The 113,953-nt window shown below is 54.4% G+C and carries 113 protein-coding genes, 1 tRNA gene, 1 rRNA gene, 1 riboswitch and 1 other annotated feature; of the genes, 67 read left to right on the top strand and 48 right to left on the bottom strand.

The genetic code is table 11. The features are described 5' to 3' along the window. The first annotated feature begins 8 nt into the window (after positions 1–8). The 16 genes from rrf (at position 9) to P0G09_RS05725 (ending at position 13,143) form a co-directional block, all read left to right on the top strand. Positions 9–125, top strand: a 5S ribosomal RNA gene (gene rrf, locus P0G09_RS05650). 148 nt (positions 126–273) lie between these two features. Then, a complete protein-coding gene (locus P0G09_RS05655) occupies positions 274–744 on the top strand; it encodes an LURP-one-related family protein (protein ID WP_005935115.1) in 471 nt (156 codons plus the stop codon). Positions 745–863: 119 nt separating this feature from the next. After that, on the top strand, positions 864–1,382 hold the full coding sequence (locus tag P0G09_RS05660; RefSeq protein ID WP_275252178.1) for a GNAT family N-acetyltransferase: 519 nt from the start codon (positions 864–866) through the stop codon (positions 1,380–1,382). 66 nt (positions 1,383–1,448) lie between these two features. After that, positions 1,449–2,312 (top strand): TraX family protein, encoded by an 864-nt coding sequence (locus P0G09_RS05665; RefSeq protein ID WP_275252179.1) that lies wholly within the window; start codon positions 1,449–1,451, stop codon positions 2,310–2,312. Between the two features lie 4 nt (positions 2,313–2,316). After that, positions 2,317–2,997 (top strand): response regulator transcription factor, encoded by a 681-nt coding sequence (locus P0G09_RS05670; protein ID WP_215696639.1) that lies wholly within the window; start codon positions 2,317–2,319, stop codon positions 2,995–2,997. Continuing rightward, complete coding sequence (locus P0G09_RS05675) at positions 2,979–3,920, top strand: histidine kinase dimerization/phospho-acceptor domain-containing protein (protein ID WP_275252180.1); 942 nt, start codon at positions 2,979–2,981, stop codon at positions 3,918–3,920. The genes P0G09_RS05670 and P0G09_RS05675 overlap by 19 nt, the downstream gene beginning before the upstream one ends. A gap of 275 nt (positions 3,921–4,195) precedes the next feature. Continuing rightward, on the top strand, positions 4,196–5,017 hold the full coding sequence (locus P0G09_RS05680) for a hypothetical protein (protein ID WP_275252182.1): 822 nt from the start codon (positions 4,196–4,198) through the stop codon (positions 5,015–5,017). A 103-nt stretch (positions 5,018–5,120) separates the two neighbouring features. Then, positions 5,121–5,915, top strand: coding sequence for an NAD(P)-binding domain-containing protein (locus P0G09_RS05685; RefSeq protein WP_154276862.1), 795 nt, complete (start codon positions 5,121–5,123; stop codon positions 5,913–5,915). After that, the gene (locus P0G09_RS05690; protein ID WP_097771569.1) at positions 5,912–6,502 is read left to right on the top strand and encodes a dipicolinate synthase subunit B; all 591 of its coding nucleotides are present in this window, start codon (positions 5,912–5,914) and stop codon (positions 6,500–6,502) included. The genes P0G09_RS05685 and P0G09_RS05690 overlap by 4 nt, the downstream gene beginning before the upstream one ends. 70 nt (positions 6,503–6,572) lie before the next feature. Continuing rightward, positions 6,573–7,892 carry a serine hydrolase gene (locus P0G09_RS05695; protein WP_156071422.1) on the top strand — a complete coding sequence of 440 codons (1,320 nt, stop codon included), beginning with the start codon at positions 6,573–6,575 and terminating at the stop codon, positions 7,890–7,892. A 144-nt stretch (positions 7,893–8,036) separates the two neighbouring features. Further along, on the top strand, positions 8,037–8,603 hold the full coding sequence (rfbC, locus tag P0G09_RS05700; RefSeq protein ID WP_005935131.1) for a dTDP-4-dehydrorhamnose 3,5-epimerase: 567 nt from the start codon (positions 8,037–8,039) through the stop codon (positions 8,601–8,603). A 6-nt stretch (positions 8,604–8,609) separates the two neighbouring features. Further along, complete coding sequence (locus tag P0G09_RS05705) at positions 8,610–9,419, top strand: ABC transporter permease (protein WP_223384331.1); 810 nt, start codon at positions 8,610–8,612, stop codon at positions 9,417–9,419. Positions 9,420–9,432: 13 nt separating this feature from the next. Beyond that, positions 9,433–10,176: an ABC transporter ATP-binding protein gene (locus P0G09_RS05710; RefSeq protein ID WP_005935135.1), complete on the top strand. Its 744-nt coding sequence runs from the start codon at positions 9,433–9,435 to the stop codon at positions 10,174–10,176. Positions 10,177–10,179: 3 nt separating this feature from the next. Beyond that, positions 10,180–12,069, top strand: a complete 1,890-nt coding sequence (locus P0G09_RS05715) for a glycosyltransferase family 2 protein (RefSeq protein WP_156059987.1) — start codon at positions 10,180–10,182, stop codon at positions 12,067–12,069. Beyond that, positions 12,066–12,602, top strand: coding sequence for a DUF5662 family protein (locus P0G09_RS05720; RefSeq protein ID WP_097773294.1), 537 nt, complete (start codon positions 12,066–12,068; stop codon positions 12,600–12,602). Before P0G09_RS05715 ends, P0G09_RS05720 begins: the two co-directional genes overlap by 4 nt. A 22-nt stretch (positions 12,603–12,624) precedes the next feature. After that, complete coding sequence (locus tag P0G09_RS05725) at positions 12,625–13,143, top strand: hypothetical protein (RefSeq protein WP_207697897.1); 519 nt, start codon at positions 12,625–12,627, stop codon at positions 13,141–13,143. Between the two features lie 100 nt (positions 13,144–13,243). Here P0G09_RS05725 and P0G09_RS05730 read toward each other — a convergent pair whose 3' ends face one another. After that, the gene (locus P0G09_RS05730) at positions 13,244–13,369 is read right to left on the bottom strand and encodes a hypothetical protein (RefSeq protein WP_005935143.1); all 126 of its coding nucleotides are present in this window, start codon (positions 13,367–13,369) and stop codon (positions 13,244–13,246) included. A gap of 345 nt (positions 13,370–13,714) precedes the next feature. Between P0G09_RS05730 and rsxC the strand changes: the two genes are divergently transcribed. The 13 genes from rsxC to P0G09_RS05795 all read left to right on the top strand — a co-directional run bounded on the left by rsxC (position 13,715) and on the right by P0G09_RS05795 (position 27,116). Next, on the top strand, positions 13,715–15,037 hold the full coding sequence (gene rsxC / locus P0G09_RS05735; protein ID WP_223384326.1) for an electron transport complex subunit RsxC: 1,323 nt from the start codon (positions 13,715–13,717) through the stop codon (positions 15,035–15,037). After that, on the top strand, positions 15,037–15,996 hold the full coding sequence (locus P0G09_RS05740) for an RnfABCDGE type electron transport complex subunit D (protein WP_005935147.1): 960 nt from the start codon (positions 15,037–15,039) through the stop codon (positions 15,994–15,996). The genes rsxC and P0G09_RS05740 overlap by 1 nt, the downstream gene beginning before the upstream one ends. Further along, entirely contained in the window at positions 15,993–16,541 is a 549-nt protein-coding gene (locus P0G09_RS05745; RefSeq protein WP_005935149.1) for an FMN-binding protein, read from the top strand. Before P0G09_RS05740 ends, P0G09_RS05745 begins: the two co-directional genes overlap by 4 nt. 16 nt (positions 16,542–16,557) lie before the next feature. Further along, positions 16,558–17,223 (top strand): electron transport complex subunit E, encoded by a 666-nt coding sequence (locus P0G09_RS05750; RefSeq protein ID WP_005935151.1) that lies wholly within the window; start codon positions 16,558–16,560, stop codon positions 17,221–17,223. Position 17,224: 1 nt separating this feature from the next. Continuing rightward, positions 17,225–17,857: an RnfABCDGE type electron transport complex subunit A gene (locus tag P0G09_RS05755; RefSeq protein WP_275252183.1), complete on the top strand. Its 633-nt coding sequence runs from the start codon at positions 17,225–17,227 to the stop codon at positions 17,855–17,857. 15 nt (positions 17,858–17,872) lie between these two features. Further along, positions 17,873–18,790 (top strand): RnfABCDGE type electron transport complex subunit B, encoded by a 918-nt coding sequence (locus P0G09_RS05760; protein WP_005935155.1) that lies wholly within the window; start codon positions 17,873–17,875, stop codon positions 18,788–18,790. Between the two features lie 635 nt (positions 18,791–19,425). Next, the gene (locus P0G09_RS05765) at positions 19,426–22,536 is read left to right on the top strand and encodes an InlB B-repeat-containing protein (RefSeq protein ID WP_275252184.1); all 3,111 of its coding nucleotides are present in this window, start codon (positions 19,426–19,428) and stop codon (positions 22,534–22,536) included. Positions 22,537–22,550: 14 nt separating this feature from the next. Further along, a complete protein-coding gene (locus P0G09_RS05770) occupies positions 22,551–22,961 on the top strand; it encodes a hypothetical protein (protein ID WP_275252185.1) in 411 nt (136 codons plus the stop codon). Further along, positions 22,942–23,496 carry a signal peptidase I gene (gene lepB / locus P0G09_RS05775; protein ID WP_275252186.1) on the top strand — a complete coding sequence of 185 codons (555 nt, stop codon included), beginning with the start codon at positions 22,942–22,944 and terminating at the stop codon, positions 23,494–23,496. Before P0G09_RS05770 ends, lepB begins: the two co-directional genes overlap by 20 nt. A gap of 103 nt (positions 23,497–23,599) precedes the next feature. Then, the gene (locus tag P0G09_RS05780) at positions 23,600–24,760 is read left to right on the top strand and encodes a hypothetical protein (RefSeq protein ID WP_275252187.1); all 1,161 of its coding nucleotides are present in this window, start codon (positions 23,600–23,602) and stop codon (positions 24,758–24,760) included. A gap of 233 nt (positions 24,761–24,993) precedes the next feature. Beyond that, positions 24,994–25,743 (top strand): class B sortase, encoded by a 750-nt coding sequence (gene srtB, locus P0G09_RS05785; RefSeq protein ID WP_252249680.1) that lies wholly within the window; start codon positions 24,994–24,996, stop codon positions 25,741–25,743. 13 nt (positions 25,744–25,756) lie between these two features. Further along, on the top strand, positions 25,757–26,536 hold the full coding sequence (locus P0G09_RS05790; RefSeq protein ID WP_275252188.1) for an FctA domain-containing protein: 780 nt from the start codon (positions 25,757–25,759) through the stop codon (positions 26,534–26,536). Next, on the top strand, positions 26,529–27,116 hold the full coding sequence (locus P0G09_RS05795; protein WP_156060171.1) for a sortase: 588 nt from the start codon (positions 26,529–26,531) through the stop codon (positions 27,114–27,116). The genes P0G09_RS05790 and P0G09_RS05795 overlap by 8 nt, the downstream gene beginning before the upstream one ends. 175 nt (positions 27,117–27,291) lie before the next feature. On the opposite strand, the gene P0G09_RS05800 is transcribed toward P0G09_RS05795, so the two are convergent. The 3 genes from P0G09_RS05800 to P0G09_RS05810 all read right to left on the bottom strand — a co-directional run bounded on the left by P0G09_RS05800 (position 27,292) and on the right by P0G09_RS05810 (position 29,938). After that, positions 27,292–28,191 (bottom strand): DegV family protein, encoded by a 900-nt coding sequence (locus P0G09_RS05800; RefSeq protein ID WP_097771586.1) that lies wholly within the window; start codon positions 28,189–28,191, stop codon positions 27,292–27,294. A gap of 42 nt (positions 28,192–28,233) precedes the next feature. Further along, on the bottom strand, positions 28,234–29,529 hold the full coding sequence (locus P0G09_RS05805) for an adenylosuccinate synthase (RefSeq protein WP_156060172.1): 1,296 nt from the start codon (positions 29,527–29,529) through the stop codon (positions 28,234–28,236). Between the two features lie 205 nt (positions 29,530–29,734). Beyond that, positions 29,735–29,938 carry a DUF896 domain-containing protein gene (locus tag P0G09_RS05810; RefSeq protein WP_005935179.1) on the bottom strand — a complete coding sequence of 68 codons (204 nt, stop codon included), beginning with the start codon at positions 29,936–29,938 and terminating at the stop codon, positions 29,735–29,737. A 122-nt stretch (positions 29,939–30,060) separates the two neighbouring features. Here P0G09_RS05810 and P0G09_RS05815 point away from each other — a divergent pair, with 122 nt between their 5' ends. Further along, positions 30,061–30,681, top strand: coding sequence for an epoxyqueuosine reductase QueH (locus tag P0G09_RS05815; protein WP_097773305.1), 621 nt, complete (start codon positions 30,061–30,063; stop codon positions 30,679–30,681). 70 nt (positions 30,682–30,751) lie between these two features. On the opposite strand, the gene P0G09_RS05820 is transcribed toward P0G09_RS05815, so the two are convergent. Continuing rightward, complete coding sequence (locus P0G09_RS05820; protein ID WP_275252189.1) at positions 30,752–31,882, bottom strand: MFS transporter; 1,131 nt, start codon at positions 31,880–31,882, stop codon at positions 30,752–30,754. Positions 31,883–32,150: 268 nt separating this feature from the next. Here P0G09_RS05820 and P0G09_RS05825 point away from each other — a divergent pair, with 268 nt between their 5' ends. From P0G09_RS05825 to P0G09_RS05835, 3 genes are read left to right on the top strand one after another with little or no spacing between them, the layout of a single operon-like run. Then, positions 32,151–32,627, top strand: a complete 477-nt coding sequence (locus P0G09_RS05825; protein ID WP_154276915.1) for a MarR family winged helix-turn-helix transcriptional regulator — start codon at positions 32,151–32,153, stop codon at positions 32,625–32,627. Between the two features lie 34 nt (positions 32,628–32,661). Next, positions 32,662–34,413: an ABC transporter ATP-binding protein gene (locus tag P0G09_RS05830; RefSeq protein ID WP_275252190.1), complete on the top strand. Its 1,752-nt coding sequence runs from the start codon at positions 32,662–32,664 to the stop codon at positions 34,411–34,413. Further along, positions 34,413–36,335 (top strand): ABC transporter ATP-binding protein, encoded by a 1,923-nt coding sequence (locus P0G09_RS05835; RefSeq protein ID WP_275252191.1) that lies wholly within the window; start codon positions 34,413–34,415, stop codon positions 36,333–36,335. The genes P0G09_RS05830 and P0G09_RS05835 overlap by 1 nt, the downstream gene beginning before the upstream one ends. A gap of 408 nt (positions 36,336–36,743) precedes the next feature. On the opposite strand, the gene P0G09_RS05840 is transcribed toward P0G09_RS05835, so the two are convergent. Continuing rightward, positions 36,744–37,601 carry a PfkB family carbohydrate kinase gene (locus tag P0G09_RS05840; RefSeq protein ID WP_275252192.1) on the bottom strand — a complete coding sequence of 286 codons (858 nt, stop codon included), beginning with the start codon at positions 37,599–37,601 and terminating at the stop codon, positions 36,744–36,746. A 294-nt stretch (positions 37,602–37,895) separates the two neighbouring features. On the opposite strand from P0G09_RS05840, the gene P0G09_RS05845 reads away from it, so the two are divergent. The 3 genes from P0G09_RS05845 to P0G09_RS05855 all read left to right on the top strand — a co-directional run bounded on the left by P0G09_RS05845 (position 37,896) and on the right by P0G09_RS05855 (position 41,632). Continuing rightward, a complete protein-coding gene (locus P0G09_RS05845) occupies positions 37,896–39,443 on the top strand; it encodes an alkaline phosphatase (protein WP_275252193.1) in 1,548 nt (515 codons plus the stop codon). A gap of 167 nt (positions 39,444–39,610) precedes the next feature. Beyond that, positions 39,611–39,707, top strand: a riboswitch (THF riboswitch). Positions 39,708–39,854: 147 nt separating this feature from the next. Further along, complete coding sequence (locus P0G09_RS05850; protein WP_005935200.1) at positions 39,855–40,364, top strand: folate family ECF transporter S component; 510 nt, start codon at positions 39,855–39,857, stop codon at positions 40,362–40,364. After that, on the top strand, positions 40,361–41,632 hold the full coding sequence (locus tag P0G09_RS05855) for a folylpolyglutamate synthase/dihydrofolate synthase family protein (RefSeq protein ID WP_275252194.1): 1,272 nt from the start codon (positions 40,361–40,363) through the stop codon (positions 41,630–41,632). Before P0G09_RS05850 ends, P0G09_RS05855 begins: the two co-directional genes overlap by 4 nt. 154 nt (positions 41,633–41,786) lie before the next feature. Here the strand turns inward: P0G09_RS05855 and fba are convergent, their stop codons facing one another. Beyond that, on the bottom strand, positions 41,787–42,650 hold the full coding sequence (fba, locus tag P0G09_RS05860; RefSeq protein ID WP_097771599.1) for a class II fructose-1,6-bisphosphate aldolase: 864 nt from the start codon (positions 42,648–42,650) through the stop codon (positions 41,787–41,789). Positions 42,651–43,215: 565 nt separating this feature from the next. Between fba and rlmB the strand changes: the two genes are divergently transcribed. The 12 genes from rlmB (at position 43,216) to P0G09_RS05920 (ending at position 59,007) form a co-directional block, all read left to right on the top strand. Next, complete coding sequence (rlmB, locus tag P0G09_RS05865; protein WP_275252195.1) at positions 43,216–44,019, top strand: 23S rRNA (guanosine(2251)-2'-O)-methyltransferase RlmB; 804 nt, start codon at positions 43,216–43,218, stop codon at positions 44,017–44,019. A gap of 45 nt (positions 44,020–44,064) precedes the next feature. Beyond that, positions 44,065–46,680 carry a cell envelope biogenesis protein OmpA gene (locus P0G09_RS05870; RefSeq protein WP_275252196.1) on the top strand — a complete coding sequence of 872 codons (2,616 nt, stop codon included), beginning with the start codon at positions 44,065–44,067 and terminating at the stop codon, positions 46,678–46,680. Positions 46,681–46,937: 257 nt separating this feature from the next. After that, positions 46,938–47,924 (top strand): Ig-like domain-containing protein, encoded by a 987-nt coding sequence (locus P0G09_RS05875; protein ID WP_035394831.1) that lies wholly within the window; start codon positions 46,938–46,940, stop codon positions 47,922–47,924. A gap of 417 nt (positions 47,925–48,341) precedes the next feature. After that, complete coding sequence (locus tag P0G09_RS05880; protein WP_249257446.1) at positions 48,342–48,974, top strand: helix-turn-helix transcriptional regulator; 633 nt, start codon at positions 48,342–48,344, stop codon at positions 48,972–48,974. Between the two features lie 127 nt (positions 48,975–49,101). Next, complete coding sequence (locus tag P0G09_RS05885) at positions 49,102–50,163, top strand: SseB family protein (RefSeq protein ID WP_275252197.1); 1,062 nt, start codon at positions 49,102–49,104, stop codon at positions 50,161–50,163. Between the two features lie 97 nt (positions 50,164–50,260). Further along, positions 50,261–52,063, top strand: a complete 1,803-nt coding sequence (gene dnaK / locus P0G09_RS05890) for a molecular chaperone DnaK (RefSeq protein ID WP_097773320.1) — start codon at positions 50,261–50,263, stop codon at positions 52,061–52,063. A gap of 81 nt (positions 52,064–52,144) precedes the next feature. Further along, positions 52,145–52,404, top strand: a binding site (T-box leader). A 113-nt stretch (positions 52,405–52,517) separates the two neighbouring features. Then, a complete protein-coding gene (locus tag P0G09_RS05895; protein ID WP_275252198.1) occupies positions 52,518–53,444 on the top strand; it encodes a MetQ/NlpA family ABC transporter substrate-binding protein in 927 nt (308 codons plus the stop codon). 150 nt (positions 53,445–53,594) lie between these two features. Beyond that, positions 53,595–54,608 carry an ATP-binding cassette domain-containing protein gene (locus P0G09_RS05900; RefSeq protein ID WP_097771606.1) on the top strand — a complete coding sequence of 338 codons (1,014 nt, stop codon included), beginning with the start codon at positions 53,595–53,597 and terminating at the stop codon, positions 54,606–54,608. After that, positions 54,605–55,261 carry a methionine ABC transporter permease gene (locus P0G09_RS05905; protein ID WP_154276926.1) on the top strand — a complete coding sequence of 219 codons (657 nt, stop codon included), beginning with the start codon at positions 54,605–54,607 and terminating at the stop codon, positions 55,259–55,261. Before P0G09_RS05900 ends, P0G09_RS05905 begins: the two co-directional genes overlap by 4 nt. A gap of 197 nt (positions 55,262–55,458) precedes the next feature. Further along, positions 55,459–56,733 carry an O-acetylhomoserine aminocarboxypropyltransferase/cysteine synthase family protein gene (locus tag P0G09_RS05910; RefSeq protein ID WP_097773321.1) on the top strand — a complete coding sequence of 425 codons (1,275 nt, stop codon included), beginning with the start codon at positions 55,459–55,461 and terminating at the stop codon, positions 56,731–56,733. 186 nt (positions 56,734–56,919) lie between these two features. Further along, positions 56,920–57,858, top strand: a complete 939-nt coding sequence (metA, locus tag P0G09_RS05915; protein ID WP_117477148.1) for a homoserine O-succinyltransferase — start codon at positions 56,920–56,922, stop codon at positions 57,856–57,858. A 117-nt stretch (positions 57,859–57,975) separates the two neighbouring features. Then, positions 57,976–59,007, top strand: coding sequence for a P1 family peptidase (locus tag P0G09_RS05920; RefSeq protein ID WP_097771671.1), 1,032 nt, complete (start codon positions 57,976–57,978; stop codon positions 59,005–59,007). A gap of 79 nt (positions 59,008–59,086) precedes the next feature. Here P0G09_RS05920 and P0G09_RS05925 read toward each other — a convergent pair whose 3' ends face one another. From P0G09_RS05925 to P0G09_RS05935, 3 genes are read right to left on the bottom strand one after another with little or no spacing between them, the layout of a single operon-like run. Further along, positions 59,087–59,962: a LysR family transcriptional regulator gene (locus tag P0G09_RS05925; RefSeq protein ID WP_098924336.1), complete on the bottom strand. Its 876-nt coding sequence runs from the start codon at positions 59,960–59,962 to the stop codon at positions 59,087–59,089. An 11-nt stretch (positions 59,963–59,973) separates the two neighbouring features. Continuing rightward, positions 59,974–60,666 carry a tRNA (N6-threonylcarbamoyladenosine(37)-N6)-methyltransferase TrmO gene (gene tsaA / locus P0G09_RS05930; RefSeq protein WP_275252199.1) on the bottom strand — a complete coding sequence of 231 codons (693 nt, stop codon included), beginning with the start codon at positions 60,664–60,666 and terminating at the stop codon, positions 59,974–59,976. A gap of 1 nt (position 60,667) precedes the next feature. Then, the gene (locus tag P0G09_RS05935) at positions 60,668–61,288 is read right to left on the bottom strand and encodes a LexA family transcriptional regulator (protein WP_005935252.1); all 621 of its coding nucleotides are present in this window, start codon (positions 61,286–61,288) and stop codon (positions 60,668–60,670) included. A 183-nt stretch (positions 61,289–61,471) separates the two neighbouring features. On the opposite strand from P0G09_RS05935, the gene P0G09_RS05940 reads away from it, so the two are divergent. Both P0G09_RS05940 and P0G09_RS05945 read left to right on the top strand, forming a co-directional pair. Further along, on the top strand, positions 61,472–61,711 hold the full coding sequence (locus P0G09_RS05940; protein ID WP_099357280.1) for a helix-turn-helix transcriptional regulator: 240 nt from the start codon (positions 61,472–61,474) through the stop codon (positions 61,709–61,711). Beyond that, positions 61,711–62,004, top strand: a complete 294-nt coding sequence (locus P0G09_RS05945) for a hypothetical protein (protein ID WP_005935258.1) — start codon at positions 61,711–61,713, stop codon at positions 62,002–62,004. The genes P0G09_RS05940 and P0G09_RS05945 overlap by 1 nt, the downstream gene beginning before the upstream one ends. A gap of 39 nt (positions 62,005–62,043) precedes the next feature. On the opposite strand, the gene P0G09_RS05950 is transcribed toward P0G09_RS05945, so the two are convergent. Next, entirely contained in the window at positions 62,044–62,208 is a 165-nt protein-coding gene (locus P0G09_RS05950; protein ID WP_275252200.1) for a FeoB-associated Cys-rich membrane protein, read from the bottom strand. Between the two features lie 158 nt (positions 62,209–62,366). Between P0G09_RS05950 and P0G09_RS05955 the strand changes: the two genes are divergently transcribed. The 8 genes from P0G09_RS05955 to P0G09_RS05990 all read left to right on the top strand — a co-directional run bounded on the left by P0G09_RS05955 (position 62,367) and on the right by P0G09_RS05990 (position 71,981). After that, positions 62,367–62,443 (top strand) — tRNA-Val (locus P0G09_RS05955). A 431-nt stretch (positions 62,444–62,874) separates the two neighbouring features. Then, complete coding sequence (locus P0G09_RS05960) at positions 62,875–63,219, top strand: hypothetical protein (protein ID WP_242852757.1); 345 nt, start codon at positions 62,875–62,877, stop codon at positions 63,217–63,219. Positions 63,220–63,441: 222 nt separating this feature from the next. Further along, positions 63,442–63,954, top strand: coding sequence for a hypothetical protein (locus tag P0G09_RS05965; protein WP_275252201.1), 513 nt, complete (start codon positions 63,442–63,444; stop codon positions 63,952–63,954). 16 nt (positions 63,955–63,970) lie between these two features. Continuing rightward, complete coding sequence (locus tag P0G09_RS05970) at positions 63,971–64,216, top strand: hypothetical protein (RefSeq protein WP_275252202.1); 246 nt, start codon at positions 63,971–63,973, stop codon at positions 64,214–64,216. 367 nt (positions 64,217–64,583) lie between these two features. Next, the gene (locus P0G09_RS05975; protein ID WP_275252203.1) at positions 64,584–65,723 is read left to right on the top strand and encodes an XRE family transcriptional regulator; all 1,140 of its coding nucleotides are present in this window, start codon (positions 64,584–64,586) and stop codon (positions 65,721–65,723) included. A 369-nt stretch (positions 65,724–66,092) separates the two neighbouring features. After that, on the top strand, positions 66,093–70,559 hold the full coding sequence (locus P0G09_RS05980; protein WP_275252204.1) for a hypothetical protein: 4,467 nt from the start codon (positions 66,093–66,095) through the stop codon (positions 70,557–70,559). Between the two features lie 104 nt (positions 70,560–70,663). Then, positions 70,664–71,341, top strand: coding sequence for a DUF3990 domain-containing protein (locus P0G09_RS05985; RefSeq protein ID WP_275252205.1), 678 nt, complete (start codon positions 70,664–70,666; stop codon positions 71,339–71,341). Continuing rightward, a complete protein-coding gene (locus P0G09_RS05990) occupies positions 71,322–71,981 on the top strand; it encodes a helix-turn-helix transcriptional regulator (protein ID WP_275252206.1) in 660 nt (219 codons plus the stop codon). The genes P0G09_RS05985 and P0G09_RS05990 overlap by 20 nt, the downstream gene beginning before the upstream one ends. A 273-nt stretch (positions 71,982–72,254) precedes the next feature. On the opposite strand, the gene P0G09_RS05995 is transcribed toward P0G09_RS05990, so the two are convergent. From P0G09_RS05995 to P0G09_RS06025, 7 genes are all read right to left on the bottom strand, one after another. Continuing rightward, the gene (locus P0G09_RS05995; protein ID WP_242982830.1) at positions 72,255–72,785 is read right to left on the bottom strand and encodes a hypothetical protein; all 531 of its coding nucleotides are present in this window, start codon (positions 72,783–72,785) and stop codon (positions 72,255–72,257) included. Further along, the gene (locus tag P0G09_RS06000) at positions 72,751–73,854 is read right to left on the bottom strand and encodes an ATP-binding protein (protein WP_112115943.1); all 1,104 of its coding nucleotides are present in this window, start codon (positions 73,852–73,854) and stop codon (positions 72,751–72,753) included. Before P0G09_RS06000 ends, P0G09_RS05995 begins: the two co-directional genes overlap by 35 nt. 304 nt (positions 73,855–74,158) lie before the next feature. Further along, a complete protein-coding gene (locus P0G09_RS06005) occupies positions 74,159–75,193 on the bottom strand; it encodes a tyrosine-type recombinase/integrase (RefSeq protein ID WP_275252207.1) in 1,035 nt (344 codons plus the stop codon). Between the two features lie 312 nt (positions 75,194–75,505). After that, the gene (locus P0G09_RS06010) at positions 75,506–75,742 is read right to left on the bottom strand and encodes a hypothetical protein (RefSeq protein WP_112115941.1); all 237 of its coding nucleotides are present in this window, start codon (positions 75,740–75,742) and stop codon (positions 75,506–75,508) included. Between the two features lie 90 nt (positions 75,743–75,832). Next, entirely contained in the window at positions 75,833–76,120 is a 288-nt protein-coding gene (locus tag P0G09_RS06015) for a hypothetical protein (RefSeq protein ID WP_275252208.1), read from the bottom strand. Positions 76,121–76,139: 19 nt separating this feature from the next. Beyond that, entirely contained in the window at positions 76,140–77,300 is a 1,161-nt protein-coding gene (locus P0G09_RS06020) for an ATP-binding protein (protein WP_275252209.1), read from the bottom strand. Continuing rightward, a complete protein-coding gene (locus tag P0G09_RS06025; RefSeq protein WP_275252210.1) occupies positions 77,260–78,969 on the bottom strand; it encodes a hypothetical protein in 1,710 nt (569 codons plus the stop codon). The genes P0G09_RS06020 and P0G09_RS06025 overlap by 41 nt, the downstream gene beginning before the upstream one ends. A 401-nt stretch (positions 78,970–79,370) precedes the next feature. Between P0G09_RS06025 and P0G09_RS06030 the strand changes: the two genes are divergently transcribed. The 5 genes from P0G09_RS06030 to P0G09_RS06050 all read left to right on the top strand — a co-directional run bounded on the left by P0G09_RS06030 (position 79,371) and on the right by P0G09_RS06050 (position 83,935). After that, positions 79,371–80,951 (top strand): hypothetical protein, encoded by a 1,581-nt coding sequence (locus P0G09_RS06030; RefSeq protein WP_275252211.1) that lies wholly within the window; start codon positions 79,371–79,373, stop codon positions 80,949–80,951. 302 nt (positions 80,952–81,253) lie between these two features. Continuing rightward, positions 81,254–81,451 (top strand): helix-turn-helix domain-containing protein, encoded by a 198-nt coding sequence (locus P0G09_RS06035; RefSeq protein WP_112115936.1) that lies wholly within the window; start codon positions 81,254–81,256, stop codon positions 81,449–81,451. Between the two features lie 349 nt (positions 81,452–81,800). Continuing rightward, entirely contained in the window at positions 81,801–82,040 is a 240-nt protein-coding gene (locus tag P0G09_RS06040) for an antitoxin (protein WP_215675153.1), read from the top strand. Continuing rightward, positions 82,015–82,662, top strand: coding sequence for a relaxase/mobilization nuclease domain-containing protein (locus P0G09_RS06045; protein ID WP_275252212.1), 648 nt, complete (start codon positions 82,015–82,017; stop codon positions 82,660–82,662). Before P0G09_RS06040 ends, P0G09_RS06045 begins: the two co-directional genes overlap by 26 nt. A gap of 16 nt (positions 82,663–82,678) precedes the next feature. Continuing rightward, positions 82,679–83,935, top strand: coding sequence for an AAA family ATPase (locus tag P0G09_RS06050; RefSeq protein WP_275252213.1), 1,257 nt, complete (start codon positions 82,679–82,681; stop codon positions 83,933–83,935). 78 nt (positions 83,936–84,013) lie between these two features. On the opposite strand, the gene P0G09_RS06055 is transcribed toward P0G09_RS06050, so the two are convergent. Beyond that, positions 84,014–84,355, bottom strand: a complete 342-nt coding sequence (locus P0G09_RS06055; protein ID WP_275252214.1) for a helix-turn-helix domain-containing protein — start codon at positions 84,353–84,355, stop codon at positions 84,014–84,016. A 253-nt stretch (positions 84,356–84,608) separates the two neighbouring features. Between P0G09_RS06055 and P0G09_RS06060 the strand changes: the two genes are divergently transcribed. Genes P0G09_RS06060 through P0G09_RS06070 form a run of 3 tightly spaced genes read left to right on the top strand, consistent with a single transcriptional unit; the run spans position 84,609 to position 87,047 of the window. Continuing rightward, on the top strand, positions 84,609–85,616 hold the full coding sequence (locus tag P0G09_RS06060) for a WYL domain-containing protein (RefSeq protein ID WP_275252215.1): 1,008 nt from the start codon (positions 84,609–84,611) through the stop codon (positions 85,614–85,616). Between the two features lie 12 nt (positions 85,617–85,628). Beyond that, a complete protein-coding gene (locus P0G09_RS06065) occupies positions 85,629–85,874 on the top strand; it encodes a hypothetical protein (RefSeq protein WP_275252216.1) in 246 nt (81 codons plus the stop codon). Positions 85,875–85,886: 12 nt separating this feature from the next. Continuing rightward, positions 85,887–87,047, top strand: a complete 1,161-nt coding sequence (locus P0G09_RS06070; RefSeq protein ID WP_275252217.1) for a hypothetical protein — start codon at positions 85,887–85,889, stop codon at positions 87,045–87,047. 48 nt (positions 87,048–87,095) lie between these two features. On the opposite strand, the gene P0G09_RS06075 is transcribed toward P0G09_RS06070, so the two are convergent. From P0G09_RS06075 to P0G09_RS06100, 6 genes are all read right to left on the bottom strand, one after another. After that, positions 87,096–88,775 (bottom strand): recombinase family protein, encoded by a 1,680-nt coding sequence (locus tag P0G09_RS06075; RefSeq protein WP_217296186.1) that lies wholly within the window; start codon positions 88,773–88,775, stop codon positions 87,096–87,098. 116 nt (positions 88,776–88,891) lie between these two features. After that, positions 88,892–89,158: a DUF6870 family protein gene (locus tag P0G09_RS06080; RefSeq protein ID WP_217296187.1), complete on the bottom strand. Its 267-nt coding sequence runs from the start codon at positions 89,156–89,158 to the stop codon at positions 88,892–88,894. Positions 89,159–89,590: 432 nt separating this feature from the next. Next, positions 89,591–90,001 carry a sigma-70 family RNA polymerase sigma factor gene (locus P0G09_RS06085; RefSeq protein WP_217296188.1) on the bottom strand — a complete coding sequence of 137 codons (411 nt, stop codon included), beginning with the start codon at positions 89,999–90,001 and terminating at the stop codon, positions 89,591–89,593. A gap of 432 nt (positions 90,002–90,433) precedes the next feature. Beyond that, entirely contained in the window at positions 90,434–91,420 is a 987-nt protein-coding gene (locus P0G09_RS06090; RefSeq protein WP_215663637.1) for a hypothetical protein, read from the bottom strand. Positions 91,421–91,437: 17 nt separating this feature from the next. Beyond that, a complete protein-coding gene (locus tag P0G09_RS06095) occupies positions 91,438–92,850 on the bottom strand; it encodes a HAMP domain-containing sensor histidine kinase (protein WP_217296189.1) in 1,413 nt (470 codons plus the stop codon). Beyond that, positions 92,834–93,505, bottom strand: coding sequence for a response regulator transcription factor (locus P0G09_RS06100; RefSeq protein ID WP_195522534.1), 672 nt, complete (start codon positions 93,503–93,505; stop codon positions 92,834–92,836). Before P0G09_RS06100 ends, P0G09_RS06095 begins: the two co-directional genes overlap by 17 nt. A gap of 199 nt (positions 93,506–93,704) precedes the next feature. Between P0G09_RS06100 and P0G09_RS06105 the strand changes: the two genes are divergently transcribed. Then, entirely contained in the window at positions 93,705–94,061 is a 357-nt protein-coding gene (locus P0G09_RS06105) for a helix-turn-helix transcriptional regulator (protein WP_025579572.1), read from the top strand. A gap of 204 nt (positions 94,062–94,265) precedes the next feature. Here the strand turns inward: P0G09_RS06105 and P0G09_RS06110 are convergent, their stop codons facing one another. From P0G09_RS06110 to P0G09_RS06220, 23 genes are all read right to left on the bottom strand, one after another. Then, the gene (locus tag P0G09_RS06110) at positions 94,266–95,612 is read right to left on the bottom strand and encodes a relaxase/mobilization nuclease domain-containing protein (protein WP_217296386.1); all 1,347 of its coding nucleotides are present in this window, start codon (positions 95,610–95,612) and stop codon (positions 94,266–94,268) included. Between the two features lie 165 nt (positions 95,613–95,777). After that, complete coding sequence (gene ltrA, locus P0G09_RS06115) at positions 95,778–97,061, bottom strand: group II intron reverse transcriptase/maturase (RefSeq protein ID WP_118504789.1); 1,284 nt, start codon at positions 97,059–97,061, stop codon at positions 95,778–95,780. Positions 97,062–97,615: 554 nt separating this feature from the next. Beyond that, positions 97,616–97,903, bottom strand: a complete 288-nt coding sequence (locus P0G09_RS06120; protein ID WP_205488807.1) for a CD1845 family protein — start codon at positions 97,901–97,903, stop codon at positions 97,616–97,618. 163 nt (positions 97,904–98,066) lie between these two features. Further along, complete coding sequence (locus P0G09_RS06125) at positions 98,067–98,414, bottom strand: plasmid mobilization relaxosome protein MobC (RefSeq protein ID WP_148355534.1); 348 nt, start codon at positions 98,412–98,414, stop codon at positions 98,067–98,069. Next, the gene (locus P0G09_RS06130) at positions 98,411–98,581 is read right to left on the bottom strand and encodes a DUF4316 domain-containing protein (RefSeq protein WP_005933602.1); all 171 of its coding nucleotides are present in this window, start codon (positions 98,579–98,581) and stop codon (positions 98,411–98,413) included. Before P0G09_RS06130 ends, P0G09_RS06125 begins: the two co-directional genes overlap by 4 nt. A 10-nt stretch (positions 98,582–98,591) precedes the next feature. Then, a complete protein-coding gene (locus P0G09_RS06135; RefSeq protein ID WP_057572720.1) occupies positions 98,592–99,191 on the bottom strand; it encodes a hypothetical protein in 600 nt (199 codons plus the stop codon). Between the two features lie 162 nt (positions 99,192–99,353). Further along, positions 99,354–99,722: a cysteine-rich VLP domain-containing protein gene (locus P0G09_RS06140; protein WP_005933611.1), complete on the bottom strand. Its 369-nt coding sequence runs from the start codon at positions 99,720–99,722 to the stop codon at positions 99,354–99,356. Between the two features lie 4 nt (positions 99,723–99,726). Then, complete coding sequence (locus tag P0G09_RS06145; RefSeq protein WP_275252218.1) at positions 99,727–99,903, bottom strand: hypothetical protein; 177 nt, start codon at positions 99,901–99,903, stop codon at positions 99,727–99,729. Next, positions 99,900–100,640, bottom strand: coding sequence for a DUF4366 domain-containing protein (locus tag P0G09_RS06150; RefSeq protein WP_217296190.1), 741 nt, complete (start codon positions 100,638–100,640; stop codon positions 99,900–99,902). The genes P0G09_RS06145 and P0G09_RS06150 overlap by 4 nt, the downstream gene beginning before the upstream one ends. Positions 100,641–100,642: 2 nt before the next feature. Beyond that, positions 100,643–100,897, bottom strand: coding sequence for a DUF4315 family protein (locus P0G09_RS06155; RefSeq protein WP_217296191.1), 255 nt, complete (start codon positions 100,895–100,897; stop codon positions 100,643–100,645). Positions 100,898–100,910: 13 nt separating this feature from the next. Further along, positions 100,911–102,614, bottom strand: a complete 1,704-nt coding sequence (locus P0G09_RS06160) for a C40 family peptidase (protein ID WP_217296192.1) — start codon at positions 102,612–102,614, stop codon at positions 100,911–100,913. Continuing rightward, positions 102,595–104,865, bottom strand: a complete 2,271-nt coding sequence (locus tag P0G09_RS06165) for a DUF87 domain-containing protein (protein WP_254281777.1) — start codon at positions 104,863–104,865, stop codon at positions 102,595–102,597. The genes P0G09_RS06160 and P0G09_RS06165 overlap by 20 nt, the downstream gene beginning before the upstream one ends. A 46-nt stretch (positions 104,866–104,911) precedes the next feature. Next, entirely contained in the window at positions 104,912–105,307 is a 396-nt protein-coding gene (locus P0G09_RS06170) for a PrgI family protein (protein WP_015560022.1), read from the bottom strand. Beyond that, positions 105,295–105,894, bottom strand: a complete 600-nt coding sequence (locus P0G09_RS06175; protein ID WP_217296194.1) for an MT-A70 family methyltransferase — start codon at positions 105,892–105,894, stop codon at positions 105,295–105,297. Before P0G09_RS06175 ends, P0G09_RS06170 begins: the two co-directional genes overlap by 13 nt. Further along, positions 105,891–106,685: a site-specific DNA-methyltransferase gene (locus P0G09_RS06180; RefSeq protein ID WP_005933631.1), complete on the bottom strand. Its 795-nt coding sequence runs from the start codon at positions 106,683–106,685 to the stop codon at positions 105,891–105,893. The genes P0G09_RS06175 and P0G09_RS06180 overlap by 4 nt, the downstream gene beginning before the upstream one ends. Beyond that, positions 106,675–107,223, bottom strand: coding sequence for a septation protein SpoVG family protein (locus tag P0G09_RS06185; RefSeq protein WP_195556687.1), 549 nt, complete (start codon positions 107,221–107,223; stop codon positions 106,675–106,677). The genes P0G09_RS06180 and P0G09_RS06185 overlap by 11 nt, the downstream gene beginning before the upstream one ends. Positions 107,224–107,276: 53 nt before the next feature. Then, the gene (locus tag P0G09_RS06190; RefSeq protein WP_054328111.1) at positions 107,277–108,143 is read right to left on the bottom strand and encodes a CD0415/CD1112 family protein; all 867 of its coding nucleotides are present in this window, start codon (positions 108,141–108,143) and stop codon (positions 107,277–107,279) included. A gap of 9 nt (positions 108,144–108,152) precedes the next feature. After that, complete coding sequence (locus P0G09_RS06195) at positions 108,153–108,365, bottom strand: Maff2 family protein (RefSeq protein WP_014080814.1); 213 nt, start codon at positions 108,363–108,365, stop codon at positions 108,153–108,155. A gap of 98 nt (positions 108,366–108,463) precedes the next feature. Then, entirely contained in the window at positions 108,464–110,317 is a 1,854-nt protein-coding gene (locus tag P0G09_RS06200; RefSeq protein ID WP_217296195.1) for a type IV secretory system conjugative DNA transfer family protein, read from the bottom strand. Continuing rightward, positions 110,304–110,699 carry a PcfB family protein gene (locus tag P0G09_RS06205; RefSeq protein ID WP_217296196.1) on the bottom strand — a complete coding sequence of 132 codons (396 nt, stop codon included), beginning with the start codon at positions 110,697–110,699 and terminating at the stop codon, positions 110,304–110,306. The genes P0G09_RS06200 and P0G09_RS06205 overlap by 14 nt, the downstream gene beginning before the upstream one ends. A gap of 127 nt (positions 110,700–110,826) precedes the next feature. Next, complete coding sequence (locus tag P0G09_RS06210; protein WP_217296197.1) at positions 110,827–111,540, bottom strand: antirestriction protein ArdA; 714 nt, start codon at positions 111,538–111,540, stop codon at positions 110,827–110,829. Then, positions 111,540–111,881: a hypothetical protein gene (locus tag P0G09_RS06215; RefSeq protein WP_015560029.1), complete on the bottom strand. Its 342-nt coding sequence runs from the start codon at positions 111,879–111,881 to the stop codon at positions 111,540–111,542. The genes P0G09_RS06210 and P0G09_RS06215 overlap by 1 nt, the downstream gene beginning before the upstream one ends. Before the next feature lie 285 nt (positions 111,882–112,166). Then, positions 112,167–113,618, bottom strand: a complete 1,452-nt coding sequence (locus P0G09_RS06220; RefSeq protein ID WP_195522545.1) for a ParB/RepB/Spo0J family partition protein — start codon at positions 113,616–113,618, stop codon at positions 112,167–112,169. Positions 113,619–113,953: the final 335 nt, after the last annotated feature.

Below are 113,953 nucleotides of genomic sequence, written 5' to 3' on the forward strand. Positions count from 1 at the left end.
TCATATTGGTCGGTGACGATGACGGTGAGGTTCCACCTGTTCCCATTCCGAACACAGAAGTTAAGCTCACTCGTGCCCAAGATAGTTCGCTGGAAACGGCGCGTGAAAATAGGTAGTCGCCGACTTACATGAAACCCCTGAGGAAGAAATTCCTTGGGGGTTTGTTGTTTGAAAAAAATTTTGTAGCTTCTGCCTTAAAACCCGTCCCTGAATCGTATATGGGATAAGCATGTATTCCGTTTGCGGTGAAATCGCAAAAAGAGGAGGGGCAGGATGAAGCTTCTATTCAAACAACGGATGTTTTCGTGGTTCGACAGCTACGATATCTATGATGAAAACGAGAACACGGTCTATGTGGTAAAAGGGCAGCTCTCGTGGGGGCACTGCCTGAAAATCTTCGACACGGAAGAGAACGAGCTTGGTACTGTCAAGCAGGAGGTGCTGACCTGGCTGCCCAAGTTTGAACTCTATGAGGGCGAAAATTATATCGGCTGCCTCGAAAAGGAACTGGGCTGGTTCAAGCCCAAGTATAACATCGATTTCAATGGCTGGCATGTGGAGGGAGATTTCCCTGGGTGGGATTACACCATTACAAAGCCGGTGGGAGAGACAGTCGCAACGGTTTCCAAAGAGCTGCTGCAATGGACAGACACCTATGTGCTGGATATCGTTGACCCGGCAGACGCGCTCCATGTGCTGATGTTCGTGCTGGCCATCGATGCTGAAAAGTGTTCTGCAAAATGAAATTGAATTGGCCCGGCTGTGTGGGAGTGCCCGCATGGCCGGGCTTTTTACATTGCGCAGGTCGGAAAACAGTGGTATCATTAAAAAGTACGATAGAACCTGAAAATAACGAGGTACAAATGGAAGTGTTTGAAATCGAGACAGAGCGTCTGCAGCTGCGGCAGTTCCGGGTGGAGGACGCGCAGGACGTATTTGCGATTTTCTCGGATGAGCAGACCACGCTGGATTGCGGCGGTTATCATGCCTTTGATGCAATGGATGAGGAATATGACCGTCTGATGCAGAAATTTGCGGGACAGACCCGTTACAGCGTTGTCCGCAAGGCAGATGGGCGTGTGATCGGCGTGATCTCGCTGATGGATGCCGAGCGTGCCGTGCCCGGCTGGGAGCTGGGCATTGAGATGGCCCCGGATGTCCGGCGGCAGGGCTATGCCCGGGAAGCGCTGGCGGCTGTGATTCAGGCGTTCTTCGAGAAAACGGATACGGTGCTTTTCACGGGTGGGCATTATGCCTATAACACCATCTCCGGGGAGCTGCTGAAAATGCTGGGCTTTGCCTATGAGGGCATCGAACACAAGGCCATGCGCCATGCAGAGCGCGGCCCCACGGATCTGGTGTGCTATTATCTGGAAAAATAAGTTCTCCCTCAGAATTCCTACAGATTTCCCTGTTACAATGATAGCATCATCGAAAGGGGAATTTGTATGCTGACAAAATTGAAAAACGGGCTGGACGGTACCCAGCTCAAGACCATTGCACTGGCGCTGATGGTGCTGGATCACATTCATTATTTCTTTGAATTCACCGGCTGCATCCCAACGGTGTTCAGTATGCTGGGGCGGCTCAGCGCACCGCTGTTTCTGTTCTGCACGGTGGAGGGCTTTGCCCACACCCATGACCGCAGGCGGTATTTTATCCGCATCTGGGGTATCGGAACGGCCATGGCGGCGCTGGAATTTTTTATGATCTACGCCAAAGCCTTCCGGCGCGGGGATGGCTTCTACCCGCTGAACGCTATTTTTCAGGATCTGATGCTGCTGTGCATCGTCTGGCAGGGCATCGACTGGCTGCGGGAAAAGAAATTTGCAAAAGGCATAGCTGCCATTGCCGCCGTTTTGTGCTGGCCGTTTGTGATAATGGCGTTCCTGAGCGCTTTCCCCCAGATCCAGCAGATGCCGTGGGCTTCCACGGTGGTGGCGTTTGTCATCACCAGCCCGCTGCCCCTGTGGACCAGCATCACGGACGGCAGCTGGAGCTTTTTGCTGGGCGGTGCGCTGCTGTATGCATTGCGTGGACGGCGCAAAGTGCAGCTGACGGTATGGGCACTGGTGATTTTCCTGTGTGATTTTGTGCTGACCTTCGGGATGGCTTGCCGGCAGGAGGGCTTTGTCTGGACCCAGATGTTCACCAACAACTACGAGTGGTTCGGGGTGGCGGCGGTGCTGCTGATGCTGCTGTACAACGGGCAGCGTGGCAGCGGACACAAGCAGCTGTTCTACTGGTTCTACCCCGCCCATGTGTATCTGCTGTATGGGGCATCCTGCCTTGTTTATAACGCTTTGAGGTGATCTTGTGGCAAATATTCTGGCAGTGGATGACAATATAGAACTCTGCAAGCTGATCCGCACTGCCTTGGAGCGGGACGGCCACCGGGTGGAAACGCGGCTCTCCGGCGCGGAGCTTACCGAACAACTCTGCCATTGGGCGGACTGCATCCTGCTGGATGTGATGATGCCCGGGGAGGATGGCTTTGCCGTCTGCCGCCGCATCCGGGGCCTGACCGATGCCCCCATTCTGTTTCTGACGGCCCGGACAGACGAAGCGTCTGTTCTGGAGGGGCTGGGCATCGGGGCAGACGACTTTTTGTCCAAGCCCTTCCGGGTGGCAGAGCTGCGGGCGCGGGTGGCGGCGCATCTGCGGCGGCAGAACCGCACCCCGGTGCATCGGTTGGTGCGCGGCGGGGTCAGTTTTGACCTGTCCGCGCGGGAGGCGGCGGTGGGAGAAACTCCTCTGCCGCTGACCCGCTCCGAGTATGCCATCTGTGAGTATCTGGCGCTGCACGCTGGGCAGACCTTTACCAAGGAGCAAATTTACGAAGCGGTTTTTGGTATTGACGGCACTGCGGACGACACAGCCGTGACACAGCACATCAAAAATATCCGGGCAAAGCTGCGGGCGGCGGGCGTGCCGGAGCCGGAAAAGCTGCTCAATACCGTATGGGGTGTGGGATATCAATGGAAAAACGAGGGCTGATCTCCCTGCGGGGTGTACTGCTGCGATATCTGGTGCAGACCGTTTTTTGCTGTGTGCTGGCGCTGCTGTTGTGGTTTGCGGCGCTGATGTGCGTCATCAACAGTGGGCTGGCGCTCCCGGCCAATCAGGCCGCGCAGGCCTGCCAGAAGGCTGCACAGGACGTTTTGCCGGGCATGACTGCCGCCACCTTTGATGAGACCCAGCTGGACTCCTTGTGCCGTTACGCCCTGTTTGCCGCGCCGGACAGCAGCGAGGTGCTGGCCACCAATATGGATGCAGGGCACTTGCAGCGGGCAATGGAGAACCGGCAGGGGAAAACCCGCTGGCATTTTGGATACACACAGTATTATATGACATCAAAATTGCAGGACGGAACGGTCTGTCTGCTGCAATTTGACTATGCCGTGCCCTACGCCGCCCCTGCGCTGCGGGGAAAGCTGCCAGATGTGCAGACGGTGCACTGCATTCTGGGCATTCTGCTGCTGGTGGGAGCGGTGGTGTGGAGCACCCACCGCTCCAGAAAGTTTCTGGCCCGGGAGACGGCCCGCCTGACCGAGGTCTCCCGGCAGGTGGCTGAGAAAAAGGGCGTGGAAGAGATCGATTTTTCCGGGGCGCAGGTGCGGGAATACGCCGAGACACTGGCTGCCCTGCAGACCATGGGGCAGGAGCTGACGGCCAGCCTGCAGGCCCAATGGAAAATGGAGCAGCAGCAGCGGGAGCAGATCATCCAGCTTTCCCATGAGCTCAAAACGCCGCTGGCCGTCATTGAGGGCAACGCCGACCTGCTGGCCGAGGACAAGGCCCTGACCCCGGAGCAGCGGGAACAGGTGGAGGCCATCCTGCGGGGCACCGAGCAGACCCGGACCTATCTGCTCAAGATCCGTGCTCAGGTGCAGACACCGCTGAAGTATAAGCGGCCCTGAGCAGACCCGAATGATGAAAAAGGAAGCCGCCCGGCTGTGTGGGAACGCCCGCATGGCCGGGCATTTTGCATTGCATGAGCAGGGAAACCGTGGTATCATAAAAAACGATAGGGTCTGAAAATAGAGGGAAAAATGAACACTTACGGCCATTCGTTCGTCTATCCAAAAAAGAGAGGGGAAAAACAATGAATTTTGAAGAGACAGAAGTCCTTTACAATGTTTACCGCGGAATTCTGCGGAACAATCGGAGCTTTCAACCGGGAAAGAGCACGGCGGTGGAATATCGCATGGACTGCCCGGAGTATGCCGACCTCCTGAAAAAGTATCCCTTTGAGAAAATTGCAGGAAAAGGCACGGACCTGCAGCGGGCAATTCGGGTGCTGAAATACCTCTCGCCTAAGCTGACGCACAGCCCGTGGTACGACGGCCATGTGGACTGCAACGCCCTGGCGCTTTTGGATTATAGTCTGAATAAACCGGAACAGGGCATCAACTGCCTGAATAAGGCTAAAATTCTGGAGGAGGTCTGCCTGGCACTGGGAATCTACGCACGGCGTGTGCGCTTCCTGCCCTATTCTCCCTTCGATTTTGATTGTCACGTTGTCACGGAGATCTACGACCGGTCGCAGGAAAAGTGGTATATGCTGGACCCAACGACCAACGGGTATCTGGTAGATGAGCAGGGCACGATCCTGAGCCTGCTGGAAGCCAGAGAGCGGATGGCAGACACCCGATTTGTGACGTATTGCAAGGCGACGAGCCGGGAAAAGGATCTGCAGAAGCTCTACCGGAAAAATATCGCAAGGACCGCTTACTATGCGAAGAATCTGTTCCGCATTCAGGTGGACGCGGTCTCGCAGTTTGGAGAGAGTGGAAACTGGCTGAATTTCCCGCCGGAGCACTTTTCTATCCGGGAATGGAGCGTTGCAAGTGCAGAATACCGGTTGGAGATGGTGCCTGCCTACGCAAAGGAATATGCGGATTTTGATGAAGCCGTCCAGTTGCCGCGGATGCGTGAGGCCGTGGAGCGGACGCGAAACATGGAGGAGCCGGAGGCAATCTCTGCCGCCGCTCTGACCGAAAAGCCGATATCGTAAAAAACAGATCGCCGCTGCTTTCCTGACGGAGAGCGGCGGCTTTTTCACACCCGGCGCTCCATGGGCATAGGATGACGCAGACCATGGGGAGGAGGGGCCGGGAATGGATGGACAAAGACGATTTGCGGTGATCGGAACGGACGCGCGGCTGGCGGCGGCAGGCCGGGCGCTGGCCCGTGCCGGGTTTGCGGTGGGCGGGCCGGAGCAGACGGCACTGGCCGATTACATCTTACTGCCGCTGCCGCTGGACGAGAGCCGCACCCCGCTGGCGGAGCTGCTGCGGGCCGCAAAACCGGGAGCGCTGGCGCTGGGCGGAAAGCTCTCGGCGCAGGCAAGGCAGATCGCGGCGGAGGCGGGCGTGGAGCTGGTGGACTACTTTGCCCGGGAGGAACTGATCCTCTGCAACGCCATCCCGACAGCAGAGGGCTGCATCGGCATCCTGATGGCGGAGCGGACGCGGACGCTCTGGAACAGCGCCATCCTGCTGGCCGGTTTTGGGCCGGTGGGGCAGGCGCTTGGGGTACGGCTGGCGGCACTGGGAGCACAGGTGACGGTGGCCGCGCGGCGGCCGGCCCAGCGGGCACTGGCGGAGAGTTTCAGCCTGCGGGCGGTGGATCTGGCCCGGCTGGAACAGGCCGCTCCGGCCTTTGACACGGTGGTGAATACCATCCCGGCCCCTGTTCTGACGGAAGCCGTGCTGGCAGCCCTGCGGCCCGGGAGCCTGATCGTGGATCTGGCATCCAAGCCGGGCGGCACTGACTTTGCCGCGGCCCGGCGGCTGGGGCACCGGGCCATCCATGCCCTGAGCCTGCCCACGGCCTGCGCCCCCGAAACGGCGGGCGAGGCTCTGGCCCGGACGGTCTGTGAGATCCTGGCGGAAAGGGAGGGAACACCATGAAAAGGCAATTGCGCGGGACAGTGGCGTTTGCGGTCTGCGGGAGCTTCTGCACGCTGGGCGCGGCGGTGGCTCAGGCCGAACAGCTGGTGCGGCAGGGCTGGGAGCTGCTGCCGGTGATGAGCTATGCGGCCTCCGGCCTGAACACCCGCTTTGGCCGGGCGGATGAGTGGAAGGATCGGCTGGAGACCCTGACCGGCCACAGGGTGCTGGATACCCTGCAGGATGTGGAGCCGCTGGGGCCGCGGCAGCTGGCCCGGGCACTGGTGGTGGCCCCCTGCACCGGAACCACACTGGCCCGGCTGGCGGCGGGCCTTTCCGACACGCCGGTCACGCTGGCGGCAAAAAGCCTGCTGCGGGTCGGGTGCCCGGTGCTGCTGGCTGTCTCCACCAACGATGGGCTGGGGGCTTCCGGGGAGAACATCGCCCGGCTGATGCAGCGCAAGCACTATTACTTTGTGCCCTACGGACAGGACGATGCAGCGCAGAAACCCCAGAGTCTGAAGGCGGATCTCACCCTGCTGCCCGCTGCACTGGAGGCGGCTTTGCACGGTCAGCAGCTGCAGCCGGTGCTCCGGGAGTGGAACTGAGGGTTTCTCTTTTCAGAGGGATAAAAATGTGGTATACTATATCATAATATCTTGAGATAGAGGAACTGGAATGAAAAAACACATCGCCATGCTGTGTGCGGTGCTTTTGACCGCACTGGCGGCGTTTGCGCCGGGCGCGGCAGCTGCCGGGCCTGCACTGACGGCTACGGAAGCGTACTGCATCATCGATGCCGACACCGGTCTGGTGCTGGCCCAGCAGAACATGAACGAGGAACTGCACCCGGCATCCATCACCAAGGTGATGACGCTGGGCCTTGCCTGTGAAAAGGCCCAGGGCAAGTGGGACAATGTCAAGCTGACGGTCAGCCACGAGGATGTCTACTCGCTGGCGGGCACCGATTCCAGCCATATCGCCCTGCAGGAAGGGGAGGAAGTGCCCCTGACCGATGCCCTGTATGCCACCATGATGGCCAGCGCCAACGATGGGGCCAACCTGCTGGCCGAATACTTCGGCGGCGGCTCCATTGAAGGCGGTGTGGCCGCCATGAACGCGCAGGCAAAGGAGCTGGGGCTGGAACACACCCACTTTGCCAACCCCCACGGCATCAGCGATGAGGACCACTACACCAGCTGCTATGACATGGCGCAGATCCTGCGCTGGGCGCTGACCCAGCCCGGGTTCGAGACGCTGTTTACCCGGAACGAGATGTACACCATGGGCCCGACCAATGTCCAGCCCGTGACCCGGTACTTCCACCAGCAGGATAAAATGCGGGTGGGCTCCAGCCGGTACTATATCCCGGCCATCCTGGGCTCCAAGATCGGCTACACCAACATTGCCCGGTACAGCTATGTCTGCCTGGCGGAGCAGAACGGCGTGCGGCTGATCTGCGTGACCATGCAGAGCCAGATCAAGACCGACAAATACAACGATGTCCGCACCCTGCTGGACGATGCCTTTGCCCGCTACACCGGTTACACCGAGATCCCTGCCCAGGGCGTGACCGGGGAGCTGGAAGTGGCGGGCGGCGGCAGCACGCTGGGCACGGTGACGGTTTCTGACCCCGGCGTGAAGCTGCTGCTGGCCGACGGCCTGACCGCTGCGGATGTGTCGGTCACGCTGGAACTGCCCGAACGATACCTCTTGGGGGTTGACCCGGCGGTGTATGCGGTGTATACCATTCATGGGCGGGACGTGCAGGAAACGGCCAGCGTCCGGGTGCCTGCCGCTGTGACCGGGCTGGAGGAGCTGCTGGCCAAGAGCGCCAACGCCACCCTGCCCGCCTCCCGGGATGTGGGGCCAAAGAGGATCGCAGGCGGCCTGCTGGCCATCTCGGTCGGTGCCACCGTGCTGGCCGCTCTTGCGGCGTTCGGCGTGGTGCGGCTGAGAATAAAATGGAAGAAAGGTAAATCAAGAAGTAAGCACTGACCCGTTTCGCCAGAGGCTCCCCTACCAGGGGAGGCCTTGGCAGGAAGGGAAAGTTTGATCTATCGCGCAAAAGCCCGCAAGGACTTTTCCATATACTACAAACAGACAAAATTTTCTGAAAGAAAACAGAGAGGAAAAAGAAATATGGGCAAGTTTACGTTTACTGAGACCGAGATCCCTGGTGTTGTGGTCATTGAGCCGCAGGTGTTCGGTGATGACCGCGGTTATTTTATGGAGACCTACCAGAAGGATCAGTTTGCTGCTGCCGGCATCGACAAGGAGTTCGTGCAGGACAACCAGAGCCGCTCCACCCGCGGCGTGCTGCGCGGCCTGCATTTCCAGAAGAACCACACCCAGGGCAAGCTGGTGCGTGTGACCAAGGGCGAGGTCTATGATGTTGCCGTGGACTGCCGCCCCCACAGCGCCACCTTTGGCAAGTGGGTGGGCGTGACCCTGAGCGAGGAGAACAAGAAGATGTTCTATATCCCCGAGGGCTTTGCCCACGGCTTCCTGGTGCTGAGCGATGTGGCCGAGTTCTGCTACAAGTGCACCGATGTCTATGACCCCACCAGCGAGGGCGGCATCCCCTACGATGACCCCACCGTGAACGTGCAGTGGCCTGACTGCGGCTGTGAGCACAAGACCAGCGCAAAGGACAAGCTGCATGAGCCCTTTGCAGCCCAGAAGTTTGAATTCTTTGAAAAGTGGTGATAGCCCGTGGCGAAACTGAAAGGAATGTTCAACGGCTTCTGGCGCTACCGCTATCTGTTGTGGAATCTGGTCAGCCGTGATTTCAAGCTGAAATACCGCCGCAGCGTGCTGGGTGTGCTGTGGAGCGTGCTGAACCCTCTGCTGATGTGCCTGGTCTACTGGGCTGTGTTCAGCAGCCTGATGGATATGCGGGGCAGCGGCATCGACAACTTCCCGGTGTTCCTGATGTGCGGTCAGCTGCTCTTCAACTTCTTCAACGAAGCCACCTCCTCCAGCATGAGCAGCGTGCTCAGCGCTGCCCCCCTGCTGAAAAAGGTGTATATCCCCAAGTATATCTTCCCGCTGGAAAAGTGCTGCTTTGCCATGGTGAACTGCGTGTTCAGCTTTGTGGCCCTGCTGCTGGTGATGATCTTTACCGGCGCGCCCTTCCACCTGACCCTTCTGGAAGCGCTCTACCCGCTCATCACCCTCTTCTTCTTCAGCCTGGGGGTGGGTCTGTTCCTGGCGGCGGCAACGGTGTTCTTCCGGGACATCATGCACATCTGGAGCGTGTTCATCACGGCACTGCTCTACTTCTCCGCCATCTTCTATGACCCCACCCAGATGACCTTTTCCATCGGCGGGTTCAACATGCAGCAGATCATCAAGCTGAACCCCATGTACTGGTATATCACCGGCTTCCGTCGCACCCTGATGTGGGGCATCCCGCTGGACCTCAACATGTTTGCGGTCTGCGGCATCTGCGCAGTGGTCTCCATGTGGGTGGGCGTGCACATGTTCCGCAAAACGCAGGATCGTTTTGTGCTGCATATTTAAGGAGGGGAGAAGAATGGAACCGATCATCAAAGTGGACAACGTGTCCATGTGCTTCAACCTCTCCACCGAAAAGCACGAGAGCCTGAAGGAATATCTGCTGGCCATGGTGCAGGGCCGCCTGCAGTACGACGAGTTTTACGCCCTGAAGGACGTGAGCCTGGACATCATGCCCGGCGATTTTTACGGTCTGGTGGGCCTGAATGGCTCGGGCAAATCCACCCTGCTCAAGACCATTGCGGGCGTGTACAAGCCCACCAAGGGCAAAGTCACCGTCAACGGTACCATCGCCCCGCTCATCGAGCTGGGTGCGGGCTTTGACATGGACTTGACCGCCCGGGAGAACATCTACCTCAACGGCACGGTGCTGGGGTTCTCGCCCAAGTATCTGGACGAGAAGTTCGACGAGATCGTGGAGTTCAGCGAGCTGCAGAACTTTCTGGATGTGCCGCTGAAAAACTACTCCTCCGGCATGGTGGCCCGCATCGGCTTTGCCATTGCCACCATCACCAAGCCCGATATCCTGATTGCGGACGAGGTGCTCTCGGTGGGCGACTTCCTGTTCCAGCAGAAATGCGAAAAACGGATGAAGGAGCTGATGGCAGGCGGCACCACCGTCATTCTGGTGTCCCACTCCATCGAGCAGATCGAGCGGATGTGCAGCAAGGTGGCATGGCTGAGCCACGGCCACCTGAAAATGAACGGCGATACCGAGACAGTCTGCGCGGCCTACAAGGCCACCCAGCGCGGCGAGGCCTGAGCCATGAATGTGCGATTGAAACGTGCCAGAGAGCTGGCAGGCTATGCGGTGCAGCTGACAAAGGACGAGGGTCTTGGCACCATGCTGGCCCGGGGCGCGGGTTTTGTCAGGCGGCGGTGCTTTGGCAAAAAGGCCCGCTACCTGCCCGCAAAAAAGGTGCTGGAAGCCCAGAGAGCCGAAATGGCAGGAAAAAATTTTGAAAACTGCCAACTTTCGACGATTTCCGTGTTGACACCGTTGTATAATACTCCTGAGGTGTTTCTGCGGCAGTTTCTGGATTCCTTCGTGAACCAGACCGCTCCCAATGGTGAGCTCTGCCTGGCGGATGCCTCCGATGCCGCCCACAGCAGTGTGGGGGATATTGTAAGGGAATATCAGGCGAAATATCAACACATCGTATACAAAAAGATCGAAAACAAGGGCATTGCGGCCAACACCAACGCCGCCGCTGAACTGGCATCGGGGGAATATCTGGCGCTGGCCGACCACGATGACATCCTTGCGCCCCACGCCATGTACACCATGGGTCAGGCGATCCGGCAGCTGCGCGAGGCAGGGGAGCCGGACGGCTTCCTGTACAGCGACGAGGCCCTCTTCACCAAAAAGATCGAAAAGCCGCTGGTGGCCCACTTCAAACCCGATTACGCCCCGGATTATCTGCTCTGCTGCAACTACATCTGCCATCTGGCCGTGTTCCGGCGGGAGCTGTTCGAGCAGGTAGGCGGGGAACGCCCCGAATGTGATGGCAGTCAGGACCACGACCTTTTCCTCCGGCTCATTGAGCAGGTGGGCGGCGCGGCCCATGTGCCGCAGGTGCTCTACTACTGGCGGGTGCACGAAGGTTCGACCTCCGGCGGCACCGATGCCAAGCCTTACGTTGCCAAAGCGGCAAAGAAGGCGTTGGCCGACCATCTGGAGCGCACCGGCCGCACCGGTACCATAGAGGATGGCCTGTACCCCAGCACCTATCGGGTCAGGTGGGACATTGTGGGGGAGCCGAAGGTGAGCATCCTCATCCCCAACAAGGATCACACCGAGGATCTGGAAAAGTGCCTGCAGAGCATCTGGAAAAAGACCACCTGGGACCGGTTCGAGGTCATCGTCATTGAGAACAACTCCACAGACCCGGCCACCTTTGCCTATTACGAGAAGGCCCGGCAGCGGTACGATGGCCTGAAGGTGGTCACCTACCCGGGCAAGGGCTTCAACTTCTCGGCCATCAACAACTTTGGCCGGAAAGCGGCAGAGGGCGACTATCTGCTGCTGCTCAACAACGATGTGGAAGTGGTAAACGGCGACTGGCTCACGGAGCTGCTCCGGCAGTGTGCCCACCCCGGCGGTGCGGCGATCTGCGGTGCCATGCTCTGGTACCCGGATGAGACCATCCAGCACGCCGGGATCGTGACCGGTCTGGGCGGCTACGCGGGCCACAGCCACAAGTATAAGAAGAAGGGCGGCAGCGGCTATCTGTTCCGCACCTCTACCGTGCAGGACTTCTCCGGCGTGACCGGTGCCTGCCTGCTGGTAAAGACCGCCGTCTATGACGAGATGCACGGACTGGACGAGCAGTTCGCCGTGGCCTTCAACGATGTGGACTTCTGCCTGCGGGTGCGGGATGCGGGCTACCGCATTGCCTGGACCCCCTACGCCGAGCTCATCCACTATGAGAGCAAGAGCCGGGGCGGGGATGAAAAAGACCCCGTTAAGGCGGCCCGCTTTGCGGCGGAGCAGCAGCGGCTCTACACCATCCACGGCAAGGAAAACATTCTGGATGACCCCTACTACAACCCCAACCTGACCCGCGACCGGGAGGATTTTTCGGAGAGCGACGATCTGCGCAGGTTGAAAGAGGGCAGGGTAACGGTAAGATTCCGGGGAGGTACCCTCCAATGAACATCAAGGGACACTTTGAGACCATCACCCGGCATAAACTGCTGGTGATGAAGTATTGCTTTGAATGCGGCCTTTATCAGCAGGGCCTGACCCATGACCTGAGCAAGTACAGCCCCACCGAGTTCATCCCGGGCTGCATCTACTATCAGGGCGACCACAGCCCCAACGAGGCAGAGCGCGCCGCCCGGGGCTATTCCTCGGCATGGCTCCACCATAAGGGCCGCAACAAGCACCATCTGGAATACTGGATCGACTACACAACCAACAAATCCGGCCTGGGCGGCATGAAAATGCCCCTGCGCTATGTCTGCGAGATGGTCTGCGACCGCGTGGCGGCCAGCCAGATCTATCTGGGCGACAAGTACACCGACGCATCCCCGTGGCAGTATTATGAAAAGAGCAAGGATCACTATCTGCTCCATCCCGAAACAAGGGCGCTGCTGGAAAAGCTGCTGCTGATGGTCCGGGATCTGGGGCAGGAGCGCACCTTTGCCTACATAAGATTCCTGCTCGGGTGTGAAGATAACGATTAAATAAAATCAAGGAGGCATTGCAATGAAACGTTTCAAAAAAGTTCTGGCACTTGTTCTGGCCGGTGTTCTGGCACTGGCAATGCTGACCGCCTGCGACGGCACCACCGACCCGGATAAGGTGATTCCGGATATCGATACTGCTAACGTGGTTGACACTGTGAATCACATGGCAGCAGACTCCAAGGAGGGCCTGGGTCAGGTGTATTACAGTGCAAAGTACAGCGAGATCACAAAAGAACTGCTGAACAACTGGCTGGAAAACCGTGAGAAGTCCGTTACCTACGCAGAAGAGTATCAGAAAATTGTCGCAAAAATGGGCGGCAATGCGAAGATCGTAGTTGGCCTGACGGATAAGAATGTGATTCCTGGTCTGACAAGTGGCAACCCGGCGGTGAAGGGCAGTGCCAAGTATGATGTGCTGTTCAAAGATACCAGCGCATACAATCTGGCAGACAGAATCGGTGTAGCCTTTGTAAAAACAGAAAACAGTGCTGGTTTGACAACGACTTATCAGCTGGTCTGCCTGTTCGACGTGAACTGAGCGTTCCCCGATACAGAGGAAAGAAAACATAAAGCATAAAGATCCCCCGGAGGGCGGCGCGGGCCGCTTTCCGGGGGATCTTGTCTGTCAGAGAAACTGCTTACTGCTCGTTCTCGTAGATCTTGATATAGTGGGGGGCGTTTCTGTCCTGCACAAAGAGAAGCGTGCAGGTGAGTGCGGCGGCTAAGAACGTGAAGATGGCAAGCAGAGCTTTGAGAACTTTCATGGTATCCGATCCTCCTTGGCGGGCATGGCCCGGTCGTTCAAATGCGGAGCAGGGGACGTTCCGCAGGGTCATTAGCAACAGTATACCATAATCCCGGCAGAAAGGCAAACGGCAGTAAAGTTGCGTAAAGTTGGTGGTTGTTAATAAAAAGACAATTGGTTAGATACGGCTAATCGTTAAAAATGGCAAAGAAAATTGAGGAAATTGCATCATTTTGGTGCTGTTGTCGTTGAACTTCCGGCTGTAAAATGATACAATAACTGTGTTAAGCAGCTGCTGTCCCTGCCGCAGTGCGCCCGCATGAGGGCAGGGGTGGCAATTCAAGCAGAATGGGGGATTTATTCCATGTTGAACAAGCTGAAACGTGCGGCGCTTGGCGCGCATACGCCGCATGACAAGGCAACCGCTGCAAGCAAACCAGTTCCGATGCCTCTGCCCGCGCAGGTACGCATCCTGATGAGCCAGCACATCGGCGCTCCGGCGAAAGCCCTGGTCAAAAAGGGCGACGAAGTGTTTGTTGGCACTAAGATCGGCGAGGCAGGCGGTTTCGTCTCTGCAAATATCCACTCCAGTGTTTCTGGTACTGTGGCCGCTGTAGAACCCTTCCGTCTCTCCAATGGCCGGATGTGCGACTCTGTTGTCATCAAGACCGATGGCAAGCAGACCGTGGACCCTGCCGTGAAGGCACCCGAGGTCACCGACAAGGCCAGCTTCCTGGCAGCCGTGCGTGAGTGCGGCCTGGTGGGTCTGGGCGGCGCAGGCTTCCCGACCGATGTCAAGCTGCAGCCCAAGCAGACCGTGGACACCCTGCTCATCAACGCTTCCGAGTGTGAAGTCTGGCTGACCAGCGACACGCAGGAGATGCTGAACTGCAGCGATGATATCGTCCGCGGCATCGAGGCCGTGCTGAAGTACACCGGCATCCCGAAGTGCGTCATCGGCATTGAGAACAACAAGCCCGAGTGCATCGAGCTGTTGAACCAGAAGACCAAAGACAAGCCCGCCATCGAGGTCAAGGCACTGCCCAGTGTTTACGGCACCGGCGCAGAGCTGATCCTGATCGAGAAGTGCCTGGGCCGCGAGGTTCCGCACGGCGGTCTGCCCGCAGATGCAGGTGCCATCGTGATGAACGTGACCTCTGTTTCTACCCTGGGCAAGTACCTGGCTACCGGTATGCCGGTGGTCGAACGCACCATCACCGTGGACGGCGATGCCTGCGCAAAGCCCCAGAACCTGATCGTTCCCGTGGGCACTGCCTACGAGGATGTTCTGAACGCTGCCGGCATCAAGGGCGGTGTGGAGCTGGGCAAGGTGGTTGCCGGCGGTGCCATGATGGGCCCCGCTGTGGAGAACCTGAGCTACCCCACCACCAAGACCACCTCCGGCCTGATCATGCTCAGTGCCGCTGCTGCAGAGCCCCCGCAGGTCAACCCCTGCATCCGCTGCGGCCGCTGCGTGGAGTACTGCCCCATGGGTCTGGAGCCCGTGGAGGTCAACCAGGCTTACGCTGCCCGCGACGTTCAGGAGCTGGGCAAGCTGCATGTTGATTACTGCTTCAACTGCGGCTCCTGCACCTTTGTCTGCCCGGCAAAGCGCCCCTGCACCCAGATGATGGGCCTGGCAAAGGCGTTCTACCTTGGTGAAATCAAAAAAGGAGGCAATAAGTAATGGATACGAAGCTTATTGTTTCGGCCTCCCCGCACCTGCGCAGTGAGGAAACGACCCAGAGCCTGATGGCCAACGTGATCGTTGCCCTGTGCCCCTGTGTGGTGGCCTCTGCAATCATCTTTGGCGCGCGTGCCCTGCTGGTCACCGCAGTGTCCGTTGTGGCATGTGTGGCCTTTGAGTGGCTGTACTGCAAGCTGCTGAAGAAGGCAAACCCCATCAGCGACCTGTCCGCTGTGGTCACCGGCATCATTCTGGCCATGAACGTGCCCGTGGGCATGCCCATCGGCCAGCTCATCATCGGCGACCTGGTTGCCATCATCGTGGTCAAGCAGCTGTTCGGCGGCATTGGCATGAACTTTGCAAACCCTGCACTGGTGGGCCGTATCGTGCTGTTCATCAGCTTTGCCGGTTCCATGAACAATTGGGTGTTCCCCGATGCAGCGGTTGACCAGCTGTCCAGCGCTACCCCGCTGGCTGTGGCTGACACCAGCAAGCTGAGCCTGCTGGATCTGTTCATGGGCGTGCACGGCGGTGTTCTGGGCGAGACCTGCGCTCTGGCTATCCTGCTGGGCCTGATTTATATGGTGGCCACCAAGACCATCAGCATCGCCATCCCCGCTTCTTACATCGGCAGCATGTTTATCTTCTACCTGATCTCCACCGGCAGCCTGCACGGCGCACTGGTCGGCATCCTGTCCGGCGGCCTGATGTTCGGTGCTGTGTTCATGGCAACGGACTACGTTACCAGCCCCTTTACCCTGAAGGGCAAGCTGATCTACGGCCTGTGCCTGGGCATCGTCACCTTCGCCATCCGTCAGTGGGGCAGCTACGCCGAGGGCGTTTCCTTCGCGCTGCTGTTTATGAACCTGTGGGTCCCCTTTATCAACGATTGGACCCGTCAGACTCCTTACGGCTATGTTAAGCCTGCAAAGAAAGCAAAGGAGGGTGCTGGCAAATGAATAAGAATTCTTCCTGGGAGACCAGTGTAAAGCCTGTTGTTGTGCTGAGCGTGATCGCACTGATCGTCAGCCTGCTGCTGGCCATGGTCAACTCCTTTACGGCTCCCATCATTGAGGATAACCAGAAGGCCGCAACGCTGGCTGCCTATGTGGACGTGATGCCCACCGTTTCCAGCGCCTCCGATCTGGAGGAAGTGACCGACTACACCACCGAGAACATCACCGGTGCTGTAAAGGCCACCGACGGCTCCCTGGCCATCAAGGCTGAGGAAAAGGGCTTTGACGGCGGCATCCTGTCCGTCATCATCGGCTTCGACACCAACGGCACTGTCACCGGCATCTGGGTGGACGCTTCTACCCAGACCAAGGGCATCGGCAGCAACGTTGCCACCGACAGCTTCCTTGCTCAGTTCGATGGCATGGATGGCACCCAGAACATCACCCTGGGCCAGGGCTACGACGCATACAGCGGCGCAACCATTTCCTCTAAGGCTCTGTTTGCCGCCATCAACGATTGCATCAACTGCTACAACGAGTTGGCATAAAGGAGGTTGGTAAGAAATGGCAAGCGAAAACAAGTCCAAGGTAAGCATCCTTACCAACGGCATCATCAAAGAAAACCCCGTTCTGCGTCTGGTTCTGGGCACCTGCTCCTGCCTGGCTGTTACCACGGCAGTTTCCAGCGCGCTGGGCATGGGCGCAGCCTTCACCTTCGTGCTGGTGTGCTCCAACATCCTGATCTCGCTGCTGCGCAACGTGATCCCCGCTAAAGTCCATCTGCCCTGCTACATCGTCATCATTGCAGGCTTCGTGACCATCGTTCAGATGGTGATGCACGCCTACATGGACAGCCTGTACACCGCACTGGGCGTGTTCCTGCCCCTGATCGTTGTCAACTGCATCATTCTGGGCCGTGCCGAGATGTTTGCCTGCAAGAACAATGTGGTGGATTCCGCACTGGACGGCATCGGCATGGGCATCGGCTACACCCTCACCGTGGTGCTGATGGCCTCCATCCGTGAGATCCTGGGCAGCGGCACCTGGCTGGGCTTCCAGGTTCTGCCCGAGAGCATGGCCAAGATGAGCATTATGACCCAGGCTCCCGGTGCATTCTTCTGCTACGGCGTGCTGATGGCCGGCTGCGTCTGGCTGGAAGGCAAGCTGGATGCCCGCATCGAGCGCAAGAGCTGCTGCGACCTCGACAACCTGAAGAAGGAGGCAGAATAAGATGTTAGTCAAACTTGCTGCGATCTTCTTCAGCATGATCCTGGTGAACAACTACGTGCTGGTGAAGTTCTACGGTATCTGCCCGTTCCTGGGCGTTTCCAAGAAGCTGGATTCCTCCATTGGTATGTCCGGCGCTGTTATCTTTGTTATGCTGGTGGCAACGGCTGTCACCTTCCCCATCCAGATCTTCATTTTGAACCCCGCTGACCTGGGCTACCTGCAGACCATCGTGTTCATCCTGGTCATTGCAGTGCTGGTGCAGTTCATCGAGATCTTCCTGAAGAAGTATGTTGTTGCACTGTACAATTCTCTGGGCGTTTACCTGCCCCTGATCACCACCAACTGCTGCGTGCTGGCCGTGACCATTCTGGTCGTGGACGACTACGGTGCAGACGTTGCTACCCTTGGCTTTGCCCCTGCCTACATTGAAGCTCTGGTCTGTGCTGTGGGTGCAGGTGTCGGCTTTATGCTGGCCATGGTCATGTTCAGCGGCGTGCGCAAGCGTGTGGAAGCCTGCGATCCCCCGGCACCCTTCAAGGGCCTGCCCATCACCCTGATCGCAGCAGCCATCACCAGCCTGTCCTTTATGGGCTTCGGCGGCCTCGTCGAAAACCTGTTCAACGTGACGCTGTAAGGGAGGAACAGGATTATGAATATTGTATCTGCTGTGATCCTCTGTACCATCGTGGGCGCGATCGGTGCCGTTGTTCTGGTGCTGGCCGCAAAGTTCATGGCGGTTGAGGAAGACCCCCGTATTGAAGAAGTTTCTGCCTGCCTGGCCGGTGCAAACTGCGGCGGCTGCGGCTACGCCGGCTGTGCCGACTATGCAAAGGCCGTTGTTATGGACGGCGTACCCTGCGACAAGTGTGCCCCCGGCGGCCCCAAGGCTGCTGCCGCCATTGCCAAGATCATGGGCGGTGAGGCAAGCGCTGTGGAGAAGAAGGCTGTGGTCCAGTGCCAGGGCAACTCTGAGCACTGCAAGCCCAGCTACGAGTACAAGGGCATCCAGACCTGCGCCGCTGCTGCCACCCTGTACGGCGGCCCCAAGACCTGTACCTTTGCCTGCATCGGCCTGGGCGACTGCACCAAGGTGTGTAAGTTCGATGCCATCCACATTGTGGACGGCGTGGCCAAGGTGGACAAGGACAAGTGCACCGGCTGTGGTGCCTGCGCCAACATCTGCCCCAAGCACGTCATTATGATCGACGCAGGCGGCCCCCGCAAGCCCGTGGTCATGTGCTCCAATCAGGATAAGGGTGCTGTGGCAAACAAGCTGTGCACCACCTCCTGCATTGCCTGCGGCATGTGCGAGCGCACCTGTAAGTTCGATGCCATCCACGTTGTGGACGGCGTGGCCCGTGTGGACTACGACAAGTGCAAGGGCTGCGGCATGTGCGCCCAGAAGTGCCCCAAGCACATCATCCTCTTCCCGCTGAAGGACGATCCGAATCCCCCCAAGCCCGTGGTGAAGCAGGCTCCGAAGCCCGCTGCCGCTCCTGCCGCTCCGGCAGAGCCCGCCGCAAAGGCTGAGGAGGCAAAGGCTCCCGAAGCCCCCAAGGCTGAGTAAGCGGAACCCATTGTAATGTAATATGGTAAAGCGCCCCCATTGCTCCTTTGAGTGATGGGGGCGCTTTTTGGTGAGGCACGCCCTCTCAGTCTCGCATTCGCTCGCCAGCTCCCCCGAGGGGGGAGCCAACGCATCTGCAAGGGAAACGGGAGCTTTGGGCAGGCTTTTGGGTGGTAAATGCCGCTGAAGGTCGAGCCGCAATTGGCTCTCCCTTTGGGAGAGCTGGCAAAGCCGTCAGGCTTTGACTGAGAGGGCTCCGAAAACTTTTTTCAAAAAATTTCGAAAAAAGTGAAAGGAATCTGCGTTTCATGTATTATAAAGAGTGAAACTGCGAAGATACAACACAAAACTGCGTGATATATCAATGCGGCGGGCGGTGCGGATAAGTTGGACTGCGCTACTCCCCACAATATATTGCGGCGGTTCATAACGTGCTGTATATCGCAGAATATTTTGTCTGAAAAGGGGAAGGGAAAATAAAATTTCACTATGGAAAATACTGGATATACATGCTATAATTACGATAATGATGTATCTGGTAAAAATAACCTGCCAAGGGAAAGAAAAACGACAAAAGTTGAATATCTTTTCCTCCGGTTTTGCCAAAAATACTATGATGCAGGGAGGGCTCCACTGTGCGGAAAAATCATCACGGAAAAAAAGATAGGCTGGTGAAGCGTGTTTTTGCGCTTTGTCTGGCGCTTGCGGTCATCTGCACCTGCCTTGTGCCGGTGTTTGCAACGGAGGGTCTGATCGATCCTCAGGTCAATCAAGAGGCCTCCCGGCCCGTAGATGACGGCGAGGCATCCTATCCTGACGACGGATTTGCCGGTTTCGGCGAGGAGGAAGCCACCCGGCCTGTAGACGGCGGTGAAGCTGTCGGTTTTGGCGAGGAGGAAGCCACCCGGCCTGTAGAGGGCGGCGAGGACAACCTCGACGGCGGCCCCAGCGTTAAGGAAACGGAGTGGGGCACCGTCATTGAGTACGGCCCCAGCTCCAGCACCGGTACCGACCCCGAACCCGAGACCCAGTGGTCCGGCGAGGACGACGTGGTGGAAAAGCCTGATGACAAAGTGGTCGTTTCCGGCGACGAGATCAAAAAGCTGCAGGATATGGTGGTCTACCGCTTCTGGCTGAGGGAGCTGAACACCCTTGACCTGCAGGACATTACCGCTCAGGCACAGATCAACAATATGACGGAGAGCGAGTATCTGGCCCGGAACGGTGAGGTTCTGTGGAACCTGTACTTCATTCAGGCTGTGCCCCGGGCAGAGACCATTGCGGATTACAGCAGCTACATCGAGAACCCCTCCTCCAACCGGGACCCCAAGGGCGAACTGCGGCAGTTTGACTACTGGTACACGCTGGACGAGTTTGGCAACCGGGTGCGCCTGAACCTCACCGACCCCACCAGCAACATTCTGGACGACAAGACCACCACCGTGAACGTCTACGCCGCATGGAAGGACGGTACCGTTGGCTCCGATGAGGAAGAGGACGTGGATCACGAGGATCTGGTGGACAAGAACCCCGTGCCTGTGGATCTGACTGCCAAGGCTTCTGCTTCCTACGAGGACGAGGACGGCGAACTGAAAACCACAACCCTGCCGGTGGAGGTGAAAAACCTGCCCTCTGCCGCCCATAGCCTCAGCGTCATCCACATGGGTGATGACGATATGGAGAGCTTCTATGAGAGCCACGAGGACAGCTTTGGGGAAATGATGCCCATTCTGGGCCTGAAGATCTCCCCCAAGAACGCCAACGGCGAAACGGTGCAACCTACCAACGGCGATAAGGCTACCGTTACTGTTTCTGGCTTGAACGAACTGCCGGATGTCGCGGCAATGGAAAAAATGGGAGCGCTCACTGTTGATGCGCTGAAGGTGCTCCACCTGAAAGACAACAATACCGTGGAAAAACTGGATGTTGTCAGCTATGAGAATGGCACCCTGACCTTTGAGACCTCCAGCTTCAGCCCCTTTGTGATTGCGCTGGAATACCCGGATCAGGGAAGTGAAGACTTCGATGATGACGGCATTGAGATCGTCAGCATTGAGATTGATGGCGTTGAGTACCCGAATGTGAATGATGGAATTGCTACGATCAGCAGCATTCAGGGCGATACAAAAGTTCCGGTTGGTGCAACGATTACACTGCGATCCAAAAACGGAAAAAGTAATTATTATCACAATTGGAGGATTATAGAAGGAGAAAATTGTGCTGAGTTCGTTGGTGCAACTAACGGAAAGGGCGATACCTATAAAACCGTGAGGCTAAAACTTACCTCGAGTGGCAAAGTGAAGGTTAGGCATGACTATGGTGAAAAAAAGAATAAGCTGGGGAATAATGATACAACGGATTCTATTGAGGTTGTTGACACTAAAACGAAATCTTCTTTTAGTCTCTATGTTTACACGCAGATTCGGGATTATTCGCAATCTCAGGAAGATTATTACAAGCCAAGTGTGGAAAATAAGGCTTGGAATGGTATGGCCGTTGGTACAATCTTGAATGTAGAGGATCCGGTAAAATATAAAGGTAAAGTGCGTCCTGAGAACCAGCTTTATGACACAAACAATACCAAAAATAAGCTTGGAACAGAAATTTTGGTTGATTCCGGACAGTTTCCTGTGATTCCGATTAAACAGGCGGATGGTTCTTACAAGGATTACTATTATCTGGAAAAACCGAGTAGTTGGGAGCAAGATGCCCAGAAGAATTATGGCGGCACGTACACAATTGAATGGTACGAGGTGGTTGCAACGGGTGGAGCCAATACTGGCAAAAATGGCTCGCAGGGAGATTGGAAGGATGAAAAGGAGTATGAAGAGCAGTATAAATCCAAATACACGAATGGTGTATATCGATCTCCGATTACGCCGGTTAAGTATGAAACAATGACGTACCATCTGGATGGTTTGCTATTGATCCATGATGCAACGCACATCAATGTCACGTTTATGGTTCAGGATGCGGGTAAAAATACTTTTGATCTAGTGAATGATTATGGCGGAGCATTTACTATCCCAGAAGGGAGCAATTCGATTTCGCTGAGTAATATCAATCGTCCGGATGTTCTCCGCGCAGGTCAAACTGAAGCAGATTGCCCGGCAACAAAAGAAACAGCGGATGGAACCGTTTATAAATTTGAGGGTTGGTATACGGATAAGAACTTTACACCTGCAAGCAAGTTTGATTTTACAGAGGATACCATTAGTGCAGATACAACTTTCTACGCAAAGTATGTGCCTGCTTCCGCCAACCTGACTGTTACCAAAACCGTTACCGGCAAACTTGGCGACACCAATAAGGCTTTTACCTTTACGATTACCAAGGCTGATGGCACAGCGGTGAACATCGCGAGTGCAAATATTGAAATTAGTGATGCTGATAGTACAAAGGTTGAATGGAAAGATAATGGTCAGTTTACGCTGAAAGATAGAGCGTCGATTACCTTCAAAAATTTGCCGAGTGGCGAGTACAAGATTGTAGAGGACGATTACATCGGCGAAAAGTACGAGACCAGCTGGCAGATTGGTACAGACGGTAAAGTATACGAAAAGAATCGTACTGCAACTGTAACAATCGGTACAACTGAGCAGACGGTTCACTTCACTAATCACCGGACGCTCGAGCCTGACCTTGGTGTCCTCCTCGACACCCTGCCTTACATCGTCATCCTTGCTGTGGTAGCTGGCGGCGTTGCCTTGTTGATGCTGCGCAAGCACCGTAAGGAAGATGACTAAAGGGGGCTGACCGCATGGCGAAGAAGAAAGCGCCCCAGCGGCTGGCCGGTGCAGAGGAAAGCTGTATCAGCCCGGAGCAGGAAGCGATCATCCAGTGGTTCCGGACGGTGAAATTCCGCAAGAACCTGCTGGGCGGCGTGGACGAAGCGGCAATGTGGAAGAAGCTGGAAGAGCTTTACGCCCTGTACGAAGCCGCCATCCGCGCCGAGCGCACAAGGTACAATGTGCTGCTGGAGCAACAGACCGGAAGCCTGCCCTTGGATACTACCAAAGTTGACAGTTTTGCCAAGGGCTCCCCTACTAGGGGAGCTGTCACGGCGAAGCCCGTGACTGAGAGGTTTAGCCCGGACGCTGGCGAGCGAAGCGAGACTGAGAGGTTTGACCCCCAAAAGGAGGCGCATTCCGATGCACCCGCTGGACAATGAAGCCCTGAAGCTGGGGGCAAAGGCGGTGCGCCGCCGCAGGCTGGACGCTGAGAACCGGCAGGATTTTATCAGCCTGCTGGGCCGCGTTGTGGTGATCCTGCTGTGCGCCTGGATGCTGTTCACGCAGGTGTTCCTGCTCACGCAGGCCAAGGGCAGCAGCATGTTCCCCGCGGTAAAGGATGGCGACCTGCTCATCTGCTACCGCCTGCAAAAAACCTACGCAAAAAACGACGTTGTGGTCTACACCCAGGGTGGCAAGCTCCGGGTGGGCCGCATCCTTGGGCGCGAGGGTGACCTTGTGGCTCTGGACGACAGCGGCACCCTTGTGGTGAACGGCGCGGTGCAGAGCGGCGAGATCCTCTACCCCACCTACGCAAAAGACGCGCTGGAGTACCCCTACACGGTGCCGGAAGGCTGCTTTTTTGTGCTGGGCGATTACCGCACACAATCCGAGGACAGCCGGGACTTTGGCCCGATTCCGCTGGAGGATGTGCAAGCAAAAGTAATTACACTACTGCGGCGACGCAGTCTGTAATACCACGGAGGCCGGAAGAAGCTGCCGGCATCCTGCCTGTGAACCGCGGAGTTTGGGCCGCGGCACAGGAGTACGAACTATTTCTTACTAGGGAGGAATAACAATGAAACTGAAGAAATTCTTCGCGGGCGTTCTGGCTGCCGCCATGATGCTCACCGTCGGCGCAACCGCAGCGTTTGCGGAGACACCGACTGCTATTACCCATAATCAGGCTTTGACTGCAACTAGCGAGATTCCCCTGTATAAAACCTATGAGGTAAAGAATGGTACTGCACCGGCAGAAACTTTTAGCTTCCAGGTGAAGTACTTGCAGGTTATTCGTCAGGACAAGGCAGCAACGGCTCCGTATAATAATGAGACTGTTATCAATCTGACGGGTAAAGAAACCGCATTTGGCTCGATGACCAAAGGTAGTGAGTCTAAGAGCTTTACTGTTACCCCGACTGAGTTGGGCCTGGGCAATCCTACTGGTACTGGCAAGTATCTGTACGAGATTTCTGAAAATGCAGGTCAGACTGTTGCGACTACCTATGCTGCTCCTGTTTACATGGCTGTGACTGTTGCGCATAAAGTTGATGCTGAAACCAATCAGATTAAGACTGGTGAGTATGAGTACTATGTCACCATGTTTAGCTCTAAAGAGGCTGCATTAAATGCGACGGGTGATAGCGCTACTGGTAAGGTTAACAATACTGAAGCTTTTACTAACACCTACGGTGATGGCAATCTGTATACCTTGACGCTGGATAAAACTGTTCAGGGCAGCTTTGGTGATCTGGGTGAGACCTTTACCTTTGTGATCGAGTTCACTGGTGATGCTAACAAGTATGCAAATGTTGTGGTTGAAACCAATCAGGGTACTATTAAGGACGCTGATGATAACGCTGTGACATCTCTGGCATTGAATACTCCTTATACTATTACTCTGGGCCATAAAAATAAGATTGTCTTTAACAACCTTCCCAAGGATATCAGCTATAAGATTTACGAGAAGAATACTACTGCTGATAGCAAGAATGGCCAGTATACTGTTAGCGTTGCTGATACCACTATGCAAAATGTCACCATTGATGGAAAGACCGTTCTTGGTGTTACTGATAGCGTAAACAATGCAAATGTGACTGTTAGCTTTGTCAATACCCACGAAGGTACCCCCGACATGGGCGTTGTGCTGGACAATGCACCTTACATTGCAATGCTGGCCATCGTTGCCATTGGTGGTGTGGCCCTGATGCTGAATAAGCGCCGCCGCGACGAGGAGTAATTGCTCGCGGTAGATTAAACCCCACCGTCATCCCTTGCGGGATGCCACCGCCCCTAGTAGGGGCGGCCTTGGCAAAACCGTGAAGCTTTGCGCCATGCCAAGGGCCCCCCTATTAGCGGGGGCTGGCACGCGAAGCGTGACTGGGGGGTTATCTCAGCACAAACCTAACGAATAACCACTTATTTGAATTTGCTTAACCGGAGGTGGGCTGTATCAACTGGCAGAGAAAAGCGTTGAGGGCAGCCGACTTTCTGGTGAGCACGGTGGTCGTGCTGTTCCTGGTGGTCGCCGGGGCGTATTCAGCCTATGCCCTGTGGGACAACTCGCAGGTGTACGCCGCCGCAGACAATGTTCAGGCAGAGCTTTTGCAGTTCAAGCCCAAGGCGGGCGCGGATAACGGCGCAAGCTTTGAGGAGCTGCTGGGCATCAACCCGGATGTCTGCGCGTGGGTCACACTGGACAACACCGCCATCGACTACCCTGTGGTACAGGGCGAGGACAACTTTACCTATGTGAACACCGATGTCTACGGTGATTTCTCGCTGGCAGGCAGCATCTTTCTGGATGTGAACTGCGACAAGAACTTCACCGACCCTTACTCTCTGCTGTATGGTCACCACATGGAAGAGAGCAAGATGTTCGGTGATCTGGATCTCTACAAGGACGCAGAGTTCTTTGCAGAGAACACCACCGGTGAGCTGATCCTGCCCGACCGCACCTATGATCTTCAAACCTTTGCATGTCTGCTGGTCCCTTCGTCTGAGAGCGCGATCTTCCAGCCCCAGCGCTGGGACAGCGACCTGCAGGGGTTGTACACCTTTGCGCAGGAGAACGCCCTGAACCTGAACACCGAAACGCTGGCCGCCATGAAAGCGGCGGGCGATGACGCTCAGGTGCTGGCGCTGTCCACCTGTTCAACGGAGTTTACCGATGCACGCACCATTCTTCTGGCGTGGATGATCCCGTCCGCGTCGGATTCATAAAGGAGAGGATGAAATGAGGTTCCGTAAAATCGCGGCAGCACTCCTGACGCTTGCGTTGGGGTTCTGCCTGTGTCAGCCGGCGGCATTTGCGGCCACCGCGGCTGACCAGCATACACAGCTGCAGGAGCTTCCGGTTTCCATTCAGTCCACGGGGGAAACACCTCTCCCAAAGGAAACACTGACTGTGGAACTTGAGGCTGTGGACAATGCGCCCCTGCCCCAGGTGACCACTCTGGAGATCACCGACGGCGAGACCGGCAGCTTTGGCCCCATCGATTATACCAAGCCCGGCTACTACGTTTACACCGTGCGCCAGCGCGCCGGTGTCAACACTCGCGGCACCTACGATGAAACCGTGTACTATCTGCGCGTTTCCGTGGTGTGGGACAACGACAAGCTGGTGGCCCGGATGGCCGTGCACACACAGGCCGACCTGATGGACGAAAAGGTGAGCAGCATCACCTTCAACAACAGCTACAAGGCCATCGAGACCCCGTACTACCCGGACCCGTATGACCCTGATCCCGTCACCCCGCCTACCCCTTCCACGCCGGAGAACCCGGCCCCGGCAGATGCCCGCCCGACTGTGACTGAAACCACCACCCCTAGTGCACCGGAGCCCACCGCCCCGGCCAGCGTGGTGGCGGATGCCCGCCCGGCCGAAGGCCCCAAACTGATCCAGACCGGTCAGCTGAACTGGCCTATCCCTGTTCTGACGGCAAGCGGTCTGGTGCTGGTGGCCGTGGGTGCCTACCTGATGGAGCGCAGCAAGAAACGTGAAAAGAATGCGTAAAGTATCCCCCGGGCTTGTCTGCATCGTGCTGGGTGTGGTGCTCCTGTTGGCGGCTGGCGGCCTGTACGCCTACAACCGCTACGAGGATGCCCACGCCGGTGCCGAAGCTCAGACCGTGGTGGCCGACCTTCAGCAGAAGGTGGAGACCCCGGAACCGGAGGCAGAGAGCGGCCCCCTGGACCCCGAGCTCCCGGTGGTGGAGATCGACGGCAACGAATATGTGGGTGAGATCTCCATTCCCGCCATCGGCATTGACCTGCCGGTGATGAGCGAGTGGAGCTACCCCCGCCTGAAGATCGCCCCCTGCCGCCAGTTCGGCTCTTCCCGCACCGATGATCTGGTCATTGCGGCGCACAACTACGAGAGCCATTTCGGCAAGCTGGCCTCCCTCACAGCGGGGGACAGCGTTACCTTCACCGATATGGACGGCATCGTGAATGAGTACGTCGTGAACAAGGTCGAAGTACTTGACCCCCACAGTGTGGAGGAAGTGGAACACAGCGGCTACGCCCTGGTGCTGTACACCTGCACCTATGGCGGCAAGACCCGTGTCACCGTCTTCTGTGATCGTGCATCGTAAAAATCAAGGCTGAAAAACAAAAAGAAGCCCCGACATTCGTCGGGGCTTCTTTTTTACTATGTGGGAACTCCCTCCGTCATTGCTGACGCAATGCCACCTCCCTCTCAGAGGGAGGCTTTTCGCTGCCGTAAGGCTCCCTCCTAGAGGGAGCTGTCGCCGGAGGCGACTGAGGGAGTTACTGTTTTTTCCACCGCCGCATCACGCCCATGCCCAACGCATAGGGGCCGGTGTGCACGGCAATGGTGCAGCCGATCTGCAGCAGGACCACATTGCACTCGCAGGTGGGGTACTTGGCGCGCAGGGCGGCGCGGGTCTGCATCCAGAGCCGCTTGCCCTCATCGGCATCGTAGCCGTAGCCCACCGTGATGCAGTAGTCATCGGGTGTGCCGTTGTGCTCGGCCAGATAGGTCATCAGCAGGTCGAGGGCCTTCTCAAAGCTCTTCTGGCGGCCGCGGGCCACGCCAGCGGAAAAGATCTCGCCCTCCTTGAACAGGATCATGGGCTTGATGCCCAGAATGTTGGCGGCACGGCCCGTGACTTTGCCGATGCGCCCGCCCTTGATGAGGTAGTCCAGATTACCCACCGTGAAGAAGATCTGGTTGGTGATCTTTTCCGCTTCCAGCCAGGTCACGGCTTCGTCCAGCGTACAGCCTGCATCCCGCATGGCCACCGCGTTTTCCACCACGATGGATTCGGTCACGGTGGCGGCGGTGCTGTCAATGACCTCGATCTTAGCATCGGGGAAATCCTCCAGCACCAGCTCCCGGGCGTTGCGGGCACTGCCCACGCAGCCGCTCATCTTGCTGGTAAAGCAGATGCAGAGCACCGGGCGGCCCGCCTCGGCATGGGCCCGGAAGGCGGTCTCAAAATCCTCCAGCGAAGGCAGGCTGGTCTTGGGGTAGGCCGCGGGGTTATCTACCATGAACTGGTAGAAATCGCGCACGGCGATCTCCTTGCCTTCCTTGCGGTAGTGCTCACCGTCCAGCGAGACATAGAAGGGGATGATCTCAATATTCAGTGTTGCGGCCGTCTCAGGGGTCAGGTCGCAGGCGCTGTCCGTGATGATATCAAACATAGTCACGCTTCCTTTTCAATGCGGCGGGTTCTGTGGCGCGGATCAGACGTTGTGATGGATGTAGGCTTCACGCTCGGCACCCACGGAGATGTAGGTGATCTTGCAGCCAATAGCCTTTTCCAGATACTCAACGTAATCGCGGGCTTCCTGGGGCAGATCCTCCCACTTGCGGGCGGCAGTGATATCGCAGTGCCAGCCGGGCAGATACTCCACCACGGGCTGTGCGGTGTCCAGAGCCATGCCCATGGGGAAGCGCTTGGTGATGGTGCCGTCGGTCAGCTTGTAGCCGGTGACCATGGGGATCTTCTCCATGTAGTCCAGCACGTCCAGCAGGGTCAGGGCAACCTCATCGCAGCCCTGGCAGAACACGCCGTAGTGGCTTGCCACCAGGTCGATGGGGCCAACACGGCGGGGACGGCCGGTGGCTGCACCGTACTCGTGGCCAGCCTCACGCAGGGCGTGCTTCTCTTCCTCGGTCATGGCCAGCTCAGTGACAAAGGGGCCGTCGCCCACGCAGGAGGAGTAAGCCTTCATCACGCCGATGCTGTTGGTCAGCTTATGGCCCGGGATGCCTGCGCCGATGGGGGCGTAAGCGCCGATGACGTTGGAGGAGGTGGTGTAGGGGTAGATGCCGAAGTCGATGTCGCGCAGAGCGCCCAGCTGGGCCTCGAACAGCACCTTCTTGCCGGCGGCATCTGCGTCAGCCAGATACTGGCCCACGTCGCAGATGTAATCCTTGAAGATGGCGGCATACTTCTCCAGCCATGCCCACATCTCGTCCACGCTGATGGGGGCGGAGTGGTAGCTGCCCTCCATCACCAGGTTCTTGGAATCCACCATGGTCACCAGGCGCTTCTTCACGCTGTCGTCCAGGTGGAGCAGGTCGCCCATGCGCAGGGTCTTCTTCATGTACTTGTCACCGTAAGTGTAGGCGATGCCGCGCTTGGTGGAGCCGAACTGTGCGCCGGTCTTGGCCAGGCGGGCCTCTTCCAGGCCGTCCTGATCGACATGGTAGGGCATGGTGATGGTGGCCCGGTCGGAGATCTTCAGGTTATCGGGGGTGATGGAAATGCCCTGCTCCCGCAGATTGTTGATCTCGCCGTCCAGATGGTGCGGGTCGATGACCATACCGTTGCCCATCACGCAGACAACGTTGGGGCGCAGGATGCCGGAGGGCAGCAGGTTCAGCACGAACTTGCCGCGCTCGTTCTTCACGGTGTGGCCTGCGTTGTTGCCGCCCTGATACCGTGCAACGATGTCATACTCCTGGCTGATCAGATCGACCATGCGGCCCTTGCCCTCATCGCCCCAGTTGATACCCGTAATTGCAGTAAGCATAATAAATGACCTCTTTATCATTTTTTCAAAAGACAGCCTTTTCCGTGCACCTTGCCCGGGATACGCCACCTTGGGAATCTGTACCGCCCGCGGAAATGTCCGCAACAATACAATTATAGTATAGCACGAAACGCGGAACAAAAAAAGAGGGAAGAAATACTTTTCTCTCAATGATCCGCCAGGCGCTCCTCTTCGTGAAGCTGCTTTAGTTCTTCTTCCCCAGCTTGTGCACAGTGCCATCCGGCTCTTTGATCGAGGTGTTGTTCAGCTGGGCGCGCAGGCTGGCCTTTACGTCCGCAACATACTCCTGCCGCAGGGCCTGCTGCTCTGCCTTTTCGGCATCGGTCAGGCCGGTGGTCTTGCTCTTTTTTGCCAGCTCGTTGATACGGGCGATCTTCTCGTTTGTCATCGCAGTTCTCCTATTAGATAAAATGTGATATAATATGACCGGGATGCCCCTTCCGGCAGCTGTGGCTCTTTTGACGAGGCAGCAGGAGGGAGCTATTTGAATCAAAGCAAGTATAACAAAGGATGAAACCGATGTCAAAACAGTTGAATTTTGCACAGCAGATGGACGAAGTGTTGAAAACGCTGGGGCCGCAGCGGCCAAAGCTGCTGCTCCATGCCTGCTGCGGGCCCTGTTCCAGCGCCGTGCTGGAAAAGCTGTGCCGGTATTTTGAGATCACGGTGCTTTACTATAACCCCAACACCTGGCCTGCCGAAGAATACTACCGCCGGGGCGAGGAGCTGAAAAAGTTCGTGGCGCAGGCGCACCCGCTGGGGGTCACGGTCATCGAGGACCACTACGACCCGCAGGAGTTCTACACGGCTGTGCAGGGGCTGGAAAACGAGCCGGAGCGGGGCGGACGGTGCACCGTCTGCTACCGTTTGCGGATGCGCCGGGCGGCACAGTACGCAAAGGAGCACGGCTTTGATTGGTTCACCACCACGCTCTCCATCAGCCCCCACAAGGATGCTGCCCGCATCAATCAAATCGGGCAGGAGCTTGAAGCCGAATTCGGCATCAGGCACCTGCCCTCGGATTTCAAAAAGCAGAACGGCTACCTGCGCTCCCTCCAGCTTTCGGAGGAGTACGGGCTTTACCGTCAGGATTACTGTGGGTGTGAGTTCAGCGCAAAGGCGAGGGGATGAACCGCTCAGTCGCCTGCTGCTTGCCTCTCCTGCCAGGAGAGGTGGCATTGCGAAGCAATGACGGAGAGGTTTATTCCTCCCGCATTCTGGACACCAGAATTGCAAAGACGATCAGCCCCACGCAGGGCACGATGTTGGTTGCCATACCAACAGCAAGACCGGCGCTTTCAGCCACCTTGCCGATGACCCAGGGCATCAGGATCGCGCCGCTGGATGCCACCGGCAGCATGATGCCCATGCTGGTCACGGTGGTCATTTTACCGGCGCTGGCCACGGCGGTGGGGTTCATACCGGCCATGGAGAAGGCAAAGGCGAACAGCAGCAGGATGGCAGGCAGCTGGCTGTGGGTCTGCATCATGGCAAAGTAGAAGGCAGTGCAGAAAACCGCCATAAACACCATGGCCTTACGGGGCTGCCGGAGCGGGAACACAAAGGCGATGAGCAGGCGGCCGATCAGGGTGGCACCCCACATCACGGTGACGGTATAGGCCGCCAGCGTGCCTGCAATGATGCCGCTGTCCTTGAAGTAGGTGACCATCCAGCCCACAACGCTCTGCTCGGCGGCGTTCTGGCAGAACAGCAGGCCGGTGAGCAGCCAGAAGCGGGTGGAACGCAAAAAGCTCCAATCGGTGACAGCTTCTTTGGCCTTGGCGCGGCCTGCCATGGGGGTGAACAGATATACCAGCCAGAGCACCAGACCCAGCGCTGCCAGCGCCAGCACGGCCAGCGTGGTGCTGACCCTGGCCGCGGCAGAGATCAGAAAGGGGCAGAGCAGGGCACCGCAGGCGTAGCAGGCGTGCATGGTGTTCATGCCCCGGGTGCGGTCTGCAGAGTTGCCGCTGACAAGGATAGTGCAGGTGTTCAGGACACTGCCCTTGGCAATGCCCACAATGAAGAAGGCCAGCGCCAGCAGAATGGGCAGGCCGGTCAGGCCCATCAGGCCGTAGCCCACCACATAGCCGATGGTCAGCAGCAGGACGCTGGGCTTCATGCCCATTTTTCCCACCAGCGCACCGGCCAGCAGGCCCGCCAGCAGGTTGCCGATGCTCAGCAGGCTGAGCAGGGTGCCGGTCATGCCGTAGGCAAAGCCGTATTCCTCCTGCAGCAGGCTGACCACCACACCGCTGGAAATGGTGCAGATGCCGCTGAAAAAGAAGGTGACGAAGCCCGCGTTCCGCAGGCGGGTATTCCGTTGTTCCATAGGGTTCTCCTTGCAGTATTCGGGGGCGCAGTGCCCGTAGTTGCTTTTATTAAAGCATATTCTGGTCAGAAAGCAAGGGCTGTTGAGCCAGCAGAAGCAAAATCAGCGCCCAGTGGAAGCGCCCTGCCGTTTGTTCGGTGGGGCGCTTCTGGATTTTATTTTGCGTCTCCTATTGACAATGATCGAATCGTGCGTTATGATATTGTACGGCATCAAACAGTTCTAAAGAAAACAATCCTGTCACAAACAATTCAAAAGGGAAACCATTATGCACGATGAAAGCACCAAGCAACCCTGCTGCAACCCCCCATGGGAGCCGCCGCAGGTCATCCCGGCACAGGTGCGCCGGGTGAACAACCTGATCTTCCGCAAGATCAACCAGTTCCATCGGGAGAACAATGTGGACAACGTGACCCCCATGCACGACTGGATCATGAGCTACCTCTACTGGCACAAGAATGACCCCGTGTACCAGCGCGATATCGAACGGGAGTTCTCCATCACACGCTCGACTGTGACGAACATCCTGCAGCTGATGGAGCGCAAGGGCTATATCGAACGCCAGAGCGTGCCGCAGGATGCCCGGCTGAAGCGGTTGATCCTGACGGAAGAGGGTGGCCGCGTCCACGAAAAGACGATGCTCTCCCTGCACCAGACCGATGAGTTTGTGGCCGGATTGCTGACGGAAGAGGAAAACGCAGAGCTTCTGCGGTTATTGAACAAGCTGCGCAAGGGGCTGGAATGACCCCTGCAAATAAACTTCAGGAGGATTACAACAGATGATCAAAAAACTTGTGTCACATCTGGGCGAGTACAAGCGCGCCGCGATCCTGACACCGATCTTCTCTGCTCTGGAAGCCATCATGGATGTGATGCTGCCTACCATCATGGCCTTTATCATTGACCAGGGCATTGAAAAGGGCGATATGAACGCCGTTGTCAAGTACGGCCTGCTCACCTTCCTGGTGGCGGCCATTGCCCTGCTGCTGGGCGTGCTGGCCGGCAGGTTTGCTGCCACGGCATCCACCGGCTTTGCAGGCAACCTGCGCGATGCGATGTATGAGAACATCCAGCATTTCTCGTTCTCCAACATCGACAAGTACTCCACGGCTGGTCTGGTCACCCGTATGACCACCGACGTGACCAACCTGCAGAACGCGTTCCAGATGATCGAGCGCATGTGCGTGCGTGCCCCCGTCCATCTGGTTTTCGCGCTCATCATGGCCTCCATGATCAGCCGCTCGCTGACCATGGTGTTCCTGGTGGCGATCGTGTTCCTGGTGGCAGTGCTGGCAGGCATTATGGTTCCCACCTTCGGCATCTTTGATAAGGTGTTCAAGAACTACGATAACCTGAACGCCTCCGTGCAGGAGAATGTCTCGGCCATCCGCGTGGTCAAGAGCTTTGTCCGGGAGCACTTTGAGAACGAGAAGTACACCAAGGCCTGCGAGAGCCTGTACAAGCAGTTCGTCCACGCCGAGAGCCGCCTGAGCTTCAACAATCCCGCCATGCTGGTCTCTGTGTACGGCTGCAACATCGCCCTGAGCTGGTTCGGCGCACATTACGTCCTGAACGGTGCGATCACCACCGGCCAGCTGAACGCCCTGTTCGGTTACATTATGAACATCCTGATGGCCCTGATGATGCTGAGCACGGCCTTTGTGATGATCGCCATGTCCGCCGCTTCTGCCCGCCGTATCGTGGAAGTGCTGGACGAGACCACCGACCTGCCCGCCCCCAAGGCACCGGTGCAGCAGGTCAGGGATGGCGGCATCGAGTTCGAGCACGTTACCTTTAAGTATAAGCACGGCTCCGGCCAGCCTGTCCTGAACGATGTCACCTTCAGCATCCGGCCGGGCGAGACGCTGGGCATCATCGGCGGCACCGGCAGTGCAAAATCCAGCCTGGTGCAGCTGATCCCCCGCCTGTATGATGCCGAGACCGGCTCTGTCAAGGTGGGCGGCGTGGACGTTAAGGATTACAGCCTGGATGTCCTCCGCCGGGAGGTCTCCATGGTGCTGCAGAAGAACGTTCTGTTCAGCGGCACCATCCTCGACAACCTGCGCTGGGGCGATGAGAACGCCAGCGAGGAAGAGTGCATCCGGGTGGCCAGGCTGGCCTGCGCCGATGAGTTCATCGAGCGCTTCCCCGACAAGTACAATACCTGGATCGAGCAGGGCGGCTCCAACGTGTCCGGCGGCCAGAAGCAGCGCCTGACCATTGCCCGCGCGCTGCTGCGCAAGCCCAAGGTGCTGATCCTGGACGACAGCACCAGCGCCGTGGATACCGCCACCGATGCCAAGATCCGCAAGGCCTTCCGGGAGGAGATCCCCGGCACCACCAAGATCATCATTGCACAGCGCATCTCCTCCGTGCAGGATGCAGACCGCATCCTGGTGCTGGACAACGGCCAGATCAACGGCCTGGGCACCCACGAGGAGCTGCTCAAGACAAACAAGATCTATCAGGAAGTTTACAACAGCCAGACCCAGGGCGGCGGCGATTTTGACAAGCAGGGAGGTGAGCAGTAATGGCACAGGTGAAAGAAGTAAAGGGCCCCGGCCCCCGTAGGATGGGCGGCCCCAAGCCGAAGGTCGAGAATCCGGGCAAGCTGCTCAAGCGGATCATGGATGAGGTGTTCAAGCACTATCTGCCCCACTGCATCCTTGTGCTGGTCTGCATCATCGTCAGCGCGCTGGCAAACGTGCAGGCAAGCCTCTTCCTCAAGACCCTGATCGATGATTATATCGTCCCCATGACCAAGCAGGCCACACCGGACTTCGGCCCGCTGGCAGGCGCACTGGTGCGCATCGGCTGCATCTACGCCATCGGCGTGCTGGCCGCATGGCTCAACGCCCGTATCATGGTCAACGTGACCCAGGGCACCCTGCGCAACCTGCGCGTCCAGCTTTTCACCCACATGGAAAGCCTGCCCATCCGGTATTTTGACTCCCACCCCCACGGCGACATCATGTCGGTGTACACCAACGATGTGGACACCCTGCGCCAGATGATCAGCCAGAGCATCCCCCAGCTGGTGTCCAGCGCCATCACCATCGTGTCCGTGTTCACCAGCATGTGCCTGATGAGCTGGCAGCTCACCGTTGTCACCATGCTGATGGTGACCCTGATGCTGTTCTGCTCCAAGAAGATCACTTCCATGAGCGGCAAGTACTTTGTGGCCCAGCAGAAGGATCTGGGCAAGGTGAACGGCTACATCGAAGAGATGATGGAGGGCCAGAAGGTCGTCAAGGTGTTCACCCACGAGCAGAAGGCTCTGGATGGCTTCCGGCAGCTGAACGATAAGCTGAAGGAAAGCGCCGAGCAGGCCAACAGCTACGCAAACATCATCATGCCCGTTACCGCACAGCTGGGCAATATCAGCTATGCAGTCTGTGCTCTGGCGGGCGCGGCCATGGCCGTTGGCAATGTCGGCGGCATGACCCTGGGCACCGTGATGGCCTTCCTGAGCCTGAACAAGGGCTTCAATATGCCCATCAGCCAGGTGTCCATGCAGGCCAACAGCGTGATCATGGCACTGGCCGGTGCGGAGCGTATCTTCAAGATGATGGACGAGACCAGCGAGACCGACGAGGGCTATGTCACCCTGGTCAACGTCAAGTATGGCAAGGATGACGAGCTGGTGGAGACCACCGAGCGCACCGGCATCTGGGCCTGGAAGCATCCCCACCACGACGGCACCACCACCTACCACAAGCTGGCGGGTGACATCACCTTTACCGATGTCGATTTTGGCTATGTGCCTGAAAAGACCGTTCTGCACGGGATCAACCTCTATGGCCGCCCGGGCCAGAAGATCGCCTTTGTCGGCTCCACCGGTGCCGGCAAAACGACCATCACCAACCTGATCAACCGCTTCTACGATATCGCAGACGGCAAGATCCGGTATGATGGCATCAACATCCGCAAGATCAAAAAGGACGATCTGCGCCGCTCTCTGGGCATCGTTCTGCAGGATACCCACCTGTTCACCGGCACGGTCATGGAGAACATCCGCTATGGCCGCCTGGATGCCACCGATGAGGAGTGCATTGCCGCCGCAAAGCTGGCCAATGCCGATGGCTTTGTCAAGCGTCTGCCCGATGGCTACAACACCATGCTGACCAACGACGGCGCAAACCTGTCGCAGGGGCAGCGCCAGCTGCTGGCCATTGCCCGCGCCGCGGTTGCCGATCCCCCGGTGCTGATCCTGGACGAGGCGACCTCCTCCATTGATACCCGCACCGAGGCGCTGGTCCAGCGGGGCATGGACGGCTTGATGTATGGCCGCACCAGCTTTGTCATTGCCCACCGCCTGTCTACCGTCCGCAATGCAGACTGCATTGTGGTTCTGGAGCAGGGCCGCATCATCGAGCGCGGCAGCCACGACGAGCTGATCGCCAAGAAGGGCAAGTATTACCAGCTCTACACCGGTAATCTGGCCGAAAATTAAAGAAAAATCGTAAAAAACGGAGCCGCTGTACAAAATGATGTGCAGCGGCTCCGTTTATTTTCAATTTGTTCAAATTCCTCACAAAGAAACTCCATTTTTATCCTGTACAATAAGGGTGCAGTCAGGGAGGAACAGAAAAACATCCTCCCAAGATGCCATGCAGGCAATGAAAACCGCGCATCTCCGGCAGGAACCGGGCGGCGCGGCCCCTTTAAAAAACACTGTCCCCTGCTGATGCGAGGCAATAGCCAAGGCGGCGGACAGACTACCAACCATCTCCTGACAGCCGCAAATGTTTGGGAGTTCTCATACACAGCCAGCGCCGCTTTCTCCTCCTTTCCACGGCGCTGGCTGTTTTTGTTTGTCTACGGATTAAACCTCTCAGTCTCGCTTCGCTCGCCAGCTCCCCTAGTAGGGGAGCCCTTGGCATTCCGTTGTGTTTGCATCGTTACTCAGTAACTGTCCTAGTACATGCTCCCTTAACTGTGGCAGATCTATTACATGGATCCCCATTTGTTCCATCCGATACAAGACCAGAGCGGGGCTCTGGTCTTTTTTTGCGGCAGAAGCCATAACACTGCGTGTAAAGGCGAGAATCCTGTCCTTTTTGTAGAAAAAGATCAGCTGCACATGGCCGGTGAACAGAGCAAACAGGGCTGTGCGCAGCTCCCGGGAGCCGAAGAGGAGGAGCAGGTCGCTCTCCTCTAAAAAGAGAACGTCTGCCCGGTCAAGAAACTGCAGGGCGGTCTGGCGCAGGGCCTCCCGCTGCGGCCAGTAGGGCGCGGCCTGCGCCAGCCGGGGAAGATAGCAGCAGAGCGCCCCGGCATCCCGGGCAGCGGCAAGGGCCTCGAGGTGGGCCAGCCGCAGGGGGCTGTCCACCAGCCCGGCGGAGGAAAAGCAGAAGGCAGAGGCTCCCCGGAACGGGGCGGCCTCCAGCTGTTCCGGCCCAAGGGCCAGCCCGGCGGTGTGGGCACGGTAGGGCAGAGCGGTATCCGCTCCGGTAAACACCACCGGCGTGGGGAAGGCATCCGTGAAGCAGAGCAGGGAGCAATCCACACCATCCCGGGCAAGCCGGGCCGCCAGCTTGCGGCCAAAGGGGTCGGCTCCCAGCTGGGCCAGCAGAGCCGCCTGCCCGCCCAATGCGGCGTACTGGCGGCAGAAGCCTGCGCCCCAGCCGCCGGTCTGCGCCCGGAATGTCTCCGTCAGCTCCGGAGCCGTGGCGGCGTTCAGCTCCAGCCAGATTTCGCCCAGACACAAAACGGACATGTGCACCCCTCCCTCCGCAAATAAAAATCGGGTTACAGTATACACGATTTGCCCATCGGATGCAACCGATCCGGGGCGAATCCTGACGGAATAAAAGTGCCCTTGGGCAGGAAAGGCTCGATTTTACAAAGACCACCTGTTTTTTACCAATGCCTGTTTTTCATTGCCCAAGGTTTACCTAAGATTTGCCTTACCATGGTTTCCCCTCTTTCTCCGAATGGGTACAATAGAACCGTTCCCAAGAAACATTGCAACAGGGCCCGGGAGGGCTCAGGATAAGAGAGGAATTATCGTATGAAAGAACATAAAATGTCCCGCCGCAACTTCCTGAAAGTGGGTGCTGTGGCATCTGCCGCCGGTCTGATGACTGCTGCCCCTGTGGCTGCAAACGCTGCCGCTCCGGCTGCTTCCACCGCAGCTGACGAGGAGAACTGCTTTGGCCTGTTCCAGAAGAAGCCCAAGTACATCTTCCTGTTCATCGGCGATGGCATGGGCACTGCCCAGATCCAGTCTGCCCGGTTCTATCAGGGCACTGTCACCAACAACGGTGCCATCACCGAGGCAGAGCTGAGCTTTACCCAGTTCCCGGAGGTGGGCAGCGTGACCACCTACGACAGCACCTCCTTCTGCCCGGACTCCGCTTCCACCGCCACCTCCATCGCTTCCGGCAAAAAGACCGAGAGCGGTGTCATCAATATGTGCCCCTGGACCCGTGATGTGCCCTATGAGACCATTGCGGAGAAGCTCCACAAGCAGAAGGGCTACAAGGTTGGCATTGTTTCCACGGTGAACATTGACCATGCCACCCCTGCTGCCTTCTATGCACATCAGAAGACCCGCAAGAACTACTATCAGATCGGCGTGGAGCTGGCAAACTCTGGCTTTGAGTATTTCGCAGGCGGCGAGTTCCAGAAGGTGAACGGCGATGGCACCGGCCCCAACAACCACGAGGTGGCTGCACAGGCTGGTTACAACGTTGTCACCACCCAGGCCGGTGCTGCTGCCCTGAAGGCCGGGGCAGGCAAGACCCTGATCATTGCCGAGAACCTGGCCGACGGCAAGGCCATGAACTACGCCATGGATGCCGCTCCGGGAGAGTGGCAGCTGACCGACTATGTCCGCAAGGGCATTGAGCTGCTGGACAACAGCAACGGCTTCTTTATGATGGTGGAGTCCGGCAAGATCGACTGGGCCTGCCACGCCAACGATGCCGCTGCCTCCATCCATGATGTGATCGAGATGCACAACGCGGTGCAGGCTGCTGTGGAGTTCTACGCCCAGCACCCCGATGACACCCTGATCCTGGTGACCGCTGACCACGAGACCGGCGGTCTGGGCATTGGCTACAAGACCACCAACTACGATACCTTCCTGACCAACCTGGCCCACCAGAAGATGTCCTACGCAAAGTTCGATTCCACCTATGTGAACAACTACGTGAAGAATCAGACTCCCTTTGAGACTGCCATGCAGGACGTGAAGGCAAACTTCGGCCTGACCCTGCCCACCGACCCCGATGCCGCCAACGCAGGCAAGCTGCTGCTGACCGACTACGAGGTGGAGAACCTGCGCACCGCTTACGAGCGCACCCTCAAGGTCGGCGCTTCCAGCCAGAGCAAGATGAGCCAGCAGGATTACGAGCTGTATGGCACCTACATCCCCTTCAGCGTGGCCATCTGCCACACCATCAACCACAAGTCCGGTGTGGATCACACCACCTACGCCCACACCGGTGCCATGGTGAACCTCTACGCCCGTGGTCAGGGTGCAGACAAGTTCCGCGGCGTGTTTGACAACACCGAGATCTTCCACAAGCTGGCTGAGCTGACCGATGTGCAGTAATTGACCAGCCCATTTGTACCCCAAAGCCCTCCGGGACGAGACGCACCGGAGGGCTTTTTGTGTAGGCCGGAATTGTGCACCCCGCCAAAAATCTGCCCCGCGAATTGGGAAAGATGATGGGAGTTGTGGTTGCAATGGGCCGGAAAAAGGCATATAATAAGACCATCAACAGAGTAAGGCCATGCGCGTTAAGTGCCGCATCAACGGGGAGTTGTGCTGCGGACGAAGGTAAGACCCGCGGTGCATGGCCTGCATCCCGCTGCTGCATGGACTTGGGTGCAGATGGGGCCGTCTGCGGCCCCGTCTGGATGTGAACCGTTGAATCACGCCCTCCTTTGTGCGGTTTGTCACAGGGGAGGGCGTTTTGCATTGCCCGCCCCGCGGTTCCCGAAACAGGGGAGGACAATTGATATGAACCATTCCAGAAATTCCGTCCGCAAGCTCACCATGCTGGCCCTGCTCACTGCCATGAGCATCGTGTTTGCCCGGGTGCTGAGCATTTCCACCGGCTTTGTCCGGTTCAACCTGGGCAGCCTGCCCACCCTGCTGGCCGCTGTGCTGTTCGGGCCGGTGGAGGGCTTTGCCGTGGGTGCAGTGGCCGATATGATCGGCGGCACCCTTTCCGGCTACGCCATCAATCCGCTGATCACGCTGGGAGCGGGCTCCATCGGCCTGACGGCGGGCCTTCTCTGGCGCGCTCTGCCCAACCTGCGGCTGGGTCTGCGCACCCAGATCAGCGTGTTTGCCGGCCATGCGGTGGGCTCCATTGTCATCAACTCGCTGGCACTCCACCTCTTCTATAACTATCCGTGGAGCGTGCTGGTGACCCGCATTCCCAACGCGCTGGTCCTGGCGGCGGTGAACACCGTGCTGGTGCGCCTGCTGCTGGAGAACAAAACGATCCGAGGCATTGCACAATGAACTATGAAGAAGCGCTGAACTATATCCATGCCGTCCAGTGGGCGGGGCACAAGCCGGGCCTGACCCGCACCCGGACCCTGCTGGCCGCACTGGGGAACCCGCACGAGCAGCTGAAATTCATCCATGTGGCGGGCACCAACGGCAAGGGCAGCACGGCGGCCATGCTGGCCTCCTGCCTGCAGGCGGCGGGTTACCGGGTGGGCCTGTATACCTCGCCCTTTATCAACCGGTTCAACGAGCGCATTCAGGTAAACGGCCAACAGATCCCGGACGAGGCGCTGGTGCGGCTGGTGGAGCGTGTGAAGCCCGCTGCCGATGCCATGACCGATATCCCCACCGAGTTCGAGATCATCACGGCATTGGGGATGCTCTGGTTCGTTGAGACGAAATGCGACATCGTGGTGCTGGAGGTGGGCCTGGGCGGCACGCTGGATTCCACCAACGTCATCGACCCGCCGGAGTGCGCGGTCATCACGGCGCTGGGCATGGATCATGTGAAGGAGCTGGGCCCCACCCTGGCCGATATCGCGTCGGCCAAGGCGGGCATCATCAAGCCGGGCAGTCCGGTGGTGAGCTATGGCGGTGTGCCCGAGGCCGATGCCGTCATCGCCCGTGCGGCGGCAGAGCGGCACGCGCCGCTGACCGTGGTAGATCTCAGCAGGCTGACCATCGAGGACGGGGATCTGGATGCTGTCACCTTTGATTTTGACGGCCTGAACGGCATCCGCCTGCCCTTGATCGGCAGCTATCAGCCCCGGAACGCCGCCACGGCCATTACGGCCCTGCGGGTGCTGCGCAGCCGGGGCTGGAACATCCCGGACAGCGCCATCCGTGCTGGTCTGGAACAGGTGCGCTGGCCGGGCCGGTTCGAGCTGCTGCGGCATTCGCCCGCCTTTTTGCTGGATGGCAGCCACAACGCCCACGGAATGCGGGCCACCGTGCAGAGCCTGCGGGACCGCTTTCCGGGGCAGAAGTTCGTGTTCCTGCTCAGCATCATGGCGGACAAGGATGTGGACGAGATGCTGGCACTGCTCCTGCCGCTGGCCGGGCAGTTCGTCACCGTAGCGGCCCATACCCCCCGCGCCATGCCCGCTGAGACGCTGGCCGAACAGATCCGCGCCCGGGGCGGCAGGGCCGAGCCTGCTCCCACCATTGAAGCCGGTGTGGCCCGGGCGGTCGCCCTTGGGGGCACCGGCCCCGTGTGCGCACTGGGCACGCTCTACTTCTCCGGCGATGTGCGGGAAGCGTTTGCAAAATTGAACCAGTAAAGAAGAGGGGCTGCGGCACACGGGAAAAACCGGTGCAGCAGCCCCCTTTTTGCGGACTGGCTTACAAAAAAATGCCCCGCTGTTTTGTGATGCACAGAACAGCGGGGCAATATCATTTATGGGGCGGGAATGTGCTCAGGAGATGCGCTTCTGCTCAGGCCTTGCCTGCGCAGCCGAACAGCTCGATCTTCTCCTTGCACTTGTCAACGATGGCCTGAGCGCCGGGAGCCAGCAGCTTGCGGGGATCGAAGCCCTTGCCCTGCTGATCCTTGCCAGCCTCGATGTACTTGCGGGTGGCCTCAGCAAAGACCAGCTGGCACTCGGTGTTGATGTTGATCTTGGAAACGCCCAGGCTGATGGCCTTCTGGATCATCTCGTCGGGGATGCCGGTGCCGCCGTGCAGGACCAGAGGAATGTTGTTGGTAGCCTTGTGGATGCGGTCCAGAGCCTCAAAGTCCAGGCCCTTCCAGTTGGCGGGGTAAACGCCGTGGATGTTGCCGATGCCGGCAGCCAGGAAGTCGATGCCCAGATCGGTGATCTTTGCGCACTCGGCGGGGTCTGCGATCTCGCCAGCGCCCACAACGCCGTCCTCAACGCCGCCGATGGAGCCGACCTCGGCCTCGATGCTCAGGCCCTTGGAGTGTGCCAGAGCGACCAGCTCCTTGGTCTTTTCCACGTTCTCCTCGATGGAGTAGTGGCTGCCGTCGAACATGATGGAGGAGAAGCCGGCCTCAACGCAGGCCTTGCAGCCCTCGTAGGTGCCGTGGTCCAGATGCAGGGCGACGGGAACGGTGATGCCCATGGTCTCCACCATGGAGCTGACCATGGCGGCAACGGTCTTGAAGCCGGTCATGTATTTGCCTGCGCCCTCAGAGACACCCAGGATAACGGGGCTCTTCATTTCCTCGCAGGCGGTCAGGACTGCCTTGGTCCACTCCAGATTGTTGATGTTGAACTGGGGCACACCGTAGTGGCCATCGCGTGCCTTGATCAGCATTTCGGTTGCATTTACCAACATTATTCATTACCTCCGCAAAATCATTTTGGGGTGAAAAAGCCGTTTTGGATACAAGATTGCGCATCCTTTAACGAACCTAAGGGTAGTATACCCCAATTACAGGATAAAATCAAGGCGGTTCCCGCGGCGTTTTCAACACAAATTCACATTGGGCATTTTGATGTTGGAGATTCTGGCAAAAACCACTGGATCTCCCTTCAAAAAATTGTCATAATTCCGACTTGAATTTTACAAAAAGTACGGCGGAAAGTTTGCGTGTCGAACCTGGGAGGTTGAAAACTCGGTGGAAACTGTGGAATTCCACCCGGAAAGTGGGCGTACAAACTTGATTTTTGAACATTTTCCACCGGGTTTTCAACATGTGGAAAAATTTGAGCCGAATTACCGATTGTATAGCCTGCTGAATGTGGAAAACTTTTGCCTTCGGCAAACATTGCGAAGAATGCCGGGGTATGCTATACTTTAAAATGTATCAGTGTCAAAATATAGTAAAACTGAAACAGAACGAAACCATGGCGCGGCTCAAACGGCCCGCCTTGCCATAGAATGGAAGGAGAACACATCAATGGACGAACAGAAAATGCCGCGCCGTCCCCGCCGCAGCAGCACGGAGGAGCAGCCCAAGAATGAGAGCCTGGTCTACGGCAAAAACCCCGTGACCGAGCTGCTCAAGAGCGGTTCCGGCGTGGATACCGTGCTGATCGCGGAGGGCATGGCCCCCGCCGTGGCTGCTTACTATACCGCCATGGCCAAAGAGGCCGGGGCCACGGTCAAGCGGGTGCATCCCAACAAGCTGCGCCTGATGACCGGCACCGAGAGCCACCAGGGCGTGGCCGCCTTTGCCAGCGAGATCGAATATGTGACCGTGGAGGACCTGCTGAACATTGCCAGAGAGAAGGGGGAGCCCCCTTTCCTGGTGCTGAGTGACGGCATCGAGGACCCCCATAATCTGGGCGCGGTGATGCGCTCTGCTCTGCTGTGCGGAGCCCACGGCATCGTCATCCCCAAGCGGGGCGGCGCGTCCGTGACCCCCACCGTTATCAAGTCCAGCGCCGGTGCGGCCGAGCGCCTGCCTGTGGCCCGCGTGGCTAACATCGGCGAGACCATCCGCCGCCTGAAGGATCAGGGGGTGTTCGTCTACTGTGCCGATATGGACGGCGTGCCCCTGCGCAAGAACAACCTGACCGGCCCCATCGCACTGGTGCTGGGCAGCGAGGGCAGTGGTGTATCCCAGCTGGTGAAAAAGCTCTGCGATGGTGTGGTGCGGCTGGATATGGCGGCTCAGGGCACCGGTGTGGACAGCTTCAATGTCTCGGTGGCGGCTGGCATCATCCTGTATGAGATCCAGAGCCAGCGCGCCGCAGAGTAAGAAACAGCGGCCAGACCGCCGTGACCAGAACAGGGAGGGACTAGGATGCCAAAGGATGATAAGCGCAAAGAGCTGACACAGGAAGAGATCGATGCGCAGAACGAGAAGTTCCGCACGTTTTTCAGTACCAGCGTGGCACAGGTGCCCGAAGAGATGAAGCGCCGCGATGAGGAAAAGGAGAGCACCGGCAGCCTGCTGGGCAAGCTCTTTCACCGCGAAAAGGACAAAGAGGAGCCAGCCGCCGCCCCGACCGTGCAGAATGAGCTGCCGCCCACGGGTGAGATCGTACTGGGCCATGAGGAAGAAGCAGAGGCCGGTCTGGAGCTGGCATTGGAGCCCGGAGAGCTTGAGGAAGCAGAGCCTGTGGCTCTGCCCACTGTGCCGGAAGTTCCCGCAGCGCCGAAGCCGGAGCCCCGGCCTGCACCCCAGCCCGAGAAAAAGCCGGAGCCGCCCCGCCGCCGGGAACCCCTGACCCCGCAGGAGCAGCAGGAGGATGCAGAGATGGCCGAGCTCAAGGCCATGCTCTATGGCACCCCCAAGCCCGCCCCGGTGGAGGAGGTGCAGGATGCCCCCGAAGAGGTGCTGGCCGTGGAGCCGGAAGCTCCCGCAGCGCCCGAGGGCCCGGCCATCCCCATGGTGTTTGCCGAGGATCAGTCGGTAAAGCAGGCGAAGTCTGCCCCGGAAGCCGCGCCAGAGGTTGAGCCGGAACCGGAAACAGCGTTCCAGTTCTTTGGCAAGGGTGCGGACGAGAACGAGCCGCAGGCCCCTACCCGCACCGAGGCCCCCAGCAAGGACGACAGCATGAGCCTGCCGCTGATGGGGCTGGAAGAGGACGAGGCACCCGCCCGGCCTGCCGCCCCGGCAGAGGAGGCCCCGGCCCAGCCTGCTGAGGAAGCGGCCCCTGCCGCGCCGGAGGCTGCGGAGAAGCCTGAAGAGGAAGCCGAGCCGGAAACGCCCGAGCAGGTTGGGGAGAAGCTCCGCCGGATGGGCGCGGAGCTGACGCTGCGGTGTGTGCTGGAGGGCATCCTTGCCGTGGTGCTGCTCCACTTTGGCCTTGTTGCCGAGGGGCTGCTGGCCCCTGTGGCCTCCCTTGACCCCGTGATCGCCCCGGCGGCGTTCTATGCTGCCAACCTGCTCTTTCTGGCCGGTGCGCTGGCTGTGGGCTGGCCTGTCCTGCGGGATGGCCTGCAGGGCCTCAAGGGCCGCCCCAGTGCAGACACCATGCCGGCGCTGGCCGCCTGCGGTGCGCTGGTGCAGGCTGCGGTCGCCCTGCTCAACGCCCAGAGCTATCAGAACTCCAGCTGGACGCTGCTTTCCGGCGTGGCCGCACTGGGCCTGTTCCTGGCCCTGCTGGGCAGCCGTGTCCTGCTGACTGCCGTCAGAAACGGCTACGACCTCGCCGCCCGATCCCCCGAGGGGCTGCAGGGCGCATTCCGTGTCCGGGATAAGGACCTGATCCGGGTGCTGGCCCGGAGCCTGGATCAGAAAGACCCCTGGGTGCTGCTCAGCCGCCCTGTCCAGTGGGACGAAGCACTGGTGGAGCAGAGCTTCGGGGAGCGCGCCAGTGAGCGCCGCGCCCGCAAGACAGCCCTGATCCTGCTGGGTGCTGCCGTGCTCAGCGGACTGGTGTTCCTGCTGTTTGGCGGTGGGCCCAACGGCATGGCCGCAGCCCTGACCTCCATGCTCTGCATGGGTGCACCGCTGTCCTCCACCCTGGTTGCGGGCATCGCTTCTCTGCGCCTGCAAAAGACCGCTGCCGCCGCCGGTGCCGTGGTGCCCGGCTGGGCTGCCATTGAGGAGCTGGGCGGTGTGGACACCGTGCAGGTGGATGCCGACGAGCTCTTTACCGCCGACAGCGTGAATCTGGAGGATATCCGCATCTTCAAGGGCGGCCGCATCGACCGTGCCATCCTCTATGCGGCCAGCATCCTCAACCACAGCTGTGAGACCCTGCGGGGCCTGTTCCGCCAGATCATCGAGGACCGCACCGAGATCCTGTACCCTGTGAAGGATCTGGAGGTCCACCACGGTCTTGGCTTTGCCGCTTGGTGCGATAACAACCGGGTGCTCATCGGCAACCGGCTGTACATGGAGCGGGAGGGGGTGCCCCTGCCTGAGCAGGAGTATGAGGATGAGCACTCCCAAAACGGCGCGCTGCAGATCCTGTATCTGGCTGTTTCCGGCAGCCTGCACGCTATGTTTGTGCTCCACTATGTGGGCGGCCGCAACGCCGCCCGCGGGCTGGAGGTGCTGCAGCGGGAGAACATCCGCCTGCTGGTTACCTGTGAGGACCCCAGCCTGACGGCCCGCCACATCACCGAGGCTTACCATCTGCCCGAGGGGATGATCACCCTGCTGGATCAGGAGCAGTGCAGCGCGCTGACCCCTGCTCAGCCGGACGAGACTGCCCGCTGCTGTATGCTGCATGATAAGGGCTTTGCCAGCCTGATCGGCGGCCTGCGCGCGGCGGAAAAGGCCCAGAACGCCGAGACGAGCGCCACCACGGTGCAGATGGTCTCGGTCTGGTTCTCGGTGGTCATCGGTGTTCTGCTGACCTACGCGGGCAGCATCGGCACCCTGTCGGTGGCAGCTGTCCTGATGTATCAGGCAGCTTGGAGTGCTTTGAGCATTGCGGTCTGCGCCCTGAAACAGCACAACTGAATGTGAGCGCGGCGTTTGGCTGCCTGCGCCGGGAGCAGCTTTTGGCCCTGATGTTCTGCACAAAAAAATCGGAAAAAACTGGCATTCCCGACGAAATCGGGTGCGAAAGCACAGCACTTTGGGCGAAAAACTTGACCCACATTGGCCGGACGTGTAAAATAAATCAATAGTGAGAAAAATCATGGACGCGAAATTTTTCCATGTGTGCGGCATTCCTTTGATCCCATGGGATGAAACAAGGAGGGAAGTTCGACCCAATGAAATGGAAATTCCAAACCGCGGGGCGGCTTCTGGCCCTGCTGGCTCTGAGCGGGGCCTTGCTGGCTGCCCCTTTGCCCGCGCAGGCCGCGCCCGGTGTGCTGACAGGCCTGACCGGAACCGGCTCCAAGCTGGAACTGGAGCTGACCGAGATGGAGCTGGAGATCACAGATGATGACCCCCGCCCCAAGGGCTACCTGTACACCAGCGGACAGAGCGATTATTACTTCATCGTCTGGATGAGCAGCAACTCCAATGTTGCCACGGTGGATGGCGACGGCAAGGTGACGGGCCGCAATGCGGGCACTGCCATCATCACCGCCATCTCCGACCACGGCGAACGTGCCGCCTGCAAGGTGACCGTGACCCGCAAAAATGAAGAAGCAGCCAGAAAAAAGCCCACGCTGGATACCACCAGCCTGAGTCTTGTGCTGCAGTACAATGACCTGCACCCCACCCATCAGCTCCAGCTGACCAACAGCGACCACTCCTTCCTCTATGTCTACCAGTGGATGAGCAGCAACCCTGAGGTTGCCACAGTCAGCGATAAGGGCCTTGTCACGGCTCAGGCGGCGGGCACCACCACCATCACGGCAATGGTCTCCAACGGCCAGGCTTTGCGGTGCAGCGTCACGGTGACTTCGGATATCGGCAAGGTGACCCTGAACAAGAGTGACCTGCTGCTCCGCACCGTGGGCACCCAGGAACGCCTGACGGCCACCGTTGCGGTGGAAGGCGGCGGCAGTGTGCCCATTACATGGGTCAGCAGCAACCCCGGTGTCGTTACCGTGGATGCGGATGGCGTGGTGACAGCCATTGCCGATGGAGAAGCCAAGGTCACGGCCCTTTCACCTGCCGGACGCTTTGACGTGTGCAGCGTTGTGGTGGGCATGGCGGCGGAGAAGTACGAATCTGAAGCCGACCTTGCTGACGAGCTCAAGCTCCCTGATCCCTACGTTGCCGTAAGGCTGAATAAACTGGCATAAAGAAAAAGCACCCGCCCATGGCTGTTTTTGACGGCTATGGGCGGTTTTTGCGTGTATGGAAACGGATGCGCTGGGAAAAACTTGCCGAAGAGGAATTTTTTGCAAAAAATATTTTGCGTCGCATGGTGTGGTGTACATGACACATCCGGCTGCCTCTGGCAGGTGAAAAAGGACAAAATGGCCCGAACGTTGTTTAAGACAGGGGGCGGATGCCCCACGGAGCGGCGAAATCTCTGCAAAAAAGGCGGCTGCCCGGCTTGGATGACACATTTAACAATAATTTGACGTGAAGTGATTGAATTTGCAACTCTTGACAGAAGGCGGGACAAACCATTATCCTTTTATCAGAGGAAAGTATTTTATGTCGCCAGACGTTGGAATGCCTGGTGTACAAGTGTGTGTCAGGAGGGAAAGAATATGACCAACTACCGGAACCGAATCGGGGAAGCCATTGCCTTTGCCCGGAACATGGCGGGCAGATCTCAGCAGGAGCTTGCGGATATGCTGGGGCGGGACAAGCGTACCATTCAGAAATGGGAGCGGGGCGAGATCCGCATTGCGCTGGAGGATTTTCTGGATGTATTCGATACTCTGCACCTGCCGGTGGGGCCCTATGAAATGTGGATCCGGCATCCGGAACTCTTTCCGCGCGGCATGGAGGATATCAAGGGCTTCAGCACCGAAAAGAAGCGGAGGGCACTGACGGATTATTATCTGCATCAGGCTGCACCGCTGGAGATCGAGCAGGAGTATTACATCCTGTTCGGTGACCACGGCAGCAACAGCTGCGGCATCCGGCAGGAGCTGCTGGCCAACCTGCAGACTCCGCTCCGTGACCGCAAACGGATCGTGAACCAGATCATCGACAACTACTATGAGGCCCGGGCCATCGGACATCTGACCGACCCGGAGGGCCAGCAGCCAGTGATGCCCATTCTGGAAGCCTGCTACGATGCCAGTGCACGGAGCGTGAAAGCCAACGAGAACCGGTACAGCATCGGCAGCATCGAGAACTATCTGGACGATGCGGAGAAACCGGCAGAAGAGTGAACCGAACAGCAGACGGCCATGTGCAGCCGCCTGCTGTTTTTGCGTTCGGCTGCCTGCGGGAAAATATTGTGAAATTTGCGGATTCCTGCTATACTTATCCTATTGATGAAAAAGAAGGGTGAGATAAATGGCATACAACATGGGCGGTCGGCGCTTCCGGCCGGTGGGCAGCGGAAAAAAGCGGACTGCGCCGCAGTACGGGCCGGTGGGCACAGGCTGCCCGTTTGTGGAGGAGGCCGTGGCGCGGCTGTACCGGGAGCAGAACGAGGAACATTTCTGGAGCCTGATGAACGCCCTGAACTATGCGCTGGAATTGCAGACCAAGGTGCTGGTTCCGCTGGATGCGGCGGTGGACCCCCAGAGCGGGGCCGCCCCCTGGGCACACCTGCCCATCCCGGAGGAGCGGGCCGAGGGCCTGCAGCCCTGGCTGCTCCACACCCGGAAAGAGCGGCACTATCTGCCGTTGTTCACCTCGGTAAAGAACGCCGAGGCGGAAAAGGCCAGCGCCACCCGCCCCATGGTGGAGCGCAGCCTGCGCAGCGCCATGGAGTATGCGCTGGAAACGGACGGCATCGATGGTGTGGTGCTGGATCCGTGGACAAGCTCTGCCACGCTGGATGTCTCCCTGCTCAGCGGGCTGCTGAGATCGGAGCGGGGGAGCGACAACCCCGGCGCTCAGGAACTGGAAGCCGGGCACGCCGCCGCCCGGGCCGGGAATTGGCAGGAAGCGGCGGCCCGCTACACTGCCGCTGCCGAGGCGGGCAGCGCAGAGGCGCTTTCTGCCCTGGGGGACTGCCTGTATTATGGCCGGGGTGCCCGGAAGAATAAGACCCAGGCCCGGCGGATGTGGAAAAAGGCCGCGCAGGCCGGGGAGGTGCAGGCCATGATCGCCCTGGGGGATGACTGTGCTGCATCGGGCGGGGAGATGGCTGAGACCCTGCAATACTACCGCCGCGCCCAGAGCGCTGCCCGGGAGGTGCCGGACATCGCCTACACCCCGCAGGTCTGCCTGCGTCTTGCTCAGTACGAGACCCAGTACCTCTCCCGCAAAAAGGCGCTGCTGCAGGTGGCCGAAGCCGTGCAGGGGTTTCGGATCCTGCAGGCCGAGGGCGAAACGGATGCTGCCGACTGGCTGCGGGAGGCTGAACTGTTGACCGATCAGCTGCTGGCCGATGATAAAAACGCCTGAAACACAGTTTCTTTACATTTGTTCTAAGAAATCGTCATAGGAAACCGGTAAGATATTCAAGGAAATATTCTGCGCCGAAGAAAAGAGGACAAGCACTATGAGCAAAGTGATCGGAATCGACCTTGGTACCACCAACTCCTGCGTGGCGGTGGTGGAGGGCGGCAAGCCTGTGGTCATCACCAACGCCGAAGGCGAGCGCACCACCCCCAGCGTGGTGGCCTTTACCAAGGATGGCGAGCGTCTGGTGGGCGGCGCGGCAAAGCGCCAGATCGCCACAAACTCCGGCCGCACGGTGTCCAGCATCAAGCGGTACATGGGTTCTGATCACCGGGTGCATATCGATGGCAGAGATCTGACCCCGCAGGAGATCAGTGCCATGATCCTGACCAAGATCCGCCGCGATGCCGAGAGCTACCTGGGCGAACCGGTGACCGAGGCCGTTATCACGGTGCCTGCCTATTTTGACGACAGCCAGCGCAAGGCCACTCAGGACGCGGGCCGCATTGCGGGCCTGAATGTTCTGCGCATCATCAACGAACCCACCGCCGCCGCAGTGGCCTACGGCCTGGACAACGAAGCTCCCCAGAAGATCCTGGTCTACGATCTGGGCGGCGGCACCTTTGATGTTTCGATCATCGAGATCGAGGACGGCACCTTTACGGTGCTGGCCACCGGCGGCGATACCCATCTGGGCGGCGATGACTTTGACGAGCGCATCGTTGAGTGGGCTGTGGCGGAATTCCGCAGGTCTGACCGCATCGATCTGACCAAGGACCCCGCCGCCATGGGCCGCCTGAAGGAGGAAGCGGAAAAGGCCAAGAAGGAGCTTTCCAGCGCGCTTTCCGCCCAGCTGAACCTGCCGTTTATCGCGGTGGGCAAGGATGGCCCCCACCATCTGGATCTGAGCCTGGGCCGCCCCCAGTTTGAGATGATGACCGGTGACCTGCTGGCCCGCACCGTTCAGCCGGTGCAGAACGCCCTGCGGGATGCCGGGATTTCCGCCAGCCAGCTGGGCAAAGTCCTGCTGGTGGGCGGCAGCACCCGGATGCCCGCTGTGGAGCGGCAGGTCCGGGAGCTGCTGGGCTGTGAGCCCAGCCATACCCTGAACCCCGATGAATGCGTGGCCATGGGTGCCGCCGTGCAGGGCGGCCTGCTGCAGGGCGGCGGAAAGCTGGCCGGTGCCACCGGCGCGGCCGCGCAGGGCCTTGTGCTGATGGATGTTACCCCGCTGACGCTGTCCATTGAGACGCTGGGCGGCGTGGCCACCCCCCTCATCACCCGCAACAGCATGATCCCCACCCGCAAGAGCCAGATCTTTACCACGGCCCGCCCCATGCAGACCAGCGTGGAGATCAACGTGCTGCAGGGCGAGCGCCACTTTGCCCGCGACAACAAGAGCCTGGGCAAATTCAAGCTCACCGGCATCCGCTCCGGCTTCTCCTCCAAGCCCCAGATCGAGGTCACCTTTGACATCGACGTGAATGGCGTGGTCAAGGTGTCCGCAAAGGATCTGGGCACCGGCCGGGAGCAGAACATCACCATCACCGGCAGCACCAATCTTTCTGAGAACGAGATCCAGCGCGCCATGGCCGATGCCGCCGCCTACGAGGAGGAGGATACCCGCCGCAGGGAGCGGCTGGAACTCCACAATCAGGCCGAGATGCTGGCTTACAAGGTGGATGAAGCCCTCTCCAAGTGTAAAAAGGAACTGGACAAGGACGAGAAGAACCGAGTCAAGAACGACCTTGCCAGCCTGCGCCGCTGCCTGCGCAAAGATAAGCCCGAAAAGATGAACGAGACCGAGGAGGCGAACCTCCGTCAGGCAAAATCCCAGCTGGAGGCTAGCGCCAACCACCTGATGGTGCTGTACAGCACGGAGCAGGATGCCGGCCGGCAGTAAGCGGGCAATTCCCTACTGAAAAACTTCGTTGAAAGGGTTGACAAACCCGGAAGAGTGGGGTATTATGTATGCAATATCACAAAAATGGCTGTGAAGAGAAGAGTAGGTTTTCGCATTGATCCTTCCAGAGAGCCCGGGCGGTGGAAAAGGGCAGGAAACAGGGAACTGAAAATGGTCTCGGAGCCGCGGGGGCGAAGTGCAAGAGTGCTAAGCCTGCGACGGGAGCGCCCGTTACAGCGTCCGGTTGTCGCGTTGCAAAACGCCGCAGCAGTGAGGCTGTCTCTGTGAGGGGACAGTAAACCAAGGTGGTACCACGGAAGTTTTACGCTTTCGTCCTTGTGGGTGTATGCCCGCTGAGGACGGAAGCGTTTTTTATTTTGCTTCCGGTGCAAAGGGTGCGGATTGTGCCGCACCGCACAAAAACATTTTTGTAAAAGTAGAGAGGGAAAACAAAATGTCTAAGATCACTCGTCGTAATTTTCTGAAAGTTTCCGGCGTGGCCGCTGCTGCCGTTGCCCTGACCGCCTGCGGCGGTTCTTCCTCCACCGCAAGCTCCGCCGCTTCCGGCGCTGCATCCTCTGAGGCTGCCTCCACCGCTGCCAAGCTGGACAAGATCAAGGTCGCTGTTCCCAACGACACCACCAACGAGGCCCGCGCTCTGACCCTGCTGGAGAAGAACGGCTTCTTCAAGCTGAAGGCAGATGCAGGCCTGACCGCCACCAAGAACGACATCGAAGAGAATCCCCTGAACGTCAATGTGGACGAGGTCGAGGCTGCTCAGGTGCCCAACGTCCTGCAGGATGAGGACTACGCTGTCATCAACTCCAACTACGCCATCTCCGCCGGTCTGGACCCCATGACCGACGCTCTGGCCATGGAGGATGGCACCTCTGCCTACGTCAACGTTCTGGTCTGCAAGGAAGGCAATGAGGAGGAGCCCAAGATCAAGGCTCTGGTCGCTGCCCTGCAGAGCCAGCAGGTCAAGGACTTTATGACCGAGAGCTACGGCGGCGCTGTGGTCTCCGTTGTGGAAGACCCCACTGACGGCTATGATCCTTCCATCGATTATGACGCACTGAACGGTGAGACTGTCAGCTGCGCTGCCACCCCCGCTCCCCACTGCGAGATCCTGGAGGTCTGCAAGCAGATCCTGGCCGACAAGGGCATTACGCTGGACATCCAGGAGTACGATGACTATGTGATCCCCAACACCATCGTTGAGGATGGCCAGTGCGACACCAACTACTTCCAGCATCAGCCCTACCTGGACAACTTCAATGAGGAGAAGGGCACTCACCTGGTCTCCGTTGCCGGTATCCACGTTGAGCCTATGGGCATCTACGGCGGCAAGCAGAGCGACCTGAGCCCGATCGAGGGTTAAGCGAACTCCCCCAGTCACCTTGCGGTGACAGCCCCCTCGGGGAGGGGGCCTTTGCTTGACCGTTCTGTTTCAGGCTCCCTCTATGAGGGAGCTGGCAAATCCGTAAGGATTTGACTGAAGGAGCTTATTCAACAGCAAGGAGCAATTTCTGTGATCGAGATCAAACACCTTTCCAAGACCTTCCAGATGAAGGACGGCGCAGTGAATGCGCTGAAGGACATTAGCCTGACCATCCCGGATGGCTCGATTTACGGCATCATCGGCATGTCTGGCGCGGGTAAATCCACGCTGGTGCGCTGCATCAACCTGCTGGAGCGCCCCACCGAGGGCAGCGTGGTCATTGACGGCGTGGAGATGGAAAAGCTCACGCCTGCCCAGCTGCGCCAGCGCCGCCGGGAGATCACGATGATCTTCCAGCAGTTCAACCTGCTGATGCAGCGCAGCTGCCTGAAGAACATCTGCTTCCCCATGGAGCTGGCAGGTGTGAAGAAAGAGGAAGCCGAAAAGCGCGCCAAGGAACTGCTGGAAATGGTGGGCCTGCCCGATAAGGCCAACGCCTACCCGGCCCAGCTCTCCGGCGGCCAGAAGCAGCGCATTGCCATTGCCCGCGCACTGGCAACTGACCCCAAGGTCCTGCTCTGCGATGAGGCCACCAGCGCGCTGGACCCCAACACCACCCACTCCATCCTGACCCTGATTAAGGACATCAACCGGAAGCTGGGCATCACGGTGGTGGTCATCACCCATCAGATGAGCGTTGTGGAGGAGATCTGCGATCACGTTGCCATTCTGGACGGCGGCGTTGTGGTGGAACAGGGCGAGGTGAAGGAGATCTTCGCCAACCCCAAGACCGCCGCGGCAAAGCGTCTGGTGGCTCCCAACGGCGGCAGCGCAGCCCGCGACCTGTCCAGCTTTGCGCCGGACGATCATGTGGTGCGTGTGACCTTCAACGGTTCTTCCGCCGCAAAACCGCTGGTGGCAAGCCTTGCCGCCGAAAAGGGCATTCTGGTGTCGGTGCTCAGCGCCGATACCCGCGACCTGAGCGGCCAGTGCTACGGCTCCATGCTGCTCAAGCTGCCCGCTGACCTGGACGAAGCAAAACAGGCTGCTGCCTATATGCGGGCACAGCCCGGCATTACGGTGGAGGAGGTGACCGGAGAATGACCATTGCAGATTATGGCTTTGCCATCTGGGAGACCTTCTATGTGACGTTGCTCTCCACCGCGTTCTCTCTGGTCATCGGCCTGCCGCTGGGCGTGCTGCTGGTGGCCGGTGATAAGGACGGCATTCTGCCCCTGCCCGGCTGGCTGATGCACCTGCTGAATATCATCATCAACATCCTGCGCAGTGTGCCTTTCCTGATTTTGATGATCTGCGTCTTTCCGCTGACCCGTATCATCGTGGGCACCACCGTAGGCACCAAGGCCACCATCGTCCCGCTGGTGGTGGCGGCCTTCCCGTTTGTGGCGCGTCTGGTGGAGACCAGCCTGCGCGAGTTGGATGAGGGTGTGGTGGAAGCCGCCCAGAGCATGGGTGCGACCCCGTTCCAGATCATCACCAAAGTAATGATCCCCGAGTGCCTGCCCGGCCTGATCTCCAGCATGACCACAGCTTTGACCACCATTCTGGGCTACTCGGCCATGTCCGGTGTCATCGGCGGCGGCGGCCTGGGCAAGATCGCCCTTTCCTACGGCTACTACCGCTACCAGACCAACATTATGATCGTCTGTGTCATCCTGCTGGTGCTGCTGGTGCAGATCTTCCAGACCGTTGGCACTTTCTGGGCCACCAGAAGCGATAAGCGGCTGAGGAAGTAACTCCTTCAGTCGCACTTCGTGCGCCAGCTCCCTCGGAGAGGGAGGTGGCAAAGCCGAAAGGCTTTGACGGAAGGAGTTCTCTCCTCATTTCGTCCCGGACGGGAAGTAAAATTCAACGTTTCAATTCCCCGCCGGAGACATGTGCTCCTGCGGGGAATTGTACTATTCGGACAAACCCAGTAAAGGAGTATGTTGCAATGAACCGTGATACCATCTGTGTGCAGGGCGGCTATACGCCCGGCAATGGCGAGCCCCGCCAGATCCCCATCATCCAGTCCACCACCTTCAAATATGCCACCAGCGAGGATATGGGCAAGCTGTTCGACCTGGAAGCCGACGGCTACTTCTACTCCCGCCTGCAGAACCCCACCTGTGACCTTGTGGCCAAGAAGATCTGCGAGCTGGAGGGCGGCACCGCCGCCATGCTGACCTCCAGCGGTCAGGCAGCCAACTTCTTTGCCCTGTTCAACCTCTGCGAGGCCGGTGACCATATCGTGGCATCCAGCACCATCTACGGCGGCACCTTCAACCTCATCTCCGTCACCATGAAGAAGATGGGCATTGAGGCCACCTTTGTGGACCCGCTGTGCACCGAGGAGGAGCTGAACGCTGCCTTCCGGCCCAACACCAAGGTGGTGTTCGGCGAGACCATTGCCAACCCCGCCCTGACTGTGCTGGATATCGAGAAATTTGCCAAGGCTGCTCACGCCCACGGCGTGCCCCTGATCGTGGACAACACCTTCCCCACGCCGGTCAACTGCCGCCCCTTTGAGTGGGGCGCGGATATCGTGACCCACTCCACCACCAAGTATATGGACGGCCACGGCGCTGTGCTGGGCGGTGCCATCGTGGACGGCGGCAAGTTCGACTGGATGGCCCACGCCGAGAAGTTCCCCGGCCTGTGCACCCCGGACGACAGCTACCACGGCATCACCTACGCCGAACGCTTCGGCAAAGAGGGTGCCTTTATCACCAAGGCAACGGCTCAGCTGATGCGGGACTTCGGCTCCATGCAGTCCCCGATGAATGCCTATATGCTGAACCTCGGCCTGGAAAGCCTGCATGTCCGGATGCAGCGCCACTGCGCCAACGGCATGGCCGTGGCAAAGTTCCTCGAAAGCCATCCCAAGGTGGCCTATGTGAATTACTGCGGCCTGGAGTCCAGCCCCTACCACGCACTGGCTGAAAAGTATCTGCCCAATGGCAGCTGCGGCGTGGTCAGCTTTGGTCTGGCCGGCGGCCGCGAAGCCGCCAGCATTTTTATGAAGGAGCTTAAGCTGGCCGCCATTGAGACCCATGTGGCCGATGCCCGCACCTGCTGCCTGAACCCGGCTTCCAGCACCCACCGCCAGATGAACGATGAGCAGCTGAAAGCCGCCGGTGTGCCCGCAGAGCTGGTGCGCATGAGCTGCGGTCTGGAAAGTGCTGAGGATCTGATCGCAGATATCGCACAGGCTTTGGATAAGATCTAAAAGGCAAACGGGCTCGCCCTCTCAGCTTCACTTCGTTCAGCAGCTCCCCCAAAGGGGGAGCCTCTGGCGAAAAATAAACTTTGTGGTTTTGCCAAGGCCTCCCACTTTGGGGGAGGTGGCACGGCGTAAGCCGTGACGGAGAGGGCGAGGCCGCTATCAATATCCGCACCAAAGGAGTACGACACTATGCCCCTCATCATCCCGAAAACGCTCCCCGCCTACGATGCTCTGTACGAGGAAAACGTCTTTGTCATGCACCGGGAGCGGGCAGCGTCCCAGCATATCCGCCCGCTGGAGATCCTGATCCTGAACCTGATGCCCACCAAGATCGCCACCGAGACCCAGATTGCCCGGCTGCTGGCCAACACGCCGCTGCAGGTGCACATGACCCTGCTGCAGACGGTGAGCCATGAGGCAACGCACGTCTCCGCGGCCCATCTGGAGGCCTTTTATAAGACCTTTGACGAGGTGAAGCATAACCGCTACGATGGCATGATCATCACCGGCGCTCCGGTGGAGACCATGGACTTTGAGCAGGTGGATTACTGGCCGGAGCTGTGCGAGATCATGGATTTCAGCGAGACGAACGTCTATTCCACCCTGCATGTCTGCTGGGGTGCGCAGGCGGGCCTGTACTACCACTACGGCATCCGCAAGGAGCTGCTGCCTGCCAAGATGTTCGGCGTGTTCGAGCACCGGGTCATCCGGCCCTCCAACCCGCTGGTGCGCGGCTTTGATGAGGTGTTCTATGCCCCCCACAGCCGCCACACCGCCATGAGCCGGGAGGATATCGACCACTGCGGTGCGCTGCGCATCCTTGCCGAGAGCGATGAGGCAGGGCCTTTCCTGATGAGCACCGAGAACGGCCGGCAGATCTTTGTCATCGGCCACCCGGAGTACGACAAATACACGCTGGATGCGGAGTATAAGCGGGATGTTGCCAAGGGCCTGCCCATTGCAGTGCCCAAAAACTACTATCCCAACGACGACCCCAGCCAGCCGCCGCTCTTCCGCTGGCGCGCGCACGCCCATCTGCTGTATGAAAACTGGCTGAACTATTATGTCTACCAGAATACCCCCTATGATCTGGGGGAGATGCAGCGCGTGAAGCACTCTGAGGGGTGAGCCCGCTCAGCCGCCTGCGGCGGCTCCCCCATGGGGAAGCCAGGTTTACGCACGACTGTTTTTCTGCCTCTCCTATCAGGAGGGGCAGTATTGGAAAGCAATAACGGAGAGGTATTTATGGGAATCGATAAGAATGAATGGGGCTTCCGGGTGGGGCATCTGCCCCACGGGGAGCGCAATAAGATCAGTGATGTGCCGGGCGTGACGGTGGGCCATTGCACACTGGCGGATGGCGACATCCAGACCGGTGTGACCGCGCTGCTGCCCCACCCCGGGGATGTGTTCCATGATAAGGTGCTGGCGGCCTGCCATGTCATCAACGGCTTCGGCAAGACCACCGGCCTTGTCCAGATCGATGAGCTGGGTACACTGGAGACCCCCATCCTGTTTACCAACACCCTGAGTGTGGGCACCGTGGAAACGGCGCTGGTCAAATATATGCTGGAGCGCAACCCCGATATCTGCGAGACCACCGGCAGTGTGAACCCGGTCGTCTGCGAGTGCAACGACAGCGGCCTGAACGATATCCGGGGCCTGCATGTCACCGAGGCGCATGTGGCTGCCGCTCTGGCAGACTGCAAAGCCGATTTCGCTGAGGGTGCAGTGGGTGCCGGACGCGGAATGCGCTGCCACGGGCTGAAAGGCGGCATCGGTTCTGCCTCCCGGCTGGTGGAGCTGGACGGTAAGTCCTACACCATCGGGGCACTGGTGCTCTCCAATCATGCCACCTTCGATGACCTCATCGTGGCGGGCACACCCATCCACGAGCTGCTGGAAGCCCGCATCCCGCCCCATGAGGACAAGGGCTCCATCATCACGGTGCTGGCAACAGATATCCCCCTGAGCGAGCGCCAGCTGCGGCGGCTCTGCCACCGGGCGCTGGTGGGGCTTTCCCGCACCGGCAGTGCCTGCGGCAACGGTTCGGGTGAGATCGTTCTGGCCTTTACCACGGCCAACCGGATGCCGCATTACTCGGACAAAGCCCTCCTGCCCATGGAGATGCTCCACGATGATGCCATCAACCCGCTGTTCCGGGCGGTGGCCGAGTGTGTGGAGGAAAGCGTCCTGAGCAGCCTGCTCCACGCCGAGACCGTCACCGGCTACCATGGCCGGACGGTGCAGTGCCTTTCCGACCTGTTGAAAAAATAATGTGAAAAAACAAGCCTTTCCGTGTGGTGCACCTCACAGTGTGACACCAACGGAAAGGCTTGTTTTTTTATCGCTGTCTTTATCTCTGCACCAGCGTGATGAATGCCTTCATCTGGGGGGTGAGCCATTTATCCCTGTGGTAGAACAGCTGCCGCCGCATCTCCACGCGACAGGCGGGGACATTCAGGCGGGCCAGCGTTCCGGCGGCGAGGGCATTCTGCACGATGTACTCAGGCAGGAAGGAGAGGCCCATGCCGTGCTCGACCATCTGGCAGAGCAGGGAAGCACTGCCCAGCTCGAGGAAGGGCTTGATGGCCAGCCCCTGCGCTGCCATGCACTGGTCGAGGGCATCGCGGTAGCTCATGCCTCGCTCGGTCAGCAGGAACTCCTGCCCGGCCAGTTCCTGAAGCGTGACCTCCGCCTGCCCGGCCAATGGGTGCCCGGCGGGGGCCACCACACAGATGGGCTCCGGCTCATCCACAGCCAGCACAAAGCTGGGCTGCAGCAGCGGCTTGTCCAGCGTGTATGCCAGGTCGATCTGATTGGAGCCCAGCATCTGGAGCATCTCATCGTCGGTAGCGGTGCGGAGCACCAGCTCCACCTGCGGGCAGAGGGCGTGATACCGCTGCAGCAGGTCGGGCAGAAAGGTGCTGCAGACCGAATCTGCCAGTGCCACCCGCAGGGTACCGCTGACCTGCCGGGCAGGCTGCAGGGCCGCTTTGGCCTGCTCGGCAGTGGCCAGCAGGGAGCGGGCATAGGTCAGAAAGGTCTGCCCGGCATCGGTCAGGCGGACCGTTTTGCCCACCCGGTCGAAGAGCGGCGTTTCCAATTCGGCTTCCAGCTGGGCCACCTGCGCGGAGACTGCCGACTGGGAATACCCCAGCTCCCGTGCCGCACGGGAAAAGCTGTGCAGCTCCGCAATATGCAAAAAGGTGTTGATGGTACGCAGTTCCACGGCGGCACCTCTCAGCGGCGGGTGATGCCGGTCACGGTCAGAACAGCACCATCTACGACAAAATGGACTTCCAATCCCGAAAATTCCATTCCGTATACCCGCTTCGGGTCGTGCTGGTAGGAGGGACGGGGGTCGTTTTCCAGCACGCCCCGCAGGCCGTCCCGTTCGGCGGCGGGTACGGTTTCCCACAGCTCCGGCGGGCATTCGACCTGCAGTTTGTGCGTCTGGGTCTGTGCCGTGAATCCGGCTGCCGCATCCGAGTGACAGTCGGCGTAGGGGATGTAGGGCTTGATGTCGTAGATGGGGGTGCCGTCCATCAAGTCTGCGCCCCGCACGATGAGCACCGGGCCCACCTCGGGGCGGTGCTCGATGGCCTCCAGCCTGACGCTGGAAAGGCCCAGCGGATTGGGCCGGAAGGGGGAGCGGGTGGCAAACACGCCCATCCGGGTGTTGCCGCCCAGGCGCGGGGGCCGGACGGTGGGAGACCAGCTCTCCCGCACCGCGCCGGAGAATTGCCACACCAGCCAGATGTGGCTGAAATCCTCCAGCCCGCGCAGGGCATCGGCGTTGCGGTATTCCGGGGTGAAGATGATTTCGCCCCGCAGGCCGTCCACCAACCCGCTCTGTCGGGGGATGCCGAACTTGGTGGGGAAGGCGGTGTGGATGTGTGCGATGACTTTCAGGGTCATGGTTTCGTTGCTCATATTATAAACCTCTGCAGAAGCCCACGGCTCTGCCCTCGATCTGGATCTCGTTCAACTGTGGCCCGGCATAGATCATGGGCGGGCAGACGGCGGCGTTGTCGGCCAGAAGCATAACGGTGTCGCCCTGCCGGTGAAAATGCTTTAAGGTGGCCTCATCGCCGATCCGCACGGCGGCGATCTCGCCCTGCTCCACCTCGGGCTGGCAGCGGATGCAGACGATGTCACCATCGCAGATGGTGGGGGCCATGCTGCTGCCGTGGCAGGTCAGGGCAAAGTCGGCGTGCCATGCGGCAGGAACGCCGATGTAGCATTCGATGTTCTGTTCGGCGGTGATGGGGGAGCCGCAGGCAATGCTGCCCACCAGCGGCACCCGTACCATTTCGGGCAGGGGCTCAAACCCCGGCGGGACAAACGCAGTGTTTTCCAGCCCCATCAGCCATGCGGGGGTGGTCTCCAATGCAGCGGCAAACTCCTCCACCTTGGACTGCGGGATGTCGTTGACCCCTTTTTCCAGCTTGGTGATGGAGGATTTGGAGCGGTAGCCCATCCGCTGGGCAAGCTCTTCCTGAGAGAGCCCCAGCTCGAGCCGACGCTGTAAGATACGGCGGGAAAGTTCTGACATGGCAGGGACCTCGCTTTTCCTGAAAAAGAATGTTCTGCCGTAAGTATATCAGAAAAGTTCTTAAAAATCAACGATTTTCGCGCGATTTTGGTAAAATAGTTGACAAAAAATCAACATCGAACTATAATACAACCAAAGATTGTGAAACGACACGCAGAGATCCAGATGAAAGGAGAACCTTTGATGACAAATACCACACAGATCCGCGCCTACATTGAAAGCCAGGGCCTCAAGCTGGGCCATGTGGCACGGGTGCTGGGCATCAGCAGCAGCGCCCTGCATCAAAAGCTGAACGACGAGAGCGATTTCAAAGTCAGCGAAGCCGACCGTCTTTCTGCCATGCTGGGGCTGACCATGGAACAGCGGGATGCCTGCTTCTTTGGCCCGGGCACCCGGATGTGCCAAAGAAAGGGGGCGGCGTGATGACCGCTGAACAGCGCAGAAAGACCCGGGAGGCCCTGCAGAACTACGGTACCCGCCAGTGGGCCCGCAGCCCGGCCAATTGGGGCTGGGCCCGGGCCATCCAGCAGACGCAGGAGTATTACCGCACCGCCGACCCCATCCGTGCAGGCCTGCTCCAGCTGCGCTACCTGGAGCGCCGCAAGGAGGAGGATGTGCTGGAGCGGCTCTGCATCGGGCGCACCACCTACCAGAAAGCCCAGCTCGATCTGCTGAGCACCGTAGCCGTTTTTGCCGCCCGTTACGGTGCCCTGTGACGCAAAATGCCCCCGGATAGCCATCCGGGGGCATTGCAGTCAGTGCGGTTTCTTTTCCGGAGTATCGCAGTGCTGGTGGCAGGAGGCGCAGTTGCCGCCGCAGCCTTCGCCTTTCCAGCCGCCCTGCTTGGAGATCCAGACCACTGCCAGGGCAAACAGCCCTGCCAGCACCAGAATGGTAATGATCCCACGAAGTGTCAGCATTGAAAAAACCTCTCTTTTTGCGCTGGAATGCGCAATTTCAGTATACACCATTTTGCGCAAAAGAGCAACTGCCTCGCAGTGGGAAAAAATTGCGAAAAAATCAAAATTAGGGCTTGCCAATCCACTTCGGTTGTGGTATAATTCTCTTGTTCCGATTCGGAGGATTAGCTCAGCTGGTTAGAGCACCTGCATCACACGCAGGGGGTCTGGGGTTCGAGTCCCTAATTCTCCACCATACAGTTCGTACTCGAACCCGATTCTTTACGAAAAAGGGTTCGGGTACGTTTTTTGTTTATCGGAGGTTCTGCGGAAGGACTACTCGGAACGGTAAACGAGCAAAGGCAGGGTATCGCTATGATAGTGGTATCCTGCCTTTTGTTTTGCGGGATCAAGTTCGCTTTGTGCGAACTTGGTCGTCCCCCCTATATGGCGCGTTTGGGGGTAATCGCTGCGTACGTGCGTACCGGGAGAGCGTGTACACCTCTGGCAAGGTGTAACACACTAGACTTTGTTCCAAAGTCTGTGTGCCAAGGGGCATAGCCCCTTTGGAATCCCTGCGGAGCGTGTACGCACGTACGCAGGAAAATGGCAAAATTTCACTATATCGGGGGTGTTCTTTCATTGGAGAGTATGGTATACTCGGCTTAGCCCAGTAAATTGGAAGTTGTGAACTTAGAATTAGAGGTGTTGAAAATGAAAATAATAATTATATTTATTGATTTACTGATGGCAACTGTTCTCTTTTTTGTTGGAAGATTTTTTATCAAATCAAGGAATACAGAAAGAAGTGTGCTGTTTTTATCAGGAGATTATACTGGATTAAACACAGAGAAAATATGCAGAGTTACTGGAAAACGGATTAAGACATGGGCAATGCTCTTTTGTCTTGGCGGTATAATTGATTTTATCAAGCCGGGCGCAGGAATAATAATAGTTTCCGTTTTTTTTATTATCTTACTTGTATTTCATTTGGTTGATATGACTATAAATCGAGACAAGTACCGGGTATAAATTCCAGTTTGTCGTACTCGTTCCTAGCAGGGTTTGGGGCAGGCACGCCCCAACAAGAAGCTGTCCCAAAGGGGCAAGAATTTTCAAGAATTGAAAATTTGTGGCCACGGGACGATTCTTGCTCTCACACTTTCACTCTCACACTTTCACTCTCTTTGTGCTTTTCTTTCTTGAAAGTCTATCGTTCTTTCGTTATAATAAAATTGAAAGAAGGTGGGCGCAATGATTTTGCAATACTATGTAATAGAATCTGCTACCGGGAAGCATATCAATATTGAAGTCGATGCAGCATCAAAAGATGATTTGGAAATTACCCGGAGCGGCTGGCAGACCGTCTGGGACACAGATTTCATTCTTGACCCTCAGAAAGAAAAGTACGTTGCCAAAACTGAAGAAGGTGAGATCGTTGCGCTGGGCGCTTACCGTATCCGGGAAGGAAGCGTAGCGGTCTATATTGCCTACATCGAAAGCCAGCCGGAAAGCAACCCCACTCTGACAAAACAAAAGAAGTATCAGGGCATTGGGAAAGCTATGATCGCATTCGGCATCCAGCTTTCGATCGATGCTAACTGCAACGGCGTAGTTGTTTTTGAAGCGAAAACAGACGAACTGGAACAGCATTATATCCGGGATTTTGGCGCACGTCCGGTCGCATCTCTGTATCCGGACGGACCCAAGACATTTATGATCGCCGATCAGGCGTCCAAAGATATTTTTTCTTCGTATCTTTTTTGAGAAAGGAGGAAATTATATGAAAGAATGTAATAAAGATTTTGACATCGATTTTTCTCCCATGTCGGATGAAACCATGTCGTGGCTGGATGAACTGCTTATGACGTGTAAGCGCTTTAATGTGGACTACTATAATGCATCTGAAAAAGACCGTACCTTTGTGGAGGCTGTGGCACGAAAAAACTATGGCCTGAAACAGGCTCATGCCAATGGAAAAGCCGCCTCCACCGTTGCACCGTTCTTTGGCATTCATCGTGCCGGCTGAACACATCAGGTTCGCCTGCTGTGGACAATGCTCCACCAAACGTAAGGCCGTTTACCTGAAAAGGTAGGCGGCTTTTTCTTGTATCTACGTGCTTTTTGATATGCGAAAGTGAAACGGATTCACTTTTGCATGTTGATAATGAAACGCGTAGGAGACCCCCTTTTCAGTCGTTTGTAGCAAGTTTGTAGCAGATCTGTAGCAAAATTCGGGGAGGAACGGCAAAATGGCTCCGAAAACCCGATTTTTGCAGATTTTTTGGTATAAAATTTTATCCTTGAATTTTGTGCAGAATGACGACGGTGCTTTTCATTCGGATTTTGATGCCGTATAATAAAGAAAAAGATCATGGATGAAAGGAGAAATCGCTGTGCGCTACACCATCAGGCATTTTGATTTGCCACTGCTTACCTTTGAAGCAAACATGGACAGTGCAGATACTGACCTCCATATTATAAAGGTCTACGAAGAAAACCGTTCCTTTTTACCTTTGAACCTGACTGTATCAGAAGATGGTGTAGAACGCTGGCTGCGGCATCGCACAATTCCGAAGAACCGAGCGTATGTAGACGCTCTGCTCTCTAAGGTGGGGCTTTCTTTGAATCGACCGCTTGGAATTATTGCAGCCAATAAAGGTCTTTCACTCAATGATTGCTTTTGGGTAGATGCAGAGGGCTCCAGTGACACCTTTGAAAAAGTAAATCTTTACAATAACCGATTCAGTCAGGTGCTGGCAGCAATCGCCTTTACAGGATATGGCAGCAGCATACGAACTTCGCTTGCGTCCTGCCCGGAGTTCTCGACCAACGGGATGCTGCCAAAATGCTGGCGCAGACAAAACGGAAAAATCTATCTTTATAAAGGTGGCACGTCAGGGTTCAGCAATTTTGGATTTGAACCGTACTCGGAACTGTACGCTTATCAAGTTGCGCAGGTGATGGGCGTGAATGCGATTCGCTACACCCTGACAAAAGATCTGAAAAAGACGCTTTGTTCCAAGTGTGAGCTGTTCACCAGTAAAGAGTATTCTTATATTCCCATCGGACAGCTTGTGTCCAAAGGTGGAATAAAAGCAATTTTTGCGTATTATCAGACGTTAGGTCAGAACTTTGTGGATGCGCTGGAAGATATGTTGGTCTTTGATGCGATCATCTGCAACACTGACCGCCACTATGGAAACTTTGGTGTGCTGGTAGATAATAAGACCAACACGATTGCGGCACCTGCACCGCTGTTTGACCACGGAAACTCGCTGTTCAGTCTGGGCGGAACGGATCTTTGGGACAACCAGAAAGCATTTGATGAATATGCCTGCACACTGCTTCCGCTTGCATACGATGATTTCTTTGCAGCTGCAAAGAGTGCAATGAAACCTCGTCACCGTACAATGCTCCATAAGCTGCTGGATTTCCATTTTGACCGCAGAGCGACACGTTATAATCTGCCGCCAAATCGCTTGAAGATGATCGAAAAAGAGGTACAGCGCAGAGCAAGAGTGCTTTTAGGGTAAAAAAGAAACCGTCAAACGTAAGAGATAGCTATCTCATGCGTTGACGGTTTTATGGTTTGTGGGGATATTATTCTTCTGGCAGAGCCAAAACTTCATCCTTGACCAGTTGACTGGCCTTATCAAAGGCTTCGGGCTTCGATTATCTGGTTGGTTTTCGGATGGAGATAGACTTCATCCGGCGTTTTGAATTTGGGCGTGTGCCCGACAGCACGTTTCAGAATATCTTTGCACGAAAAGAAAACAGAAAAACAATAGTCAGCAGACGTAAAGCTATCATAATTTGAAACAAAAGCTCTTGACAGAAAGCTATTTGCAAAATATCCTTAAAAATAAGCAGAAACATTGACCTCTAAAAATAAGGAGCGGACGATGGCATTTGAATTAGGCGGACGCGCTGATAAGTTTGGCAATCGATACGAACGAAGATATTTCGTGTCTCTCATGGCAAAGGTTTTGCAGGGCGGCCTGCTGAGTGTACAGAGTGAGCCCACAGGTGACGATGAAAGCGGCACGGATATTATCGTAGAATACCAAGGCGGAAAGAAGGATTTTCACCAGTGTAAGGCACGCAACGGCAGCAATGAGCACTGGACGATGTCTGCGTTAGCACGGCATAAGGTGTTTCAGCATATCAAGGAACATGTAAAGACGGAGCAGAATCACTTTGTGTTTGTGACTGCACTTCCCTTTGTGGCGCTGAATGATTTGTGTCTGGCGGCCAGAAATTCGGACTCCTGTCAGCGCTTTGTAACGGATCAGCTGACGACGCATGACCGAAAAAATCTATTCGATCAGTGGCGAAAAAATCTTGGACTGGGAGAGACAGCAGCGGATCAGGAACAGGCTGCATTCTATCTGCGGCAGTTTGAAATATGTACGCTCAGTGATGATTCGGTAGAGGGAGATCAGTGGAAATACGTGCTCGGCAGTATGTTCACCGGGAACCCGGATGATGTCTATGATGTCCTTTTGAACCTGACGGAGAACGATAATTATGGCAAAACGCTCACGGCGGGGGTATTGCAGCAATATCTGGAACAGCGGGGATACCAGCGCCGGCTTCTGGCCTCCGATACCAATATCCCACTGCAGATCGAGCGTCTGAATCATCGGTTCAAGTCCCACTTCCGCCCCATCGGCGATCATCCTTTCCCCATACAGGAAGCTCACACGGTGTTGCAGACCATTCTGGCAGGCAAAAATGTTTTGCTCCTTGGCGGTGCAGGCATCGGCAAAAGTGGTTGTGTGCAAGCATTGTTGGATGAGCTGGATAATGAGCATATTCCGTACTTGGCGCTTTCAGTTGACCAAAAGGTTCCCCAAGGCACACCGGAATACTACGGCGAAGCTTTGGGATTCAGGGCTTCGCCAGTGCTTTGCCTAGAAAGCCAGTTGGCCAGTGGTCAGATGGGCGTTCTCATCTTAGACCAGTTGGACTCCCTTCGCTGGGCGACCCGTTCCTGCGAAGAAGCACTGGATGTCTGCGGAGAGATACTGCGGCAGGTGCAGGCTTTGAGCTGCAGTGGAGACCGGGTTGTCCGGGTCGTTTTAGTCAGCCGCAAGTTTGACTACGAGAACGATCTGGCACTGCGCAGGCTTTGCACTCTGGCAATCCCTGAGCAGTCCGATCCCTGGGAACAGATCAAACTGCATGCATGGGACGAGGAACGAGTGGAATTTTTTGTAGGCAAAGAACGTTATGCCCGTATGCTGCCAGCCATGAAGCGCATTTTGCGAACCCCCTGTTACTTATACATCTGGCAGTTCCTGGAGGATGCACGAAAAGATAATGCGTTTACTACTCCGGTTGACCTGATGCAAGAATGGAAAACGCAGATCATTCAGCATGGAGAGCAAAAAAACATCCACGCAGATGCCATCGAGTCATTTCTAAACGCTTTACTGAGCTTGATGCAGGAAACTCCTTGTGTCCCGGAAATGGCTCTCCCGGGCAACCAGCAGGTGCAGGAATTCCTGATTTCAGAAAACGTATTATACAAAAATGAAGGCTGTTTGGCGTTTGTTCATCAAAGCATGGCCGATTACCTGAATGTAGAGTGCTGGCTGCAAGATATTCTGCACAGGAAAAAGGTGGAAGAACTTCTGCCTTCTTACAATGCCCAGGGGCCGGAATATCGGGTGCGGCTGCAGATGCTCTGGCAAGTGCTGCTGCGCGCTGGCACAACATTGTTTTTAGACAGAGCCGAAAGTTTTCTGACCAGCAAAAACATCCGTTATTATTACAAGTGTACCGTTTGGGAAGCGCTCGGGCAGATAGAGGCTCCCGGAGAAAAAATCATAGCGTTCATTCAGGCGCACTGGAATGAAGATGTCTGGAGAGAAACAATCCTGCACCGTGTTTTCTGGGGGCACAGTGCATTTATTCGGCAGTATGTAACGGCCGGGTTTGCCGCATCCTGGGCCGACCCCACGGCGTTGTGGTTGCTGCGCCCGCTTGTAACGAGCGACCAGGCTTTTGTAAGAGAAGCGGTGCTGCCCTATATTGGAAAAACGCCGGAAAATGACCGGAATATTTTAAGGCTGTTTTGGATGCACAAAAATCTGGAACGTCAAACGGTTGAACTATGCCTGCAGATCCTGAAAACACAGCCAGCCCTGGGGCTGAATACCAGTGAGTACGAAGCCTGGGTGGAGACATGCCCTGATAAGGCGGTGGAATATCTGGCCCTTGCCTTTGGACAGGTATCGTCACATCAGGAATATATCGCACCAAAATTCATGGAACTTTCCCAGAAACTCCCCAAGGGTGTATTGGAAACGCTGTGTCCGTTGGTAATTGAGGTATCCAAAGGGGAGGATGCTCGGATGCGATGGCGAGCGTATGACAGATATTACAATGGTGTACGCTGCTATGTAAAGCTGATACAGGATTCGCTGCAGCAGCTGGTGCAGCAGGATCTTCCGTATGTAGAAAAATTTATAGCAAATCATCTGCATACAGAATCTTGGTTGGAACATGAATGGATTTTAAAAACGCTCCTACTTTTACCGGAGCAAGACGCCATGCTGGCCTATCAATGGCTGATGGAGAAGTTCCCGGAACACTTTCTAGACATAACGAGCCCGGAAGAGCGGATGACGACCTATGCGGCAGAGGTTCTGAAAAAGTTCTCTCCCTTCTGGTCCGATGATCAATTTGACCAAATGGAGCAGCGCATTGTTTCCAATCGCTCTCCCAATATGCTGGAAATCGCGCGAGAGCGGTTTAAACAAAAAGGATATTGGCCCTACTGGGGCGGCTTGCAGGAGACGCTTTTGCCCGCGATGGATCCAGCCAGAAGCAAAAGCAAAGCACTGCAAGCTGTGCTGCAGCGCCGGAAAGAGCAGGGCTTAGATGTATGGTATAAAAAAGGAAGGCTCATAGAGAGCTATACCGTTCGTTCGTCCATTGCAGATCATGCAGAAAAGCTGAGCGATGCGGCATGGATCCGATTGCTCACTTCGGACATGCCGCATCTATCACCTCGTGATACCATTCAGCAGCACTTCCATCGGCCGGGACTGGAATCCTCTCCCAGAGAGTTTGCCCGGACACTGGAAAATTTTTTCGTCACAGAGCCTTTGCGGCTGGCTGGTATTGCAGAAAAACTACCCGAGCAGATTGATGCGAATTATTCGGCGGTAATCCTGAATGTATTCGCAAAAAAAGAAGTATTTGATGCGGTCGGGTTTGAAACTGTTGAAGCCGTCGCTGAAAAATTCACACGCTGCATGACAGCGGAGATGGATTATGAGCTGGCTTCAGGATTTTGCGGTTTACTGATCAACCACCCGGAAGCCCCTTGGTCTGCTGAAAGCTATCAGCGTCTGCGCTTTCTGGCAGTTGAGCATAAAAATCCGCAGGAAAACACATACAATATAACATCGTGTGACGACCCACAGAACAAATCCTGCCAGTGTCTCCGGGACAACGTACTGAACAGCATCCGGGGGTATGCGTTCCGAACGATCGCAGAAACTTTATGGAAGTGCCCGGAAAAAGTAGCGGATTGGAAGATCGTCCTCGAGCATGGTCTTCAGGATCCGCATCCTTCGGTTCGCTATGCCGTGATAGATGCACTTGCAGCAGTCAGTAGAGTAGACAAGCCTTTTGCCTGCGAAGGCTATTGGAAAGTTTTGCAGCAAGATTCGCGCTGCATTTTACACTATACATCCGGATGGTTTATCATGCAGCTTTACCCAGTCCATCCGGAAGAATGCCGTGCCTGTCTGATCTGGGCATTTGAGCAGAGCGAAACGGAGCAGGATCTTGTTCGTAATGCTGCCCGTATTCTGGCTGAGATGTGCATCAAAGGAGATCCCGATGTCCATGCCTACCTTTTCCAAAGGCAGTATATGCCAGAACAGGCCTATGGAATTTTGGATCAGTGTTTCGACGACCTAAAACAGGAGCCTAAGAACACCGCTGCCAAGCAGCTGCTGCTTTATACACTGCAAAATTGCCAGGAGATCCCGCAGCATATCGTATGGCAGTATTGCCGGGAGCCTGGGCCTCACGATCCGGACATTTTACAGGTTTTTGTGGAACGGTGTGCAAACCGGGCTGAGTACGCTTTGATCCGCTTTTTTCTGGAATCCAGAAAAGAAAACAGCTCTGCTTGGTGGGAAAATCTGTACATTTTTTGCGCCCGGGCCTGTGAGGATGCAACTAAGGGATATGGCCTTGCCGTCGATGATTTCTGCAAGCTTCCGTTTTTGCTGCTGGAAACAGCGGCTACTGTGCAGCAAAGAGAAAAAGCTCTGGACGTTTTTGATGAAACTTTCCGCAGCAATGTCATCCAGATGGAAGATTTTTTGCGGGAAACCAATCGATAATATAAAAACAGAAAACATTTTGTGTTGTGCATAGCGTAATTCTCATATAAAGTTCTTGAGAATATACTCCTGCGGAAGTATAATTAGAGCGAGGAGGGGGTTCTGTGGAAAAAACAATTTATCACGGTTCGGATCATATTATTGAAAAGCCAAAGTTCGGCTATGGCAAGCCCTACAATGACTATGGCATCGGCTTTTACTGCACTCAGAACCCCAACATGGCCAAAGAGTGGGGCGTTGGCATCGACCACAATGGCTACGCTAACCGGTATAAAATCGAATGCGACGGTTTGACCATTCTGGATTTGAACGCTCCCGGTTACACGATGCTGCATTGGCTGACGATTCTTTTGGAGAATCGCGAATTCGATACTTCTGCCCCGCTGGCCGCAGAAGCCAAAGAATACCTGATGAACACTTTTCACCTCGACTATAAGTCTGCTGATATCATCATTGGCTACAGGGCAGATGACAGCTATTTTTCCTTTGCATCCGATTTTATCAACGGCGCAATCTCTTACCGCCAGTTGTGCAATGCCATGCGCTTGGGCAAGCTGGGGCAGCAGTTCGTGCTGAAAAGCAAAGCGGCCTTTGAACAGCTGGAATTTCTCGGCTATGAGACCGCAGACTCTAAAGAATGGTATAAGAAAAAGGCCTTCCGTGACCAGACAGCCCGCCGCCAATATTTTGACGTGGAGCGCAACCGCCGTCAGAGGGGAGACCTTTATATTACCACGATTCTCGACGAGGAGATGAAGTCCAATGATCCACGCTTACGATAAAAGCTATCTTTCTGCTGCACAGAAAAATCTTGCCCGGATGTTGGATTATCTTGTCAACGATCTGCATTATCCGTTGGAGACGGCATGGCAGTGGTTTGTGACCAGTGAACTGTCTGCCCGGTTCGAGCAGGGGGATTGTTCTGTGTTGGTGGGCTTGTCCGGTGTAGAACTTGCCCGCGCTGTATTGGAGCAGGCGGGCGAAGCCGTGCCCATGCAGAAACCCTCGTATGCCTACGACCGCAGCCCGGAATACTGGATGGGCTGGGCTCTTGCCTATTACCAGTGGCTGACCGGTCTGCGCTTTGCGGAGATTGAACAGGCAGTGTCTATCACGGAGGTGCGGTTGCTGTATACGCCCTACCACGAGATGGATGTACGGCAGTTTGCAGACAAGATGAACGAGTTGTACCGTGCGGCAAAGCCGGAAACAAACCTGAAAGCCTTGCGCGCATTGGCCGGATTGAGCCAATCGGAACTGGCAGGACAGGCCGATGTGCCTGTGCGTACCATCCAGCAGTACGAACAGCGACAGAAGGACATCAACAAAGCACAAGTAGAAACGCTGCTTCGCCTTGCGCGTGCGCTGAATTGTAACGTGGAGGATCTGATGGAGAAAGTTCCACCGCTGAATTTTAAATAAGAATGAAGCGATGAGACCTGACACAGATTGTGCAAACAAAAAAAGAAAGCTGCCATCCATGAGAGAAAAATTCTCACAGATCGGCAGCTTTTCTCTTTGAAGTTGTTATGATCACGGCGGATTTTCTATTGATGCTTTTCCCATTGATGTCATAATCGTACATTTTTCGGGTTCATTCTTGGGAACAATGCAGTCGTGAAGGAAAGGAAAGCGCAGATAGGGCGGTCGTTCTGGGAAGCAGAGCGACTTGTCGAACTTGTGTGAAACACTTCTTTACAATTTGGCTTGGTTGCTATTGCCTTCAATAAAAGAAAATGCAGAGGGAACAGTTGTTGTCCAGAGCTTTGTGACATCAAGACCGTGTCGCTCCAACATAGCACGACAATCCTTGACTTTTAGTTTACAAAAGTCGGTTTTAAAGTTTCTGATACTGTTACTCTTGGTAAGTTCTGTAACGGATTTTACATCTGTACAGCGAGTAAGTTCATCTTCTAGGTTTAAGACCTGTGGCAAGAAGACGATTCGCAGTTTTCCACAGTAACGATGAAGTAATTCTAGATTTTTCTGGAGATTGGTTGTAACGGGAACATCCGTATCAAAAACCAATATCACAATAGTGCCAGCTTGGATAGAAAGCATTTGCGATTTTGGAATTAGGTTTTGAACAACATTAAAGATCTTTACTTTTCCGGGAACGAGTTTTGCGGGACTCTCTTTTAACGCGGCGATCAGCTGTTGCTCACATGGGCCTTCAACGTAGTAGATGCACTTACTGTTCATTAGCCCACCCCATTTCCAGTTCATCCAATAGGGAATCCTGAGGCAGAGAAGAGAACACATCGTTTTCTACTGCATTGCGTAAGGAATCTGTGTTGCGCTTCAAGACATCAGATGCGGAGATGGCAGAAACTTTATAATCATTATTCTCCAACTGCTTTCTTAAGAAAATATAGCTATGCTTTGGCAGATTCAAATCAAGCATATCCGTATTATGAGTGGTAAAAATCAATTGCTCATCATTAGAAAGCTGGTTTAACATGATGCCGAAGATACGTTTTTCGATATCGCTCTGAATATAAGAAAAGTGTTCATCGCAATAATAGAAGCTGCCTTCTCTTGCAACCATAGAGGCTAGGAACATGGCAACATCAATGCCCTCGGCCGTTCCGCTGGATAGAACATCACGGTTTAGCAGTTTCCCTTCCTGAATAATGATTTCAGTGTCATTGCGGCGAATAATAAAAGTGTCTTTTAAATCCTTAGATAGTTGGACATCTTGAAGTGTGGGATCAAGCGTGCCAATTACGGCTTGAAGAGTTTTTAGAAGAATTTTTTTGTTGTCCGTTGTCAGCTTAAGCGATTTTTCGATTTCGGGATAGGCAAAACGATATTGGAACCTGCCAACACAATTTTTTAGGGATGTGGGTGTTTGCGTAGCTTCAGTAGTATGATCAGTCAGCTTGTCAATGCACTTCTCGTAAGAGTCCATGGTGCCAATGTCAGCGGTTTCATAACGAATATTTACTGTAGTTTTAGCAGGAATAATAGTGGCATAGATGCGCTGCAAGCGATAATCGCCGTTGACAAAATCGATACAAAAAGTTCCATGCTCACCGGAAACCATATCATATAAAAGCGAAGAATTTCCAGAGGAAATGTATCCGAAAATACGGAGAAGAGCTTTACCGAGACTGGTTTTTCCGGTTGCATTTGCCCCCATCAAAATAACGGCCTTTTTATAACGAAAGCGTTCTCTACCAGCCAAATGTTCAGCTTCGATGATGGAATTAACGATTTTCTTTGGATAGGTAAAATTGATATTGAAATCATTGAATCCGTAAATGCGATCTAAAGTAAGGTTTAAAACAATCATTTGAACACCAGCTTTCCATTACATTGAATCCTACGAACTAATGATACCACGGATGACCTGTGATTGCAACGGATTAATCGTCGAATATAGTGTCGAAAACAGATTTGTCGGCATCGGAGTGCTATTATTCTGTTTTCTAGGTTACCTGCAAATGGTGCCTGTAAACGGTGATTTCTGTTCTGGATCGGGCGCAAAGGTAAGCAAGAATGAAGCAGAGTACTCGAAAGTGAATTGTGCAAAAAAGAAAGCTGCCATCCATGAGAGAAAAATTCTCACGGATCGGCAGCTTTTCTCTTTGAAGTTGTTATGCCTTCGTTGTGGTCAGAACTTCATCATTGACCAGCTGATTGGCCTTATCAAAGGCTTCGATCATCTGGGTCGCTTTCGGATGGAGATAGACTTCATCCAGCGTTTTGGATTTGGGCGTGTGCCCGACAGCGCGTTTCAGGATATCCTTGTTGACGCCTGCGCGGTCACAAAGGCTGGCGTAGGTATGGCGGGTGGTGTAGGGCGTATAGGTGGCAAGCTTCCCGGCAAACTCCGGCTTGCGCTTACCATTTTCGTCGTAAGGATTCGGCTGGATGCCGATTTCCTCCAGGAAAGGATAGAATTTGCGGTTACGCCAGTTCTTTTCATTCCAGAAACCGCCTTTTCCATTGGGAAAGAGCGGAGCGTTTTCCACAGAGGTGGCATACGCATGTTCAAAAACCGGGATGCCAAAGTCGAGAATGGGAATGATGCGGTTGCGTCCGGCCTCGGTCTTGCAGCCGCCGATCAGATAAGCACCGGATTCCGTGCGGTGAAAATCTTCGTGTTTGAAGTGCAGCAGCTCATAGATACGCACTCCGCAGGCCAGAAGAGCAATTACCATCTGCCCGGTGGGCGTGTTCTTCTGGCTCAGGATCAGCGTCACCTGTTCGTCCGTGAAAATCTCGCGTTCCGGAGATTTGCGTCCTTCGACTTTCAGGACAGATGCAAGGTTGGCATCCACGACACGCCAGCCAATGGCTGTGCGATATAGCTTACTGATAAGAGTACGCTCTTTTTCCAACATACTTTGAGACAGGCCGTTATCGGCCATCTTGTCTAAGATGTTTTGAAAGTCCTGCGCATAGAGGGCGGCAATTTTGAAGTGCCACAGCGGACGGAGATATTTCCACGCAATGTCATAGAGCTCGCGAGCCTTATCGGACCGGCCCTTATATTCACGGGACTCTTTGAACATCCGGAAGCAGTCCTGCAGGGTAGAGTCCTGATAAGGTGTGGTCGGACGCTTCATCATTTCGGCGCGGACAGCTTCTGCTTCTTCACGGGTAACGTAGGTGCCAACAGCCTTCATGACTGTAATTCCGGTGTGAGGATCGGGGATTGGCATTCGGAGCAGCCATGGCTTCCGGCGTGTTCCGGACATTCGTGTGATGCTGCCATTGCCAGACGAGGCTTTCAGCCGGGGCGATTCTCGTTTGGCTGGAACGGCAGGTGGAGCTACTGCACTGGGGGATGGCGCTGTGCCAACGGGATGACCGCAGGCAGAGCAGAATTTAGCGGTATCTGAGATTTGATGACCGCAATTTTCACAGAACATAGATTTGAACCTCCTGCTTCAAAAAATGCCCTCAGCATCGGAGGATACTGAGGGCGAACGGTTAGATCAGTTACGGGCGCGGGAGAGCTGGTAGTCCAGGCTCTGCTCAGCCGTGAGCCCCTTCTGGAGAAAGCGGATCACATTGGGGTAAAACACGTAGATACGTGATCCGTTCGGTACGTGACTTATGTAACCGGCGGCTACGAGATTGCGGAGACTGTGGTATGTTATATCATAACCTTCGCTCCGTGCACGGCGTGCGGCACCTGTTAGTGTAAGAAAATCCTGTTGCTTATCAATCATAATTTTTCTCTCCTTTCGTAAAATGATGGAAAGCACAGGCGGCTTCAAAGTAAGAATATCTTTCTCAGATATAGGACTCTTAAAGTGTGATTAAGGGTACCAGGGAAGATCTGGCATTTTTGAAAAGTCATAACGCTCCAAAGAATGCAAATCGGGTTGTACTTCCTCATATTGGGCGTTTAAAGGAGGAACGACATAGCCGCAGTTAAAGAATAGGCTCTGGTCATGCAACAGGACACCATCACAATCGAGGTATCCACAATCGCCGGAGTGGCAACATGGAGCCTCTGTAAAGTAAATTGGGGCGCCCATAGTTGAAAGCAGATCAGCGTACTCGGGAGAAACAGGGTTTTCAAAAAATCCATCTGGGATGTTCATGATAAATCCTCCTACTTGTTTATTTAATAATAGATGTCGGAAGGCTGATGCTTACCTGAATACAGTCGGAGCTGGGTTGGAGCGAGTCTCCGATGTACGTGAAATCGGATAACAGAAGGCACTGACCGACCTTCAGCTTTTTAAGAAGCTCGACCGTTCCGGAACGCCGAACTGGTTCGGCTAGCATCTCGGAACAGGCTCGAATTTCCGTGAGCGGCGGTTTGAAGAAAAGCTTGGTTCCAGTCTGACTCAACGCCAACTGCTCATCTGGAGCAAAGCCCTTCAAAGATTGTGAGATTAGCATAGAACCGATTGAAAACTTGCGGCCTTCTGTGATAATTCGATTCAGAATCGTGCCGCGACCAAGCCTAAGATTCTGCACTTCATCGACCATGATGACGATGGGAATCTGCAGCGCACGAGCGGAGCAAAACCAATCGTATAACAGAAGTTCTGCCAAGGTAGTCCTGATTGTATCAGGATAGCTGCTCACATCAAAAATATGTATATGAGGCGAAATCGGAAGGGAAGAGCTTCCGTTTTGGCGGCGTTCAAACACATCATGCTGGAGAAGCGGCTCCAGTCGATTTCCCAACATGCGGACATTTGCAGAAGTGGAACTTTTCAATGCCTCAAGAATGCTTGGGAAGATATGGGGACAAATTTCCCGGCACTCCACAATCGTTTTGACCTCGGCTGTGAGCGATGCAATTTGAGCAGGGCCAAAACGATTATTTTGTCCAATGATCTGGCAAAGACCATAGGCCGTGTCATAGGGGGACTCTGTATTGCTTCCACAAAGTTTAGGATTGAGAATGTCGGTGGCCACAGATTCAGCGTAGAGATCATGCCTGATTGCCAGTGCCTCAAATTCAGAGGACAGCGGTGGGCAAATGTGATCAGGCGACAAAGTGTGTCCAAGGTCCAATGCGAGCACGGGAATTCTTTGCTTAGCGAACTGAATTGCCATGCATTGCCCCGCTGTGGATTTTCCGCTGCCGCTTGATCCAGTGAGGAATATACTGGAAGGATCAACTCCGGGGTGAAGTTGAAGGTGGACCGGGAATTTTTCAGCACCTTCCTGATACGTGCCAAGGAATGCCTGGATTTCTGGCCTTGAAATCATAAGATAACCTCCTTTAGGTTGAAATAGTTGTAATGTCACGACGACCATATCCATTCACAAAGCTGCGATTAATTGATCGAAGCCTGACATTTTTGGAATGCCCGGTAGAGAGCCTGAGCGTCTTTACAATAGAGCTCGAAAGAATGCCAGCTTCAGTCAACTGAGCCAGAACGTCAGATGTAAGAAATTCCGGCATGCGCTTTGCAACCAAACGTTTCACAAGATCAAGGGTGAGATAGAGCTTATACTCATCATATAGTACCTCCTTTTCTTTGCAATAAGTCTCGTCTAAATCACCAATGTCCCGGAATCGGATGGTCTGTTCGCGTGCAGCTGCATAAAGGGCATTGCGGAAGCAATCCGATGCGGTTGTGTTTAGCATGGAATCCCACCGGGAAGGATAGTGATCGAAGGCGGTTTTATAAGCATCTCGAACCTTCTCTTCAGATAAAGACGCTTTTTGAGAAAACGTCCAGCAAATGATTTCACTTACAGCACGTAAAACGGCAATTTCCTGACAAAAACTTGATCCATCCATTCTGTCACGTTCCTCCTTATATGCGCGATACACGCGGGAATCAAATTCGTTTGGATTGCCCTCTACCAAGGAAATCAAATCACCCCATGTTACAGAATCTACACCGGTAGTAGCGGAGCAAGCCTCTGCTGGATTTAACTGGATCGGAATGCAATGCTCACGAATCTCCGGCGTCAATTCTTTTGCCTGAACAATGTAGATCGAACGACTCGCGCTTCCCTTCTCGGCTTCATCGGAGAGGTAATCATAATTCGTAGCTTTCTGATACCGGTTGGACGCAAATCCGCCACGGACATGGATGAGCAAGTCGTCTCGATGATGGATCAGCTGCTTTTTAAGCTCGGCGAGCTTGCAATTGAGAGTGATTTCCGTAGTGATCGAAAAACCCTCAGAGATCACAGCAAACGGCTTAGTCGGCTGCATGTCTTCAGGAAGACGTGTCTTCAAGAAGGATAATCCGATGACTGCGGCCATTATCAGTTGGTCTTCGGATGTCAGAGCATCAGGACGAAGAATCGGACTATCCAGTGGCGCCTCACATCCTGTCGACTCTTTGAAAAACCACCTTGATGCGTTGATATTCCACCCGGGTATAGGTTGAAAATAGATCTCCTGCTTACTCAAAAGCTGCGCAATGAGCATGTAAAATAACCGGGGACCATCTTTTCCACAGCGGAGTGTGCCGCCACTTTTGTAAAATCCTTGAATCAAAGCGTTCTGCTGAAATTTGTCATCGGCAACACGGAAGCCTGAAAGAGTTCCGTTAGGAAGTCTGTACCGGACTTCAATACTCGTAGAGCCGTCCCGTGGATCGATCGCATATCGAGCAGAGAATTCTGTACAGTCTGACACGGGCTTGACAACCTTGTAGGGTTCACCAAGAGGGTTTTCCTTAACAAGGTGGTACCTTCCGTCGGGAAATTCTACGAGACTCTCTGTTTTATATGCGGTGAATTCTCGCAGGTAGGCGCGATTAGCTGCTTTACAAAGCGGATTCTCCCTCTGCTGCTGTAGAGATTGGCTTCTGTTTTTCAAAGCGGCGTTCTCTTGCTGCAACGCCATGTTTTGCACCTGAAGATTACTACAGGTATTCTGGAGCATGGTTACTGCCCATGGATCAACGAGCCGTTCATCTCCAAATGTGACACCTGGTTGCGGAACTTGCGGCGCTTGATAAGTGCCCATGCAATACATCTCCTTTTTTCTATATTTAGTTTTCAAGGATCAACTGCTACGTTTCCTTCGTAGCAAGGGGCCGGTACCTCAAGGGCTATGCTGTATTGTAGATCATCGTTATACCTCCTGCCGGTTATGTGTGCATCGAGTGAGCCTTGTTTTGCTTGGCTCAGTCCCCGGATCGCTTCCGGTGACTGCATTATACAACTAAACTTGGTACAATATAAATCGCGAATATAATTTTGGTTTTACGGTGTAAAAGACTATTGTAATTACAATAAATATGCAATATAATCTTTGATAGAATACATTTTATAATATAATATTTGATGATTTAGTATTTCAAACAACTAAAATGATGCTGAATTGTTGAGACCAACAACCAAACGGCTTGCGATGATGGAGGGATTATGAGAGAATCAGAATTTATAAGACGCGTAGCAGAAGCGGAGAGCGTAATTAGATACACCTTCCGGTTAGAGATTCCTGAAGCAGAACAACGTCTCAAAGGTAATTTGGTTGCGTGCTCTTTGGATCAGGCGTATAGGATGACAGAGTCACTGTTTTCAAATTACTGGAAAAATCGCCCATTTCATATCAACGATCCAAGAAAAGAACTTTTCGAGGTAAAAAGACGAGAACTACTTTCGGATGCAGCAGTACCTGAACTGTATTGCATGGTTCGTAAAATCATTGGCGAAGAAAATACGATGACTGTATATGCAGCGGGTGAATATGCTTTTTTTGATGCCAAAGCCTTCGATATGGGACTGGAAGCAGATGATATTTTAAGTAACTTTGTTACAGGAATGGATGACCTTTTTAACAGAAGAATCTATACATTTGAGAATGACCAATCGCTTACAATAAATAAGAAAAAGTTAGAAGTTAAAGGTCTAGGAGAAAAACTTGGAAGCCGTAACCAACCATTAAAAAAGACCGTAAATAATGTGGATGCAAAACTTGCCACCCTTTTACCGGCCTATCAAAGTTTCTTTTTTGAAGAAAAGAATATCGCAGATCCGAAAAAGAAATGGAAAAGTAATTTAAAAATCAGTGATTTGGATTTAATGATAATTCTAAAGCGTTCTTCAAAAAAGTTGGATATCCTGAGAACTATTCAAGAAGCCAGACAAGATCATACGACGCTTAGTATGCTACAAATACAAAAACTGCAGCGGTTGCACAAGGAGCTAACAAGTTTCTGCGAACAACGCTACGACGATAAAGATCAAAAAAAGCATCTGACAACAGTTGAGCTTGAACATTTGACAGCAGCAGATAAGCTTTATATCCAAATGGAAATCGAACGAATTACGAACTGTACCATGTTGGCAGATCTGTTGAAAAATATCCGAGAGTTTCCAGGTGCTCGAAGCGATGTAATGTTTGCAGATCCAGCATCTATAATATTGTTTAGTCGCTGTTTTGAATTGGGAAATATATATAATAGAACGGAAGTTTTAGATCGGTCTTTTCAAGGATTTCAGGATTCATTAATGCTGAAAAAAGATCGTATGATGGAAACCTTAGAATCGGGCGTTCAGAGAAGTCTGAAAGATATGAATAGTGATACAATTGATGCATCTTATTTTGAACGATGGAAAAAGGTGTATGAAGAAGAAATGGATTGTTGGTCGAATTGGATATTTCCGATATTTACGTCATGCTTTTGTGTTGTGTTGAGCAAAAATATTAAGGAAGAACAATCGAAATCAAAAAAGAATGACGCAAAAGAGGTTTCAATAATGTATAAGGAATTGTCTGATTATATTAACAAAAATAACTTGAAAATGAGTGCGATGACATTTGATGATGAACTTTTAAGTAATGCTAGGAAAAACTCGATAATGAGGAACATGATATCGGACTATCTGATGGATGCGTTGCAAGAAAAAAGACGATTGCCGATTCCGATAACGTTAAAAGAGGTTAATGAAATTATGCCTAAGAGGTCAGTTGGTAAGGGGTTGAAGGAGGCCATTATTTGAATATTTAATTCTTAAGAAGAAACAATGGACGTACTAGTTCAGCTAATGCGAACTGACAACAGTGATGGGAAAAGCTGCAATCCTACACTTCTGAAAAAACTTCAGCGTTAAATGTTCCCTAATACCAGGAAAATGGGAATGTTCCAAGCAAAATTTTTTCAGAAGTGTAGGAACGAAGGCTGCATTATAGTATTATGACACCAATTTAGGGCAACCACGCAAGTGGTTGCCCTTTCTCTGTATCTAGTATGATTTGACATTCGGCAACAGTATAGTAAACCATCAAAGGAGGATTGGCCGTTATGTTTGATTATTACGATACCCTGATAACCCCGGAAGAAGTTGCCGATATGCTGGGATGTGGTATGAATACCACCTATAAGCTTTTGAAGTCGGGAAAAATAAAAGCTATGAGGATCGGTCGAGTTTGGAAAATTCCTAAGAGAGCAGTACAAGAATATATTGTGCAGGAAGCTCATATGAAAGCTACTGGATGGTAATACGAAAAATGCCCACATGGATAATGACTCCATGTGGGTTTTCTGTTGCTTGAAAATAATGTTTGATAGAGGAATGCACATGTAGATAATCCAGTGTTAATGCTAAATAATGCATGGAGCAGAAGGAAGGTAGAAGTTGATCTTTATTAAAGGCACTAACATTAGAATAAAGCGGCCGAATGGAATAGTTGTAGTACAAACGGTCGCACAAGAATGGCCGAATGTGTAGTGTATATACATTTGGCTATTCTTGCTAGGGGGAGGCGGATGCCGTCATAAATAATATTTTATTTTTGTTTTTCTGAATTTGTTCGCATGAAACTCTATGGATCGAAAGAAGGCAATTATAATGGGAGATACTGTTAATATACGATTGACCGCTGAAGATAAAATTCATCTACAACAGAGAATGGATGAAACTGGTAAAAAAGCAACAGAAGTATTTAAGAGTGCAATCTACTTTACTGAAATAGATGCAGACCTTGTTGATGAAATCATATCTAATATTGGAAATTATGCGAGTGAAAAAAATTGGGAAGGAGTAAAAGAGGAGGTTCATAGGTATGTGTTATATCGAACTCAAAAATGATAAGTATGAAACTTCGGAGGACTTAAAACATTTATTGCAATATATTCTTAGATTAGATAAGACAGCAGAAGATAGTCAAAGAGCAAATACTATAACAAATACCTTAGCAGGTTGTCAGCCAGCGATGATTCCCAATGAATATTTGTGTGATCCGAGCGCAGTTTATCACCTGATGCTTTTTGCAGTCAGGAGAAGACAGAAAGGAACTACGCAGTTTGCAAAACACCGCATTGTTTCTTTCGCGGCAACGGATTGTATTCTGCCACAGGATGTAGTATCTCTGGCAGAAAGAATAGCAAGTATCTATGCAAGGAATGGCTTTATTACAGCTTACGGAATTCATGCGGATAGATTTAATGTACATATTCATTTTGCAGTTTGTGCAGTATCGTTTCAAACACAGAATATGTTTCATATTCAGTGGGAAGCTGAGAGAAAAATGCTCGTGTCAGTAACAAATCAGTGGAAATCTGAGTTCGACGAGATGCTTCAAAATAATATCCAAATGAGGCAGTCAAGAGAAGCCGCATTGTATGGTGACGATATCGTTCGATACGGAAGCGTTCCGATAACTGCAAAAGGTCAAATGGTGCAAAATAGACGAGCTAAAATAGGTAAATAAAAAAGGAGATAGCACAATGGATAAGTTTGATGAAAAAGTGATCGGTTACGATTCGATAAAAGAGACGCTGCGGCAGATAGCAGATGTTCTTAAACGGACGGAGGCTTATAAAGAAAAAGGGGTGTCCATGCCAAGGGGACTTCTGATGGAGTCTGCCCCCGGATTAGGAAAGAGCCTGATGGCATCGATATTGATGGAAGAGTCTGGACGAAAATCCTTCGTCTTTCGAAGGATCAACGAAGGAAATACATTTCTGGGTGAGATGAAAGATATCTTTGACGTTGCAAAAGAAGAGGCACCGAGTATACTGCTCTTAGAAGATCTGAACCTTTATGTGGAATCCAATTCTCCCTATGCTCCGGAATGGGCTTGTTTACAAGCCTGTATTGACGAGACAAGCGATGCGGATATCTTTGTAATTGCTACGACAAATGATACAAGGTACATGCCGCAGAGTTTATTAAGACCGGGAAGATTTGACTATATTCTGAATTTGAATCCACCACTTGGTAAAACGGCAGAAAACATTGTAAGCTATTATCTTCGTGATAAAAATCTGGCGAAAGATGTACAGATCTCTGATATCGTAAAGGCTATGCCGCAGGTGAGCTGTGCAACGCTTGAAACGGTAATGAATCTCGCGGCAATCAATAGTGTCTATCGTGATCATGCACATGTTCAGAAGGAAGACATTATAGATGCACTTTTAAAAGTGGTCTATAATCTCAGAAAAACGGACTGTGAGGAGGATCCGCAGGAACACCAGATGATTGCGGTGCACGAGGCTGCGCATGCTGTTGTGGGAGAGGTTCTGCATTCTGGTAGCATTGGGATTATTACAATTCGCGGAAGTCATGGTGCTATTGGTGGTATGGAGAGTGGGTTTGCTGTTTATGCTAAGAGCGAAAAAGAATTTCAGGATGAGATCATAAAAACCTTGGCAGGCAAGGCGGGAACTGCTTTGATCTATGGAATCATGGACATTCGTGCAGCGGCTGATATTAAGAAAGCAGACCAACTTCTGGATATCTGGCTGTGTCACTTTGCTGGTGGAGGTTTTTCAGGAGTTGAACCTAGCGAAAATAGATTGTCTGAACCAAGACTTTCCTATAATGAAGCAATTAAATCAGCAAAACTGGAAGAACTTTACCGCAGAGCCTATAAGATTCTCTATGACAACAGAGATTTCCTGCTTGCTGTCCAGAAAGAACTTCTGGAACATGAAACGCTGCTGAACAGTGATCTGGCAAAAATCCGGGAATCCTGTACCTAAACCCTATTATTCAAAAGGATAAAGCGGTCAAGCTTTTTGAGGCTTGGCCGCTTTTATCTGGCAATATGCAGTTGAAACTCAGGGTTCTTCCTCTATATATAGGAAAGCACACAGCATTTTAGTAACTGCCTCTCTTTGAACAGGAGAGAGCTTAGCCCAGAGATCAAGAAGCTTCTTTTGCTCCTTCGTCAGATAAACTGAGTCCTCCTCCTGAAAGAACTGAGAGAGGGTAATGCCGAAGCCTGCACAGATTTTCTCGATAGAAGCAACATTCGGCTGAAGATTTCTTCTTCTCCATGTTGAGATGGTGGATTGGGTCAGCCCGGAGTTTTCTGCAAGGGCATACTCAGACCAGCCACGGGCAAGGCGCTCCTGTTCAATGCGCCCTAAAATATCAAATGTAGGCTTCTCTCGTTCCATGGTTGACCTCCTTGTAAAAATCGTAGTGATTACTTACGATTTTATTGTTCCAAGGCTTGACCGATAATTGTATAAGTCGTATACTTTGAATAGTAAAAATCACATTACTGCCGTCTGATTTGGGTGATATGATACAAGAAGAAAAACGATTCGACAAAATTTGTAGTAAAAAGATCCAGAAAATGATATGGTAGACACTCCCTGTCCATCTTCGTTGTTATAATGGGGCTGAACCAAAGAGAAGGACAAGCCAATGACAGCAGACACCTTAAAAACGACCCGTGTTTTGGAACTTTATCAGGATTTTCTTTCCGGTAAGCTCATCAATAAGCAACAGGCCGCAGAGCAGTACCATGTGAACGTCCGCTCCATTCAGAGAGACATTGACAGTATCCGGGATTTTCTTTCGGAACAGTGCGCCAAAGAAGGCATTGTACGAAAGATCGAGTACGACAAAAAGGAAAACGGCTACCGTCTGATAACGCAGGAGGTTGAGCGACTTTCCAAAGGTGAGGTTCTGGCCCTGTGCAAGATTCTGCTGGAAAGCCGAGCTTTTACCAAAGAGCAGGTCGAGAAGCAATTACAAATCATCCTGAATCTTTGTGTGTCGCAGAAAGAAAAAAGCGACATTGAGTGGTTTATCAGCAATGAGCTGTTCCACTATCACGACCCAGCTCATGCAGCCATTGACCCGGATAATCTGTGGATGGTGGCACAGGCCATCCGAAATCAGTCGGTGCTGGAAATTGAGTATCGGAAGCTAAAGGATCGTCAGATCGTAAAACGGATGGTTGAGCCGGTTGGGTTGATGTTCTCAGAGTATTATTTCTATCTCATGGGTGTTATCACAGATCATTCCACCAGAGAGGCTTTTTACAAAAAGAACGATCCTTATCCCACCATTTACCGGCTTGATAGGATACATTCCATCAAGGAAACAGGAGAAAAGTTCTCTGTTCCTTATAAAGACCGCTTCAAAGAGGGTGAATATAAGAACCGCACTCAGTTCATGTTCGGCGGTGAGCCGCAGAGAATCAGTTTCAACTACTATGGCCCATCGGTGGAAGCTGTGCTGGACAAGTTCCCGATGGCAAAAGTCGTAGATGAAAAAGAGGGTGTTTGCTCCATTGAAGCAGAGGTGTTCGGCACCGGCGTGAAAATGTGGCTGCTCAGTCAGGGCAGTAAGGTCAAGGTGACTGCACCGGAAACGCTGGTGCAGGAGATGAAGCAGGAAATCGAAAGGATGAACAACCAATACTAAGGAGGCTATTTTATGAAGATTGTAGCAAATGAAACCGAGTTGCGTAATGCTTTAAAAGAAAAGGCACCGGAAATCACGATTGTAACTTCGTATGCAGACAAAATCATGGAGCGCTATTCAGCAGAGTTGACGTCTGCTTTTAACCCGGCAGTGGCAGCACTCATTGCAGGCCCTCTAAAACTAGGTCTTGCACGTTATCTGCAGTTTTATAAGCTTCAATCCTATACAAAAGGAAAACTCGTAATCAAAAGAAGATAATGGAGAAGCTCTATGGCAACGACAGCCGAAATTGAACGGGTAGAAGCGAAGATCATCGCACAACAGGGAGCGAAACTCTGTGACAAATATGATTATCTTGTGGCAACGGGGTGTGGCGCAGTAGCAGGTCTTGTGGATTCCTTTTTTGTCGGAATGCCCGGAGAAAGCAAACTGGGTGGTTGGACGGATGCACAGGTAGATAAGGCTGTAATGGGATTTGCGAAAATTTGCGGATGGACTCCCCATGCAGGAAAAGAGAAAAGTATTTCGAGTGCAATTGGCTTTCTCGAAAAGAAATTTCCGGTAAATTATGACCAAAGATATGGAGCAGATGTTGGACGGGCGTTTAAAATGTCCACTCGGAATCACCATATGAAGTCGTTGGCTCATGCACCGGATATTATTGGCCTATTCTTCTCACTGGTGAATCAGTTTACAGGGACATCTACGTTTTTGGATAACGGACAATTGATTACAATACAGACGGATACGGGTGAATTACAAGGACATGATTTTATTTCGCGGCTGTTTTGCGGAACTGTAAACTGGTTTGGTCATCTAATGTCAGACATCGCAGGTAGTTCTGGTGGTCGTGGAAATGCTAATGGCGGTCGTGGAAGCGGCATAGTGATTCCATTTTACGAACTATTTGGTTTGTGTGATTTTGGCAGTTTCCAAGTTGGGGAAAATCGCAATACATTAGCAGTTCTTGCAACGAAAGCTTTTCAAGATGGATATGATGCGCGGTGGGGTCTTACCATGGCGATTCCCGTTGTGCTGTGTGATTTAAGTATCCGCTTTATCTGGTCAGTTCGCCGGTTCTTTGGAGATAAAAAGCAACTTTCTGAGTGCATACCATCCGACAAGCAGCCTGACTTGCGGATGATGGTGTTGGTCGGAAATGGCACGCTCTGTATTGTTGATGGCGTGGATGCAGCAGTACGGTCTGGCGGAAATATGCTGGTTTTCTTTATGCACCTGAATTTGATTGCGTGGTATAAACTGGTAAAGCGTGCGCTTGCAGAGTTGATCATTCGATATGACCTAAGCTATGCGGACCTTGCAGTATATATAGAGAAAATCAATCAGGAACTGAATCAGCAACTACAGGTGCTGCGAGCGATTGATTATGATGCGTATGAAAAAGAGCTTGCACAAATCAACACAATATGATTAGCTCCTATTAGGAAAACACACTGTCAAAGGGGTATGTAGCGGGGGTTAGCCCGCTACTGCGGGTTTTGTGGTGTTGATTTCAATGTATTCTGCTATGCGTCTAAATTCATCCGCAAACTTAAATCTCACACTAATGTTTCCATTCTCATAAACCTTGATATGGTCGATCAGCTCAACGAGAAGTTCCCGGGAAAGCTGGTCGATATTTTGATGTTTTGTAAATGCCACCAATGCGGGATGTTCACTCTTTACACCGTTTGCCAGTTCCGCCCGTTCAGCGTTCAGCCGGGCCAGCACATCCGTAAGAGCGATAATCTGTCGTTCATAATCGGCTTTCATATCCCGGTAGTCCTGCTGGGTAATTTCCCCGTCTTTCCAGTCTTGATAAAGGGACTGCTTGTAGCGGCTGATTTTTGCCAGTTCCCGCTCTTTCGCAGCAATCAGTTCTTCCAAACGGATGGACTGGCTCTTTTTGACTGGGGCGGTGTTAATGCGGGCAATCATTTCCGAGTATGAAACAGCCAGATGGACTTGCTGTTGTACCGCAAAGAGGACAGCGGCCTCCAGACGGTTATGCTTGATCGAGTGCATTGTGCAGGCTGTCCGAGAGCGGTTCTTGTAGGTGGAACAGGCATAGTACACATTATTGTTGTTGCCTACGCTCCGGGTAATTGCCCGCCCGCAGTCAGCACATTTCAGAAAACCGCTGAACAGGTGGACTTCCCGGCCTTTTGGAGAAGTACGGGTATCACGCTGTAAAAGAGCCTGTACCTTATCAAAGGTTTCATAATCAATGATTGACTCATGCGTACCAGCTACTTCCACCCATTCTTCACGGGGGACGCTTTCAACCTCGTGTACCTTATAGCTTTTTACCCGACTGCGGCCCTGCGCCAAATCCCCGGTATAGGTGGGGTTCGTAAGAATGGAGTGGATCATGCGGGCTCCCCACATAGGATCGTCATATCCTCTTGTTGAAACAGGTATGCCCTTTTGCAGTTTATAAGCCGAGGGGCTGGGTACGCCGTGTTCATTCAGATACAAAGCGATGGCCCGTTTCGATGTCCCTTTTAGAAACAAAGAGAAAATAAGTTTGACGATTTCAGCGGCATCGGGATCGATGATCAACTGGTGCTTGTCCTTTGGGTGCTTTACATATCCATAAGGGGCAAATGCGCCGATGTACTGCCCGTTGCGCCGCTTGTAGTCAAAGACCTGGCGGATCTTCTTTGAGGTCTGGTAGCAGTATTGATCGTTCATTACATTCGTAATCGGGACGATAATACTGGAAACGCTGTCCGGGTTGAGATAGCTGTCCACATTTTCAGCAAGACTGATAAAACGGACACCCATCTGAACAAACAGGTTATCAATCAGACTTCCCGCATCACTGTAATTTCTCGCAAAACGGGAAAGGTCTTTTACTACCACGCAGTTAATTTTTCCGCTCATTACATCGGAAAGGAGCCGCTGGAAGTTCTCCCGGTTGGCGTCCGTTCCTGTGTGTCCATCGTCTACATATTCGGAAACACTTTCAAATTCTCCGATATGCTTCTGGTAAAAGTCATTGAGCAGATCACGCTGGTTGATGACGCTGTTGCTGTCATCCTTTCCCTTTTTCAAGTCCTCCTTGGAGAGCCGGATGTATGCGCCCAGCCGCCAGCGGCGGACGGTATAAGAGGGAGAGAAACTCTGTTGCAATCCTCTGTTTTTTGTTCGTGCCATTGTTCCTCCTTCCCTATCACATTACATCTATATTATACCTCTGCCCGGGCGGGACAACAAGGATGCCTCCGCCTCGGGACACTTTGTCTCGAAGTAGAAACGGGCCATAACCGAAGTTACAGCCCGCTTTTTTGCCGGAGCAGGAAGTCCGTCAGCGTGTCCTGCAAGGACGGCCCGCTTTCCGCAAATTCAATCTTTACACCGATCCCACCGATGCAAAAGCAGTATGGATTTTCTACCGCCTGCAAAAACAGAGCGATCCGCTCCTCCCGGGGGAGAGAGGTGTCAAAGGCCATACTGCTCACATCCGGCAGGGACTCGGGAGCCACTGCGCCGATGTCAACGCTTTTCATTTGTTCCAGTTCCTTTGCCGTTAATCTCACGGTAAAACCTCCTTATCAAAAATAGGATATGCCTCCCGCATATCGCGGGGAAACGCAAGAGGGCAGCACCTAAACGATGCTGTCCTCTTGTCTCACTCCATGTAAGTATAAAATAGAGAACGCCGCTCCCATTTTCTTGCCCTGTCCAAAGACAACAATACTCAGAGCGGCGTTCCCTCGCAGATAAGAGGGCAGCCGGGGAGACAGGCGGCCAGCCTGTCCTATGCCGGATCGTGGCCGTGGGTTGGCCCGGCCCAGTTGCGGCGTTGGTGTTGTTCGCTCGTTCTTCCAAAGAAAAAGTCACAGCGCACCCGCCGCCCGGCTCCCCGGACTATGCCCGGGGCCGCCGCTGCTTATCTGCGGAAAGAAGAATATCTCCTTTCATAAACCGAGACATTTTTTCATCATTTCCAAGTGGGGAAAATGAAAAAATCAAAAAGTTTTTTTCATACGCTCAAGGCCACGCTTGATCGACTGGCGGACAGACTCCTCATGTACGCCCTCGGCCTCGGCAATTTCCTTGATGCTCTTTCCAAGAATGATGTGGGCATCAATCCTGCGGCCCTGGATCTCCGGCAAAGAATTGAGTGCGTTCCACAGACGGATGAACAGCTCCATGCGCTCCAGAAGCTCCTGGGGCGTTGGCTCATACAGGCAGGCGGAATATTCGATCCCGTCATCGCAGTCCAGAGAATACTGCGCCTTATGCCGGGAGAGCCGCCGCTGGTAGGCCATTTCGTGCCGGGCATCGGACATAAACACTTCGGCTACCTCGTCAGAAACCTCGATAAACTGATCCTGTGTGTACCAATAATAAAAATCCTTCAGATTGATTGTAGTCATAAATAAACCTCCGTTTCGGTGTTGGGTGGATGAGTGACCGAAACGGGGCTCGGCGGAGAACGGCATCCTGGGGAGCCGCCCCGCACCTCGGGACAATTTGTCTCGAAGCACAAAAAAGCGCCCGCACAGCAAGACACTATGCAGACGCATGAAATTACATTATCATAATTGTACTGATATATTGTACCTTCATAGCCAGACTGTCCCGGAGGGGGAGCTACGCTTTTTTTAGCTGGTGAAGGTCATGGGAATTGTGAGAAAGTAAGATGGACACGGCGACACCCTCCTATGGGCCGCCGTGGGGTTACTGAATATCCAAAGAGAAACGGCGGCTCTGAAAATCAAAGCCGCCGTTTCAAATGGGCGTGTCAAATTGTCTGCTCTACGACGGCTTTTTTTCTTTTGCCGTCGTCCGGCAGATAGATGGTTTGTTTAGTTATGGCTTGCATTACCTATGGGCTGATTTCCAGACATTCCGGCCTGTGTATGCTCGTCAAATTCCTCTTGACTGTATTTCTCGATGCCAGTTAATGTTCCGTGATGTTCGCTGTTCAAGTGGCCGTAATCACGAACGGTATAAATGTCTATTGTGCCAACACCACTTCCAAGCGTTCTCATTTCGCCTCGGAATTTTCCGCTGGTGAGACTTTCACCATTAGAAGTGAGAACATCCCGGAAATAGCGGACTTCCTCACCATTGAAATACCACTGATCTTTTTCGGCATCATAGGTTACTCCAAATGTCTCATACTCTGCAACGAGCTTTGCAGTTTCGCTATCTTCAAGCGGCGTTCCTGCCATAGCAACGGATGTGCTGTTTTTCAACGCCTCAATATCCCGTGCGTCAAATTCCTGCTGGGTAAACTCTTTTAAGCCAATCAGTTTACCCGCCGGATCAACGGAGCCGTCAGCCGCTTTTGAAAAGCTCTCTAAATCCCGTACAGCATACACATCTACTGTGCCGTTCTCATTTAGAAAATCAATACCGGCGGTTTCGTTGTTACTGATGGGATAATAGTCCTCAAACCAGCGAACCAAATTCCCGTTATAGGTAAGTTCATCTTTGACCGCGTCATAGGTCATCCCGTATTGTTCATAAGGTGCAAACATTTTTTCTTTGTCTGCGGCGGAGAGTGCCGAGCTGTCCTCGCTGTTTCCCAGCGCCTCAGAACCGCCAAGAGGTTGACTGATTTCTTCCTTGATAACGGGATTACCTTGTTCCTGGCTGTTCTGTGGTGTCGTACTGCATCCAGCCAAACAGCCTAACAAGAGCATGGACGCAGCGCATAATGCCATTCTTCTCATAGTGTTTACCAATCCTTTCTTTGAATGTACCCCAAGTATAGCAAAGCATTTTGGGATACCTTTGGGATTAGTTTGTGATTTATGTGTAGTTAAAAAAAGCGGCAGGTTGTTCACCTGCCGCTGATTGTCCGCTAAATCGTGAAGAAGAATTTAACACCGTTTTCTGTGTTGCAAGCCTCACAATAGCTGTTATGTTGTTGTAAAATTCTTTGAACCATATAAAGCCCTAAGCCGCTACCGCCTGTTCTTCTACTGCGGGATTGCTCCATACGATAAAAAGCGTCAAACAATTTGGGAATATCATCTTCTGGTATATGTGTACCTGTGTTCTCTACGGAGAACAAAAAGCGTCCGTTGGTATTTTGTAAAATAATATCAACGCTTGCTCCATGCGGCGAATACTTTACAGCATTTGAAATCAAATTGGAGAACACCTTTTCAATCAGTAATTTGTTCCCATTGATAAAAGCGGGAGACTGTATAGCAAGATGTATTTGTAGCTCTTTTGTTGCCACTAAATCATCAATCTCCCTCAAATAGCCATGTATCATGGGAGCGCAATCAAAATGCTCCATTTTGAAATCGACATTGGTTTCCAGCCTTGAAATCGTTAATATTTCCTGCACCATCGTTTCAAGCGTAGCTGCAACTTCCAAGGATCGGGCAAGATACTTTTCGTGGTCTTTATATGCCCCTATACCCAATAGCATCCCCTCTAATTGACCCTTGATAATGGTGATAGGGGTTTTCAGTTCATGGGAAGCGGAAGAAAAGAAATCCTGTTGTGCCCGTTCCAGCGCCTTTTGATGTTCAATATCCTTTTGGAGCTGGAGATTTGCACTTTGCAACTCCTCCAAGGTAGCAGATAGTTTCCGGGACAGCGTATTCAAGCTATTCTCCAGTACACCCAGCTCGTCAGAACGGCGTTCCTCAAGTTGCCATTCCAGCCGCATATCAGACATTTCTTTAGAAATCCGACTGATTTTTAATACCGGGTTTGTAATAATACGAGAATACACCCAAGCAGTTGCCAACGATACAAGGAGAATAACGCAAAACAAAATCGGTAATACGCTTACAAATGATTGCCGCAGTTCTGCGATTTGAGAGGCTTCTCCATAAACTGTTAAAATATATTGGCTATTATCATCTGCAAATGAGAAGTAATAGCTGTTGGATATAATCGGCGCACTTTCATAAGATGCTCCGCCAAGAGCCTCCCCGGTGATCCCATCGTTAAAGCTATTTTGGTTAGACGGTGTTTCCACCAGAACACCATCAGCAGTATAAAGCTCCACCATGCTAATTGTCGTGTTTTGAAGAAACTGATCAAAAAGTCCGCCGCTATCCTGCATACGGATATGTTCTAATTCATAAATAAAGTCGCTTGTCTGTTCATCTAATGCCGCATTGAGCTTGTTAGAATAGGTTTGAGGCATATACCAAGCCAAAACGCCATAGACAAGAAAGCTCACGCAGAGCAAAACTGCCACAGTCAGAATAAAGACTTTAGCAAACAGACTGCCTTTAATTCTCTTTATCAACTTTATATCCCACCCCTCTGATTGTTTGAATGAAATCTATTCCCAATTTTTTTCGTAGATTTTTGATATGGGTATCAACAACACGCTCGTCCCCATAAAAATCATATCGCCACAGCTTATCCAACAAGTTCTGCCGGGTCAATATCCGGCCCTGATGGGTCAGCAGTTCCCGCAGTATTTCAAATTCCTTTTGTGTCAGTTCAAAATTAGCTCCGTCCACGGTGGCGGTGTAGCTGTCACAGTTCAAAAGCAAATTGCCATAAGTAATGATTTGATACTTTTCATCTGTTTCCCGGTTACTGCGCCGAAGTACAGCCGCAATTTTGCGGAGCAGGACAGGCATAGAAAACGGTTTTGTGATGTAGTCATCCACCTGCAAATCCAATCCTTTAATCTGATCTTCTTCTCCGCTTAATGCGGTTAGCATAATGATAGGAACATCAGATTGCTTGCGTATCAATTCACAGACACCGTAACCGTCAATTTTGGGGAGCATAATGTCCAATACAATCAAGTCATATCGTTGGCCTGCAAATAAAGAGAGTGCCTCGACACCATCATTTGCAACAGCTACTTCATATCCTGCTTCTTGTAAAAAATTCTGTAAAAGTTCTTGAATATCAAAATCGTCCTCAACGACTAAAATCCTTTGCATGGTAACACCTCCAAAGATAGCGTATCATAGATTTTTGTGATTAAAGTGTAGTTTTCAAATTTTCTTTCTGTTATTATACCTTGGCCGTGTAACATCGGCAACCTTGTCAGCGGACAATAAAATACTACTAAAACATAAAACTGTGTTTCGTTCTCATAGTCAAACCCGAAATGTAAAATAATATAGGGGTGATATGAGAATGTACCAAGACACCAGGCGGCTTGACTTCCACGCATTAGGCCGGGAGATCAAGCGCAAAAGAGAAGCCAAAGGCTGGACACAGGAATACCTTGCACAGCTCGTAGATCGTACCCCTCGTTCCATCATGTATTTTGAGAACCGGGGCCAGCATCCGAGCCTGAACACCTTTTACCAAATCGTCACCCTGTTGGACATTTCCGTAGACCAATTCTTTTATCCTGACAGGCAGAACGGCGAAAGCGACTGCCGCCAGCATATTGACAGGCTACTCAATACAATGGACGAAAAGGAATTGACGGTCATGGAGGCCACAGCAGAGGGACTACAAAAAGCCAGAGAAACGGAGGTCAAGTAAGAGGGCCTTCGTTTTTCTCGTTTTTAGGGGGCTTTTCGGGGGTGCCGCTAAATGGCAAGCAATTCGGGTGTGGCCACACTCCGAAATTTTTGCTGGCCGCAGGCCCGCAAAAATGCTTGTTGGGGAGCTCCCCAAACCCGCTGGACTTCGGGACAAATTGTCCCAAAGTCCCGGCGCTATGCGCCTGTTGTCTGCGGCCTGTCGCTATCGCTCCTGGGCCTTATTTTCCCGCCCGTCCGTCACGCCGAGCAGATGATCAATGTTCGCCTTGATTGCCACAGCCTGCCGCATATCCGCCTGGGCCTTGCGGTATTCCGCATAGAGGGCTTTTTTCTTTCCCGCCAGCTCCTGGCGGGCCTTTTTCATATCCGCCATTTTCGGCAGCTTTGCACCGTCCAAAAGCTCGTTCATAGTGGCCCGGGCCGCCCGGTAAGCGGTAAGCTCCGCCTCATGCTCCGACAGATATTTTTTACTGTACCGGGCCGCCTTGTAACCGTCAAACATGGGCCGGGTTTTGGCGTAGTCCACCGTAGCCGCCATGAGCCCGGAGGTCTTTTCCAGCTCTGCCTCCGTTTGCCGTAATTCCTCAGACAGCGTGTGAAAACGCTCTACCGCCTTTTCGGTACTGGCCGCCAGCGCCTCATAGTCCATCAAATCATTTTCCCGTAGGTACTGGAGCGCAGCAGCCATCTGTTTCAGATTGTAAACCTTGGCCCACCGTTCATAGGCCGGGCCCTTGCCCTGTGCCATGCGCTCTTGAATGTCTATAATCAAATTGACACGACGGGCAGGAGCCGGGGCCTCCTGCGGGAGCTCCGGGATCGGACGCTCCCCGGCAATCACAGCCCGGATGTCCTCGGGATCAAAACCATCCCCGAGGGTGGATGCCCGTAGGCGGGTGGGCTTATCCTGCCCGGGAGCAAGGAAGGAGATCACACCGCCACGGCCATGCTTTACCAGAAAGCCGGACTCCTCCATAAGCCTCAGAAACGCCGGAAAATCGGCGGGCTGTTTTTGCAGGGACTCCACGATGGCCAGCCGCACCCGCTGTTTTGCAGAGGGCGGTTTTTCCCCAATCCACTGGCCATAATGGAGATACCGGCCCTTGCTGTGCTGTTTTGGATTTTGGATCACAGAGAGGTCATGCTCAATGCACACCCGGTCAGAGAGCCGCCGCAGGGCAAAGCTGGAGCCGATAAAATTATGGAACTTCCGAGAGCGGTCAAAGGCCGTTGAATTAAAATAAATGTGATTGTGGAGGTGGCTCTTGTCTGTGTGGGTGCAGACAAAAAACTGATACTTTCCCTTTGTCCAGCGCATGGCTGTTTCATAGCCGATCTGGTTGGCCTCCTCTGCTGTTACTTCGCCGGGTGGGAACGCCTGCCGGATTTGAAAAAACAGGGCTCCACGCTCTACGGCCCGGCCCATTTCCGCCTGGTACTGGCTCTTTACCAGCAGAAACTCAGCGGGAGCCGTGGCCGGATCGCAGAGGTATGAGGACAGGGCTCCCAGCTTTTTCGGATTAAGCCCATAGTCAAAGCGTTCCTCCATTGTCTGGACAGCGCCTTTCCCAGCCGCCACCTTGTAGGGCCGGATATAAGTTGTAGCCGTGAGCACACCTCCTTCCAATCGAGTAGGAGGAATTTCTCCTAAATGAGAAATTCCGACCTCTCACACCACCGTGCGTACCGTTCGGTACACGGCGGTTCAATCAATTTAACAAGTAACACACCTTTCAGTATAGTAATCTAACATAGAAACTAATCCAAAACGGGTTAGTCTTTCTTTATTTATTGCAAAATTCATAACTCTTCGCTGACAAACATATGCTATTCGATTACCCGTATAGGCTGTAATCCTTGCTGTATCCTTATCTACTCCGAGTTTTATCAAGTTATTTATGCGGTTCTGCGGAGTTTTCCATTGTTTCCAAATGCACATGCGCAGTCTGCAACGAATTCTTGCGTCCATCTCTTTACAAAGTGTTTTCATACTACCTATCTTGAAATAGTTAATCCACCCTCTGATAAGCTGATTGAGTTTCATCACTTTATAACTGTTGCTAACGCCCCAGCTACGGCACGTGAGCTCTTTCATTCTCTTCTTAAATTTCGCTACTGATTTTGCATGCGGTTTCGCCTTGTATTGATGTGCTCTTGTATCAAAGTAGAATCCAAATCCAAGGTATTTAAGTCCTTGTGGTCTGTCTACCTTACTCTTGGTCATGTTGACCTTAAGCCCCAGTTTCTCCTCAATGAATCGTGAAATATTTCTCATGACTCTGTTGGCAGACATTTCACTTCCGACCATAATGATGCAGTCGTCCGCGTATCTTACAAAGTTAAGCCCACGCTTTTCCATTTCTTTATCGAGTTCATTCAGCATGATGTTTGCCAGTAACGGCGAGAGATTTCCTCCCTGGGGTGTTCCCACGATAGAGTCCTCATATTCATCATCAATCATGATTCCACTGACAAGGTACTTTCTTACGATAGAGATAACATCTCCATCTTTAATAGTTCTGCCTATGATAGTCATGAGCTTATCATGATTTACTGTGTCAAAGAACTTTTCCAAGTCGATGTCTACAATCCACTCATTACCGTCATTCATCATTTCAAGTGCTGTTAGAATTGCTTGTTGTGCACATCTGTTCGGTCTGAATCCATAACTGTGGTCATGGAACTGTTCCTCATAGATTGGCGTTAATACCTGTGCAATGGCTTGTTGTACAAATCTGTCTGTCACTGTTGGTACTCCCAGGTTTCTGACACCGCCATCAGGCTTTGGTATCTCCACTCTTCGTACTGGCTGAGGTTTATATTTTCTCGCCCTCAACTGTTCCTTGATGTTTTCGCCGTTCTTTGCAAGATGTTCTTTGAGTTCTGTGTACTTCACTCCGTCCACTCCCTCTGCACCTTTATTTCGTACGACTTGCAGATATGCCCTGTTGAGGTTATCGCTAGATAGTATCTGCTCCATTAGACTACTTGTGTCCATGCGTTCTTTCCTTTCCGTCTCGCTTGATTTGACCACCCTTTACCCGATTGGTTACGGCAGATGAATGTCTCCTCTGCAATACGAGACCTACTCAAACTTATTGATTGTTCGCCCCTTTGCTCCATCTCCATTACAGAGACTTCTTCACTACTATGGGCTCTGCTGACTTCTCACAGTTCGTTGTTACTAGGCTAATGGAACCTCTGTGAGATCTCCACGCTTAAGGTGCTCGCTCTTTCTCTCCATATATCCGCCACATTTACTCTGCTACTACAAAAGTGATAGTTATTAGATTTCGTTGTTCTTTGCCAACTTATCTCTCGTAGCCTAGCCTTATATGTGATTTCTGTCCGTCGGACCGGAGATTTGCTTACAGCTTCCTTCAGATTCCACCTCACGGTGGACACCCTTGCTGTTCGGCTATACACTTCCCACTATCTGGGCGTGTTCGGGACTTACACCCGTTAGAGCGCGCCCATGGCGCGCAAACAAAGAAAACGGCGGCTGTCCGTCCAGCCGCCGCAGGGGGCTTCGGGACAAATTGTCCCAAAGCGTTATCCTGTGATAAAACTCTTTAGCGAGTAGTTGAGACTGTCCAGCTTGTCAATGAGCCACTCCGCCACAGCGGGCAGGCCGAAGGGCGAAACAGCAAAGGCGATCACAAGCCCCTGTATGCCCCAGCGATCCCCCGTGAATAAAGCAAACAGGGCTCCGATCAGACAGAGAAAGGACAGGGCGCAGAACACCCATGACGCAAAGGAAAAAGCAAAATTCAATACTGCCACAAGGAGCGTGAGGGCCAGAACAAAGGGGGCCGCTAAAACTTTCAGAATGATCCGCATCGCTTGATACCTCCTTGAAAAGTGTGGTTTATGGTTCCTTACATGATAATTATACCTCTGTCCGGGAGGGACAACAAGGATGCCTCCGGCTTTCAGCACCTCGGGACAAATTGTCCCGAAGTAGTGAAAACCGGGGAGCGGCATACGCCACTCCCCGGCAGGATCAGAGCTCCACCAATGCGGAGAGCTTTTTCAGCAGATCGGACAGCGGCCCCCACAGGGCGGCATAGTCCCGTTGCAAAGCGGCGATCTCCTCGGGGTAAATCCCGCCGTAGGTGTTGGCCTGGATCGCCACTTGATTGAGGTTGTTTGAGCACCGCCGCTGGAGCGATACCAACTCCCGGACGGGCGAGAGGTCAACATGGAGCACATAGCCATTGAGGGCCATTTTCCGCATATAGGCCCCCATATTGCGGATGCCCGACTCGGCCATGCGCTGTTGAATAAGGGCCTGCTCCTCCTCGGACACCATCACATGGAGATGGATCGGGCGGCGGCGTTTCTTTGTCATCGTTCCTCCCGTTCCCGGCTCCGGCGCTTGTGGGGCGGTTCCTTAACCTTATCCAGCTCCTTTTCCTCCGGGGGTGGGGCCTGGTTATTGAGAACACCGTCCAGCATATTGTAATTGTGCTCGGTGGCGATCTCCGCACTTTTCATCGGGTTATATCTTTCTTCCATACAAATCCTCCTATCGGTCGCCCCGGTCGGGGGCCTTTTTCTTATGGATGGGATCGCCCTGGCTGGCTTCGGCCAGAGCTCCGGCCTCTTTCATCTGCTGGGCAATCGAGAGGGGCCTGTCATCGTTTTTTCGGGATAATTCAGAAATGACGGGGGCAGGACGGAGCTCATAGTCAGACGCCTCCTTTTCGGTCAGCGGCCTTGTATAAGTCAGATGCCCCCATGCCAGAAATGCGCCGCCCTCCACCGGGATGCGGCGGTCATAGTTGACGATCTCATCCGGGGCATTGTGGGGCGGTTTGGGGAATGTCCCGATGTCCACAGGCCGCTGGGTAGAGTAATACTTGTAAAGGCCGGGGGCCTCGGTCTGCACGATCCCCACATGGTAAAGCCGCTGATAGTCCTTTACCCGGTCTGAAAAATCCTGTTCCATAGCGGCCAGATCGTTGCCGTAATGTCCCCATTCATACTGCCGCTGGCCGTTCTTATCATCGTAACAGGCCCATGTGACATAGGGGGATGGAGCTGTGGGATGATGCCCCAGCGCAAAGCCCCTGCCATTTTCCAGCATCACAGCCTTCAAAATGGAATAGCCTTGATTTTTGTCCATAGTACCTCCTCTCAGAAAGCAGGTACTTCGGGACAAAATGTCCCAAAGTCCCGCTGTATGGATGTTGACAGCATCGGGGCAAACGGGGCCATACCGTAGAATGATACGGCAGGCCAACGGAACGGCCCCGGAAAGCCTTGCTATAAGCGGGTTTTTCAGGCCCTAATTGTCAACGGATGCACCCCGCTTTTTCCGCATATATTCCCGTTGCTGGCGGCGGTGGGCTTTCTTTGCACAGGCCGCCGAACAGTACGCCTGCCGCCTGTCCGGGGGAACAGGCCCGCCGCATACCGGGCATATCTTAAAATCTGGCCTTGGGCCCTCGCTCATAAGAGCCACTTCCAGCGCCGGATCAAGGGGCAGGACGGACTCCCGGAAATAGCGGCAGTATGATCCCGTCCAGCATTTACCCAGCATATAGCAATCGCTATCCAGCGGCAGGCATCCGTATTCCCGGTCATAGTTGGCGCACCATGTTACCACAAGAGAGCGGATCGCTGTCTTTTCTTTGCGTGTCAGTTCACGGGACAATCCATCACCTCCCGCCAGCCTCGGCCTTCAAAAGCTCCTTGTAGCAGGACACACAGGCGATCCCCCGCCAGTAACAGCAGCCATAACAGGCGGAGCCTCTGGGCGGCCTGTTCTTGGCAGGAGCCTGGGGACGGGGTTTTTCTTTCATCATTCGTTCAAAGGGACTGCTGGTAAAATTCATCTGATTTCCTCCTTTTCTTCGGTTTCGTCCTCCTCGTCCCACGGGGGGCCGTCATCTTCAAACTCGTCATAGCCCGGGTACTCCCCGCCATCGTCCTCCTCGGGTTGGTCAGCCTGCTGGTGTTTCGGACGGTAAATCTTGAAATACCATGCGGCCCCGCCGCCGATGCCCATGACAGCCAGCACCAAAAGGATCATCCCGGCGTTGCCCGGCTTCTCGGGTTCCGGCTCAGGCTCCGGGGCAGGCTCGGGCTCCGGCTCTGCACCTACGCATTTCCCCATATTGACGGAGCACACCGGGCAGTCTGTATTCACAGTCCCCGCCGCACATTTCTCCGGACAGGAGCAGACCGCCTGTTCCACGCCAGCGGCCTCGGCTGCGGCCAGCAGATCCCCCTCATCCACAACGCTGAAAAAGTAGGTTTCATACTGTTCACCTTCCTCGTCCACAGGCTTGTCATAATCAATGACAATGTAAAAGGTATTGCCGCCGCTGGTCTGGACGGTAATAAACTGCTTGTTGGTGTGCTCGTCATAGAGCAGATCACGGGTTACAAGGTTTCCCTCCTCAGAAAAGCCCTCGCCCGGCGTAATAGTCGGCTCCGGGGCCGGGGTTTCCATTGTGGGATCGCCGTAGTCCTCGCCCTCGCCGCCTGCGTAGGCATAGGCGGGAACGCTAAAGCCGCATAACAAAACAGCGGCACAAAGCGCCGCTGTCAAAACTTGAAACCGTTTCATATTCAGTTTTCCTCCTTTTCCTTATCCTCGGACTTCGGGACACTTTGTCCCAAAGCCCCGCCGCCTTTCAGCTTTTCAAACAGCAGGGGCAGCTCCGCAAGGGGGATGCTCATGCCACGCACGATGTCCACGATCTCGCTGTTTTCCGCCTCCAGCTTTTTCTGCTCCAGCTCCTTGAGCCGGGCCTGCTGTTCGCTGATTTTGGCCTTGACCTTATCAATCTCGGCTTGGATTTTCATGCTTTTTGCTGTTGCCATAAATGACCTCCAATCATGGTAAACGCCCGTAGGCGTAAAAATGAGACTGCCAGTAGCTTGTATTTAAGTTTGCGTATCCGATGGGATCGCCACAATGGAGCATCCGCCCATCGCCTACATAAATCCCACAGTGGCTCACGCCCGGGGTATCATAGGTTCCCTTGAAAAACACAAGGTCACCGGGCCTTGGGGAGCTGGTCGGAGTGCAGATGTTGTAAAGCCCCTGCGCCCCAAGGCGGCCCACATTCCAGCCGGAATGATTGATCACCCATGACACATAGCCGGAGCAGTCAAAGGATGTAGACGGGCTGGAGCCGCCCCACACATAGGGATAGCCGATGTATTTCTCTGCCTCCGAGAAAATAGCGGCGAATGTTTCATCGTCCAGATATTCCCCCGGAACCTCATAGCCCTCCGGCGGGTTGGTAATGTATTTGTCCACATAGGGAGAGTCGGGAAACAGGTCGGGACGGTTGCCGAGGGTGGACATATAGATGGAATACCGGGACATCTGTTCTTCGCTCAACAAGGAAACAGGCAGGTGGGACAGGTTTTTGTTTTCCAGCGTCACATAGCAGATGTACCACGAATAGGGTTCATCGTCGCTGTCATAGCGTGTCTCCACCTCCACACGCTCCGTCAGAATATACTGGCGGTCATAGAGCATTTGCAGGGAGCCCTCCACCTGTGAAAGCGTCCATTCCCCCTCATGGAGTGCCGACAGCAGGGAAATGAGCACATAGGGATCGTGTTCGATCTCGTCCAGATCGAAGTGGTACTCATCATAATCATGGGTGCTTTCGTAAGTATCAAGGTAGGTTTGCAGTTCTGCCTCCAGCCCGGCATAAGCCGCCTCCGCCCCTAAAATCGCCTCATCCGCAGAGGGGTAAGTGGTGGCTCCCAGCGCCCCGGCTCCGGCGTTGCCGATGGACACCAGCGAGGACGAACAGGACTGGAGCAGGACGATCACAAGGACACAGGCCAGCGCCAGCAGGCATCCGACTGGATGGCGCTTCACAAACCCGGCGACCCGGGCTGTCAGCTTTTCCGTGGCGGCGGCTGTTTTCCCGGCGGCTTTTGCGCTCTGTTTTGCGGCCTCCTTCGCCCGCTTCTGGTATTGCCTTCTAAGCCGCTGTTTCTGCCAGTACCGGGTAAAATAGTTTTGGAAAAGCTCCGGGTGCTCCTGTGCGGCGGTGTGGAAATGATAATCCGCCGCCGCTTCCTGATACCTGGCCTCGGCCCGGCTGGCCGCCCTTGCCGGATGCTCCCGGACTTTGCGCTTTACAAACCGGGAGCCATGCCGCAGGACAACCTCCCCGGCAAGCTCCGAGCGGTGGGCCCCTTCCGTTCCTACATTTTCCTGTTCCACCTCGTAGAGCTTGCCATGCACAAAGCCGTGAACGCTCCATCCGGCGGCCCCCGCCGCCTTACGGATCGGGCCTTTTTGTTTGGGCGGCTTCTGCTTTGCCAGCTTTTCCCGGGCGGCCTCCCGTTTTTCGCCCCGCTTTTCCATGCGGAGCTTGGATGCCGCCGCTTGTTCCTGCTGGCTTTTCTGCCGGAATTTTGACTTTGGGACACTTTGTCCCGAAGTGCCAGCCGCCCCGGGCTCCTGTTCAGAGCCAGCCCCAAAAGCAGAGCCCTCGGGCTCGGCAGCCCCGTTTCCGGGTTCCGTATGCGTTTGGGACTCCGGGCGTGGTTTATTCGGTTTTCGCTTCATTCTTCATATCCTCCGGTCGGGTGGTTAAGAGGTCATAGATTTCCCCCTTCGGGAACCGATCCACAAACGGGATGGTCACATTCCCGTAAAACAGCAGGCCCTCGCCGGAATTAGAGTGGGTAATGTAGGAAAGCTGGTGCTCGGAAATACCGAGCTGTCTTGCCAAAATCGCCCGGTCACTCTGCGCCTGCGAGAGCAAAATCATAAAGTCGGTGTTGTCCAGAATGTTCTCGATCTCCCGGCTGGCCAGAAGGTCTTTCACATTCTGCGTGAGGGCGCTGGGAACGCAGCCTTTCTTTCTCAGCATTTTCCACACCGCCACAAAATAGCTGGCGGTCAGCGGATCACGGAGCAGGACATGGAACTCATCGAAATAGCACCATGTCGCCACGCCCTCCCGGAAGTTGGTATCTACCGCCTGGGACACAAATTCATTTGTGATGTGCATGGCGATCTTGCGGAGGTTTTCTCCCATGTTTTTCAGCACGATACACACCACCCGGCTGTCGGTTTTCACATTCGTGGGATGGTTAAACAGGTTGAGGGAGCCGGTGCAGTAGAGCTCAAGGGCGGTTGCCACACGCCGGGCCTCGGGCTCCGGCTGTTTCAAGAGCTCCTCGTACAAGTCCTGCAAAAGCGGGGTTTTTCCCGTATCAAGCCCAAGGGCCTGTTCCCGGTACACCAGCCGCACACAGCGGTCAACAACTGTCTTTTCGATGGGCTGTAAGCCTTCCTTTCCGCCTACCACCAGCTCGCACAGGGAAAGCAGGAAATCCGCCTTCATGGAAAGGGGGCTCTCCCCGGCGGCCATGTTGAGCTCCACATCCATCGGGTTTAGGTGGTGGGGGCTGTCCGGGGCAATCTCGATCACCTGTCCGCCCAGCCTGCGAACCAGCGGGGCATATTCACCCATCGGATCAACAATGATAATCCGATCCTGGGGAATGGTCAGAAAGACATTGAGCAGTTCCCGCTTTGCCGCAAAGGATTTTCCCGAGCCCGTAGAGCCGAGGTACATTCCGTTGGCCGACTTCAGCTTTTTACGGTCAGCCATGATGACATTGTGGGAAAGGGCGTTCATGCCATAGTAGAGGGCCTGCCCGTCCATCCGCAGCTCCCTTGTCATAAAGGGGATAAAAATTGCCGTGGAGCTGGTTGTCATACCACGCTGGATCTCCACTTCGTTGTAGCCGAGAGCCAGCGAGGACACAAAGCCCTGCTCCTGTTGCCAGTCCAGCCGCTTGAGGGCGCAGTTGTATTTCTGTGCGATGCCGCCCACGGTAAACACATCGTTTTCCAGCCGCTGGCGGGTAGGGGCCATATTGACTACCGTAAAAGTCAAAAGGAACATTCTCTCGTTGCGGGACTGGAGGTCAGCAAGAAGCTCCGCCGCATCCTTGGAAAAGGTAATGAGGTCGGGCGGGAGAATGTCGGGATCGTACCCGGCTCGGACAGCCTTCCGCTGTTCCTCCACCTTCATTTTTCCGATGTCGGAGATTTTTCCCTTGATGGTTTTGATAGCCTTTAGCTGATCCACCGTCTGGATATGGAGGGTTACGGTCATTTCCGCATCCAGCTCCAGAATTTCCGCCAGCAGTTTATCCGAGAGCTCAGACGCTAAAATCTGCAAGTAGGAAACAGCGCCCCAATACTGGCCCACCCGGAACAGGCGGGAGTGCCGGAAGTCAAAGCTGTCCGGGGCGATATAGTCCTTGGTGCCGAGCCCCGTCTGCGGGATGTCCTTCCATGAAAAGCGGAACGGTTCCCGGTTGCCCGGATGCATCTGGCTGTGAAGCAGGGCCAGCCTTGCCCGCCCGTCCATCGGTTCACAGGGAACACCCAGCCGCTTAAAGTTGCCCATCACATCGGCCTCCACACGCTCCAGACGGGGCCGGGCCTCCACGATCCCTCCGGCTGGGATGCCGAAAGTAATGTACTTGGAGCGTTCAATCCCGTTGTTAGACCGGGCGATCTGGTTTTTCAGCATCCCGGTAAATTCCTCCCGGACGCTGTTAAAATCATCATCCACCTGGGGAATGTTTACCTTATAGCGGCTCCGGGAGTGGGAGCGGCGGTTGATAAAGGAAAGCTGGAACGGCAGGGAGCTGTCAAAGTAGTTGAGAAATGAGCTCCAGCCGCCAAAGATTGCAGTCTGATCCTCGGTGGATGCCACGGAATAATTGATGTCCTCATATTCCACGGTCTTTGTGTAGAGCCCGCCGGGGAGCTTGCATACCCCGTCCGGGTGCATCGCCACATAGGGGATCGTCTGCTGGGCGGACAGGGCCGCCCTGTTTTTAGCCTTTGCGGTTTTTCTTCCGCTGGTTTGATTTGCCTTTCGCAATCGCATCCTCCTTTCTCACAGCGCCCCGTCCGGCAAAGGGGGCGTAAATGTTTTGTGTCTGATAGGGCCTGACTCCGGGCCGCAGAAACCGGGCCCGTATGATGTTTTTCAGCACCTTTTCCGCTGGGAGCCCGTCTTTTTCATACATGGCCAGAAGAAACGCCGGGAGCATCACGGCCAACATAAGGAACATGGCCCCGGTATTACCGATAGATCCTCGGGCCAGCAGATAGGACGGGATGCCTACCGCCGCCGCACAGCCAAAACAGATGAGCTGGCGCTTGGTAAGGTTTAGGGCCATTTTGGTTTTTACTTTTGACAGGTCGTTGGGTACATTCACATAGGGCATGGATCAGCCTCCTTTCCGGCCCCTTTAACCTCGGGACACTTTGTCCCAAAGTCCGGGATCGTGCTTTTCACTTCATTTCCCCACACCTCCCAGCCGGGCGGGGACTGTCTGGCAAAGAGCTCCACCCGGGGCAGGTCGCCCATAAGGGTCACGATCTTTTCCCGGGCCTCGTCCGGCTTTTTGCTGTGGGCTTCAATCGGGGAAATGATAAACTGATGGATATTTGCCGCCTTCCGTTTGGGATGGCCCCTGGTAGCCAGCAGGCAGATTTCCGCATTTCCCCTCGTCCAGAAGCCAAGACCATAAAACCAACTGTCTGCCTTTTTATTCTTTTTCAGCCAGACAAAGGCCACAGACTTATAGCGGAAGCCCCACGCCTCTATGAGCCGCAGGGCCTCCGGGAGCTGGGGGAAAGTCGCCCACAAAAAAAGTGCGCTGTCCGGGGCGGCCAGATCAGCCACCGGGAGCGCACACAGCTCGTCAATCCCCATTGTGGGATAATGGTTTTCTGCCGCCCCCTGTACCTTACTGCGCTGGTACTGCCAAGGGGGATCGGCGTAAATGATAGAATAGTTTCCGATAGTCATACTCCTTTCTGCCCGGCTTTGACCGCCTCAGTAGCCAGCCGGATGCGTTCTGTAGCCGGGGCGTAAAAGGCCGGGGCGGTTTCAAAGCATACAAAGCGGCGGCCCGTATTGACAGCAGCCACAGCAGTCGTGCCGGAGCCAGCGCAGATGTCTGCCACTACCTCCCCGGGCCGGGTATAGGTTCTGATGAGATACTCGCACAGCTCCACGGGTTTCTGCGTGGGGTGGACGGTACGCTGTACGGAAGAAAAGGCCAGCAGGTTTCCGGGGAAACGAAGGCCATCCTCTGATCCGCTGCTGGAACGCAGGAATTTTCCATAGTTGGGGCTGTTGTCCCCTGTCCGGGAAATTTTCTTATAGGGCTTGCCCTGTTCAAACTGCGGATCGTAATAGGGCAATTTTTGATAAAACACCAGAATGTTTTCCGTCCGTTTTAAGGGAGCCCGCCTTGCATTGAGAAAGCCAGTACACCTGCTTTTGTACCACACCCATTCATAGCGGAGCATAGAGAGGTTGGATGCCCCCAGCACCTTATCATAGGGGCATTGTGCGAAAAACAGCACTGCGCCATCCGGCTTGACCGCCCACTTGACCGCCTCCCACAGCTCCGGGAGCGGGAGCGGCACATCCCAAAAGTTCCGGGTAGTGCCATAGGGCGGATCGGTTAGGAGCATATCAACCGAGTGCTTCGGCAAAGAGCGCAGCCCTTCAATCCCGTCCATCAAAAACAGCCCCTCCGGGCAGGCTGGAGACTTCGGGACAATTTGTCTCGAGGTCACATCACCTGTCATCCCGGGCCTCCTTCTTCTTTGCCGGGGCGGTTCGGGCGGCATTTTCCTTCCCGGCCTCCCTTGCGGCCTGTGCCATCTGCTCCTTAATCGGGGTGGGGCGGACTGCCTCGGCCCGGGCGATGAGCTTTTCCACCGCTGAATGGTATGCCTGGGCTCCCGCCGCATTGAGCCGCTCCTGGGTGGCCCGGTCATTGATCCGCACCGTGGAGCGGTAGCCTGTCCTGCTGGTGGGATCGGGTTTGCTGGGAGCTCCAAGGAAAATCCCGTTCTTACCATCCACCACCTTGAAATCGTCAATCACTACACCGCCATAGTTGACGCTGGCAAAGCCGATGAGCTTGCCCTGGGGCTCAATCGGGCGAACCGTGACTTCGATGGGAACAGCGGCCTCCTGCAAAATTGCGTCCGTCCGCAGCTTAACCGCCTCGTCCACCGTCACGCCTTTTACCTCGGCCAGTTCCGCAATCGGCGCATCGAACAGCCAGCGCCGCTCCTCGGCGGCGATCTGTTCCGGGGTTAATATGACATCCTTACTCAAAATTGTTTCCTCCTTTCCCGGCCTCGGGACAAATTGTCCCGAAGTCCGTCCGTTTAATGCGCCCCGAAGATGCGCTGGGCGATGCCGCCTGTCTTAAACAGCATGAAGCACAAAAGAACCGTATAGCCTACGGTTCCCCATATCGCTCCAATCGGATCGCCGCCTGTGGCGATGCCCTGGATGAGCACCGCATAGATCGCAACACAGACCAGTATGAGCATCCCTTGAAAGCCCACGGCGAACAGGGATTTTAGGTAGTTCTGCCCTGTACCGCCCAGCTCTCGGTTGGAAAGCGTGGCAACGGGAAGGGGGGCCAGACTGGTCATTAAATATATTTCAATCATTCTTCCGTACACCAGAACAAAAATGATGATCCCCATAATCTGCATGGTCAGCCCGATTACAGAGGACTGGAGCCACAGGCCAAGGAGCGGCCCCAAGTCCATGCCCTCCAGCGTGGTTTCCAGCTCCGCCAGCATATCCGGCGTAATGTCGGTGGAGCCTTGGATGAGCCCCGCCGCATCCGCAATCACGCTCTGCGACACATCGAACACCGCCATGACAATATCAAAGGTGTTGGAAAGAATGAGGATGGCACAAGCGGTTTTGAATACCCATTTGTAGATATTCGCCACATCAAACTCGTGCATATTGTTCTTTTCCAAAAGCATCTGTATCAGCTCGTAGGTGGCAACAAAGGTCAGCACCAATCCGGCAATCGGCAGGATCACCGTTTCGGAAAGCTGGCGGATAAGGGAGAAAACCCCGGCGTTCCATGCCGCCGGGGTAGTCCCTACCTGTACCGCAATCTCTCCGACTTTGGCATTGACGGTATCAAAGAGCCCTTCGAGGTTCCCCATGATACCGCTGATCAACAGCTCTTTCAGCCAGTTCGTGAGCCAGTCGGTGAGAAAATCCATAAGCCCTCCTTAGAACAAGCCAGACAGCAGGGGGATCAGCGTGGTTCCCAAAAGGATGATGCCGCCGCCAGCCATGAGCTGCTTCATGCCCTGGCTCTTGGAACCTGGGTTGTCCGATCCATAGCCCTCCAGCAGATTGACAACGCCCCACACGCCAAGTCCAGCGCCGAGGGCTACAACAAGAGTCTGCAAAGTATCAATAGCGGAAGTGAAAAACTGCATAGAGCCTCCTTTTCTCCGGGGTATTCCCGGCCATGAAAAAAGCCGCCATTTCTGGCGGCAGGTTACATACTTCGGGACACTTTGTCCCAAAGCCCTATTTATGCAAAGGCGTCCGGATCGTCGATGTCATCATAATTGAGGATGTCCTCGTCCTCGCTTGTGAGCCCATCGTCCGGCACAGCCACGGCATACACCTCACACAGCTCGTCCGGCCCGGGCCGCCTTTTGCGGTTAATGAGCCTGTCGAGATCAAAGGCGTTTTTCTTTTTGTCGGCTTCAGCCGTATATCGGTAGTTCGGGTGCTTTTTCAAATCGTATTTCGGGGAATAGAACGGGGGCAGGCCCCGAAGCTGTAAAATGCACTTATCCCCGAGCATGGTCGCCAGTTCGCTGGGTGTCATCAGCTCCCGGCCCAGCCGCTGGTTATTTTGACTGTAGCTTTCCGACTGGCCACGGGAGCGGCTGTCCGTCTGCATGGAGATTGTAGCCTTACCCAGCCAGTTCTCGGATATTTCCTTGATGGTGCTGGCCTCCCGGCCTCCGAGAAATATCACGCTGTCCATATTTCCCAAAATGGTTTCGGCGTGTTTATCGTAAATCGCCTTACACTGAGCCAACTGCTGATAGAACAGCGTCAAGCTGATTTCACGGGAACGGATGACAGCCACGATCTTTTCAAGCTGGGGAACCTGCCCTGTGTTGGCGGCCTCGTCCCACAGCACCCGTACATGGTGGGGCAGGCGGCCTCCGTGAACATTGTCGGCCCTCTCGCACAGCAGATTGAACATCTGCGAAAAGGCCAGAGCCACAAGGAAATTATAGGTTTGCGTAGTGTCCGAGATGATAAAGAACACCGCCGTTTTCCGATCCCCGATGCGGTCAAGCTCCAGCTCGTCATAGGCCATGACCTCCCGAAGCTGGGGGATGTCAAAGGGAGCCAGCCTTGCGCCGCAGGAAATAAGGATCGACTTTGCTGTTTTGCCGCTGGCCAGTTTGTACTTTTTATACTGCTTGACCGCAAAGCAATCCGGCTTTCGTTTTTCCAAGCCCGCAAACATATAGTCCACGGCGTTCATAAAATCCTCGTCATCCTCCTTGACCTCCATCCCGGAAATCATGTCAACCAAGGTGTTCATGTTCCGATCCTCGGCGGGGCCCTCAAAAATGATATAGGCGATGAGGGCGCAGTAAAGCAGGGTTTCCGATTTTGTCCAGAATGGATCGCCTTCCTTGCCTTCGCCTTTTGTGTTGGAAATGAGAGCGTCCACAAATTTAAGAATGTCGGCCTCGTTGCGGATGTACGCCAGCGGGTTATAGTGCATGGATTTTGTGAAATCAATGGAATTGAACACCTTGATCCGATACCCACGCTTTTGCAGGAAGTGACCCACCTGCCCGAGAACGCCTCCTTTGGGATCGACACACACATAGCTGCATCCGCCGTTTTTATCTGCGCTGGCCTGCAAAATCTGCGGGGTAAGCCAGAACCGGGTTTTGCCGGAGCCGGACGAACCGATCACACAGGCATTGAGATTGCGGGCGTTGGCCGGATTTTTCGGACGGGTATTCATGGTAAGGAACTCCGTCCCGGTCAGAATGATGTTGTTTTCAAACTTTGGATCTACGAAAGGGGCTATATCTTTCGGACAGCCCCAACGGGCTGATCCATACTCCTCATCCCGCCGAAATTTTTTGGCGTTTTTGCTTTTCACATAGACCATTACCCGGAACGCCACAGCCCCTACAATGCCAACGAGCCAGTCAAAGGGAGCAAGCCCCGGGGCAAAGTCAGCAAAGGCCGGGCCAATGGTCTGGCCCAGCCCCATGAGCTTATGAGCAAAATCCGCACCCGCCGCCAGACGGTAGGCCGTCCCCAGCTTGAGAAAGGCCCACAGGATAAACAGATACGGAATGTTAGGAATAAGGTATTTTTTGATGCTATCGTTCTTCACGAACCACCTCCTTTGTCCGTTCCTGTGTTTTGAGCGGTTCCTTTACAAGCTGTTCCGCCGCTTTTTTGAGTTGTTCCCGGATGGGGATGCGGCTGGATTTTGACTGTTCCAACAGCCTGCGGGAGTACCGCTCAAAACAGGCGGTAATTGCATCCGCCTGTCCTGCCTTGAAAAACAGCAGGTATTTGTCCGGCCCGGTTTTGTAAAAAGCATAGTCCACATTGAAACGGCGGGCCATGCGGTCAAAGAGCTTCGGGGCCTCCACCTCGATGCTGTTCACATTTTCGCCGTGAGCCATGAGCTTTTTCACGCTCTGCCTGCCGTGGGGCCTTTGGGCTTTCTTATGCCGTTTGGCGATCTGGCGGCCCGCCGCCCGGAGCACATAGGCCAGCCCCCGGGCTGTCAGTTTGCTGGCCCGGACAGAAATCGCTATGGAGCTCCGGGAAATTTCTTCATCAATCAGTTACACCGCCTCCTTTCGCCTTGGGACAAATTGTCTCGAAGTCCAGTTACCGTTCCTCATGGTGTTTTTCAGTCAGCCGCCGGAACCCCTCCTTTGAGGAACCGTCAATAATTTCTTGATAAGCGGCCATCTGCTCCCGGATCGAAAGCTGGGGGTAAGCAAAAACCCTGTGTTCAGCGGGAATGTCCTGGGGGCCGTGGTAGACCTCCCGGAAATCGTCACTCACCTTTGTCACATAGCCGCCCGGTGCAAAGTGTCCGTTTTCGTTGATGGAAATGTCCCGCCCGTATGCCTCAAAGTCAAAGTAGGGTTTTATATTGTCCGGCACTTCGAGACTTTCCATATCCTCCACATAAAGGCGGCCCAGCATTTCCTCATTGTCCACACCGGGATGCAGGTCGTAGCAGTCCAGATTTTGCGTAAGGTTGATCAAGTCCTGCACCGAGCCACAATGCTGGCCGCTGTCCATAACCGCCTCCAGCGTTTCCCGTTCTGATGGGGAGAGCTCCTTCAGCAGATGGGCCAGATGGTTGAGCTCGTCAATGTTTTCATACTCGCCCAGATAGTCATAAAGGCCGAGAATGTCGCTGTCAAAGGAGATAATAAAGTATTCCTGGCAGCGTACCCCGTCCACGCCGATCCGCTTTAAGAGGGACTGCACCTCCTCCGTGTTGGTGGGGAAATGCAGCGTTTCCCCCACCAGATGCCCCGCACTGTAAAGGGCAGGATTTGAAATGAAAGCCTCAAAAACAGACTCCATCAGCGTTTGCCCTGTCCCTTGACGGTCAGGATGCCCTCAAGGGTGGTGGCGGTAATTCCCAGCCGCTGGGCCACGGCAATATCATTTTTCATGGCCTCGGTCATGGTGTGGCCGCAGACCACCAGCACATGGGAGCGGCGGAGCAGGTCACGGCCCATGTCGATGCCGCTTTTATGCTCCTCGGGTACTGCATCATTGAGAAACAGGGGCAGATAAAGGGGCGGGCAGATTGGGGAAAAGCCTGCCTCATAAACTGCCCGGCAGTAGCGGGCGGCCTGTTCTGCGTTTTCACTGTCGCCGCCAAGCCATGCGGCAGTAATGTATGCAAGGGGACGCTTCATAGTCAATACCTCCGATATTTTAATAAGAAAGTTCAACCCAATCCCCCCGCCCTTTCCCAATCATGGGAAAGGGGGCGGCTCTGGAGGATATACCCCCGCCGCTTGCCGGGGAAATAGCACAGCCGGGGCAGACCGTCAAGGGCAGGCCGCCGTAAAACGGCGGTGCGATGCACCCTTGACAGCCCGCTCCCGGCTGTACGAAAAAACAGGCGGCGACGGGGGATATATACCACCAGAGCCATGATGCGGAGGGCAGGGCCCTCGGGACAAAATGTCTCGAAGTGGTTACTTGTCCTGCTCCATCTTTTTCGGAGCCTTCGCCAGTTCGGGCGGCTGTTTCTCTTTCCACTCGTCCAGCAAAGTCATGATCTGCTCCTTCATTTTGGCGGGAGTGGCCTCCTTGCCAAAATACTTTTCCAGTTCAGCGGTAGAAATAATCACGCCTCGATCCTCCTTTTTCTTTTCTGATAAGATGCCATCAATGACATCACCATTGAGTTTCCCGTCCTTGTCCAGTTCCCGGAGCTTTTTCGCCTGGGCCAGAGAGGGGGATGCCTGTTCTCCGTCAATGGAAACAGCGATCAGCCGCTGGTTTTTGGGGCGGATATAGGAAATCTCCACAGCGGGCATAAAGCCCATTTTTTTATCGTCCACCTTGTCCAGCAGTTCCGGCACAAGGGAGTTCAGCCGCAGATAACGCATGACCTTTTTATAGTTCATATCGTGCGCCTCGCCCACGATCTCAACGGAGCGTTTTCCAATATCGCCCTCGGCCACATTTTTCAGCCGCCCGCCCTGGTGCTTGATGTCCTCCACTTCCAGCTCCAGCAGGGCAGCCAGTTCGCTGGGGAGCGTCTGATCCCTCTGCTTATTGCTGTCCTTCATGGCCTGTACCGCCTCGTGGTCAGTCATTTCCCGGACTATAAAGGGCATTTCCTCCAGCCCGGCCAGCTCACAACCATGATGGCGGCGATGGCCCGCCACGATCTCATAACCGTTGCCATCCTTTTCCGGGCGGGCAAGACCAGGAACCATTACGCCGTTTGCCTTGATGGACGCTACCGTTTCCTGCATTTTGGCGTCGTCCCGCACCTTAAACGGATGGGGGCGGAATGTGTGGAATGGATGCATTTCGGAAAGCTTCAGATAGACCAGCTTTCCTTCCTCCACAGGACGGGGCGGAGCGGCTGGCTCAGGCGGAGACTGTTCCGGGGCCGGAGCCGCATTTTCGGGTGGGGCCTTTTCGGGTTCCGGGGCAGCTTTAACCTCCGCAGCCTTTTTCCCACTTCGGGACAATTTGTCTCGCTTAGTCGGCGTGGCCTCGCCGGGGGCCGCCTTATCCGCCTTGGGTGGGCGGCCCTTGCGGGGCTTCGCCGCCTCCTTGCCAGCAGGCTCCGCTTTTTCCTCTTTTGGAGGACGGCCCCGACGGGCCTTTTTCGGTTCGCCATCCCCAGCGGCAGGAGGTTCCTCCTGCGTTTTCTCCTCCGGCTCTTTTGCCGCCTCCTCTTTTTCTACCTCGGCCCGGGCTGTCTGCCGCTTTTCATTCATCAGCTCATTGATTTTGTCAAAGGACACCACCACATCACCGGGCTCGGGCTGGGCAGGCCCCTCCTGCTGGGGTGTGGGAGCGGCAGTTTGTTCGGGAGCCGGAGCCTGGGGCTCGTCAACCGTAACAGGAGCGGGAGCCTCCGGGAACTTCTCCTCACCGGGGCCTGTGTTCAATTTTTCATCTGCCATTCACTATCCTCCTTTTCGTGAAAGTTGCACAATTTTGCGGGTTGAATTTCTGTAATTATTTTTTTGCCTCCTTCCGGTCTATCCACGCAAAAAAGCCGCCCGATTTGAACGCCGGACGGCTTTTTGTGTAATGTGATAGATCAAATATTATTTTTTGTGGTTCGTAGGCTCCGAAAAGCCTTGTATTTACAGCGTTCCTAATAGGAAACAATCATAAGTGGGTTACTGGACGACAAACAGACTTGCACCGATAAGATCTATCAGAAACTCAACGAAATGGGGGTGAATATGCAATTCCATAGCAGCGAAGAGTTTGATGAAAAAATGATGGATGA

This window comes from Faecalibacterium sp. DFI.5.82 (genome assembly GCF_029076575.1).
GTDB lineage: Bacteria > Bacillota > Clostridia > Oscillospirales > Ruminococcaceae > Faecalibacterium > Faecalibacterium duncaniae.

Excerpts from the sequence above, each read along its gene's own strand:
- P0G09_RS05655 (WP_005935115.1), top strand. The coding sequence starts at position 274 with ATGAAGCTTCTATTCAAACAACGGATGTTTTCGTGGTTCGACAGCTAC.
- P0G09_RS05660 (WP_275252178.1), top strand. The coding sequence starts at position 864 with ATGGAAGTGTTTGAAATCGAGACAGAGCGTCTGCAGCTGCGGCAGTTC.
- P0G09_RS05665 (WP_275252179.1), top strand. The coding sequence starts at position 1,449 with ATGCTGACAAAATTGAAAAACGGGCTGGACGGTACCCAGCTCAAGACC.
- P0G09_RS05675 (WP_275252180.1), top strand. The coding sequence starts at position 2,979 with ATGGAAAAACGAGGGCTGATCTCCCTGCGGGGTGTACTGCTGCGATAT.
- P0G09_RS05685 (WP_154276862.1), top strand. The coding sequence starts at position 5,121 with ATGGATGGACAAAGACGATTTGCGGTGATCGGAACGGACGCGCGGCTG.
- P0G09_RS05690 (WP_097771569.1), top strand. The coding sequence starts at position 5,912 with ATGAAAAGGCAATTGCGCGGGACAGTGGCGTTTGCGGTCTGCGGGAGC.
- P0G09_RS05695 (WP_156071422.1), top strand. The coding sequence starts at position 6,573 with ATGAAAAAACACATCGCCATGCTGTGTGCGGTGCTTTTGACCGCACTG.
- rfbC (WP_005935131.1), top strand. The coding sequence starts at position 8,037 with ATGGGCAAGTTTACGTTTACTGAGACCGAGATCCCTGGTGTTGTGGTC.
- P0G09_RS05710 (WP_005935135.1), top strand. The coding sequence starts at position 9,433 with ATGGAACCGATCATCAAAGTGGACAACGTGTCCATGTGCTTCAACCTC.
- P0G09_RS05715 (WP_156059987.1), top strand. The coding sequence starts at position 10,180 with ATGAATGTGCGATTGAAACGTGCCAGAGAGCTGGCAGGCTATGCGGTG.
- P0G09_RS05720 (WP_097773294.1), top strand. The coding sequence starts at position 12,066 with ATGAACATCAAGGGACACTTTGAGACCATCACCCGGCATAAACTGCTG.
- P0G09_RS05725 (WP_207697897.1), top strand. The coding sequence starts at position 12,625 with ATGAAACGTTTCAAAAAAGTTCTGGCACTTGTTCTGGCCGGTGTTCTG.
- P0G09_RS05730 (WP_005935143.1), bottom strand. The coding sequence starts at position 13,369 with ATGAAAGTTCTCAAAGCTCTGCTTGCCATCTTCACGTTCTTAGCCGCC.
- rsxC (WP_223384326.1), top strand. The coding sequence starts at position 13,715 with ATGTTGAACAAGCTGAAACGTGCGGCGCTTGGCGCGCATACGCCGCAT.
- P0G09_RS05740 (WP_005935147.1), top strand. The coding sequence starts at position 15,037 with ATGGATACGAAGCTTATTGTTTCGGCCTCCCCGCACCTGCGCAGTGAG.
- P0G09_RS05745 (WP_005935149.1), top strand. The coding sequence starts at position 15,993 with ATGAATAAGAATTCTTCCTGGGAGACCAGTGTAAAGCCTGTTGTTGTG.
- P0G09_RS05750 (WP_005935151.1), top strand. The coding sequence starts at position 16,558 with ATGGCAAGCGAAAACAAGTCCAAGGTAAGCATCCTTACCAACGGCATC.
- P0G09_RS05755 (WP_275252183.1), top strand. The coding sequence starts at position 17,225 with ATGTTAGTCAAACTTGCTGCGATCTTCTTCAGCATGATCCTGGTGAAC.
- P0G09_RS05760 (WP_005935155.1), top strand. The coding sequence starts at position 17,873 with ATGAATATTGTATCTGCTGTGATCCTCTGTACCATCGTGGGCGCGATC.
- P0G09_RS05770 (WP_275252185.1), top strand. The coding sequence starts at position 22,551 with ATGGCGAAGAAGAAAGCGCCCCAGCGGCTGGCCGGTGCAGAGGAAAGC.
- lepB (WP_275252186.1), top strand. The coding sequence starts at position 22,942 with ATGCACCCGCTGGACAATGAAGCCCTGAAGCTGGGGGCAAAGGCGGTG.
- P0G09_RS05780 (WP_275252187.1), top strand. The coding sequence starts at position 23,600 with ATGAAACTGAAGAAATTCTTCGCGGGCGTTCTGGCTGCCGCCATGATG.
- P0G09_RS05790 (WP_275252188.1), top strand. The coding sequence starts at position 25,757 with ATGAGGTTCCGTAAAATCGCGGCAGCACTCCTGACGCTTGCGTTGGGG.
- P0G09_RS05795 (WP_156060171.1), top strand. The coding sequence starts at position 26,529 with ATGCGTAAAGTATCCCCCGGGCTTGTCTGCATCGTGCTGGGTGTGGTG.
- P0G09_RS05800 (WP_097771586.1), bottom strand. The coding sequence starts at position 28,191 with ATGTTTGATATCATCACGGACAGCGCCTGCGACCTGACCCCTGAGACG.
- P0G09_RS05805 (WP_156060172.1), bottom strand. The coding sequence starts at position 29,529 with ATGCTTACTGCAATTACGGGTATCAACTGGGGCGATGAGGGCAAGGGC.
- P0G09_RS05810 (WP_005935179.1), bottom strand. The coding sequence starts at position 29,938 with ATGACAAACGAGAAGATCGCCCGTATCAACGAGCTGGCAAAAAAGAGC.
- P0G09_RS05815 (WP_097773305.1), top strand. The coding sequence starts at position 30,061 with ATGAAACCGATGTCAAAACAGTTGAATTTTGCACAGCAGATGGACGAA.
- P0G09_RS05820 (WP_275252189.1), bottom strand. The coding sequence starts at position 31,882 with ATGGAACAACGGAATACCCGCCTGCGGAACGCGGGCTTCGTCACCTTC.
- P0G09_RS05825 (WP_154276915.1), top strand. The coding sequence starts at position 32,151 with ATGCACGATGAAAGCACCAAGCAACCCTGCTGCAACCCCCCATGGGAG.
- P0G09_RS05830 (WP_275252190.1), top strand. The coding sequence starts at position 32,662 with ATGATCAAAAAACTTGTGTCACATCTGGGCGAGTACAAGCGCGCCGCG.
- P0G09_RS05835 (WP_275252191.1), top strand. The coding sequence starts at position 34,413 with ATGGCACAGGTGAAAGAAGTAAAGGGCCCCGGCCCCCGTAGGATGGGC.
- P0G09_RS05840 (WP_275252192.1), bottom strand. The coding sequence starts at position 37,601 with ATGTCCGTTTTGTGTCTGGGCGAAATCTGGCTGGAGCTGAACGCCGCC.
- P0G09_RS05845 (WP_275252193.1), top strand. The coding sequence starts at position 37,896 with ATGAAAGAACATAAAATGTCCCGCCGCAACTTCCTGAAAGTGGGTGCT.
- P0G09_RS05850 (WP_005935200.1), top strand. The coding sequence starts at position 39,855 with ATGAACCATTCCAGAAATTCCGTCCGCAAGCTCACCATGCTGGCCCTG.
- P0G09_RS05855 (WP_275252194.1), top strand. The coding sequence starts at position 40,361 with ATGAACTATGAAGAAGCGCTGAACTATATCCATGCCGTCCAGTGGGCG.
- fba (WP_097771599.1), bottom strand. The coding sequence starts at position 42,650 with ATGTTGGTAAATGCAACCGAAATGCTGATCAAGGCACGCGATGGCCAC.
- rlmB (WP_275252195.1), top strand. The coding sequence starts at position 43,216 with ATGGACGAACAGAAAATGCCGCGCCGTCCCCGCCGCAGCAGCACGGAG.
- P0G09_RS05870 (WP_275252196.1), top strand. The coding sequence starts at position 44,065 with ATGCCAAAGGATGATAAGCGCAAAGAGCTGACACAGGAAGAGATCGAT.
- P0G09_RS05875 (WP_035394831.1), top strand. The coding sequence starts at position 46,938 with ATGAAATGGAAATTCCAAACCGCGGGGCGGCTTCTGGCCCTGCTGGCT.
- P0G09_RS05880 (WP_249257446.1), top strand. The coding sequence starts at position 48,342 with ATGACCAACTACCGGAACCGAATCGGGGAAGCCATTGCCTTTGCCCGG.
- P0G09_RS05885 (WP_275252197.1), top strand. The coding sequence starts at position 49,102 with ATGGCATACAACATGGGCGGTCGGCGCTTCCGGCCGGTGGGCAGCGGA.
- dnaK (WP_097773320.1), top strand. The coding sequence starts at position 50,261 with ATGAGCAAAGTGATCGGAATCGACCTTGGTACCACCAACTCCTGCGTG.
- P0G09_RS05895 (WP_275252198.1), top strand. The coding sequence starts at position 52,518 with ATGTCTAAGATCACTCGTCGTAATTTTCTGAAAGTTTCCGGCGTGGCC.
- P0G09_RS05905 (WP_154276926.1), top strand. The coding sequence starts at position 54,605 with ATGACCATTGCAGATTATGGCTTTGCCATCTGGGAGACCTTCTATGTG.
- P0G09_RS05910 (WP_097773321.1), top strand. The coding sequence starts at position 55,459 with ATGAACCGTGATACCATCTGTGTGCAGGGCGGCTATACGCCCGGCAAT.
- metA (WP_117477148.1), top strand. The coding sequence starts at position 56,920 with ATGCCCCTCATCATCCCGAAAACGCTCCCCGCCTACGATGCTCTGTAC.
- P0G09_RS05920 (WP_097771671.1), top strand. The coding sequence starts at position 57,976 with ATGGGAATCGATAAGAATGAATGGGGCTTCCGGGTGGGGCATCTGCCC.
- tsaA (WP_275252199.1), bottom strand. The coding sequence starts at position 60,666 with ATGAGCAACGAAACCATGACCCTGAAAGTCATCGCACACATCCACACC.
- P0G09_RS05935 (WP_005935252.1), bottom strand. The coding sequence starts at position 61,288 with ATGTCAGAACTTTCCCGCCGTATCTTACAGCGTCGGCTCGAGCTGGGG.
- P0G09_RS05940 (WP_099357280.1), top strand. The coding sequence starts at position 61,472 with ATGACAAATACCACACAGATCCGCGCCTACATTGAAAGCCAGGGCCTC.
- P0G09_RS05945 (WP_005935258.1), top strand. The coding sequence starts at position 61,711 with ATGACCGCTGAACAGCGCAGAAAGACCCGGGAGGCCCTGCAGAACTAC.
- P0G09_RS05950 (WP_275252200.1), bottom strand. The coding sequence starts at position 62,208 with ATGCTGACACTTCGTGGGATCATTACCATTCTGGTGCTGGCAGGGCTG.
- P0G09_RS05965 (WP_275252201.1), top strand. The coding sequence starts at position 63,442 with ATGATTTTGCAATACTATGTAATAGAATCTGCTACCGGGAAGCATATC.
- P0G09_RS05970 (WP_275252202.1), top strand. The coding sequence starts at position 63,971 with ATGAAAGAATGTAATAAAGATTTTGACATCGATTTTTCTCCCATGTCG.
- P0G09_RS05980 (WP_275252204.1), top strand. The coding sequence starts at position 66,093 with ATGGCATTTGAATTAGGCGGACGCGCTGATAAGTTTGGCAATCGATAC.
- P0G09_RS05990 (WP_275252206.1), top strand. The coding sequence starts at position 71,322 with ATGATCCACGCTTACGATAAAAGCTATCTTTCTGCTGCACAGAAAAAT.
- P0G09_RS05995 (WP_242982830.1), bottom strand. The coding sequence starts at position 72,785 with ATGAACTGGAAATGGGGTGGGCTAATGAACAGTAAGTGCATCTACTAC.
- P0G09_RS06000 (WP_112115943.1), bottom strand. The coding sequence starts at position 73,854 with ATGATTGTTTTAAACCTTACTTTAGATCGCATTTACGGATTCAATGAT.
- P0G09_RS06005 (WP_275252207.1), bottom strand. The coding sequence starts at position 75,193 with ATGAAGGCTGTTGGCACCTACGTTACCCGTGAAGAAGCAGAAGCTGTC.
- P0G09_RS06010 (WP_112115941.1), bottom strand. The coding sequence starts at position 75,742 with ATGATTGATAAGCAACAGGATTTTCTTACACTAACAGGTGCCGCACGC.
- P0G09_RS06015 (WP_275252208.1), bottom strand. The coding sequence starts at position 76,120 with ATGAACATCCCAGATGGATTTTTTGAAAACCCTGTTTCTCCCGAGTAC.
- P0G09_RS06020 (WP_275252209.1), bottom strand. The coding sequence starts at position 77,300 with ATGGATATGGTCGTCGTGACATTACAACTATTTCAACCTAAAGGAGGT.
- P0G09_RS06025 (WP_275252210.1), bottom strand. The coding sequence starts at position 78,969 with ATGGGCACTTATCAAGCGCCGCAAGTTCCGCAACCAGGTGTCACATTT.
- P0G09_RS06030 (WP_275252211.1), top strand. The coding sequence starts at position 79,371 with ATGAGAGAATCAGAATTTATAAGACGCGTAGCAGAAGCGGAGAGCGTA.
- P0G09_RS06035 (WP_112115936.1), top strand. The coding sequence starts at position 81,254 with ATGTTTGATTATTACGATACCCTGATAACCCCGGAAGAAGTTGCCGAT.
- P0G09_RS06040 (WP_215675153.1), top strand. The coding sequence starts at position 81,801 with ATGGGAGATACTGTTAATATACGATTGACCGCTGAAGATAAAATTCAT.
- P0G09_RS06045 (WP_275252212.1), top strand. The coding sequence starts at position 82,015 with ATGTGTTATATCGAACTCAAAAATGATAAGTATGAAACTTCGGAGGAC.
- P0G09_RS06050 (WP_275252213.1), top strand. The coding sequence starts at position 82,679 with ATGGATAAGTTTGATGAAAAAGTGATCGGTTACGATTCGATAAAAGAG.
- P0G09_RS06055 (WP_275252214.1), bottom strand. The coding sequence starts at position 84,355 with ATGGAACGAGAGAAGCCTACATTTGATATTTTAGGGCGCATTGAACAG.
- P0G09_RS06060 (WP_275252215.1), top strand. The coding sequence starts at position 84,609 with ATGACAGCAGACACCTTAAAAACGACCCGTGTTTTGGAACTTTATCAG.
- P0G09_RS06065 (WP_275252216.1), top strand. The coding sequence starts at position 85,629 with ATGAAGATTGTAGCAAATGAAACCGAGTTGCGTAATGCTTTAAAAGAA.
- P0G09_RS06070 (WP_275252217.1), top strand. The coding sequence starts at position 85,887 with ATGGCAACGACAGCCGAAATTGAACGGGTAGAAGCGAAGATCATCGCA.
- P0G09_RS06075 (WP_217296186.1), bottom strand. The coding sequence starts at position 88,775 with ATGGCACGAACAAAAAACAGAGGATTGCAACAGAGTTTCTCTCCCTCT.
- P0G09_RS06085 (WP_217296188.1), bottom strand. The coding sequence starts at position 90,001 with ATGACTACAATCAATCTGAAGGATTTTTATTATTGGTACACACAGGAT.
- P0G09_RS06100 (WP_195522534.1), bottom strand. The coding sequence starts at position 93,505 with ATGCAAAGGATTTTAGTCGTTGAGGACGATTTTGATATTCAAGAACTT.
- P0G09_RS06105 (WP_025579572.1), top strand. The coding sequence starts at position 93,705 with ATGTACCAAGACACCAGGCGGCTTGACTTCCACGCATTAGGCCGGGAG.
- P0G09_RS06110 (WP_217296386.1), bottom strand. The coding sequence starts at position 95,612 with ATGGAGGAACGCTTTGACTATGGGCTTAATCCGAAAAAGCTGGGAGCC.
- ltrA (WP_118504789.1), bottom strand. The coding sequence starts at position 97,061 with ATGGACACAAGTAGTCTAATGGAGCAGATACTATCTAGCGATAACCTC.
- P0G09_RS06120 (WP_205488807.1), bottom strand. The coding sequence starts at position 97,903 with ATGCGGATCATTCTGAAAGTTTTAGCGGCCCCCTTTGTTCTGGCCCTC.
- P0G09_RS06125 (WP_148355534.1), bottom strand. The coding sequence starts at position 98,414 with ATGACAAAGAAACGCCGCCGCCCGATCCATCTCCATGTGATGGTGTCC.
- P0G09_RS06130 (WP_005933602.1), bottom strand. The coding sequence starts at position 98,581 with ATGGAAGAAAGATATAACCCGATGAAAAGTGCGGAGATCGCCACCGAG.
- P0G09_RS06135 (WP_057572720.1), bottom strand. The coding sequence starts at position 99,191 with ATGGACAAAAATCAAGGCTATTCCATTTTGAAGGCTGTGATGCTGGAA.
- P0G09_RS06145 (WP_275252218.1), bottom strand. The coding sequence starts at position 99,903 with ATGAATTTTACCAGCAGTCCCTTTGAACGAATGATGAAAGAAAAACCC.
- P0G09_RS06150 (WP_217296190.1), bottom strand. The coding sequence starts at position 100,640 with ATGAAACGGTTTCAAGTTTTGACAGCGGCGCTTTGTGCCGCTGTTTTG.
- P0G09_RS06155 (WP_217296191.1), bottom strand. The coding sequence starts at position 100,897 with ATGGCAACAGCAAAAAGCATGAAAATCCAAGCCGAGATTGATAAGGTC.
- P0G09_RS06160 (WP_217296192.1), bottom strand. The coding sequence starts at position 102,614 with ATGAAGCGAAAACCGAATAAACCACGCCCGGAGTCCCAAACGCATACG.
- P0G09_RS06165 (WP_254281777.1), bottom strand. The coding sequence starts at position 104,865 with ATGCACCCGGACGGGGTATGCAAGCTCCCCGGCGGGCTCTACACAAAG.
- P0G09_RS06170 (WP_015560022.1), bottom strand. The coding sequence starts at position 105,307 with ATGCCCTATGTGAATGTACCCAACGACCTGTCAAAAGTAAAAACCAAA.
- P0G09_RS06175 (WP_217296194.1), bottom strand. The coding sequence starts at position 105,894 with ATGACTATCGGAAACTATTCTATCATTTACGCCGATCCCCCTTGGCAG.
- P0G09_RS06180 (WP_005933631.1), bottom strand. The coding sequence starts at position 106,685 with ATGACAGGTGATGTGACCTCGAGACAAATTGTCCCGAAGTCTCCAGCC.
- P0G09_RS06190 (WP_054328111.1), bottom strand. The coding sequence starts at position 108,143 with ATGGATTTTCTCACCGACTGGCTCACGAACTGGCTGAAAGAGCTGTTG.
- P0G09_RS06195 (WP_014080814.1), bottom strand. The coding sequence starts at position 108,365 with ATGCAGTTTTTCACTTCCGCTATTGATACTTTGCAGACTCTTGTTGTA.
- P0G09_RS06210 (WP_217296197.1), bottom strand. The coding sequence starts at position 111,540 with ATGGAGTCTGTTTTTGAGGCTTTCATTTCAAATCCTGCCCTTTACAGT.
- P0G09_RS06215 (WP_015560029.1), bottom strand. The coding sequence starts at position 111,881 with ATGAAGCGTCCCCTTGCATACATTACTGCCGCATGGCTTGGCGGCGAC.
- P0G09_RS06220 (WP_195522545.1), bottom strand. The coding sequence starts at position 113,618 with ATGGCAGATGAAAAATTGAACACAGGCCCCGGTGAGGAGAAGTTCCCG.